Source organism: Geobacillus sp. DSP4a (genome assembly GCF_013096875.1).
GTDB lineage: Bacteria > Bacillota > Bacilli > Bacillales > Anoxybacillaceae > Geobacillus > Geobacillus thermophilus.
In genome coordinates this window covers 1-97,367 of sequence record NZ_SDLD01000003.1, presented here as the reverse complement: position 1 = coordinate 97,367, position 97,367 = coordinate 1, and the positions used below count along the sequence as shown (strand labels likewise).

General features: G+C 54.6%; 105 protein-coding genes, 1 other RNA gene and 5 pseudogenes. 23 read left to right on the top strand and 88 right to left on the bottom strand.

From position 1 onward, the window contains the following. Positions 1-196: 196 nt before the first annotated feature. Positions 197-1,564, top strand: a complete 1,368-nt coding sequence (locus ETC02_RS02435) for an MATE family efflux transporter (RefSeq protein ID WP_050368653.1) — start codon at positions 197-199, stop codon at positions 1,562-1,564. Between the two features lie 173 nt (positions 1,565-1,737). On the opposite strand, the gene ETC02_RS02430 is transcribed toward ETC02_RS02435, so the two are convergent. The 7 genes and pseudogenes from ETC02_RS02430 to ETC02_RS02405 all read right to left on the bottom strand — a co-directional run bounded on the left by ETC02_RS02430 (position 1,738) and on the right by ETC02_RS02405 (position 5,679). Further along, positions 1,738-2,631: a DUF1028 domain-containing protein gene (locus ETC02_RS02430; protein WP_063211816.1), complete on the bottom strand. Its 894-nt coding sequence runs from the start codon at positions 2,629-2,631 to the stop codon at positions 1,738-1,740. 142 nt (positions 2,632-2,773) lie between these two features. Beyond that, positions 2,774-2,905 carry a YjcZ family sporulation protein gene (locus ETC02_RS02425; RefSeq protein ID WP_095859317.1) on the bottom strand — a complete coding sequence of 44 codons (132 nt, stop codon included), beginning with the start codon at positions 2,903-2,905 and terminating at the stop codon, positions 2,774-2,776. Positions 2,906-2,938: 33 nt separating this feature from the next. Then, positions 2,939-3,037: a YjcZ family sporulation protein gene (locus tag ETC02_RS02420; RefSeq protein ID WP_013145429.1), complete on the bottom strand. Its 99-nt coding sequence runs from the start codon at positions 3,035-3,037 to the stop codon at positions 2,939-2,941. A 125-nt stretch (positions 3,038-3,162) separates the two neighbouring features. Then, positions 3,163-3,333: pseudogene (locus ETC02_RS17610) on the bottom strand (EamA family transporter RarD); the annotation flags it as partial. Between the two features lie 48 nt (positions 3,334-3,381). After that, positions 3,382-3,471, bottom strand: coding sequence for a YjcZ family sporulation protein (locus ETC02_RS02415; protein ID WP_080706518.1), 90 nt, complete (start codon positions 3,469-3,471; stop codon positions 3,382-3,384). A gap of 92 nt (positions 3,472-3,563) precedes the next feature. Further along, a complete protein-coding gene (locus tag ETC02_RS02410) occupies positions 3,564-4,520 on the bottom strand; it encodes a magnesium transporter CorA family protein (RefSeq protein ID WP_044743983.1) in 957 nt (318 codons plus the stop codon). 280 nt (positions 4,521-4,800) lie between these two features. Next, the gene (locus tag ETC02_RS02405; RefSeq protein WP_050368652.1) at positions 4,801-5,679 is read right to left on the bottom strand and encodes a cation diffusion facilitator family transporter; all 879 of its coding nucleotides are present in this window, start codon (positions 5,677-5,679) and stop codon (positions 4,801-4,803) included. Positions 5,680-5,853: 174 nt separating this feature from the next. Between ETC02_RS02405 and ETC02_RS02400 the strand changes: the two genes are divergently transcribed. Then, positions 5,854-6,552, top strand: a complete 699-nt coding sequence (locus tag ETC02_RS02400) for a class I SAM-dependent methyltransferase (protein ID WP_050368651.1) — start codon at positions 5,854-5,856, stop codon at positions 6,550-6,552. Positions 6,553-6,734: 182 nt separating this feature from the next. On the opposite strand, the gene ETC02_RS02395 is transcribed toward ETC02_RS02400, so the two are convergent. The 3 genes from ETC02_RS02395 to ETC02_RS02385 all read right to left on the bottom strand — a co-directional run bounded on the left by ETC02_RS02395 (position 6,735) and on the right by ETC02_RS02385 (position 8,999). Then, complete coding sequence (locus ETC02_RS02395; RefSeq protein WP_050368650.1) at positions 6,735-7,550, bottom strand: M15 family metallopeptidase; 816 nt, start codon at positions 7,548-7,550, stop codon at positions 6,735-6,737. 51 nt (positions 7,551-7,601) lie between these two features. Beyond that, positions 7,602-8,309: a purine-nucleoside phosphorylase gene (deoD, locus tag ETC02_RS02390; protein WP_033009203.1), complete on the bottom strand. Its 708-nt coding sequence runs from the start codon at positions 8,307-8,309 to the stop codon at positions 7,602-7,604. Positions 8,310-8,594: 285 nt separating this feature from the next. Further along, complete coding sequence (locus ETC02_RS02385) at positions 8,595-8,999, bottom strand: hypothetical protein (RefSeq protein ID WP_050368649.1); 405 nt, start codon at positions 8,997-8,999, stop codon at positions 8,595-8,597. A gap of 131 nt (positions 9,000-9,130) precedes the next feature. Between ETC02_RS02385 and ETC02_RS02380 the strand changes: the two genes are divergently transcribed. Then, positions 9,131-9,289: a hypothetical protein gene (locus tag ETC02_RS02380; RefSeq protein WP_017437412.1), complete on the top strand. Its 159-nt coding sequence runs from the start codon at positions 9,131-9,133 to the stop codon at positions 9,287-9,289. Positions 9,290-9,334: 45 nt separating this feature from the next. On the opposite strand, the gene ETC02_RS02375 is transcribed toward ETC02_RS02380, so the two are convergent. Then, positions 9,335-9,496 (bottom strand): hypothetical protein, encoded by a 162-nt coding sequence (locus tag ETC02_RS02375; protein ID WP_162839633.1) that lies wholly within the window; start codon positions 9,494-9,496, stop codon positions 9,335-9,337. Between the two features lie 116 nt (positions 9,497-9,612). Then, positions 9,613-9,747 (bottom strand): hypothetical protein, encoded by a 135-nt coding sequence (locus ETC02_RS17605; protein WP_371810023.1) that lies wholly within the window; start codon positions 9,745-9,747, stop codon positions 9,613-9,615. Between ETC02_RS17605 and ETC02_RS02370 the strand changes: the two genes are divergently transcribed. Further along, positions 9,728-10,012, top strand: a complete 285-nt coding sequence (locus ETC02_RS02370) for a DUF2515 family protein (RefSeq protein ID WP_050368647.1) — start codon at positions 9,728-9,730, stop codon at positions 10,010-10,012. The two genes, ETC02_RS17605 and ETC02_RS02370, sit on opposite strands and share 20 nt — an antisense overlap. 50 nt (positions 10,013-10,062) lie before the next feature. Here ETC02_RS02370 and ETC02_RS02365 read toward each other — a convergent pair whose 3' ends face one another. From ETC02_RS02365 to ETC02_RS02345, 5 genes are all read right to left on the bottom strand, one after another. Beyond that, a complete protein-coding gene (locus tag ETC02_RS02365) occupies positions 10,063-10,242 on the bottom strand; it encodes a YozD family protein (RefSeq protein ID WP_033015276.1) in 180 nt (59 codons plus the stop codon). A 238-nt stretch (positions 10,243-10,480) separates the two neighbouring features. Beyond that, positions 10,481-11,125 carry a hypothetical protein gene (locus ETC02_RS02360; protein WP_044743989.1) on the bottom strand — a complete coding sequence of 215 codons (645 nt, stop codon included), beginning with the start codon at positions 11,123-11,125 and terminating at the stop codon, positions 10,481-10,483. Between the two features lie 130 nt (positions 11,126-11,255). After that, on the bottom strand, positions 11,256-11,474 hold the full coding sequence (locus tag ETC02_RS02355) for a YozE family protein (RefSeq protein WP_033015279.1): 219 nt from the start codon (positions 11,472-11,474) through the stop codon (positions 11,256-11,258). 362 nt (positions 11,475-11,836) lie between these two features. Then, positions 11,837-12,835 carry a biotin synthase BioB gene (gene bioB / locus ETC02_RS02350; protein WP_063211741.1) on the bottom strand — a complete coding sequence of 333 codons (999 nt, stop codon included), beginning with the start codon at positions 12,833-12,835 and terminating at the stop codon, positions 11,837-11,839. Between the two features lie 170 nt (positions 12,836-13,005). Beyond that, a complete protein-coding gene (locus tag ETC02_RS02345; RefSeq protein WP_047818304.1) occupies positions 13,006-14,445 on the bottom strand; it encodes an NAD(P)/FAD-dependent oxidoreductase in 1,440 nt (479 codons plus the stop codon). 237 nt (positions 14,446-14,682) lie between these two features. Here ETC02_RS02345 and ETC02_RS02340 point away from each other — a divergent pair, with 237 nt between their 5' ends. Further along, a complete protein-coding gene (locus ETC02_RS02340) occupies positions 14,683-15,279 on the top strand; it encodes a DUF502 domain-containing protein (RefSeq protein WP_171698019.1) in 597 nt (198 codons plus the stop codon). A 23-nt stretch (positions 15,280-15,302) separates the two neighbouring features. Here ETC02_RS02340 and ETC02_RS02335 read toward each other — a convergent pair whose 3' ends face one another. Next, positions 15,303-16,241 (bottom strand): magnesium transporter CorA family protein, encoded by a 939-nt coding sequence (locus tag ETC02_RS02335; protein WP_033009211.1) that lies wholly within the window; start codon positions 16,239-16,241, stop codon positions 15,303-15,305. A 313-nt stretch (positions 16,242-16,554) separates the two neighbouring features. After that, positions 16,555-16,701: a hypothetical protein gene (locus tag ETC02_RS02330; RefSeq protein WP_013145445.1), complete on the bottom strand. Its 147-nt coding sequence runs from the start codon at positions 16,699-16,701 to the stop codon at positions 16,555-16,557. Positions 16,702-16,883: 182 nt separating this feature from the next. On the opposite strand from ETC02_RS02330, the gene ETC02_RS02325 reads away from it, so the two are divergent. Then, the gene (locus ETC02_RS02325; RefSeq protein ID WP_033009213.1) at positions 16,884-17,174 is read left to right on the top strand and encodes a HesB/YadR/YfhF family protein; all 291 of its coding nucleotides are present in this window, start codon (positions 16,884-16,886) and stop codon (positions 17,172-17,174) included. Positions 17,175-17,199: 25 nt separating this feature from the next. Here ETC02_RS02325 and ETC02_RS02320 read toward each other — a convergent pair whose 3' ends face one another. The 13 genes from ETC02_RS02320 to ETC02_RS02260 all read right to left on the bottom strand — a co-directional run bounded on the left by ETC02_RS02320 (position 17,200) and on the right by ETC02_RS02260 (position 25,690). Beyond that, positions 17,200-17,607 (bottom strand): hotdog fold thioesterase, encoded by a 408-nt coding sequence (locus tag ETC02_RS02320; RefSeq protein WP_047818302.1) that lies wholly within the window; start codon positions 17,605-17,607, stop codon positions 17,200-17,202. Continuing rightward, the gene (locus tag ETC02_RS02315) at positions 17,604-17,921 is read right to left on the bottom strand and encodes a hypothetical protein (RefSeq protein WP_033009216.1); all 318 of its coding nucleotides are present in this window, start codon (positions 17,919-17,921) and stop codon (positions 17,604-17,606) included. The genes ETC02_RS02320 and ETC02_RS02315 overlap by 4 nt, the downstream gene beginning before the upstream one ends. A gap of 14 nt (positions 17,922-17,935) precedes the next feature. After that, positions 17,936-18,352 (bottom strand): acyl-CoA thioesterase, encoded by a 417-nt coding sequence (locus tag ETC02_RS02310; protein WP_033009217.1) that lies wholly within the window; start codon positions 18,350-18,352, stop codon positions 17,936-17,938. A gap of 112 nt (positions 18,353-18,464) precedes the next feature. Beyond that, positions 18,465-18,695, bottom strand: a complete 231-nt coding sequence (tlp, locus tag ETC02_RS02305; protein WP_033015308.1) for a small acid-soluble spore protein Tlp — start codon at positions 18,693-18,695, stop codon at positions 18,465-18,467. A 30-nt stretch (positions 18,696-18,725) separates the two neighbouring features. Then, complete coding sequence (locus tag ETC02_RS02300) at positions 18,726-18,869, bottom strand: acid-soluble spore protein N (RefSeq protein WP_011231056.1); 144 nt, start codon at positions 18,867-18,869, stop codon at positions 18,726-18,728. Between the two features lie 55 nt (positions 18,870-18,924). Next, the gene (locus ETC02_RS02295) at positions 18,925-19,056 is read right to left on the bottom strand and encodes an FbpB family small basic protein (RefSeq protein ID WP_011231055.1); all 132 of its coding nucleotides are present in this window, start codon (positions 19,054-19,056) and stop codon (positions 18,925-18,927) included. 123 nt (positions 19,057-19,179) lie between these two features. Continuing rightward, positions 19,180-19,707 (bottom strand): TlpA family protein disulfide reductase, encoded by a 528-nt coding sequence (locus ETC02_RS02290; protein WP_020753890.1) that lies wholly within the window; start codon positions 19,705-19,707, stop codon positions 19,180-19,182. Between the two features lie 138 nt (positions 19,708-19,845). Continuing rightward, positions 19,846-19,995, bottom strand: a complete 150-nt coding sequence (locus ETC02_RS02285) for a hypothetical protein (protein WP_015374731.1) — start codon at positions 19,993-19,995, stop codon at positions 19,846-19,848. An 81-nt stretch (positions 19,996-20,076) separates the two neighbouring features. Continuing rightward, on the bottom strand, positions 20,077-20,925 hold the full coding sequence (locus ETC02_RS02280) for a sulfurtransferase (RefSeq protein ID WP_171698022.1): 849 nt from the start codon (positions 20,923-20,925) through the stop codon (positions 20,077-20,079). Positions 20,926-21,014: 89 nt separating this feature from the next. Beyond that, complete coding sequence (locus tag ETC02_RS02275) at positions 21,015-21,281, bottom strand: YpbS family protein (RefSeq protein ID WP_049625395.1); 267 nt, start codon at positions 21,279-21,281, stop codon at positions 21,015-21,017. After that, on the bottom strand, positions 21,278-21,466 hold the full coding sequence (locus tag ETC02_RS02270; protein ID WP_121625546.1) for a hypothetical protein: 189 nt from the start codon (positions 21,464-21,466) through the stop codon (positions 21,278-21,280). Before ETC02_RS02270 ends, ETC02_RS02275 begins: the two co-directional genes overlap by 4 nt. After that, on the bottom strand, positions 21,466-25,212 hold the full coding sequence (locus ETC02_RS02265; RefSeq protein WP_253264074.1) for a dynamin family protein: 3,747 nt from the start codon (positions 25,210-25,212) through the stop codon (positions 21,466-21,468). The genes ETC02_RS02270 and ETC02_RS02265 overlap by 1 nt, the downstream gene beginning before the upstream one ends. Before the next feature lie 295 nt (positions 25,213-25,507). Further along, a complete protein-coding gene (locus ETC02_RS02260) occupies positions 25,508-25,690 on the bottom strand; it encodes a hypothetical protein (protein WP_236658967.1) in 183 nt (60 codons plus the stop codon). Between the two features lie 190 nt (positions 25,691-25,880). Between ETC02_RS02260 and ETC02_RS02255 the strand changes: the two genes are divergently transcribed. From ETC02_RS02255 to ETC02_RS02245, 3 genes are read left to right on the top strand one after another with little or no spacing between them, the layout of a single operon-like run. After that, a complete protein-coding gene (locus ETC02_RS02255; RefSeq protein ID WP_369813962.1) occupies positions 25,881-26,009 on the top strand; it encodes a cytochrome c oxidase subunit 2A in 129 nt (42 codons plus the stop codon). Positions 26,010-26,030: 21 nt separating this feature from the next. Further along, entirely contained in the window at positions 26,031-26,501 is a 471-nt protein-coding gene (locus ETC02_RS02250; RefSeq protein WP_033015318.1) for a cytochrome c oxidase subunit II, read from the top strand. A gap of 1 nt (position 26,502) precedes the next feature. Continuing rightward, positions 26,503-28,152 carry a b(o/a)3-type cytochrome-c oxidase subunit 1 gene (locus ETC02_RS02245; protein WP_055358862.1) on the top strand — a complete coding sequence of 550 codons (1,650 nt, stop codon included), beginning with the start codon at positions 26,503-26,505 and terminating at the stop codon, positions 28,150-28,152. A 40-nt stretch (positions 28,153-28,192) separates the two neighbouring features. Here ETC02_RS02245 and ETC02_RS02240 read toward each other — a convergent pair whose 3' ends face one another. From ETC02_RS02240 to cysK, 20 genes are all read right to left on the bottom strand, one after another. After that, positions 28,193-29,695 carry a carboxypeptidase M32 gene (locus ETC02_RS02240; protein ID WP_050368639.1) on the bottom strand — a complete coding sequence of 501 codons (1,503 nt, stop codon included), beginning with the start codon at positions 29,693-29,695 and terminating at the stop codon, positions 28,193-28,195. A gap of 120 nt (positions 29,696-29,815) precedes the next feature. Beyond that, positions 29,816-31,753, bottom strand: a complete 1,938-nt coding sequence (locus ETC02_RS02235; RefSeq protein WP_063211757.1) for an ATP-dependent DNA helicase — start codon at positions 31,751-31,753, stop codon at positions 29,816-29,818. A 130-nt stretch (positions 31,754-31,883) separates the two neighbouring features. Next, entirely contained in the window at positions 31,884-33,020 is a 1,137-nt protein-coding gene (locus tag ETC02_RS02230; protein ID WP_033009237.1) for a THUMP domain-containing class I SAM-dependent RNA methyltransferase, read from the bottom strand. Between the two features lie 133 nt (positions 33,021-33,153). Continuing rightward, positions 33,154-33,552: RNase P RNA component class B (gene rnpB / locus ETC02_RS02225), an RNA gene on the bottom strand. Positions 33,553-33,634: 82 nt separating this feature from the next. Then, on the bottom strand, positions 33,635-33,931 hold the full coding sequence (gene gpsB, locus ETC02_RS02220) for a cell division regulator GpsB (RefSeq protein WP_033009238.1): 297 nt from the start codon (positions 33,929-33,931) through the stop codon (positions 33,635-33,637). Between the two features lie 215 nt (positions 33,932-34,146). Then, the gene (locus ETC02_RS02215; RefSeq protein WP_050368638.1) at positions 34,147-34,383 is read right to left on the bottom strand and encodes a CotD family spore coat protein; all 237 of its coding nucleotides are present in this window, start codon (positions 34,381-34,383) and stop codon (positions 34,147-34,149) included. A 399-nt stretch (positions 34,384-34,782) separates the two neighbouring features. Beyond that, positions 34,783-36,054, bottom strand: coding sequence for a ribonuclease H-like domain-containing protein (locus tag ETC02_RS02210; RefSeq protein ID WP_171698017.1), 1,272 nt, complete (start codon positions 36,052-36,054; stop codon positions 34,783-34,785). Between the two features lie 67 nt (positions 36,055-36,121). Next, positions 36,122-38,398: a DEAD/DEAH box helicase gene (locus tag ETC02_RS02205; RefSeq protein WP_171698016.1), complete on the bottom strand. Its 2,277-nt coding sequence runs from the start codon at positions 38,396-38,398 to the stop codon at positions 36,122-36,124. Positions 38,399-38,570: 172 nt separating this feature from the next. Next, complete coding sequence (locus ETC02_RS02200) at positions 38,571-39,356, bottom strand: IclR family transcriptional regulator (protein WP_050368635.1); 786 nt, start codon at positions 39,354-39,356, stop codon at positions 38,571-38,573. A gap of 147 nt (positions 39,357-39,503) precedes the next feature. After that, complete coding sequence (locus ETC02_RS02195) at positions 39,504-40,286, bottom strand: fumarylacetoacetate hydrolase family protein (RefSeq protein WP_050368634.1); 783 nt, start codon at positions 40,284-40,286, stop codon at positions 39,504-39,506. Between the two features lie 7 nt (positions 40,287-40,293). After that, positions 40,294-41,511, bottom strand: a complete 1,218-nt coding sequence (locus tag ETC02_RS02190) for an NAD(P)-dependent malic enzyme (RefSeq protein WP_050368633.1) — start codon at positions 41,509-41,511, stop codon at positions 40,294-40,296. A 191-nt stretch (positions 41,512-41,702) separates the two neighbouring features. Beyond that, positions 41,703-43,886, bottom strand: coding sequence for a malate synthase G (locus ETC02_RS02185; RefSeq protein WP_050368632.1), 2,184 nt, complete (start codon positions 43,884-43,886; stop codon positions 41,703-41,705). Positions 43,887-43,995: 109 nt separating this feature from the next. After that, complete coding sequence (locus tag ETC02_RS02180) at positions 43,996-45,444, bottom strand: FAD-linked oxidase C-terminal domain-containing protein (RefSeq protein WP_050368631.1); 1,449 nt, start codon at positions 45,442-45,444, stop codon at positions 43,996-43,998. Then, positions 45,441-46,799, bottom strand: a complete 1,359-nt coding sequence (locus ETC02_RS02175) for a (Fe-S)-binding protein (protein WP_063211759.1) — start codon at positions 46,797-46,799, stop codon at positions 45,441-45,443. The genes ETC02_RS02180 and ETC02_RS02175 overlap by 4 nt, the downstream gene beginning before the upstream one ends. A gap of 2 nt (positions 46,800-46,801) precedes the next feature. Continuing rightward, positions 46,802-48,124: an FAD-binding oxidoreductase gene (locus ETC02_RS02170; protein ID WP_063211761.1), complete on the bottom strand. Its 1,323-nt coding sequence runs from the start codon at positions 48,122-48,124 to the stop codon at positions 46,802-46,804. A gap of 184 nt (positions 48,125-48,308) precedes the next feature. Continuing rightward, positions 48,309-49,205: an NAD(P)-dependent oxidoreductase gene (locus ETC02_RS02165; RefSeq protein ID WP_063211763.1), complete on the bottom strand. Its 897-nt coding sequence runs from the start codon at positions 49,203-49,205 to the stop codon at positions 48,309-48,311. Beyond that, positions 49,202-49,999 carry a hydroxypyruvate isomerase gene (hyi, locus tag ETC02_RS02160; protein WP_171698015.1) on the bottom strand — a complete coding sequence of 266 codons (798 nt, stop codon included), beginning with the start codon at positions 49,997-49,999 and terminating at the stop codon, positions 49,202-49,204. Before hyi ends, ETC02_RS02165 begins: the two co-directional genes overlap by 4 nt. 181 nt (positions 50,000-50,180) lie before the next feature. Next, a complete protein-coding gene (locus ETC02_RS02155; protein WP_050368627.1) occupies positions 50,181-50,819 on the bottom strand; it encodes a Bax inhibitor-1/YccA family protein in 639 nt (212 codons plus the stop codon). A 48-nt stretch (positions 50,820-50,867) separates the two neighbouring features. Further along, positions 50,868-51,236, bottom strand: coding sequence for an AbrB family transcriptional regulator (locus ETC02_RS18040; RefSeq protein ID WP_256370874.1), 369 nt, complete (start codon positions 51,234-51,236; stop codon positions 50,868-50,870). Between the two features lie 231 nt (positions 51,237-51,467). Further along, positions 51,468-52,391, bottom strand: a complete 924-nt coding sequence (cysK, locus tag ETC02_RS02145) for a cysteine synthase A (RefSeq protein ID WP_050368790.1) — start codon at positions 52,389-52,391, stop codon at positions 51,468-51,470. Positions 52,392-52,584: 193 nt separating this feature from the next. Here cysK and ETC02_RS02140 point away from each other — a divergent pair, with 193 nt between their 5' ends. Then, the gene (locus ETC02_RS02140; protein WP_050368624.1) at positions 52,585-53,688 is read left to right on the top strand and encodes a histidine kinase N-terminal domain-containing protein; all 1,104 of its coding nucleotides are present in this window, start codon (positions 52,585-52,587) and stop codon (positions 53,686-53,688) included. Positions 53,689-53,734: 46 nt separating this feature from the next. After that, complete coding sequence (locus tag ETC02_RS02135) at positions 53,735-54,088, top strand: hypothetical protein (RefSeq protein WP_050368789.1); 354 nt, start codon at positions 53,735-53,737, stop codon at positions 54,086-54,088. A 19-nt stretch (positions 54,089-54,107) separates the two neighbouring features. Here the strand turns inward: ETC02_RS02135 and ETC02_RS02130 are convergent, their stop codons facing one another. Then, positions 54,108-54,248 carry a hypothetical protein gene (locus ETC02_RS02130; protein WP_015374705.1) on the bottom strand — a complete coding sequence of 47 codons (141 nt, stop codon included), beginning with the start codon at positions 54,246-54,248 and terminating at the stop codon, positions 54,108-54,110. 219 nt (positions 54,249-54,467) lie between these two features. On the opposite strand from ETC02_RS02130, the gene ETC02_RS02125 reads away from it, so the two are divergent. From ETC02_RS02125 to ETC02_RS02115, 3 genes and pseudogenes are all read left to right on the top strand, one after another. Next, the gene (locus tag ETC02_RS02125) at positions 54,468-54,692 is read left to right on the top strand and encodes a spore coat protein (RefSeq protein WP_015374703.1); all 225 of its coding nucleotides are present in this window, start codon (positions 54,468-54,470) and stop codon (positions 54,690-54,692) included. Between the two features lie 170 nt (positions 54,693-54,862). After that, a pseudogene (locus tag ETC02_RS17600) lies at positions 54,863-54,997 on the top strand (spore coat protein); the annotation flags it as partial. Between the two features lie 93 nt (positions 54,998-55,090). Continuing rightward, entirely contained in the window at positions 55,091-56,455 is a 1,365-nt protein-coding gene (locus ETC02_RS02115; RefSeq protein ID WP_171698014.1) for a S8 family peptidase, read from the top strand. A gap of 177 nt (positions 56,456-56,632) precedes the next feature. Here the strand turns inward: ETC02_RS02115 and ETC02_RS02110 are convergent, their stop codons facing one another. The 4 genes from ETC02_RS02110 to ETC02_RS02095 all read right to left on the bottom strand — a co-directional run bounded on the left by ETC02_RS02110 (position 56,633) and on the right by ETC02_RS02095 (position 58,047). After that, positions 56,633-57,208: a YitT family protein gene (locus ETC02_RS02110; protein ID WP_095859294.1), complete on the bottom strand. Its 576-nt coding sequence runs from the start codon at positions 57,206-57,208 to the stop codon at positions 56,633-56,635. Positions 57,209-57,363: 155 nt separating this feature from the next. Further along, positions 57,364-57,534, bottom strand: a complete 171-nt coding sequence (locus ETC02_RS02105; RefSeq protein WP_020959661.1) for a twin-arginine translocase TatA/TatE family subunit — start codon at positions 57,532-57,534, stop codon at positions 57,364-57,366. A gap of 108 nt (positions 57,535-57,642) precedes the next feature. Beyond that, positions 57,643-57,822: an H-type small acid-soluble spore protein gene (locus ETC02_RS02100; RefSeq protein ID WP_044743955.1), complete on the bottom strand. Its 180-nt coding sequence runs from the start codon at positions 57,820-57,822 to the stop codon at positions 57,643-57,645. A 3-nt stretch (positions 57,823-57,825) separates the two neighbouring features. Next, positions 57,826-58,047 carry a hypothetical protein gene (locus ETC02_RS02095; protein ID WP_033015364.1) on the bottom strand — a complete coding sequence of 74 codons (222 nt, stop codon included), beginning with the start codon at positions 58,045-58,047 and terminating at the stop codon, positions 57,826-57,828. Positions 58,048-58,119: 72 nt separating this feature from the next. Between ETC02_RS02095 and ETC02_RS02090 the strand changes: the two genes are divergently transcribed. Next, positions 58,120-59,115: an acyltransferase family protein gene (locus tag ETC02_RS02090; protein WP_171698013.1), complete on the top strand. Its 996-nt coding sequence runs from the start codon at positions 58,120-58,122 to the stop codon at positions 59,113-59,115. A gap of 56 nt (positions 59,116-59,171) precedes the next feature. Here ETC02_RS02090 and thiE read toward each other — a convergent pair whose 3' ends face one another. The 14 genes and pseudogenes from thiE to ETC02_RS02020 all read right to left on the bottom strand — a co-directional run. Continuing rightward, positions 59,172-59,840, bottom strand: a complete 669-nt coding sequence (gene thiE, locus ETC02_RS02085; protein WP_033009275.1) for a thiamine phosphate synthase — start codon at positions 59,838-59,840, stop codon at positions 59,172-59,174. Between the two features lie 5 nt (positions 59,841-59,845). After that, positions 59,846-60,646, bottom strand: coding sequence for a bifunctional hydroxymethylpyrimidine kinase/phosphomethylpyrimidine kinase (gene thiD / locus ETC02_RS02080; protein ID WP_033009277.1), 801 nt, complete (start codon positions 60,644-60,646; stop codon positions 59,846-59,848). Positions 60,647-60,663: 17 nt separating this feature from the next. Further along, a complete protein-coding gene (gene thiM / locus ETC02_RS02075) occupies positions 60,664-61,473 on the bottom strand; it encodes a hydroxyethylthiazole kinase (RefSeq protein WP_047818275.1) in 810 nt (269 codons plus the stop codon). Between the two features lie 169 nt (positions 61,474-61,642). Beyond that, positions 61,643-62,665: a glycosyltransferase family 2 protein gene (locus ETC02_RS02070; protein WP_171698012.1), complete on the bottom strand. Its 1,023-nt coding sequence runs from the start codon at positions 62,663-62,665 to the stop codon at positions 61,643-61,645. 1 nt (position 62,666) lies between these two features. Then, positions 62,667-64,340 (bottom strand): DUF6044 family protein, encoded by a 1,674-nt coding sequence (locus tag ETC02_RS02065; protein WP_371810014.1) that lies wholly within the window; start codon positions 64,338-64,340, stop codon positions 62,667-62,669. A 167-nt stretch (positions 64,341-64,507) separates the two neighbouring features. Then, entirely contained in the window at positions 64,508-65,488 is a 981-nt protein-coding gene (locus tag ETC02_RS02060; protein WP_033009286.1) for a phosphotriesterase family protein, read from the bottom strand. Further along, a complete protein-coding gene (locus ETC02_RS02055; RefSeq protein WP_050368622.1) occupies positions 65,488-67,170 on the bottom strand; it encodes a long-chain fatty acid--CoA ligase in 1,683 nt (560 codons plus the stop codon). The genes ETC02_RS02060 and ETC02_RS02055 overlap by 1 nt, the downstream gene beginning before the upstream one ends. Positions 67,171-67,374: 204 nt before the next feature. Continuing rightward, on the bottom strand, positions 67,375-68,211 hold the full coding sequence (locus tag ETC02_RS02050; RefSeq protein WP_063211775.1) for an HAD family hydrolase: 837 nt from the start codon (positions 68,209-68,211) through the stop codon (positions 67,375-67,377). Between the two features lie 228 nt (positions 68,212-68,439). Next, positions 68,440-68,749 (bottom strand): annotated as a pseudogene (locus ETC02_RS02045) (hypothetical protein); the annotation flags it as partial. 11 nt (positions 68,750-68,760) lie between these two features. Continuing rightward, complete coding sequence (locus tag ETC02_RS02040) at positions 68,761-69,516, bottom strand: 5-oxoprolinase subunit PxpA (protein WP_047818270.1); 756 nt, start codon at positions 69,514-69,516, stop codon at positions 68,761-68,763. Next, a complete protein-coding gene (locus tag ETC02_RS02035; RefSeq protein ID WP_171698011.1) occupies positions 69,513-70,484 on the bottom strand; it encodes a 5-oxoprolinase subunit C family protein in 972 nt (323 codons plus the stop codon). Before ETC02_RS02035 ends, ETC02_RS02040 begins: the two co-directional genes overlap by 4 nt. Further along, on the bottom strand, positions 70,477-71,169 hold the full coding sequence (gene pxpB, locus ETC02_RS02030) for a 5-oxoprolinase subunit PxpB (protein WP_171698010.1): 693 nt from the start codon (positions 71,167-71,169) through the stop codon (positions 70,477-70,479). The genes ETC02_RS02035 and pxpB overlap by 8 nt, the downstream gene beginning before the upstream one ends. Beyond that, positions 71,160-71,915, bottom strand: a complete 756-nt coding sequence (locus tag ETC02_RS02025) for an IclR family transcriptional regulator (protein ID WP_063211777.1) — start codon at positions 71,913-71,915, stop codon at positions 71,160-71,162. Before ETC02_RS02025 ends, pxpB begins: the two co-directional genes overlap by 10 nt. Positions 71,916-72,046: 131 nt before the next feature. Beyond that, positions 72,047-72,523 (bottom strand): annotated as a pseudogene (locus ETC02_RS02020) (GNAT family N-acetyltransferase); the annotation flags it as partial. 273 nt (positions 72,524-72,796) lie between these two features. Between ETC02_RS02020 and tnpA the strand changes: the two are divergent. Together tnpA and ETC02_RS02010 are read left to right on the top strand one after the other, a co-directional pair. Then, positions 72,797-73,198, top strand: a complete 402-nt coding sequence (gene tnpA, locus ETC02_RS02015) for an IS200/IS605 family transposase (RefSeq protein ID WP_044743973.1) — start codon at positions 72,797-72,799, stop codon at positions 73,196-73,198. A gap of 18 nt (positions 73,199-73,216) precedes the next feature. Then, a complete protein-coding gene (locus ETC02_RS02010; RefSeq protein ID WP_227412724.1) occupies positions 73,217-74,680 on the top strand; it encodes a transposase in 1,464 nt (487 codons plus the stop codon). Positions 74,681-75,405: 725 nt separating this feature from the next. Here ETC02_RS02010 and ETC02_RS02005 read toward each other — a convergent pair. Further along, positions 75,406-76,926 (bottom strand): NAD(P)H-hydrate dehydratase, encoded by a 1,521-nt coding sequence (locus ETC02_RS02005; RefSeq protein WP_063211782.1) that lies wholly within the window; start codon positions 76,924-76,926, stop codon positions 75,406-75,408. Between the two features lie 73 nt (positions 76,927-76,999). Between ETC02_RS02005 and ETC02_RS02000 the strand changes: the two are divergent. Beyond that, positions 77,000-77,297 (top strand): annotated as a pseudogene (locus tag ETC02_RS02000) (MFS transporter); the annotation flags it as partial. A gap of 12 nt (positions 77,298-77,309) precedes the next feature. On the opposite strand, the gene ETC02_RS01995 reads toward ETC02_RS02000, so the two are convergent. The 7 genes from ETC02_RS01995 to ETC02_RS01960 all read right to left on the bottom strand — a co-directional run bounded on the left by ETC02_RS01995 (position 77,310) and on the right by ETC02_RS01960 (position 83,167). Next, on the bottom strand, positions 77,310-77,705 hold the full coding sequence (locus ETC02_RS01995) for a hypothetical protein (protein WP_050368616.1): 396 nt from the start codon (positions 77,703-77,705) through the stop codon (positions 77,310-77,312). A gap of 62 nt (positions 77,706-77,767) precedes the next feature. After that, positions 77,768-78,172 (bottom strand): thiol-disulfide oxidoreductase DCC family protein, encoded by a 405-nt coding sequence (locus ETC02_RS01990; RefSeq protein ID WP_033008745.1) that lies wholly within the window; start codon positions 78,170-78,172, stop codon positions 77,768-77,770. 203 nt (positions 78,173-78,375) lie between these two features. Continuing rightward, positions 78,376-79,311 carry an alpha/beta hydrolase gene (locus tag ETC02_RS01980; RefSeq protein ID WP_063211784.1) on the bottom strand — a complete coding sequence of 312 codons (936 nt, stop codon included), beginning with the start codon at positions 79,309-79,311 and terminating at the stop codon, positions 78,376-78,378. A 57-nt stretch (positions 79,312-79,368) separates the two neighbouring features. Next, entirely contained in the window at positions 79,369-80,304 is a 936-nt protein-coding gene (locus ETC02_RS01975) for a potassium channel family protein (protein WP_371810012.1), read from the bottom strand. 330 nt (positions 80,305-80,634) lie between these two features. Then, positions 80,635-81,423 (bottom strand): ABC transporter permease, encoded by a 789-nt coding sequence (locus ETC02_RS01970; protein ID WP_050368615.1) that lies wholly within the window; start codon positions 81,421-81,423, stop codon positions 80,635-80,637. A gap of 2 nt (positions 81,424-81,425) precedes the next feature. Then, positions 81,426-82,199, bottom strand: a complete 774-nt coding sequence (locus ETC02_RS01965) for an ABC transporter permease (RefSeq protein ID WP_063211786.1) — start codon at positions 82,197-82,199, stop codon at positions 81,426-81,428. Next, the gene (locus ETC02_RS01960) at positions 82,196-83,167 is read right to left on the bottom strand and encodes an ABC transporter ATP-binding protein (RefSeq protein WP_050368613.1); all 972 of its coding nucleotides are present in this window, start codon (positions 83,165-83,167) and stop codon (positions 82,196-82,198) included. The genes ETC02_RS01965 and ETC02_RS01960 overlap by 4 nt, the downstream gene beginning before the upstream one ends. 158 nt (positions 83,168-83,325) lie before the next feature. Between ETC02_RS01960 and ETC02_RS01955 the strand changes: the two genes are divergently transcribed. Next, positions 83,326-83,754 (top strand): hypothetical protein, encoded by a 429-nt coding sequence (locus tag ETC02_RS01955; protein WP_050368612.1) that lies wholly within the window; start codon positions 83,326-83,328, stop codon positions 83,752-83,754. A gap of 376 nt (positions 83,755-84,130) precedes the next feature. Here the strand turns inward: ETC02_RS01955 and ETC02_RS01950 are convergent, their stop codons facing one another. Further along, on the bottom strand, positions 84,131-86,119 hold the full coding sequence (locus tag ETC02_RS01950; protein ID WP_171698020.1) for an acetoacetate--CoA ligase: 1,989 nt from the start codon (positions 86,117-86,119) through the stop codon (positions 84,131-84,133). A gap of 237 nt (positions 86,120-86,356) precedes the next feature. On the opposite strand from ETC02_RS01950, the gene ETC02_RS01945 reads away from it, so the two are divergent. The 3 genes from ETC02_RS01945 to ETC02_RS01935 are packed head-to-tail and all read left to right on the top strand — an operon-like array spanning position 86,357 to position 88,701. Beyond that, on the top strand, positions 86,357-86,611 hold the full coding sequence (locus ETC02_RS01945) for a FeoA family protein (RefSeq protein ID WP_033016596.1): 255 nt from the start codon (positions 86,357-86,359) through the stop codon (positions 86,609-86,611). Further along, positions 86,604-87,338 carry a FeoB small GTPase domain-containing protein gene (locus ETC02_RS01940; RefSeq protein WP_171698009.1) on the top strand — a complete coding sequence of 245 codons (735 nt, stop codon included), beginning with the start codon at positions 86,604-86,606 and terminating at the stop codon, positions 87,336-87,338. The genes ETC02_RS01945 and ETC02_RS01940 overlap by 8 nt, the downstream gene beginning before the upstream one ends. Beyond that, positions 87,307-88,701 carry a nucleoside recognition domain-containing protein gene (locus ETC02_RS01935; RefSeq protein ID WP_063211788.1) on the top strand — a complete coding sequence of 465 codons (1,395 nt, stop codon included), beginning with the start codon at positions 87,307-87,309 and terminating at the stop codon, positions 88,699-88,701. Before ETC02_RS01940 ends, ETC02_RS01935 begins: the two co-directional genes overlap by 32 nt. A gap of 249 nt (positions 88,702-88,950) precedes the next feature. On the opposite strand, the gene ETC02_RS01930 is transcribed toward ETC02_RS01935, so the two are convergent. From ETC02_RS01930 to ETC02_RS01895, 8 genes are all read right to left on the bottom strand, one after another. After that, positions 88,951-89,577, bottom strand: coding sequence for a histidine phosphatase family protein (locus ETC02_RS01930; RefSeq protein ID WP_050368610.1), 627 nt, complete (start codon positions 89,575-89,577; stop codon positions 88,951-88,953). Positions 89,578-89,638: 61 nt separating this feature from the next. After that, the gene (locus ETC02_RS01925) at positions 89,639-89,806 is read right to left on the bottom strand and encodes a hypothetical protein (RefSeq protein ID WP_253264073.1); all 168 of its coding nucleotides are present in this window, start codon (positions 89,804-89,806) and stop codon (positions 89,639-89,641) included. Between the two features lie 54 nt (positions 89,807-89,860). After that, positions 89,861-90,160, bottom strand: coding sequence for a DUF5634 family protein (locus tag ETC02_RS01920; protein WP_033016592.1), 300 nt, complete (start codon positions 90,158-90,160; stop codon positions 89,861-89,863). A gap of 77 nt (positions 90,161-90,237) precedes the next feature. Next, positions 90,238-92,217, bottom strand: a complete 1,980-nt coding sequence (locus tag ETC02_RS01915) for a putative bifunctional diguanylate cyclase/phosphodiesterase (protein ID WP_094239942.1) — start codon at positions 92,215-92,217, stop codon at positions 90,238-90,240. A 134-nt stretch (positions 92,218-92,351) separates the two neighbouring features. After that, entirely contained in the window at positions 92,352-93,089 is a 738-nt protein-coding gene (locus ETC02_RS01910; RefSeq protein ID WP_033008732.1) for an IucA/IucC family C-terminal-domain containing protein, read from the bottom strand. Further along, the gene (locus tag ETC02_RS01905) at positions 93,089-93,901 is read right to left on the bottom strand and encodes an ABC transporter ATP-binding protein (protein ID WP_033008731.1); all 813 of its coding nucleotides are present in this window, start codon (positions 93,899-93,901) and stop codon (positions 93,089-93,091) included. Before ETC02_RS01905 ends, ETC02_RS01910 begins: the two co-directional genes overlap by 1 nt. Before the next feature lie 18 nt (positions 93,902-93,919). Then, positions 93,920-94,972: a FecCD family ABC transporter permease gene (locus tag ETC02_RS01900; RefSeq protein WP_033008729.1), complete on the bottom strand. Its 1,053-nt coding sequence runs from the start codon at positions 94,970-94,972 to the stop codon at positions 93,920-93,922. Beyond that, positions 94,969-95,970, bottom strand: coding sequence for a FecCD family ABC transporter permease (locus ETC02_RS01895; protein ID WP_033008726.1), 1,002 nt, complete (start codon positions 95,968-95,970; stop codon positions 94,969-94,971). The genes ETC02_RS01900 and ETC02_RS01895 overlap by 4 nt, the downstream gene beginning before the upstream one ends. A 213-nt stretch (positions 95,971-96,183) precedes the next feature. Here ETC02_RS01895 and ETC02_RS01890 point away from each other — a divergent pair, with 213 nt between their 5' ends. Further along, a complete protein-coding gene (locus ETC02_RS01890; RefSeq protein WP_033008723.1) occupies positions 96,184-97,155 on the top strand; it encodes an ABC transporter substrate-binding protein in 972 nt (323 codons plus the stop codon). Positions 97,156-97,367: the final 212 nt, after the last annotated feature.

Sequence of the window (97,367 nt, the reverse complement as noted above, 5' to 3'; positions counted from 1 at the left end):
CGCAAAGAGCCGTTCCGCCAACCACAACTTATTTAGTCTAGCCAAAAGGCAGACAGGTTATACGAGATGCCTAAAATCGGGCACCTCTGCTTTCCTATTGCCTTTTTTGGCCATTTTCAGTATACCCGCACGGATCAGGAGCGTATACCGCACTCACCAAGTGGTGGGGATTTTCACGGAAAAAGGGGGAACGATTATGACCACGCCCGCTCCGCCCAACGGCAAATGGCGGCGCCTGTTCGCCTTGTTTCTTCCCATTTTCGTTTCGCAAACGGGCCAATATGCCATGAACTTTGTCGATGTCGCCATGTCCGGCCACGCGAGCGCCGAAGATCTTGCCGGCGTCGCGATCGGCTCCAGCCTATGGGTGCCGGTGTGGACCGGCGTCGGCGGCATTTTGCTCGCCTTGTCCCCGATCGTCTCGCATCATCTCGGCGCCGGACGCCATGACTCAATCGCCCGCGCCGTCACCCAGGCGCTCTACTTGGCTGTCGCGCTTGCTGCCGCCATTGTCATGGCCGGCGCCGCTTCTGTGCCGTTGATCTTGAAACAGATGTCTTTGGATGAAAACGTTCGGCATATCGCCCTTCATTATTTGCGCGCCTTGTCGTTTGGGATCGTCCCGCTGTTTCTTTATTCTGTGCTCCGCTATTTCATCGATGCACTTGGGCAAACGAACGTGACGATGTGGATTACGCTCACCGCCTTGCCGATCAATATGCTGTTCAACTGGCTGTTGATTTACGGGCATGGCGGGTTTCCGCGCCTTGGCGGCATCGGCACCGGCTATGCGACAGCGATCACGTACGCATACTGCTTCGCGGCCGCTGCCTTTGCCGCGGTGAAATTTCGCCGTTTGTCTCCCTATCGCGTGCTCGTCCGTTTTTACCGTCCGTCATGGGCCGCATGGAAAGAGTTGCTGAAAACCGGGGTGCCGATCGGATCAGCCATCTTTTTTGAAACGAGCATTTTCGCTGCGGTGACGCTGCTTGTCGGCCGGTTTGGCACCGAAACAGTCGCTGCCCATCAAAGCGCCCTCAACTTCGCTTCCTTGTTGTATATGATTCCGCTCAGCTTATCGATGGCGCTGACGATCGCCGTAGGCGTTGAAGCTGGGGCCAACCGTTATGAAGCGGCCAAACAATATTGCCTGATCGGCATCACCCTCGCCTTGGCGGTCGCTGCCGCCGCTGCATTGTTTCTTTCCATCTTCCGCAGCGATGTTGCTCGACTGTATACAAACGATCCGACAGTGGCGGCGTTGACGGGGAAATTTTTGCTCTATGCGATCTTCTTTCAAGTTTCCGATGCCATCGCCGCTCCCATCCAAGGAGCGCTGCGGGGCTATAAAGAGGTGAACGCCGTTTTTTGGTCCGCTCTTCTCGCCTATTGGGGCGTTGGCCTTCCGCTTGGCTGCGCGCTCGCTCTCTTGACTGCCGCCGGAGCGTTCGGCTATTGGATCGGCCTGATCGCCGGATTGGCAGCAGGTGCTCTGTTTCTCAGCTTTCGCCTGCGGGCCGTTTGGCGCAGACATGACAGCGGGCGTGCGCCGCTCGCCTCCTAAACGGCCGCTGCCCCAACACGGGCTGTTTTTCCTGAACCGAAACACCGCATAAATCGTTGTTTGCGCATATGCAGTCATAGGAAAAGGTGTCCCGCTCCTTTTGGGACACCTTCGCTTTTCATACAACGCCATTCATCCGCCCGACCAACCATGCAGTGATCGTTTTTATTTTTTTATTTTTCCCCCTGCGGCGACGGCTGCTGTTTCATATACGCGAGCACGTCAAGATCGATTTTCCCTTTTTCTAGTTCGCGTTCCTCAAAGTTTTCTGTATGTATATACGCTCTCAGCGCTTCGTGAAGCGCCTCGCTGTCGGCGGCGCGCTCTTTCGGCAAGTAGCCGAGCCGGATCAAGTGGAAAGCCGCCTCTTCCTTGACCGCGCCTTCCATTACAGCCACTTTTTCGGGGCGCGGTTTCTCAAAATAAAGCTGGCGCAGCTCATACAGGCGAATGAGCTCCTCAATCGGCCGCGGGTGGTCGTCAACGCGCAAATCGATATAGCGGTCATTGTACCCGCCATAGCCGCCCCTTTCTTTCACAACGAGCAAGGCAGCCGACTGTTGCCCGCGGCGGTCGCCCCCCGCCGCCTGACCAGCTTGAAGCGCCTTTAGCAATCGCTCGGCGAGCGGCCCTTTGGCCTGCTCGAATGTTCTTCCCATCGCCAGCACCGTTTCCTCCCCGGCTAAAATATTGCCTTGCGCTGCATAGTTCGGTCCGGTAATGCCGCCCGCCCACGGGTAACATTTTTTTCCGGTGAACGTTGCTGCCCGTCCTTTCGCATCCACGATGCCGACCTGGCGCAAATCGCGCTCGCTGTCATCGGCAACGAGCAACTCAAGCGTTTCTTGCGCCGTTTTCCCTTGTTCCATCCATTCGAGGCCGCGTGGGCCGTATGACGTGTTGGCATATGACTGCGTCGCCACGGCGCCGACGCCCGCTTTCGCCCACGGCACGACCGCGCCGACGCCTAAAAATTTCGATTGAACAGCGATGCCAAGCTCCCCGGTCGCCGGATCGAACGCGACAATCGAAAACGTCGCGACGATGTCTTTTGCAATATGTGTCATTTCCCCGTCCTCCATATGCTTTCCATTTTCTCATCGTTTATGATTTCTCCACTTCCTTTCGTTGTTCCTGCTTGTTCACAAAAAAAGCGGGGGAAACAGCCGTTGCCCGGCCGTCTCCCTCCGCATGCCCATCATCCGCCTATCACCATGTTGCCCCGACGATAATGAGCAAAATAAACAAAACGACGATCAGCACGAAGCCGTAGCCGTAGCCGCCGTAACCCGGATAACCGAAGCCATAGCCGCCCCAGCCGCCATAAAAGCCGTATGTCATATTCGTCACCTCCTTGCTAGCAAGTAGGGTTCGTTAGTACACCCAACCACCGACACATGCACATCCGACAATAATCAACAAGATGAACAGAACGACGATCAACGCGAATCCGCCGCCGTAAGCTGCACCCATTTACCAACACCTCCTTTGTTTTTGTACTAGTAGACTATTCACAAACCAGGAAAATGGTTAGGGGTTTCGGCAAAAATAGGTATTTGCTGTAAAAACAAAAAAAACGGCCCGTTCTCGGACCGCTGCTACGCCTCGAGCGAGCTTCGCTTCCATTTTTTCCGCCCTGACGCCTGCTTGATTTGAACAGCAGAAAACAAAATAAGCGCCGCCCAGATGCAGCTAAACGCATAAAAATGCGCTTTCGTAAACGGCTCGCCGAACAAAAAGACGCCAAGGAGAAGGCTGATCGTCGGCGACTAGCCGCACTGTTTGACCCGTCTTCCCCTTCTTTTCCGTCCGGCTTCCTACCAGGCGACACATACACAACCGACAATAATCAACAAAATGAACAAAACAATGACGAGCGCATAACCGCTGCTGACCAAACTGCTCATGGCGGACACCTCCTTGATCCCGTTGACGGGACCATCATATGCGTCCGCCCGCCCAAACGACCGGGCCAACGCCCATTTTTGCAAGCTGGCGCCTATTTTTCTTTCGTCCCAGTCTCCCCCCACCAACCTTTGCGCTTAAAATACAGGGCAATGAGGACGGCGACGGTCGCCATCAGCAGCAGGGCGAACGGATACCCGTACCGCCATTTCAGCTCGGGCATAAACGAAAAATTCATGCCGTAGACACCGGCAATAAACGTCATCGGCAAAAATATGACGCTCACCAATGTCAATGTTTTCATAATGACGTTCATATGATCGGATTTGAGCGACAGTTGCAAATCGAAAATGGCGGACAATGATTCCTTAAACGCGTCGAGCGCCGCCGGCACGCGGGCGAAACGGGAGGCCACCTCATCGATGTATGGATTCGTTTCCGCGTTGATGTACGGCAGCTCGGCATGGCGGATCGTTTTGATCGCCTCTTCCTGCGCTTCGGCCACTTGCCGCAGCTCATGAAGATGGGTTTTCATCCGGTAAATTTCACGCCCGATTTCATTGGCGAACGGCGTCGCAAACACTTGCCGCTCAAGCGCCTGAATGCGGTCGGCGATTTGGTCGATCACCTGCAAAAAGCGAGCGACGGCTAAGTCCAGGAAATGGTAAAGAACATATCCAGGGTACAGCGCCTGATCGCGATGATCCAACAGCCGTTCTTTCACATGGCCGATAAACGGGTCATCTTCATCCATATAACTGATGATATGCCGCTCGGCGGCAAGCAGGCGAATGTTCGCCGTTCGGCCGGACGGACGGATGATAAACAACGATACAAAAAGGAATCCTTCGTACTCATCGACCAGTGGAATGTCTGTTCCACCTATAAGCCGTTTTCGGGCGAGCGGATGAATCGACAGCGAGGAGAGGAGCCGTTCCAAATCCGGCTTGGCGGCGGCGGTGAAATGAAACCAGCACGACTGGCCGCCCGCCGGCGCATGCCGTTCGTATATTCCGCCAAGCGGCAAGCGGGGGTTCGGATGGATGGACATACACGAGTCTCCTTTCTAACTGATGCGTTTATTCGTATTGTTTGCCGTTTGCCGAAAAACTACTCCTCGCCGGCCGCCGAAAAAACGGCCGGAACATCGGCGCAGCAACGCCGCCCCGTGCCCGCCGAAAGCCGCTTTTGTCCGCCGAATGGAACGATGCCTTAACAAAGCAGGAGCGTCCATCGGACGGCAGCATTCGAAAAAAAGAGGACCATCCCTCCCTCTTGATCGGCAGGCGGTTGGGGCGCGACGGCCGCGCCCCCGTTTGCTTGGCCTCCGCTCAGCGCACCGCTTCCGGCTCCACATGAACGTGCGTCGCCCGGATGTTATGCCGTTTTTTCATTAAACGCTCGACCTCGTCGGCAATTTCATGGCTTTTCACTACCGTCAACTGCGAATCGACGCGGATGGTTACTTCGAGCACAACGTCATTGCCGAGCATGCGCGCCTTAATGTCCGCGACATCGCGCACCCCGCTGACCGCAGCGATTTCTTGCCGGTAAATGGCGAGCTTTCTTTCATCAAACCCGTCGGTCAACGCATGGGCCGTTTCCATAAACACCTCCCACGCCGTCTTGCAAATGAGCGCACCAATGACGAGCGCCGCCAACGGGTCAAGCCATGCCCACTCAAGATGCGCGCCGACAATCCCAAGCGCGGCGCCAATGCTGACGAGTGCATCCGATAAGTTGTCTTTCGCTACGGCCGCCAGCGCCATGCTGTTCGTCCGCCGCGCCAGCCGCACATTGATGACATAGATGATGAACATCACTGCTGCTGAAGCAAGGGCGACCGCTGCCGCCAGCCAATCGGGGGCGGCCTCCCTCCCGCCGCCAAGAAGCGTGCGGGCGCCGTCTGTAATCACATCAATACCGATGGACATCATGAAAAAGGCGGCCAACAGCGACGAAATGTTCTCCGCCCGCGAATGTCCGTACGGATGATTGCGGTCGCGCGGTTTTTTGGCAATTTTCATGCCGATATAGACAGCGACGGAAGCCATCACATCGCTCAAATTGTTCCATCCGTCCGCTTTCACTCCGTCCGATCCGGCTGCCGCCCCGGCCAAAAGCTTGCCGGCTGCCAGCAGAAGATAGATAAAGAGGCTTAACAACACCCCAGCCTCCGCCCGTTGTTTCCGTTCCACTCCATTCACCAACCTAGCGTTCTCGTTCTTGCACGTATCAGTGTACCAGCTTGATAGCGGTTGGGTCTATAGCAACAAAATTGCTTTTTTTCATGAGTATAGGGACAAGCCAATTTTTTTGCTCAAAGACAAAAAACGGCTCTCTGGCATATGATAAACCAACTGAGTGAAAAAGGAGAGAATGCCATGATGACGTATTTGGACTGGTTGGCGGACATGGGGATTGACGGCGCCCACCCCGGCGGTTTTGAGTTGACAAAACAAATCTTACGTAAACTTAATATTGACCGCTCAACCGCCGTGCTTGACGTCGGCTGCGGCACAGGGCAGACAGCGGCGTATATCGCTAGACAGTACGGCGCGGACGTGACGGCCATCGATCTCCATCCCAAAATGATCGCCAAGGCGAAGCAGCGTTTCGGTGCCATGGAGGTTCCGGTTCGCCTGCACCAGGCTTCGGTCGAATCGCTGCCGTTTCCCGCCGGCACGTTTGATCTTGTCCTTTCCGAATCGGTGCTCGCCTTTGTTTCACTGCCTGCTGCCCTTGCTGAAATCTGCCGCGTGCTGAAGAAAGGGGGCACGTTCATCGGCATCGAAGCATACCATAAGCGGCTCACCGCCGCCGAGCAGCAGCGGATCGCCGCGTTCTACGGCTTCAAGCGGCTGATGACGCCCGGCGAATGGAAAAAAACGCTTGAACAAAACGGATTCCGCTGCCGCCATTTCTTTTACAAAACGGCGGCGGAGGCGGCGGGCGAAGGGGCGCCGGCCGTCATCGTCTTCCCGACGACGCCGGAGATGGCAAGCATGTGGCAGAAGCATCAGCAGCTGACAGCGCAATTTGCCGACCGGCTCGGGTACTGCGTGTTTTGGTGTGAGACATAGGGGCTGCAACAAACGAACACGGGTGCTGACTCAAAAGCCCCTTTTTGATGAAATGGAACCGAAAGTATGTAAAAAAGAGACCACCTCTGAAACCCTTGGTTTTACCGGGTTTTTCGTGGTGGTCTGTTTTTCCATGCTGCCCTAGATAGAAGCATTGCCGCTCTTTTGGGCCAGCCCCGTCTTTACACTTTTTTTACCGCTTGAAAATATTCTTCCATTGTCATGCCGCGCTCTTTCATCACGGCGGCGGCCTTCCGCCCGACATAGCGAAGATGCCACGGCTCATACTTGTAGCCGGTCACCGCTTCCTTCCCTTTCGGATAGCGGATGATAAACCCGTATTCGTGCGCGTGGGCAGCGACCCACTGTCCTTCTTTTGTCGCCTCGAACGCCTCGGTCAGCTGGCAGCCGATCGACCGGCTGCTAATGTCGACTGCAAGCCCTGTCTGGTGTTCGCTTTGTCCCGGGTGGGCGACGGCCTGGACGGCGTTTTTCTCCCCTTTTTGCCGCACCTCCTCCGCAAAAATCGCCTTCTGCCGCTCATACGACCGGTAAGCGGACACCGCGACAAGCTCGATGCCATCGCGGCGGGCGGCGGCAAACATTTCTTCGAGCGCGGCGGCCGCCTCGGCCCGCATACGCCGCTTTTCTGCATTCGGGTCGGCAAACGAAAACGGCACGCGCGGCACAACCAAATCGGCCGGCTTGTAACCGGACGGAAGCGACTGCTCTTTATTGACGAGCACCAAAATGTTGTCCGGATTCATAATGACCTTTTGGCCGTTTCGCACCTCGATGACGTTCCAATATTTCGCTTCAAGCTGCAAATCCGGGTCAACCGGCCGGTTGAGTTCCTCTCGTTCATGAACGCTGGGCGGCGCCGTATGTTCCGCCGGCTGCCCGGGCGAGCCGGCCGCGCCGCCGTCACCGCTTCCTCCCGTTTGGCAGCCAACGAGCAACAGGCACATAAGCGCCGCTGTTTGCCAACGCTGATTCATTCATCTTCCCCTTTTCTGTTTCCCGGGGCGCACCGAACAGCCGCCGCATCATCAGCTGCTGCGAACCGCCGCTTCGAGCGCCACCTCGATCATTTCGTTAAACGTCGTTTGCCGTTCTTCGGCTGTCGTCTCCTCGCCGGTTAAAATATGGTCGCTGACCGTCAGCACCGACAGCGCCCGGCAGCCGAATTTGGCCGCCAACGTATAGAGCGCCGCCGTTTCCATCTCGACGGCCAATACGCCGTAGCGCGCCCACGTTTCCCAGTTTGGTTCGTCGTTGTAAAACATGTCGGCGGTAAAGACGTTGCCGACTTTGAGCGCCAATCCTTTTTCCATTCCAACGTCGTATGCCGTCCGCAGCAAGTGGAAATCCGCCGTCGGCGCATAATCGCGGCCGCGGAAAATGAGACGGTTCATGTTGGAATCGGTGGATGCGCCGATCGCCAAAATGACGTCACGCACGCGCACATCCGGTTGAATGGCGCCGCATGTTCCGACGCGGATGAGCGTCTTTACTCCATAGCTTTGGATCAATTCGTTGACATAAATCGAAATGGACGGCACTCCCATCCCCGTCCCTTGGACGGAGACGCGATGCCCTTTGTATGTCCCCGTAAATCCGAACATGCCGCGCACTTCATTGTAGCACACCGCCCCTTCCAAAAACGTCTCGGCAATGTATTTGGCGCGCAGCGGGTCGCCCGGCAGCAAAATGCGTTCGGCGATGTCCCCTTGTTTGGCTCCGATATGTACGCTCAAACTCGATTCCTCCTTATGACTTCGAACGGTTATGGTTCGGCCATGCCCTTGTTTATCATATCATATGTTTGCGGAAAATGGCAGTCTTGCCTCGAGTAGCTTGAGCGAAAGGCGGGCATACTATTCGTGCCCACACGGCGGGAAAGGAGGAAAGACGGTGAAAAAGAAACTTGAGCAGGCGGTGGAGTACGCCAACAAAACGAATCCATCCTCAAAAGCGAACAACCAGCCGTCAACGTCCAAAAAAGAAAAAACAAAATTTTAAGGGAGAGCTGCTCTCCCTTTTTAAGACGTTTTCGAACGATAATCGTCGCGATAGCGGCGCGCAAGATACCTTTCGTTGATATACAGCACCTTTTTGTCTTTGCTGCGCGTATATTTTTTCTCGCGCCCGCGCCGCCTGGCGAGCAGCCAGCAGGCGAACAAATAAAGCGGCAGCACAAGCTGCGTTGTTCCGGCAAATACATACCAAAATCCATCGATGTCGGCCAAATCACGCAAGTAGAGGCCGATGCCGCTCAGCCGATAATAGGCAACCGCAACGATGGCCGCAATGATGACGATATTGGCCGCATGGAGAACAGGAACGTTTCTCCAGCGAAACAAAACGCGCTCCACCTGCTCTTTGAGCCAAAGCGACGCGGCGATCGAGACGACGCACAGCAACAGCGCCAGCGCCAATGCGGCCATATTCCGTCCCCCTCCCAGTTCCCTTCAGTCTCCGCTCCGCCCGCCCGGCGCCGCCTGCAAACATTTTCCGTCGATGAACCGCCCTTTTGCCGCATACACTAACGACAACGACAGTTCAAGGAGGGAAAACGATGGGCAAAAAGCATCGCAACCGCATCAACGGGCAGAAAAAGAACAACCATATTCCAAAAGAGGCGTTGATCGCCGAAGACGCAGCGCACGCCAAGGAATACTCGGCCGCCGGCGGCCGGAAAAACGGCCCGGGCCATCACGACAATCCCGAATCGTAACAAACCCGGAGAAACCCTTGTGCCGCACAAGGGTTTCTATTTCGATCAGGGCTCCGACGGCTCGACTTCGTCCCACGCCAGTGTGACGACTTTCGTATAGTCTCCGCGCTCAATTTCCTCTTCCGTCGCCTTTTCGTTCAACACTTCATCATCGTCAATTCCCGGCGCTACCGTCGGCGTGTCGCGCCGTTGTCTTTGCTCTTCCATCTGATCCGCCCCCTTTCCTTTCTTATCCGTTCCCTAAACGGCCGGGCTTTATTCGATGTTATTGCTATTATACCATCCTCAATCGGTTGAAGGCGACTGTCTTTTTGAATATTCCGTCAACAGACAAGCTGGCGTTCCACCCGTTTCCAGCCATCCGGGCAGAGGCGGTAGTACGTCTGTCCTTTCCGCCCTTCGTCGATCAAGACAATATCGCCGGTCCCCATAAACCGGATGCCGATTCGCCCGCTCACCGTGCTGCGCCGCCCGCTCGAATACGTTTACCGCTCATTTTTATACCGTCATCCCGTTCGCATTGCCGATGCTCGTTTGTTCTGCCGCCTTTCCGACCGCCTTTCCGTTTCAAGGTACGAACGCCCGAGCGACGACGAGGCGGCGGCCGTTGCTATGATTCAGCAGAAAACGGCGGAGCATAACCTCAACAACATCACGCGCACAGCCGCCTATTTCACGTTTTTTGAACGCCACCCAGAAGTGACGAGCGGCATTTGGCCATGATGAAAGCGGCCGCCATCGCGGCGGCCGAGTAATTGTAAAAACGACGACGGTTACTCGTCGTCGACATCAATCTCTTCGTCGATAATGCATTTTTCCAGCAAATAGTCAAACGTAATATCCGCGAGCTCTTCCAGTTCCTCCTGCGTCGGCACAAAGCCGCGGCGGATGAGCTGTTGGTAAAAAAATTCGGCGATCTCCTCCGTATCAATAATCACTTCAATCTCCTTCACTCCATCTCGCCCCCCTTTGTAATGTTGTATGTCGCCGCCTTCCGTTTTATGTCAAAAATCATGTTGTACTACTTTTTCCGCTTCCTTCATACCATATGTACCAATAAAACAAAAAAATACGGAGGCGGAACAAAATGGACAAGCTGACGATTGCAGATAAAATAATGGAAACAATTGTTAACAGAATGGCTGCGTTCGTCCTCTTCGCCGGCATTCCCTACTTTCTCTTTGTTCTTTGTCAGTTCCTATTATGGTAGTTTACAATCGTTTGCAACCGTTGAACAACCGTTTCCATCATTCGTTTGTATTGGTCATCGCCGAACCATTCATACAGCGCTTTGTAGTCATTGTACATATCAAGCAGGTCGTCAACCGACGGCCCACTCTTTTCGCCGCCGGCGGGCGGCAGCGCGATCGAGGCCTTCATCGGCGCGGCGATCACGATATCTTGCACGAGCGTGACGGACGTTTCGTCCCCATCGGCCAGCGGAATCATATCTTCAAGATGGACTTCAATTTCCCAGCCGTCCGTCAGCCGTTTCAATTCATAAATCGTCTCTTCCCATCCTTCCCCATAATAGCGGTAAATTTCTGTCCGCACTCCAACGACTTTGAACAATTGGCCGCCATAATCGCGGACGCGGACAATTTCGCCAAGGAAAAACGGCAGCTCAATTTCAATTTCTTCGGCAATCCACAAATCGCCGGTAAATTCAGACAACAACACGAGCGTCTGCTCAGCAAACAGGCTATGGCCATGGTTGATTTCGTACAAAAACGTGCCGTCTACTTGCTGAATATCGGTGACGGTTCCGACTGTTCCGTACAATGTATTGACGACGATATCGCCGACAGAAAATTTCGGGCGTTTCGGCGCGCTCATTGGCATCTCCCACCCTTGTTGAACAAATGGTTAGTATAGTATATGCATGCATACAAGGGTGGACACCTTTGCCAGCGCGGAAAAACGATTGAAAGCGCTGTCAATATTCGGAGCAAAACCCTCTTCCATGTTATGCTTCGTGTAAAAACTGCTCCCATAGTTCATCAAAGAGAACCATGCTTTCCAAATAATCGCCATGCACCTCCAAATACCCGCTGAGCTCCTCGTAGTCGGCCGATCCTTTTGGAAAGCTGTGGTCATCGTACGCCCCGTTCGCAAACCGGACGATTGGATCTTCTTCACACCCGTGGCGGAAGCGCAATAAGTAACGATAAAACGATCTTGCCATGTTTCCCCATCCTCTTCCTTTCTCTTTGTTGCTATTATAATGAGCTTTTTTCTGTTTGTGAAGCTTTTTTTGCCGCTTGTATTGCCATCGTACGCGCCACGTTCGCGTTTCATGCCAACCATCGGGCCGCTGTTTCCATAAAATCCCCGTCCTTCTAGAGGCCGTTTCCAATGACCGATCCCGGACTAGCCATATGAAAAAGGGCTGACCCAAAAGAGCGGTAATGCTCCTATCTGGGGCGACATAGAAAAATAGACCACCACGAAAAACCCGGTAAAACCGAGGATTTCAGAGGTGGTCTCTTTCACATACTTCGGTTACATTTCATCAAAAAGGGACTTTTGAGTCAGCCCCGTCAACCGTTACACCACCCCGGCGGGCGGTGCTGGGGCAAATTCAATTTCAAATCCGAGATCTTCAAGCATTTGATAATCGGCCGCCTTTTCCTGCCCGGCCGTCGTCAAATAGTCGCCGACAAAAATCGAGTTGGCGGCATACAGCCCGAGCGGCTGAAGGGAGCGCAAGTTCACTTCGCGTCCGCCGGCGATGCGGATTTCTTTCGTTGGATTCATATACCGGAACAGCGCCAACACTTTCAAGCAATAGCGCGGGTTTAGCTCGTTCGTGCCGGCCAGCGGCGTTCCGTCGATCGCATGCAAAAAGTTGACCGGAATGGAATCCGCGTCGAGCGTCCGCAGGCTGCGCGCCATCTCAACGACATCCCGCTTTGTTTCCTTCATGCCGACAATGACGCCGGAACACGGCGAAAGACCCGCTTCTTTCACCGTTTCCACCGTCCGCACCCGGTCGTCGTATGTATGGGACGTCGTAATGTTCGGGTGGTGCTGTTTTGACGTGTTAATATTATGGTTATAGCGGTCCACGCCCGCCTCCTTCAGCCGCGCCGCCTGCTCCGGCTTTAAAATCCCCAGGCAGGCGCACACTTTCAGCCCGAACCGCTCTTTAATTTCCTTGACCGCGGACACAACGGTGTCGATCTCCTTATCGCTCGGCCCGCGGCCGCTCGCCACAATGCAATACGTTCCGATGCGCAGCCGGTGCGCTTCTTCCGCTCCGCGGAGCAGCGTCTCCTTATCAACCATTTTGTACGTTTTCACGGGCGCCGTCGCTACGGCCGACTGGGAACAGTAGCCGCAATTTTCCGGACAGAGACCGGACTTAGCGTTAATGATCATATTCAGTTTTACCTTGTTGCCGTAGTACGCCGAGCGGATGCGGTATGCCCCTTGCAAAAGAAGGAGCAGCTCCTCGTCCGGACAATCCAATATCGCCAGCGCTTCCTCGTCGGTCAGTTCATGGCCGTCGAGCACTTGTTCAGCCAAATGAAGCCAATTTGCCATCGTTCCTCTCCCCTTTCCACATCATTACATTTATCGTAACGAATCGGGCGATTGATTGTCAACCTAAATTGATTTTAAGTTTACTTTTCGGGCGAACGCCCGCCGATGAACCATCCGATGCAAAACAAGGCAAGCTTCCGTTTCGGACAGCCTGCCTTGCCGCCTTCAGCTTAGCGCGTCAATTTTTCGACGATGTCGCGGGCGATCCAGACGCCGCAAGCGCTCGCTTGGGCGAGGCCGCGCGTAATGCCGGCGCCGTCGCCGCCAACGTACAGCCCAGCAATTTCTGTTTCAAACCGGTCGTTTAGCTTCGGGCGCGCCGAATAAAACTTCGCCTCGACGCCATAAAAGAGCGTATGTTCCGACGCCAGCCCCGGGGTGACGTGATTGAGCGCTTCCGTCATCTCAATCAAGCTTTTCATCGTGTTGTACGGCAACACAAGGCCTAAATCGCCCGGCACCGCCTCTTTTAGCGTTGGTTCAATAAATCCTTCTTTAATCCGCTTTTCCGTCGACCGCCGTCCTTTTAAAATGTCGCCGTATTTTTGCACGATGATGCCGCCGTTTGACAACGCGTTCGCCAGCCGGGAAATTTCATGGGCATACTCGTTCGGCTTGTCAAACGGATCGGAAAATTTATGCGAGACAAGAAGGGCGAAGTTCGTGTTGTTGCTGCCAAGTTTCGGGTCTTTGTAGGCGTGTCCGTTGGCGAGCATAATGCCGGAATGGTTTTCGACGACGACATGCCCGGACGGATTGCTGCAAAACGTCCGCACTTGCGTTCCGACCGACGTATTGAAAATAAACTTCCCCTCATACAAATGCTCGTTGATTTCCTGCATGACGATGTTCGATGTCTCGACGCGCACCCCAATGTCCACTTGGTTGTTGATCATCCGCAAGCGGCGTTTGCGCAGCACTTTGCTCAGCCAAACCGAGCCGTCGCGCCCCGGGGCGATGACGACTTTTTCCGCCGTCAGCGTTTCGCCGTTTTTCAGCACTACTCCTTTGACAACATGGCCGCTTTCCGTCCGCTCCGTCAAAATATCGTCCACTTCCGTCTGAAAGCGCATCGCAATCCGCTCGCGCAAATACTCAAAAATGCTTTTTAAAATTTCTAAGTTTTGCTCCGTGCCCAAATGGCGGACATAGGCGCGCAGCAGCTTCAGCCCGGCGGCATACGCGCGCCGCTCAATCTCTTTCACTTTGTCGGTCATCGGGTCGGTGATCGATGTCGTCGCCCCATGTTTTAAGTTGATCTCATCCACATAACGGATGAGGTCAAGCACGGTTGAGGCAGGCAAATAATCGGTCATCCAACCGCCGAATTCGCTCGTGATGTTGAATTTGCCGTCCGAGTACGCTCCGGCCCCGCCGAACCCGTTCGTAATCGAACAGGCCGGCACGCAGCCGGCATAGTCTTTTTTGCCGGCCGGCGGCGGGCATTTCTCAATTTTTTTCTGCAAAATCGGACAGTTGCGCCGGTATATATCATGCCCTTTATCAATCAAAAGCACGTTCGCTCCAGGCAGTTTCAGCGTCAGTTCGTAACAGGTGAAAATGCCAGCCGGCCCGGCGCCGACCACGATGACATCGTAATGGTTGTTCATTGCGCCATCCCCCACTTTTCGTATTCCACTTGGAAAGTATACGGAATACGAGGCGGTTCGTCAAGGTAAAATACGAACTTTTTTACCGTTTACACTTATAAATGTTCGATATTTTAAAAGCGTTGTCGGCAAAAAGAAAAACTGGTATGGTAGGAAAGGAGCAGCTTCCCGCTTGTTTCCGTCGATCGAAGTGGGGAGCTCCGCGCCAAAGAGAATGAAGGAAAGGGGAGCAAACGGATGCGCTTTTTGGCCAAAAATTTCCTAAACGGCATGTTGACGATCGTGCCGATTTTCGTAGCGGTCTATGTGTGCTACAAAGTATTCACCGTTTTGGACGGATTGCTCGGTCAATACGTCCGCCCACACCTGGACGGCCGCTACGTCCCCGGCCTTGGTTTGCTCGCAACGGTTGCGCTCATCACGGTCTGCGGCTGGCTGTCGACGCAATACGTGAGCGGCCGCCTCATTCGATTGATCGACCGGTTGCTTGAAAGCATTCCCTTCCTGAAAACCGTTTATTCGGTCGCCAAAGATACGATCGCCTCTTTGATCGGGGAAAAACGGTCGTTTTCCAAAGTCGTGCTCGTCACGCTGCCGGAAAGCGGCTGGAAATGCCTCGGCTTCATTACAATGGATGACGTCGGCGCCTGGCACGATCCGCTGGCCGATTATGTGGCCGTCTATGTTCCGCAGACGTTTCAAGTTGCGGGGCTGACGCTCCTCGTTCCAAAAGAACAAGTTGAAGTCATCGACATGGCGCCGGAAGAGGCGATGAAGTTTATCCTCTCCGGCGGAGTGGCGGCAAGAACGCAAAAACGGCTGCCCGAACAATAGGGCAGCCGTTGTTCCGCCGGCCGTCAAAAGTATCGCTTTTTCCAAAAGATGTACGCCGTCGCCGCTGACAGTGAACCGGCGAGCGCCATCGCGATCAAAAAGGCGTACGGAGAGTGTTGGTACGGAATCGGTACGTTCATGCCGTAGAAACTCGCCACCATCGTCGGGAGCGAAATGACGATCGTAATGGCGGTCAAAAACTTCATCACAATGTTTAAGTTGTTCGAGATGACCGAAGCGAACGCATCCATCATGCCGCTTAAAATGCTGCTGTATACTTCGGCCATTTCAATCGCCTGCTTGTTTTCAATAATGACGTCTTGCAGCAAATCCTGGTCATCTTCGTACATGCGCAAATAGTTGAGGCGCATAAGCCGCTCCATGACGATGTTGTTCGCCTTGAGCGACGTCATAAAGTAGACTAAGCTTTTTTCCATGCTAAGGAGCGAAAACAGCTCTTTGTTTTTCATCGACTGGTGCAGCTCTTTTTCAATTTCGCTCGTCCGCCGGTTGATTTGCTTCAAGTAGCGCAAATAATACGTGGAAATCATGTACAGCATTTGCAACGCAAACCGCGTCTTCATAAACGTGTAAAAGTTTTTGATTTTGTTTTTTGAAAATTCCTCAAAAATCGGATTTTCTTGCAAACAGACGGTGATAAAGCATGTGTTCGTAATGATCATGCCGATCGGAATCGTTTCATAAATCGGGCCGTCCACTTCATCATGGGCGACGATCGGAATGTCGACGATAATGAGCACATGGTTGTCTTCCTTTTCGACGCGCGACCGCTCCTCGTCGTCCAACGCATCTTTGATCGAATCGATCGGAATGTCCAAATGGTGGGCGATGTAGCGAATTTCGTCCTCGGTCGGAGCGACGAGATTGATCCAGCAGCCGTTTTCGATCCGGTCAATTTCGCGCATTTTGCCGCTCGCATCAGACAAATACATTTTCATCATCTGGCATCCTTCCTCCTTTTCATGCGAGGAAGGCGGCGCCTCTTCCTTTCCGTCCGGAGCTCGTTTTCGTATGATGAGCAGCGGGCGGAAAAAGAACAGGCCGCGTTCCCCGCTATATTCCGGTTCCGGTTCGTTCGGGCTCGAACTACTCATATACGAAAACGCCACTCCTTTCGAAAAAGATGTCCCTCAAGTAATGATAACGCGGACCGGCCCGTTTGTATAGTAGTTGCCATGAAAAAAAGCAGCCTACTGGCTACTTTATTCACAAAACAGCGCGATGTTCAACCATCGCCCGTTCGATTCGGCTTTTTTATTCGCTCGATGGCGTCGTGTTGAAAAAATCAGGCGCTTGTTTGCCCGTTTGCCGGCTGTCCGAGCGGCGCGGATGCTTTTCATTGCTTTTCCCCATCAGTCCGTCGGATTCGTAGCTGAGCGGAAACGTCCGCTTTTTGCCCACCGCCCTCACCCCCTTCGCTTTTACTGTTTGCCGCCAGCCGCCATTTTACTCAAGCTGCTCCGGAGGAGGACGACGCCACTTTGTGGAAACGCTTTGTCCTGAAATTGTCAGCCAATGTTCACACAATCATTTTACCGGCTGTTTTCCATTCGCTTATAATATACAAGTGAGGAGGGGAAGCCATGAACATCATCATTACCAAAAAAGCGTTTGATTGGTACAAGCGGGAGCTCGGGCTGAAGCCGGGCGATGCGATCCGCTTTTTTGCCCGCTACGGCGGGTGCAGCACCGTGCAAAAAGGGTTTTCGCTTGGCATGGCGAAAGATGAGCCGGCAGGAGAGCCAGCGGCGCAGACAACGGTTGACGGCGTGACGTTTTTTGTCGAAGACAGCGACCAATGGTATTTTGACGGCCGCGATTTGACGGTTGATTTGGACGAAAAAAGCGGCGAACCGGTGTTTTTGCTCCATTAACCAGCGAAAAAAGCTAGCCGTGACGCTAGCTTTTTCGAATAATGGCGATCGTGCAGCGGGAGATGCAGACGAGCTCCCCTTGTTCGTCCGTAATGCGCACATCCCAAACCATCGTCGTCCGGCCGCGGTGCAACACCGTCCCTGTCGCCGTCACCGTCCCGCGGCGAACGGCGCGGACGTGATTGGCGTTGATTTCCAATCCAACGACGTTTTCCGTGTTGGGGTCCACAAGCGCGTACGCGCCGATGCTGGCGACCGTCTCAGCCAAGGCAACCGACGCTCCGCCGTGCAACAGCCCGGCCGGCTGATGCGTGCGATGGTCGACCGGCATCGTCGCCACGACGCGCCCTTCGCCAAGCTCGATGATATCGATGCCGAGCGTCTCGATTAACGTATGTTTCGCCATTTCTTTTACAGCAGCCAAATCGATCATGACTCCTTCTTCCCCCGTTTCGTGAATCGTTCCAGCTCATGAAGCCGGCCTTCTTGCCGCAAAATGCGCACCTGCGTCTCCCCAAGCAAATCGAAATGCGGAAACTCGTTGCGCCGGTCCATCCACTCTTCCTTCAGCCCGTATTGCCTCCCCCAGGCGGCAAGTTTTTCGACATCGGCGCAGCCGACTTTCGTCACCGTCGTGCAGTGCGGAAACCGTTCATCATGCCAATAATGGGTCAAAAAGGCGATTTCGCCGCGCTTCACTTTTTCTTTCCATGCCGCAAGCTCCTGCCGGCGAATGCCAAACGCCATCGCACCGCTCCCCTTTATCGTTTCGCCCGCTCATACGCTTCATGCCACTCGGGAAAATATTTGCGGATGACGATCGGCCGAAACGTATCGCGCTTGACGCAAACGTGCTGCGATTTGCCGGTCACGGCCACCTCGCCGTCCGGGGCAACAATTTCGTAGCCGTACGTGACGCGGATGCCGTCGTAAGCGTCAATCCATGTGCGGACGGTCGCCGTTTCCCCATAACGAAGCGGCTTTTTGTACGACACTTGCAAATCGACAACAGGCGAAATGATGCCTTCTTTCTCCATGTCGGCATAATGAAAGCCAAGCTGTTTGATCAATTCCGTACGCCCGACTTCCATCCAAACTAAATAGTTCGCGTGGTAGACGACGCCCATTTGGTCTGTTTCCGCATAACGCACTTCAATTTGTTTTTCTGCCACTTTCATGTTCGTTCTCCCTCCATTTTTTGCCGGGCTTCTCCTTTATGTTACCATTTGTCCGTCCGGCCGCTCAAGCGGCAACCCAAAAAACAAAGCCGCCCGCATCGGGGCAGCTTTGTCATAATTGGTAGCCGTGCTCCCGTGCAGCGGCTTCGTCTTTAATTTCCGCGCGCATGGCCGCGATCGCTTCTTCGCGGCGGCGGTTTTTCTCGCGAATTTTCTCCCGCTCTTCCGAGGAAGCAAACTGCATCGTTTCTTCGGCTTTTTCAATATTTTCAATGGTGTTTTGCACCATCTCTTGCAGCTTCTCAACATTGTCGCTGCGGTCATCCGGTTTCGGACGCGGCATATAGGATTCCTCCTTTACAAGATTTTCCAGCTACTCACCCTTCGTTTGGATGACTTGAGCATGCTGGCCGGATTGATCTTGCATTTGTTTGCCTTTGTTTCCTCCAGCGGCGCGAGGCTGTGTTCCGATATGGTTGGGAACAAAATGTTTGCGGCTTCCTTTCGGATTGCTCATTGTCTTCGCCTCCTCGCCATCTAGTCTGTCCGCCCGGAGGACCGCTATGCATGGGTTATTCTGCTTTCTTGAGCATCCGCTCTTCCAGCTTTTTCTCGATTTTCTCGAGCGCTTCCCGGTCGTTCAACAATTGCCGTTTGTTCTCGCTGATCAATTCTTGGAGAGTCATTTTGCGGGATCGTCTCATCGCTATCAACCTCCCCTCATTTATATTGTAATCTTATTCATGCCCAAAAAAGATAAAAATTATGACAACTTTTCGAAAAATAATGAACCATGAAAAAAAGCGCCTTCCGTCAAAACTGTTCGGTCAACGAAAGAGCGCTGTCTTCTTTTCGAGTTGCGCGGCGGTCACCGGGCCGATGATTTTTTGCCGGATGACGCCGTTTGGGTCGATGATATACGTCGTCGGAATCGTCTGGATTCGGTATCGGTGAAGCGCCTCGCCGCGCACATCCAAGGCGACGGGCAACGTCAGTTTTTTGTCTTTCGCAAATCGCTCCGCATTATCGAGCGTATCTTGCGTCGTCAAATGGACGGCAAGCAACATGACTTCGCGGCCGTGCTGCTTGTAAAACGCCTCAAGCTCCGGCATTTCCTTTTTGCACGGCGGACACCACGACGTCCAAAAGTTGAGGACAACCGCTTTGCCGCGCAAATCAGACAGCCGGACGGCTTTGCCGCCAAGCGTCGGCAGCGTCAAATCAGGGGCCGTCTGGCCGATGCCCGGGCCGCTTTCTATTTCGTCTGTTTCCTGTTCGTTCCCGGCAGCCATCGCATTCCAAAGACCATAGCCGGCAACGGCCAAAAACAATAGGACGACGAACCATTTCCGCACGCATTTCCCTCCCTGCCGGCCGGCGCCCTTTCTTCCATCCAGCGCCCTCCGCCGCTCTGCCCATCATTATAGCACATACGTTTGTGTTTGCCAACGTTGACGTCTAAGGACGAAAAAACGAGGGGCGAGCCCTCGTCATTAACGGATGTTTTTATGGTCGTTTTTCAGTTTCTCGGCTTCCACCTCGGCGTACGAAGCAAACTCGCTCGTCCATTCATTGAAGCCGTTTTTCTTTTTGGCGTTGTTGTTCCGTTGGGCGTTGGCGTTGCCAAGTTTGGTCCGTCCCATGCACTCGCCTCCTTTTTGTTTCAACGGTTCACACATAGTATGCGCTGCCGGAGAAAAACGATGCGCGAAACCATTTCGAAACTAGGCGTCCGAGGACGGGTGGTCCGTTTCAACCGGATGATCGGGATAGGAAATCCAGTCGCTGAAGCTGCCGACATACAGTCGGACGTTGCGGTAGCCGGCTTCTTTTAGGGCGAGCACGTTTGGACAAGCGGTGACGCCGGAGCCGCAATAGACGATAATGGAGGCTTCGCGGTCAAGGCCGGCGAACCGGTCCGCTTGTTCAGCCGCGCTTTTCCAGTAGCCGCCTTCCGTCACCCCGTCTTTCCAAAATCGGTGCACCGCCCCGGGAATGCGGCCGGCCCGGCGGTCGATCGGCTCCTCCAACCCGGCATACCGCTTCCACTCGCGGGAATCAATGAGCACCGCTGCACGGTCGCGAACGGCGGCTCGCACATCCTCGACCGTCGCGAGCCATGATCGGTCCGGACGCGGCTGAAACCGCCGCGGCGGCACAGCTGAAATGGCGCGCATCACCGGATTTCCTTTTCGTTTCCATTCGCTGTAGTTGCCATCCAACACGTATGCGCGCGCATGGCCGAAATACCGGAGCAGCCACCAACAGCGCGCGGCCATGGCCCCGTCTTGGTCATCGTAGGCGATGACCGTCGTCGTGTCGTCAATGCCGGCCCGGCTAAACACGTCCGCCGCTTGGGCGGCTGATGGAAGCGGATGGCGGCCTCCGTGCTCTCCGACCGGGCCCGACAAGTCGCGCTCTAAGTCCATATACACCGCTCCGGGAATATGGTCTTCCCGGTAAAGAGACGCCCCTTTAGCCGGATCGCCAAGCCAAAACCGGCAATCAACAATGCGGATGGTTTCATCGGACAAATGCGCCAACAGCCATTCGTGGGAAACGAGAGACGCCATTGTTTCTCCCCCCTCTTTCGTTTTCATCAGCCCGGTCTGCTTACAGGCCGGCAGCCGGGCAGCCAATGCCAACGCTTTGGCTGTGTGCGTTACTTCTCTTCAAGCCGGCGCACGTAGTCGCGCACCATCTCTGGCGTTACATAGCGGCGCGCCGGCACGAGGCCGCCGGCGGCCAGCTCGTTCATTTGTTTCGTCACTTCATTGATCGCCTCGACCGTAAACGGCTCGCCGCGGCGGCACCGTTCAACCGCCTCATCGATGCGCCGCTCGCGCTCGAGCTCAAGGGCGGCAAACCGCTTTAAGATGGCGTGCTGTTTGTTGATATGGGCGGTGATGGCGTGATGTACTTCGCTCAATGGTCCTCGTCCTTTCCTGCTTCTTTTTCCATCAAACGCCGGACGTTCGGTTTTGGCGTCCAGCAGTTGAACCGATAGTTTGGCTTCGTCTCATAGCCGAGCCGGCGGCAATACGTGTACAGCCCGTCGGCTCGCTTTTCTATACGGTAGTGGATGCATGTAGCGCAAGCGTGAAACCGGTTCATCAACGCGCCTCCCCGACGCGGCCCGAAAGAAGGCCGCGAAGCGCCGCTTCGATGCGGGCGAGCGCCTCATGATCCGCCGCTTCGGCGAGCGCGGCAAGCAAGCCCTCCATATAGCTGTCGACTTGTTCCGCGAGAGCGGCCGAAAGTGCGGCGACGGCATCCTTGTATTGTTCTGCGTACGTCGCCACAAGCCGCTCTTTTTGCTCAGCCAAATAGGCGTCGATCGGCTCGACAAGCGCCGCCTCAATTTCCTCTTTCATCCGCCGCTTTTCGTCGCGCTCAAAAAACGATTTGGCGTTTTTATACAGCGAAAGCGCCTTGGTAAACCGCACCCGGTCTACATCCCCAAGGGCGTTGGCAAACTCCGGCGCCGAGAAGGCGAACGCCTCCGGCGGCGTGAGCGCGAGCGCTTCGTCAAACCGGCGGAGCTCGCCGCAAAGGCGATGAAACTGTTCGGCGAGCCGCTTGTGCAAAAACGATTCGATGCGCAGGCTCGTCGCCCGCAACTCTTGGGCCAAATCAAAGCCAACCGATGCGAGCAACTCGTCGAGGCAACGCTCGAGCGCCCGACGCGCCGGGCCTTGGTCGTCGCGGAGCACCGCCGGATTGAACGCCTCTTTGAACGTATCGTTCAAGCGGAAGAAGACGCGCTGTTTCACGTAATACAAAAGCTCGTCGGCTTCTTGGCTGAGCGCCTGGCGGCCGTAGGCGTCGCCGGCGGCGGCGAGCACGGCGTGCATCTGTGCACGCGCCGCTTCAAGCGATTGGCGTTTCGCCGCTTTTTCTGCCTCGCTCTGCCCGGCGGCGCGCGCGAATTCCTCTGCCGCCCGCCGCGCCCGCTCAAGCTCGGCATATGCGCTCTCGACGGCGACTTCCGCCAGTTCTTCCGTTAAGAAGCGGAAGAAGTCGGTTTCAAAGACAGACAAGCCGGAGTCCGCCAAGACGCCGCGCGGACCGGGCTCGGCCCCCGTTTTTTCCGCCAGCGCTAAGCGGCTTGAGAGCGCATAAAGGCGCGGGAAGCGGATGCCGAAGCGGGCGAGCTCTCCGTTCATATAGGAAATGACGGCCTCAAGCTCCTCTTTCGACTGGGCCAAATCAGCCGCATTGATGATGAAAAACATTTTATCAAGCGAAAACGCATCTTTGACGCGCCCGAGCTGCAGCAAAAACTCCCGGTCTGCCTTCGAGAACGCGTGGTTGTAATACGTGACAAACAGCAGCGCATCGGCGTGCTTCATATAATGGAACGCCACCCCGGTATGGCGGGCGTTTAATGAATCGACGCCCGGCGTATCGACAAGCGTCACCCCTTGGCGGGTGAGCGGGCAATCGGCATACAACACGACTTCATCAAGGAAACACGACACCGCCTCATCGGCGACATATGCCTCAAGCTCCGCAAATCCGATCGACAGCCTCGTCCCGAACCGGTTTTTCATCCGCTCATATCCGGCGGCGGCAGCCGCCAAAAAGGCGAGATGCGGCTTTTGCGCCGGACGCTCAGCCCCGGATTCGGCAAGGCGGGCGCAATGGCGGAGCGCTTCATCCCACGACTTCGCCTCGCAGCCGAACTGGCGAAGCGAGGCTTGCACATCAGCCCATATTTGCGCCTCGTCCTTCACTTTGACAACCGCCGTTCCGTGCGGATGCTCCCGGTCGGGCGGAGCGATTTTGCTGATGGCGGCCGTCGTCGGGTTCGGCGAAGACGGCAAAAGCGGCTCCCCAAGCAAGGCGTTGGCCAGCGACGATTTGCCGGCGCTGAAGGCGCCGAACAACGCGACCGTAAAGGCCCGCTCGCGAAGCCGGCGCGCCTTGTCGCGCAACGGGCCGACGAACCGGCGCAACAAATCGGTCCGCTCGAGCCAGGCGGCCGCCTCCTCGAGCCGATCAGCCGCCTCATCGCTCCGTTGCTTTCCACTCGCCGCCAAAGCGCGCCGCCCGTCCGCGCTCTCTTCTGCCGCTCCTTCCACCGCTTCCCGACTGAGCGCTTGCTCTTGGGCGGCGGGATGATTCACAGCCGGTTCCGTTGTTGCTGGCCGCTCTGCCGCTTGCGCATGGCGCACTTTCTGGAAATGAGGCGGCGCCGTCAGCGTAGCGAGGCGCTCTTCATCGAGCACAACCTCATCGCCCGAAGCGGCAATCAACCGCTCGAGCGCGCGTTGGCGCTCCTCCTCTTCCGCTTTCAAGCCGGCAAGGCGGGCGATGAGCTCCGCTTTTTCGCGTGCTGCCGAAAGCCGGCCTTCTAGCGCTTTCGCTTGAGCAGCCGCCCGCTCGGCAATTTGCACCGCGAGCCCGGCAAACAAGGCGAGCGCCGCGTCGCGGTATCGTTTTTTCAGCGCCATCGCCACCTCATCCGTATAGTTTAATAGCGCCGCACCGCTTGCTTCCGCCCCCTGCTTGACAAGGCTTGAAAGCAGCGTCTGATCCCAATCCGCCGTCCATTGCTGGCACTGGCCGAGCCAGGCGCCGTCGGCGTGCCACTCGTTCCCGAACCGGAGAAGAAGCTGGCGGACATGCCACTCGATTTGCGCCGCCGCCTGCGCTTTGACGCTTTCGTAAAACGCCTCAAGCCGCCGCTCGCGTTCTTGCTCCGTTTTGGTCTTTGCAAACAGCAGGCCCACTTTGAAATTCGGCTGCATCGCCTGCAAGTACGCTTCCGCCCGCTCCCTCGTCTCAAACGGCATTAAATAGGCATTTTGCAGCACGCGGTCAAGCTCAGCGCGAAACGCTTCCTCCGCCCGCGCCCGCGCCGTTTGCCAATCAGCAAGCTCAGCTTCCAAGCGCCCGAGCTCCTGCATGGCCTCGGCTTCACTGCCAGCCCCGCCAAGCGCCTCGAGGCGCGCTTTAAACTCCTGCTCAAGCAGCTCATGCCGCGCGCGAAGCTGTTCAAGATGGCGGGCGGCAATCCGCCTCAATCCCGCTTCTGCGCCGCGAAGAAGCCATTCGTCTTTGTCGGCGACCAAGCGGCGCAAACAAGCCGTCAACTCCTGCCACTCATTCTCTGGATGGGCTGGGTCTTTTAATGATAGGAAAAACAAGCGGGCCGCTTCGACCCCCCAGCGCCGGAACGCCTCGGCCGCCGAAGCGCGAAACGCCGCAAACGGCAGTTCGTCCTCGCGATGTTTGTCGATTTGGTTCACCACTAAATACACGATTTTTCCTTCATCTGTTAATTGTTTCGTAAATTGAAAGTTTAGCTCCGCCTGTACATGGTTGTAATCCATGACATAAAAGACGACGTCCGCCAAATGAAGCGCCGACTCGGTGGCCAGCCGGTGGGCGTCATCGGTCGAATCGATGCCCGGCGTGTCCAAGATGGCCACTCCCGGGGGGATGGCGCCCGTTTCGCGGCTGATTTCGATCCACTCAATCGTCTCCCCGTCCCGGCATTGGGCGCGGATCAGCTCCGGATCGTACGGCGGCTCATATTCAACCGGCGGATCATCATGATAAAAGACGCGCACGCAATCCGGACCGGCTTTCACTTTCACAAGATTGGCACTCGTCGGAATCGGACTCGACGGCAGCAGCGGCTCGCCGAGCAACGCGTTGATCAAACTTGATTTTCCGGCGGAAAAATGGCCGCAAAAGGCGATGACCAGCTCGCCGGCTGCCGTTTTTTCGATCAGCTGCTTCACTTTATCGGCATTTTCGTTGTCGCCGGCTTGCTGAAGCCGGTCGTGCATATTTGTCATTTTCGCCAGCCACGGCCGCAATGGCGGCCGCTCGATCACAATATTCCCCATGACCAAAACCCCTTTGTTTCCGTCAATGTCATTTACATTCATTTTACTGTATTTCGCCCCGTTTCCCAATAGGAAAACAAAAAAATCCCGCCGGTTCGTTCAGCGGGATGAATGTTTTTCCCCGGCCCGCAGCCGGCGAGCCATTGGCGTCAATGGGACCGTTTCACAGCCGGCTGTCTTTGTTTTGCTTGCGCACTGCCGGAAACGCACGCCCGTTCTCCCCGCAGCGGCGGCACGAAGCGCGGCCGCAGCCTCAGGAACAGCTGATGGATTTCTATGAAAGCGATCAATACGATTATGAAATTTTTTGTTCCTGCAACGGCAGTGCAGCCGATTTTCTCGCCTTCCCGAAATGGAAGACGGCATTTAAAAGGATGGCGGTGAGGCCGCCGGCGACGATGCCGCTGTCCCTCATCAGACGGATCCGCCGCCTTTTTCCTTCCCGCCCTTTTCCTACATTGTTCACAATCGTCACCATTTGTTCAAACTTCTTGTGTTGTTTTTGTGAGAAAAGTCACTGTTGCGGCCGTTTTGTACGGTTATGATAGTGTCAAAGCAGGGAAACTCGCGCTTGGCGCACCTGCCTGTCAACGTTATGGGGGATGAATCCAAAACGCACGAGGAGGGATGAAAGGATGGCCAAACCAGAGCGGACAAAACCGACGGCAATGGCCCGGCAAACAAAAAAGGAAAAAGAGCCGGCGCTCAGCGGCACGCTGTCGTCCGTGTTTTTGCTCGGCTTTTTCATCATTTTCGCCTGGGTCAGCGTCTACTTTTTATTTTTACACCGCCTGTAAGCGGCAAGGGAGGGACTTGAGATGCACATTCATAAGTATGAAAAAATTTGGCTGACGTTCGGCATCGGTTGTTTGATCGTCTTTTTGACGGTCGTCGGCGTGAGCGCTTTCGCCGCCGGACAGCAGCCGCCAAGCTGCCTGACGACGATCGATCCGGAAAAAGTGGACACCACCCCGCCGTTTGATCATCCGGGGCTTGTGAAAAAAGGGGATGACGAATACGAACTGAACATCGTCGTGGCCGCGTTTTCCTTTACGCCAAATGCCATTGAAATTCCAAAAGGAGCGAAAGTGACGATCAACGTCACCTCAAAAGATGTCATTCACGGGTTTGAAATTCCCGGAACGAACATCAATATGATGGTCGAACCCGGCTATGTCAACAGCTTGACAACGACGTTTGACAAACCGGGCGAGTATACGATTCTTTGCAATGAATATTGCGGCGCCGGCCACCATATGATGACGGCGCGCATTAAGGTGGTGGAGTGAGATGGTGAACTCGTTGGAAAAAGTCGATCGCCGCGACGCCAAACTGGCGCTGGCACATTTGTTTGTCGCCTTTACCGCCCTGGCGCTCGGGGGATTCGCCGGTTTGTTGCAAACACTCGTCCGTTCCGGCAAGTTTGAGCTGCCGGCTGGGATCAGCTATTACACGATTTTGACGACGCACGGCGTCTTGCTTGGGCTTGTGCTGACGACGTTTTTCATTATCGGCTTTCAGTTCGCTGCGGTCAGCCGCACGACCGGAGCGCTCTCGGACGGTTCGCGCCGGCTCGGCTGGATCGGTTTTTGGATGATGACGGCAGGGACGGCCTGCACAGCCTTTTTCATCCTAACCGGCCAAGCATCTGTCTTATATACGTTTTACGCGCCGCTTCAGGCGCACGCTGGCTTTTACATCGGCTTGGCGCTCGTCGTCGTCGGCAGCTGGGTGAGCGGGTTTGGAATGTTTGCCCATTACGCGCGCTGGCGGAAGGCGCACCGCGGCCAGGCGAGCCCGCTGTTGGCGTTTATGTCTGTCACGAATATGGTATTATGGCTCATCTGCACGCTTGGCGTAGCCGCCACCGTCGTCTTTCAGCTCATTCCGTGGTCGCTTGGGCTCACGGATCGGGTGAACGTGCTCTTGAGCCGGACGCTGTTTTGGTATTTCGGGCATCCGCTCGTCTACTTCTGGCTATTGCCGGCGTATATGGTTTGGTACGCTGTCATCCCGAAAGTGATCGGCGGCAAAATGTTCTCCGATTCGCTCGCGCGGCTGGCGTTTATCTTGTTTTTGCTGTTTTCGATTCCAGTCGGCTTTCACCATCAATTGCTAGAGCCAGGGATTTCGCCGTTTTGGAAGTACGTGCAAGTCGTCTTGACGTTTATGGTCATCATTCCGTCGCTCATGACCGCGTTTGCCATGTTTGCGACGTTTGAATCGTACGGCCGCTCGCAGGGGGCAACCGGCCTGTTCGGCTGGTGGCGGAAATTGCCGTGGGGCGACGCCCGCTTTTTCGCGCCGTTTGTCGGGATGCTGTTTTTCATTCCGGCCGGCACGGGTGGAATCATCAATGCTTCGCACCAGCTCAACCAAGTCGTTCATAACACGATTTGGGTGACCGGCCACTTCCATTTGACCGTTGCCACGACGGTTGTGTTAACGTTTTTTGGCGCATCGTATTGGCTCATCCCGCATTTGACCGGCCGGGTGATGACGAAAGCGATGAACCGGCTTGCCATCATCCAAACGATCGTTTGGGCCGTTGGGATGACATTTATGTCCGGCTCGATGCACTTTGCCGGCTTGCTCGGGGCGCCGCGGCGCTCAGCGTTCTCCACATACGGCAACTCGCCGCAGGCGCTTGAATGGATTCCGTACCAAATCGCCCAGGCGGTCGGCGGCACTATTTTGTTCATCGGCATCATTTTGATTCTTGTCATCGTCATTAACCTAGCGTTTTTCGCTCCGAAAGGCGAAACCGAATTCCCGGTCGCCGAAGCGGCCGCCCCGCAGGAACGGGCGGCATTGGCGCTCGAAAACTGGAAGCTGTGGATCGGCCTCGTTGTGGCGCTCATTGTCATCGCCTATACGGTGCCGCTCATTGACATCATTCAAAATGCTCCGCCGGGGTCGAAAGGATACAAATTATGGTAAACAAATCCCCCCTCTTCCAAACCGGAGAGGGGGATTTGCTTTATAGACAATAAATCGCTTTATATTTTTCTTCTAAATAACGGATCAAGTGTTCGGCGTTGAGCGGCTCACCGGTGGCATCGCGCACAAGGTCGAGCGGCTTTTTCGTTTTTCCGAATCGATGAATGCGCTCGGTCAGCCATTCACGAATCGGCGCGATGTTCCCTTCTTCAAGCAACGCCGCCATGTCGAGTTCTTTTTCGAGCGCCTGTTTGAATTGCGCCGCGTACATATAGCCGAGCGCATACGACGGAAAATAGCCGAAGCTGCCGCCCGACCAATGGACGTCCTGCAACACGCCGACCGCATCGTTGTACGGGCGGATGCCAAGATATTGCTCATATTTCTCATTCCATACGTCCGGCAAGTCCGCCGCTTCGATATCGCCAGCAAACAGCTGCTTTTCGATTTCGTAGCGGATGATAATGTGAAGCGGATACGTCAGTTCATCGGCTTCAATCCGGATCAGCGACGGCTTCGCCTCATTGATCGCCCGGTAAAACGCATCCAGCGAAACGCCGGCAAACTGCGATGGCGCGTATTGCGAAAGACGTGAATAATGCCGCTTCCAAAATGAATAGTGGCGGCCGACCATATTTTCGAAAAACAGTGACTGCGACTCGTGAATGCCCATCGATGCCCCACCGCAAAGCGGCGTGCCGACAAGCGTTTCGGAAATATGTTGTTCATACAGGGCATGGCCGCACTCATGAATCGTCCCGAAGATGGCGGTGCGAAAATCGCGTTCGTCGTAGCGCGTCGTAATGCGCACATCGTTTGGGTTCAACCCGATCGCAAACGGATGAACCGTCTCATCAAGCCGCCCTTTGCCAAAGTCATAGCCGAGTTCCGGAAGCAGCTCCAAAAGAAACGCCCGTTGCCGTTCTTTCGGAAACGCAGCAAACAAAAACGACGTATCCGGCTTATTAGGGGCGGCGTCAACGGCTTGTACAAGCGGAACGATGCGTTCACGCAGCCGGCCGAACAGCTGATCGAGCAGCTCGACCGTCATGCCCGGCTCATATTGATCAAGCAGCGTGTTGTACGGATGCCCTTCATATCCCCAGTACTCGATAAAACGGCGCTGAAACTCGATGATTCGCTCCAAGTACGGGCGAAAACGGGAAAAATCAGCGGTTGCTTTCGCCTCTTCCCAGACGCTTTCCGCTTTGGAGCGAAGCACTACATACTCCTTGTATTCGGAAACGGGAATTTTTTTATTGCGCTCATATTCTTTTTTGCACTCATCGAGCGTGCGCTGCGTCACTTCACCAAGCTGTTCATACACCCCTTTGGCTGACAGTTTGGCGATAAACGCCGCCATCTCTTCGGATATCGACATTTGGAACGCTTCCGCCGACAGCATGCCGATCACTTCCGAGCGCTGTCCGACTCCTTTCTTCGGAGCCCCGGTCCGCAAATCCCAATACATGAGGCCGATCGCCTCATGGTATCCCATCATTTTTTTGACGTATTCCAAAAATTGTTCTTCCATTCGCTTCATCGAGACCCATCCTCCCACTATTTTTGCTGGCCGTATCATCATTTCCATAACAAGGGGTCATTTTCCTGCTGACACATCGGGAAATATCCGCTTCGGCTGCAAAAAGAAAAAGGGAAGAACTTATTCTTCCCTCACCGCTGTCGGCAGCACCTCTTTGACCGCTTGGATGACTTGCGCATCGTCGCGGTCAGTGACAAAAATGGAGACGATGCCGCGATCGTCGCGGGTGCGGATGAGCCGTCCGACCCCTTGACGGAGGCGGAGCAGCATGTACGGCACATCAACGCTCCAAAACGGATCGCGGTATGCCTTCCGTTTCGCCTGAAACACCGGATCGTTCGGCGGATACGGAAGCGACCAAATGATGACGTTTGACAATGACGGCCCCGGGATGTCAAGCCCTTCCCATAAATGTTCCGAACAAAGCACGGTCTCCTCATTGCGCTGAAACTCGGCGACCAAATCGCTGATTTCACGGTCTCCCTCAAACAAGAACGAAAACGGTTCATCGGCCGCTTCTTCTTTAAATTGGAGCAGCTCTTCGCGCGTCGGGAACAAGATGAGCGCCCGGCCGCCGGTTTCGCGCAATTTTTCGAGCGCATAGCGATATTTTTCCGCAAACAGCGTCTCGCCGGCGCGGAACGTCGGCATATAAATTGTCATTTGCTCATCGTAATCAAACGGCGATGGCACGCTGAACGACAAATAGTCATCAATGCCCAAGCTTTGGGCAATATAGGCAAACGATTTTCCACTCGACAGCGTCGCCGATGAAAAGATAAACGGCATTCGTTTGCTGAACACTTTTTCGCGCAGCACTTCCTGCACGGTGCGCGGCATGACGACCAAAGTCGCCTCTTGGCGCGATGACTCAAGCCATGTGATCGCATCGGCGTTCGTCAAAAACAAGTCGAGCGAATATTGAATTTGATCCAAATATTCGTCCACGATGTTCAGCTGATAATGGTCGATCGTATACGTCTCGCTTTCAAACACAAGCTCATTGCCGATTTCAACGATTTGCCTGTGCAGCTGCTTCGCCCATTGCTGCAGGGCGGGCGACGGCGAAATTTCTTTCCGGTTCGATCCGGGAACATCTTTCGCGCACGCTTTCAATTCCGCAAAAAAGCGCGCGCTCGTCTCCAACGTCTCCTCAATTAAATAAGCGAGCTGTTCACGGATGTCGTTTTCGAGCAGCCTTGTCAGCAGCATCTCAAGCGTCGTCTCTTTCATCCGGTACGTCAGCGCCTTTTGCCCGGCAAACTCAAGCAAATGCCCCTCATCGAACACGACGCAGCTCGCCTCCGGCAACAGCGGCAGCTGGCCTTCCCGCTTGCGCGCCTCATACGTCCAGACGTGTTCCATATAAAAATCGTGCGAACAGACGATCAAATCCGTCGCTTTTCGATAATAATCGCGCCAAAGCGTCTGGCCGCAGCGGTGCCGCTTTTCACATGTAAAACAATCCTGAAACGGGTCCCAGGCGATTTTTTTCCACTGCTCATCACTCAAATGGGCGTATTCCTTCCGGTCGCCATAGCGGTAAAACGACTGCATCGGTTTATTATCGTGGACGAATGCCGGAAGCTCATCAAAAATTCGCTCGTATAATTCGATATCCTCGTCATCATATGTCGTGACTTCTTCGAGCTTATTTAAACATAAATATTGATCCGGCGATTTGGCCAGCCGGACGTCGATATGCAGTCCAAGCACATCGGACAATTTGGCGATATCCCCTTCTTTTTTGACGAGCTGCTCGATCAATGTCTCATCCGCGCAGGCGATGATGGCCGGCTTGCCAGTGTAGCGGGCGTAACAAATCGCATACAGCAAATAGACGATCGTTTTTCCCGTGCCGACCCCGGCTTCGGCAAACATCACCTTTTTCTCGCGAAACGCGCGCTCGAGCTGGAACGCCATATAAATTTGCTCATCGCGCAGCTCAAACCCGGCCTCTGGCAAAATATCGTAAAAAACATCGCCGATCCATTGGCTGAGCTTGTCAAAGAAGTTTTCGTTTTTTTCTACTGTAAATGGATAACGATCATGGCTCATCGCCGCCACCCCTCCAAATTGGCATAAACTCCCCCGGCATCATCATGCATAAGCGCGCAACAAGTTTGTTGCGCGCTTATTCCCAATAACAAGACAATATTATGATGGATCGCCGCCGAGAAGTCAACTTCTAGCCTTCACGCGGCGGCCGCGGCCCCCAATATTGGTAGTAATGCGTTTCGATAAAGCCGTTAAACAGCTTGCGCCGTTTGGTTGCCGGTCGGCCGTAATGCGTTTCAAAGCCGCGGTGGGCGGTTAAGATATAGACCGACCACGTATCCAAAGAGGCGTAGGCGCGGCCGATGGCGCGATAGAGCGCTTCCACTTCCCGGCGTTCGCCAAGCCGCTCCCCATACGGCGGATTGCCGACAATCACTCCGTACCGCTTGTCCGTCCGAAACTGCTCCGCCCGCCCGACTCGAAACGACAATAAATCGGCAAGCCCTGCTTCCGCCGCGTTCGCCTTGGCGGTTTCCACCATGTGCGGATCGATGTCCATCCCGATAATATCCAAAGGCTGGTCATAGCGGGCCAGCGCTTCTGCTTCTTCGCGCGCGCGCTCCCACACTTGTTTCCCGATCCACGGCCATTGTTCGGAAACAAAGTCGCGGTTGAATCCAGGGGCAATGTTTTGGCCGATGAGCGCTGCCTCAATGGCGATCGTGCCCGAGCCGCAAAACGGGTCAACAAACGGGCGGTCCGGCGTCCAGTTGGTCAGCAGCACCAAGGCGGCGGCGAGCGTCTCTCTGAGCGGCGCTTCCCCTTGGCGGAGACGATAGCCGCGCTTGTGCAGCCCGGCGCCGCTCGCATCGATCGTCAAGGTGGCGATGTCCTTATGGAGCGCCACTTCGATGCGGTAGAGCGCCCCTGTTTCAGGAAACCACGACAGCCGATAGCGCTCCTTTAGGCTTTCAACAACCGCTTTTTTGACGATGGCTTGGCAATCGGAGACGCTGAACAACGTTGATTTCACTGATTTTCCAATAACAGGGAACGAGGCGTCTTTCGGCAAATAATCCGCCCATGGCAGCGCCTTCGTCTGCTCAAACAACTCTTCAAACGTCGTCGCCCGAAACTCGCCGATTTTGAGCTTCACACGGTCGGCAGTGCGCAGCCAAAGATTGGCGCGGCAAATCGCAGCCGCATCACCTTCAAACATCACCTTGCCGTTTTCCACTTGGCATTCGTAGCCAAGCCGGCGCACTTCATCCGCCACAACCGCTTCGAGCCCCATCGCGGCCGTGGCAATGATTGAAAATCGCTCCATCCGCTTCCCCCTATTCTGGCAGGCAATATGTATTTCATCTCCAAGTATAACCATCCTGCAAAACAACCGATACAAGAAAAGCCCTCCTTCATGCAGGAGGGCTTTTCATGATGCCATCACCACGTTAATCATGCTCTATAAGCCATGTTCTGTACCTTCGTACTGCAAGCGGCTTTGCGCCTCGTACTCCGGCGGTAATCATCTATCTACAGGCTGCATGCGCCGCCTGTCCTTCCCTCCGTTCATTTCCTTCGGGAAGGTGCCCCTACCATCATTTGGGTTTCTCGCTCGTGGGGTTTACCGCGTTCCACCTCTAAGGTTTCCCTTAGAGCTCCGTCACTGTGGCACTTTCAGGGTAATCGAACCATATCCCGAGCCGGGACGTAGGTTCTTTCCCCGCCGTCAGCCCAGCCGAAGCCAGGCTGCCCTAGCTTATGGATTCGCTAGGCACGAACACTACGGGCATCTCAGCACCGTGCGAGCATGGACTTTCCTCTACGGCCGAAACCGGCCGCAGCGATTACCCGAGCATGATTAACGCTGCGAGCATCTTACAGTATAATCGATTTTTCACATAAGAGCAAGAGAAAAAAATTGGAATTTGTCTACATCGCCTACTCGTACAGCTTCCGACCAAACACATGTTTCTCTAAATTGGACAGGCGCTGCAAAATATCGTAGTTTGTCGTCCCGGCCGATACCGACGGCCGCTTTTGCAGCTCCTCGACTTGCCGCTTCAGGCGGGCGTTTTCTTGTTGCAGCTCTTCAATTTCCTGCTGAAACGCTTCGTAATCTTTGATGATCATATCTAAAAACTGGTCCACTTCGTCTTGATTGTACCCCCGCATGCTCACCTTAAATTCCTTTTCTAAAATGTCTTTCGGCGTTAGTTTTACGCGATTGGCTGACATGGCTTTCACCTCAATCCGCTTTCAACTCTTTTCTTTATTTTTTCAGAAATCGGTCCGGTTGTCAATTGACGTTTTCCTTATTCCGGTTGCAAAACCTAATAAAAGGAAATGATTCCATCCATCCCCTCACACTTGAAAACGGATGTTCCAGCGCATGGTCCGGACACCGTTTGACAAAAAACAGAGGCCGGCGAGCGGCCCCTTTGTCCGTTTGTTTAACATCCAACCGGGAACGGCGGCATCGGCCCTGGGCAATACAGGTGCCGGTTGGCAGCCTGAGCGACGGCCGATTCCGTATGCGGGAAATAATGGCGATGTTCATACAGTTGGTGATACACATGCATCGTATGCGACGGATGGATATGCGGCACAATCGTTGCTTGAAAATGATGTTGGACACAGCATTGAGGCGGATGAACAATCGGCGCCGTCACATAAGGCGGGCAATGCATAGGCATCCTTCTCCTTTCATCTAGACTGTTAGTTGACAATACTAGCCTATGATGAACGAACCGAACTCGTACTAGTGTAGATACCCATTTTGCACGGCGGCGCTGCCAAACCGAATCCGCTTCTTCAGCCCCGCCCACGCGGCGCCGGTCATCTCGGGCATCGTGTTGAAACCGTTAATAAACATAATGGAACACGACAAACGTCAAGCCGACGACAATAAAAAAGAGGTACAAAATTTTTTTGTACATGCTCCTCATCACATTCTTCTCCCTGCCCTCGTTTTCGTTCATTCCGATGCCATTGTACACGTTTTTTTATTTTTCTACAAGATTCGCAATAAAAGAGCAGGAATTTTTCTGTTTCTGTCACATTTTGCGCTTGCCAGGGAAATGGGCGTCTCATTTTCCCGACCTGTTTTTCTTGCGCATAAGCCGCTCAAGCCGTTTGCGCCACTCCTGCTCCTCCCCGTCCGCCGCCTGCCGGCTCGCCCTGGCAAGCGACCGCCATGCCTCATACGCCGCCGCCGCATAACGGTGCGCTTCGTCAAGGTCACGGAAGTAATGTTCGTACGCTTTCGCCAGCTCAAGGCCTGCTTTCATCTTCCAATAGACGCCACACTCCAATAAGTCGCGCCAAAGCGCCGCCGCCTCGTCATACCGTTTTTCCTTCCGATATAAAAGCGACAGTTGCCACTTCGCCATATGCGCTTCTTTCGCCTGCCCGGCGCCCGCCTGTTCATAGACGCCCCGCGCGGCCGCCGTCTCCCCGACCGTTTCCAACCAGCGGGCGGCGGCCAGCTGTTCGCCTGGATCGGTGAGTTGGTTTGCGTCAAGCAGCTGAATCGACAAATGAATATATAACACGATGAGCGACAACACGTCTTGCTCATTATGGCGCAAAACGGGCATGATCCGGTCGGGATGGGGCGTTTGCAAAAACGCTTGGTACATCATCGGCGCCAAAAAACCAGGCACATCATCGTTCCGTTTGACGCCAAGAATATGCCGCTCCACTTCAGCCAACCGCAGCGAATCGAGCCGACCTTTCCATAATCGGCGGGCGGCATGGTACAAATCGAAATGACCGAACGCGGGCAGCTTCGGCACCATGTCACGGACAAGGGCATGGCGCGTTTTCAGCCGCGGCCAGTCGAACGCTTTTCCATTGTACGTAACAAGCGTCGTATAGTTGACATCGGATAAGAAACTTTGATACAGCGCCACTTCCGCTCCGGGATGCGGCAAAAAATGCTGGCGGACGATGACGCAATCGCCGGCAAAGCGGGCATGGCCGAGCAAAAACATGACATTTCCCGCTCCGCTTGAAAGCCCCATCGTCTCCGTGTCAAAAAAGAACAAGTCGCCAACGGCAAACCCGCGGCACGAGAGCGGGTGGGAAAACGGCGCCTCCTGCCAGCGCCGGTGCACCTCATAAAACGCGCCGAGCCGATAGCGGCCATGTTCGTGATCAAGCGGGTACACCGTCTCGCGGACAAGACAATAATCGCCGGCAAACGAATGCGGAACAACGCCGCATTGTCGCCACTGCTCAGCAAACGGCACGTCCGCCGCCCGGCATTCACCCGCTTCCGCTTCAAGTTCTCCGGCCGCAGCCTTCGGTTGATGCCGGGCGGCCAGCAACTCTTTCCATTGCGACAGCTTTGGCTTCATCCGTCTCGCCCTTCCTTTCCGTCCAGTCTCGATGACCGGGAAGCTGCGCCGCAGGGCGCGGTTGGCGCTAAGCCGAGGAACCGCTCCGCACAGCGAGCTGTTCAGCTAAAAACTGCACCAATTCATGCTTGACCGGCATCCCTGCCGCATCAAGAGCACCGATGCACGATGGACAGCCATCCGCACACGGACAGCGCTCCACCCACTCTTTCACTTTCGCCAGCATTTGTTCATACCGCTCAAACAGCGCTTCCGATAAACCGATGCCGCCCGGATAGCGGTCATAAAGGAAAATGGTCGGCCGTCCGGAGTGCGGCGCCTTCAGCTGCGGCACAACATGAATATCCGAGCGGTCGCACATGACAAACATCGGCACTAGATGGCCAAGCACGTTGGCGATGCCCACCAGAATGTGCTCAAACAACGCCGGGGAAAACCGCGGCGGCACTTCCATCCATTCGAGCCATGCCGCCGACGTATGAAGCGTTTCTTCCGGCAGGCGGATCGGCCCCCATCCAATGTTTTCAAACGTCGACAGTTTCAACTTTTTAAACATCGTCGCCATCGCCCGGACCGATACATCGCCGTACTTGACGGCCATCGCCCCTCGTTCGGCGGTCCGGTCTTCAGACAGCACTTCAAGCTGCACGGCCAGATTGGCATCGGTGAAATATTCGACATCCACTTGACGGACGTACGCTTTTTTCTCCTCCCAATCAAGCTGCTCAACTTGGTATTGCGTCCCTTCGTGCAAATAGATCGCTTCTTCATGGAGCAGCGTCATCGCGCTGAAGCGATCCATCTCACCGATGACACGATGGCGGGCGGTGTCAGAAACATCGATAATGACGACATTTTCCTGCGCCGCAGAGCGCAAACTAATGTTTTGCGCCGGAAACGCTTCGCTCATCCAATGCCAGCGGCCGCCGCGCTCATAAAGCACCCCCTGCTCAGCCAAAAAATCGAGCACTTCTTCGACCTCGACTCCGCCAAACGTCTCGCCGCGCCGAAACGGAAGCTCGTACGCGGCGCATTTAAGATGGTCGACTAAAATGAGCATATTATCCGGATTGATGCGGGCTGTTTCCGGCGAGCGGGCGAAGAAGTATTCCGGATGGGCGGCGATGTACTGGTCAAGCGGACTTGAACCGGCCACCATAATCACGAGCGAATCGCCATGGCGGCGGCCGGCGCGGCCGGCTTGCTGCCACGTGCTGGCAATCGTTCCTGGGTAGCCGGCGAGAATGCACGCCTGCAGCTGGCCGATATCAACGCCAAGCTCGAGCGCGTTTGTGCTGACCACCCCGATAATGTCCCCGCTGCGCAGCCCCTTTTCAATCGCGCGCCGTTCGTTCGGCAAGTAGCCGCCGCGGTAGCCGCGGACCGTCGTTTCCCCAATCCGCCCCTTCACCGCTGCCTGCAAATGGCTTAAGATAAGTTCGGCGCGGACGCGGCTGCGGGCGAACACAATCGTCGGAATGCGGTTGCGTAAAAGCTGCCGCGCCAGTTCGACCGCCGTTTTCGTCGCACTTTGACGGACGTTCATCGTCCGCTCGACGACCGGCGGATTGTAAAACACGATATGTTTCCGTCCGCTCGGCGCCCCGTTGTTGTCAATCAGCGCCACCGGTTCGCCAATCAGCCGCTCAGCCAACTCCTGCGGATTGGCGATCGTCGCCGAGGTGCAAATAAAGGCCGGCCGGCTGCCGTAAAAGGCGCAAATCCGCTTTAGGCGGCGGATGACGTTCGCGACATGGCTGCCGAACACGCCGCGGTATGTATGCAGTTCGTCGATGACGACGTAGCGCAACTGTTCAAACAGCGACATCCATTTCGTATGGTGCGGCAAAATGGCGGTATGGAGCATGTCCGGGTTGGTGATGACAATATGGCCGGCCTGGCGGATTTTTTGCCGCAGCGCCGGCGCCGTATCGCCGTCGTATGTATAGCTGTAAATCGGCGTTCCCATCTCGGCGATGATTTCATGTAATTCGTTTTTTTGATCTTGGGCGAGCGCCTTGGTCGGAAATAAGTAAAGAGCGCGGCTTTCCGGCGCCTCCGCGATCGCTTGCAGCACAGGCAAATTGTAGCAGAGCGTTTTGCCGGATGCCGTCGGCGTCACGGCGACGATGTTCCGCCCGCTTCGCACCGCCTCATACGCTGACGCCTGGTGCGTGTAAAGCGAGGCGATGCCGCGCGCTTCAAGCGCCGCGCGCAGCCGTGGATTCAATTCGGTCGGAAACGGAACCGTGTCGGCTTCTTTCGGCTCAATTTCATGCCAATGAACGACGTTCGGGTCCTGACGAAGCTGTTCGATCCACTCGGAAAGCGTCTGTTTGTTCACGTTGCAAATCACCTCGTTTCTATTTTACATGCATCATTGCCGTTTGCACTAGCAAAACGCGGCGAAAAGCGGGCGGCTTTCGGGAAGCGAAGCGCAACACGGCTCGGCTGCATGCCCTTCCGTCCGCCATGCCCCGCCGGCCGTTCGCGCCGCAAAACAAAACGCCCAGCCGTTACGGCTGGACGGAATGAATCGGCCGATGGCCGAGCCGGGCGGAGAGTTCTTTGCCGATTTGGCGCATGCGCGCAGCAAGCCTCATGATGCGGTCATCCGTCATGCGGAGCGTCGGGCCGGAAACGCTGACGGCGGCGACAACGCTTCCTGTATAGTCGAAAATCGGCACCGCGACGCAGCGGATGCCATATTCATTTTCTTCCAGGTCAAGCGCATATCCGTTTTGCCGAATGGTGTCAAGCTCGCGGAAAAACGCCTCGCGGTCGGTGATCGTCCAATCGGTATGTCTGGGCAACCCTTTCCGGTCGATGATCTCGGCGGCGACAGCCGGCGGCAAGCTGGCTAAAATCGCCTTGCCAACGGCCGTGCAATGCATTGGCGCCCGCTTGCCGACTTTCGAATGCATGCGCAGCGTTTCCGTTCCTTCCAATTTTTCAATATAAATGACTTCCCCTTGGTCATAGACGACGAGATGGACCACTTCGTTCGTCTCTTTCTCGAGCTGGCGCAAATACGGACGCGCCTCTTGGCGCAAATCAATCGAGTCAAGCAGTTTCGAGCTGATTTCCAAAAACTTGTAGCCAAGCTTGTACCGCTCTGTTTCCGGATGCTGCTCGATGTAGCCGTATTGGGCGAGCGTCGTTAAAATGCGGTAGACGGAACTTTTGTTAATGTCCATTTGTTTCGCGATTTCCGTCACGCCTAGCCCGTCTTTTTTCGCACTGACGATGTCAATAATTTGCAACGCCCGACTTACAGATTTCACTATATTTTCTTTTTCCATTGCCTTCACCTCAATTTGTTCTCTCCGCCCGCTATTATACACGAACGACCGAGCGTTTGCAGGCAGGCAAAACCGAATCCCGCAAACGCACCGTCCGGCAGCAATGGGGCATGCGTGTCCCCCTTCGCTGGCAGCAAACCCTCATCTTTACGAAGCGGAAACAGCCGGCGCTTTGGCGGCGACAAACGTATTGCGGAGCGTGCCGATGCCGTCCACTTCACATTCAATGACTGTTCCCGGGCCAACCAGCTCAGCGCCGACCGGGCTTCCGGTTAAAATGACATCGCCCGGCTGCAGCGTCATGACATGGGACAAATAGGAGATCATTTTGCTGATCGAAATGATCATGAGCTCTGTCGGGCTGTTTTGTTTTTCGACGCCGTTCACGCGCGCTTTCACCGACACCGACAGCGGGTCAAGCTCCGTTTCAATAACCGGGCCGAGCGGCGTGAACGTATCAAACGATTTTCCAACCGTCCAATGTCCATCAGGATGGAAAAATTGCGGCGCGGTGACGTCATTGGCGACCGTATAGCCGAAAATATGCGCCCAGACATCTTCTTTGCTCACGCATTTCGCCTGTTTGCCGATGACAACGGCCAGTTCCGATTCGAATTTGACCTCGCGCACGCCGGCGGGAATGACGATATCCGCTTCCGGGCCGATGACCGATGAGGACGGTTTAAAGAAAAAGACGGGGATGTCCGGAAGCTCCGCCGGCCGTTGCTCGCTTGACGCCACATAGTTGGCGCCGATGCCGATCACATGGCGCGGCACAAGCGGCGCTGCGAATGCAACGTCATCACAACGAAACACGCTTCCTGTATAGTCCCACTCACCAAACACATCACCTTCGATTTCACGGACGACTTCGCCGCTTACAACACCGGTGTGAACCGTCCCATCAACGAAAAAACGAGCAAATTTCATCGACAAGTCACCCCTCTCTGACGCGATTTTTCTCCTCATGCTTCGTAATGTTCCGCGCCACCCCGGTCTCCATCGCTGCACGCGCGACGGCGGAAGCGACTGCTGCGACGACGCGCTGGTCAAACGGGTTCGGAATGACGTACTCCTCGCTTAACTCTTCCGGCTGGATGAGCCCGGCGATGGCGTCGGCCGCCGCTATTTTCATCGCCTCATTGATTTCTCGCGCCCGCACATCGAGCGCGCCGCGGAAGACGCCGGGGAAGGCAAGCACATTGTTCACTTGGTTCGGCAAATCCGACCGGCCGGTTGCCACGATGGCGGCGCCGGCGGTCTTTGCCTCATCCGGCATAATTTCCGGCACCGGATTGGCAAGCGCAAACACGATCGCGCCGCGGTTCATTGTTCGGACCATCGCCGGCGTCAACGCGCCGGCAGCCGAAACACCGATAAATACATCAGCGCCCTTGATCACATCAGCGAGCGTTCCCGCCAGGCGCTCCCTGTTTGTTTGTTTCGCCAAGTCTTCTTTTAGCGCATTCATGCCGTGCAGACGACCTTCGTAAATGGCCCCTTTCGTGTCGCACATAATGAGGTCGCCGACTCCCATCGACAGCAGCAGCTTGGCAATCGCCACCCCGGCCGCTCCGGCGCCGTTGATGACGACCCGGCAATCGGTGAGCCGCTTGCCGACCACTTTCAACGCGTTCGTCAGCCCGGCAGCCACGACGATCGCTGTGCCATGCTGATCATCATGGAACACCGGAATTTCCATTTCCTGGCGCAGCCGCTCCTCAATCATAAAGCAGGCCGGCGCCGCGATATCTTCCAAATTGATGCCCCCAAACGTCGGTTCGAGCAGTTTGACGGCTTGGACAAACTCATCCGGATCTTCCGTGTCGAGACAAAGCGGCACGGCGTCAATGCCGGCGAACGCTTTAAACAAGGCGGCTTTCCCCTCCATCACCGGAAGCGCCGCCCGCGCGCCGATATTGCCAAGCCCAAGCACAGCGGTGCCGTTTGAGACAACGGCAACGAAATTGCCTTTTACCGTGTAATGATAAATCTCCTCTTGATTGGCGGAAATTTCTTTGCACGGCTCTGCCACACCTGGCGAATAAATGACGCTTAAGTCATTCATATCAACGACCGGCACTTTCAGCTCGACGGACAATTTTCCTTTTGCCTGCCGATGGACAAGCAATGCTTTTTCCCTTAACTGTTCCATATCCAATTCCTGGCTACTAACCTGAGCTCGTCTTCTCGTGCCGCCTTTTTGGCTGCGTTCGGTTCCACAACCGGCCAGTAGCAACTAGGAGCGGCCTCCCTTCTCATTATTTATTGAATTTTCTGATTTATAATTCATATAAGGAAGGAACAAGAGCGATGCCGCCCTTGCCCCTCGATTCCGGCGTCGGCTTATGGCTGCACAGCCGCAAATTTTGCTTTCGCTTCTTGGCGGCGGCGGTGCAAAATCGGCTCGGTATAGCCGTTTGGCTGTTCATAGCCGAGGAACACGAGGTCGCACGCCGCTTGGAACGCCACCGAATCATCGTAGTTCGGCGCCATCGGCCGATAGTTCGGATCGCCGGCATTTTGCTCGTCGACGACTTTCGCCATTCGCTTAAGCGCTTCAAGCACTTGCTCTTTCGTGCAAATGCCATGGTGGAGCCAGTTGGCGAGAATTTGGCTCGAAATGCGGAGCGTCGCCCGGTCTTCCATCAGCCCAATGTTATGGATGTCCGGCACTTTCGAGCAGCCGATTCCTTGATCGACCCAGCGAACGACATAACCTAAAATGCTCTGGCAGTTGTTGTCGATTTCTTCTTGAATTTCCTCTGCCGTCCATTGCGGGTTGTCGACAACCGGAATTTGCAAAATGTCGTCGCGATAGTCGGCTCGCTCGTTCGCCAGCTCGCTTTGCACAGCCGCGACGTTCACTTGATGGTAATGAAGCGCATGGAGCGTAGCCGCCGTCGGTGACGGCACCCATGCCGTGTTGGCGCCCGCTTTCAGCTGCGCCCCTTTTTGCTTCAGCATTTCGGCCATCAAATCCGGCATCGCCCACATCCCTTTGCCGATTTGCGCCCGGCCGCGGAAGCCGGCGGCAAGCCCAACGGCAACGTTCGATTTTTCATACGCCTGCAGCCAAGTCGATGATTTCATCTCGTTTTTGCGCAGCATCGGCCCTGCTTCCATCGATGTATGAATCTCGTCGCCCGTCCGGTCGAGGAAGCCGGTGTTGATGAAGACGATGCGGTCGCGCACTTGGTAGATGCAGTTTTTCAAGTTGAGCGACGTCCGCCGCTCTTCATCCATGACGCCGATTTTGATCGTGTTCCGCTCGAGGCCGAGCATGTCTTCGACGCGGTCAAACAGCTCATTGGCAAACGCCACTTCCGCCGATCCGTGCATTTTCGGCTTGACGATGTAAATCGAGCCTTTGCGCGAGTTCAAATAGCGCGTATTGCCGATGAGCGAGTGTTTCATGATCAAGCTCGTAATGACGGCATCGATGATCCCTTCATGCACTTCTTCGCCATTCGCATGCAAAATCGCGTTGTTCGTCATTAAGTGCCCGACGTTGCGCACGAACATAAGCGAACGGCCCGGCAGCACAAGCTTTCCGCCATCCGGCGTTTCATAGACGCGATCCGGGTTTAACGCCCGCGTCATCAGCTTGCCGTTTTTCTCAAACGTCGCCGTCAAATCGCCTTTGATGAGGCCGAACAAGTTGCGGTAGACAAGCACTTTGTCTTCGGCATCAACGGCCGCCACCGAATCTTCGCCGTCCATGATCGTTGTGACCGCCGCTTCGAGCACAATGTCTTTAATGCCGGCTTTGTCCGTTTTGCCGACCGGATGCTCGCGGTCGATTTGAATTTCAATGTGAAGACCATTGTTCTTCAGCAACACCGCTGTCGGATGTTGCGGGTCGCCTTGGAAGCCGACGAATTTTTCCGGCTCTTTCAGCCCTGTCGTCGCCCCTCCTTCAACCGTCACGACGAGCCGCCCGTCCACGACCGCGTATTGGACTGCGTCTTGATGGGAATATTCGGCAAGCGGCACCGCCTCATCCAAAAACTGCCGTCCGTAGGCGATGACTTTCGCCCCGCGCACCGGGTTGTACGATGAACCGCGTGAGGCGCCGTCTTCTTCGCTGATGGCGTCGGTGCCGTACAGCGCGTCATATAAGCTGCCCCAGCGGGCATTGGCGGCGTTCAGCGCATAGCGGGCGTTTGTGAGCGGCACGACGAGCTGCGGCCCGGCCTGCATGACAATTTCATCATCCACATTTTCTGTCGTAATTTCGAAGTCCTCAACTTCCGGCTCCAAATAGCCGATTTCGGTTAAAAACGCTTTATACTCGTCAAAATTGAAGCGGCCGCGGTGCGCTTTATGCCACTCATTCAATTGTTGCTGGATCTCATCGCGGCGCGCCAGCAGCTCTTTGTTGCGCGGCGTCAAATCGGCGATGAGCGCGGCAAAATCGCGCCAAAACTTGTCTTGGTCGAGCCCGCTGTTCGGCAGGAGCTCCCCGTTGACAAACTCATAAAACACTTTCGCCACTTGAATCGTCCCGACTTGTACGTAATCAGCCATCGTTCGGTTCTCCCCCTTTTTGTTTCTTATTACGAAACACTGTTTCTTAATTCATCTAAAAAGATGATACCATGAAACGAAATGACTGGCAATCATTTTTGCAAAATTTTCATTTTACTGCGGACGGTATCCGTTTTGTCTCTACGCACCGCCCCGGCGTCGGAAACAGCTTGCCGGCGTTGAGCAAGTTTTTCGGGTTAAACACGTCGCGGATGGCCGTTTGCGCCAAAATTTCCTCGTCAGTGAAGATGAAGCGCATCTCTTCTTTTTTCTCAATGCCAACGCCATGTTCGCCGGTGATCGATCCGCCGACCGCTGCACACGCCTTGAGGCATTCGCTTCCGGCGGCAAGCGCCCGCTCTGTCTCCCCAGGCTTGCTCGCATCAAACAACACAAGCGGGTGCAAATTGCCGTCTCCAGCATGGAAAATATTCGCAATCCGAAGCCCGTATTTGCGGCTGATGTTGGCGATTTCGTTCAACACTTCCGGCAGCCGGCTGCGCGGAATGACGCCGTCTTGCACTAAATAATCCGGCGAAATCGCCCCCATGGCGCCAAAGCCGGTTTTCCGGTTCGCCCACCAGCGCGCCCGCTCTTCCTCTGACTGGGCGACTTTCACTTCGCGCACATGGTGGCGGCGGCAAATCGTTAAAATATCGTCGATTTGCTCGTCAATCCCGGCGGAAATGCCGTCCACTTCAATGAGCAACAGCGCGGCGATGTCTTTCGGATGGCCGACTGGAAACGCGGCCGCTTCAACCGCCTCGATGGCCGTCTGGTCCATCATCTCCAGCGCCGCCGGCACAATCCCGGCGGAAATGATGTCGGAGACGGTTTGGCTTGCATCTTCCACTTCGTCAAAATAGGCGAGCACCGTCTGTTTCGCTTCCGGATTTTTCAACAAGCGGACCGTAATTTTCGTCACGATGCCAAGCGTTCCTTCCGATCCGGTCAACAGCCCAAGCAAATCGTAGCCGGGCGGGTCGGGGACGCCGTTTGCGCCGATTTCAATCACTTCGCCGTTCGGCAGGACAACTTCAAGCCCCAAAATATGGTTCGTCGTCACCCCATATTTCAAGCAATGGGCGCCGCCGGCGTTTTCCGCGACGTTGCCGCCGATCGTGCAGCAGTATTGGCTTGACGGATCGGGCGCATAGTAGTAGCCGCGGTGGGCAACCGAGTTTGTCAATTTTAAATTGACGAACCCCGGCTCGACGACGGCGCGCCGGTTTTCCAAATCGACGTGCAAAAGCCGCTTCATCCGCGTCAGGCTGATCACGACTTCGCCGTTTAGCGGAATCGCCCCGCCGCTTAGCCCCGTGCCGGCGCCGCGGGCGAGAAACGGAAGGTCATGCTCATGGCAGTACTTGACGACCGCCGCCACTTGCTCCGTGCTGTTCGGGAATACGACCGCCCTTGGCAGATGGCGGTGGACGGTAAATCCGTCGCAGTCGTACGCCATTAAATCTTCCTTCCGGTACAAAATTGCCGTTTCGCCGACAATGCGGGCGAGCGCCTGAATGTGCGGATCGTTCGTTGCAATCAGCCGTTTTCTCATATACGCACGTCCTTCCCTTCCTCTTTTTGATATGCCCAATCGAGCAGCTGCACCGTATGGACGATTTTTTGGCTTCGCCCGTATTTTTTCACGCCAAGCGCCATTTGCAGCATGCAGCCCGGATTGCCCATGGAAATGAGTTCCACCTCTTGCGGCACGTTTTGCATTTTGCTCTCAAGCACCGCCTGCGCCATCTCCGGATGGGTGAGGTTGTAAATCCCCGCGCTGCCGCAGCAGCGATCGGCGTTTGGCATGGCGACCATTTCCACCCCTGGAATGCTTTCAATCAAAGCGCGCGGCTCTTGGCGGATGCCCTGGCCATGGGCAAGGTGACACGCATCATGGTAGGTGAGGCGCACGTTCAGTTCGGCTTTCGGCGCTTTGAAGCCCGTGTCATGCAAAAATTTGGACACATCCTCAACTTTGGCGGCAAATTGCTCCGCCTTTTCATGCCATTCCGGGTCATCGCGGAACAATTCCGGGTACTCTTTCAACATGCAGCCGCAGCCGGCGGCGTTGACAATGACATGGTCGACATCTTGAAACGCCTCGATGTTTTGCTTGGCGAGCTTCCGGCCCGTTTCCCGGTCGCCGGCGTGCACATGGAGCGCCCCGCAGCACGTCTGGTCCGGGACGATGACGACATCATTGCCGTTATGGGTCAACACACGGATCGTCGCTTCGTTAATATCACTAAACATAACATCCATGACGCATCCGGTCAAAACGGCAACCGTCCGCTTCGTTTCCCCTTTCGCCTTAATGAGCGGCTGGTGTTGATACTTTTTCCGCACCGGCGTACCGACGGCCGGCAAAATCGCCTCCATTTCGGCCAAATGGTCCGGCATCACCTTGAGCAGCCCCGTTTTGCGCGCCGCCGTCTGCAAGCCGCTTTTTTGGTACCATTTCAGCAGGCGGCCGAGCCAATCGAGGCGCGACGGATGCGGAAAAATGCCTTTTAAGAAAACGTCGCTGACAAGCGCCTGCCAACCGGTGAGCGGCACCGCCTGGCGGAGCTGGCCGCGCACTTGTTCAATAAGCCCACCGACATCGACATCGGCCGGACAGGCCGTCGTGCAGGCACGGCAATCGAGGCACGTAAAAATCGGATCGAGCAAATCAGGCGTCAACTCAAGCTTTCCTTCGCCGACCGATTTCATCAAATGGACGCGGCCGCGCGGAGAGTGCTGCTCTTGGCCGGTTTGTTCATACGTCGGACACGACTCCAAGCACATGCCGCAGTGGACGCAATCAGCCCACTTGCTCGGGTCCGGCAAGTCGGGAAATCGGTAGTTGCCGAGGCTCGCGGTCGCACACGCCGAGCTGTCCGTCCGTTCATTGATTATCGTGCTCATGATTAAATCCCCCCAATAAAGCGCTGATCGTTGACCGTTTTGTTTGGATCCACTTTTCGCTTAATGCCTTCGAGCAAGAAAAAGTACGATGGCTTTCCGCCCCAAACGTCAACGCGCTGGCGCAGCGAAAATGGCAAATGTTTCACGATCGCATAGCCGCCAAGACGAACCGCTGCCTGACGCAGCTCCTCAATGGCCGCCAACACCCCTTCTTCGCTTCCGTGTACATACACCTGGCAAAGCCCATGGCCCAATCCACCGTGCGCCTCAAGACGGACGTGGCAGCGATCAGCGATGAGAACGCTTTCCCGCAAGACGGCGAGCACATCCAAGTTGACGACGCCGATTTTCACCGCCGCTTCCACGCCGTTTTTCGCCAGCGCCAGGCGCCCGTTCGGCGCCGCTGTATAAAACGCCTGCCAAAAGGCGGAAGCCTCCTCAGCAACTAAAACGGACATTTCCGCCATTTTCGGCCGCAGCCGTTCCACCCATTGTTCTTGGTAATGGACGGCGTTTTCCACATCTTCAAACCCGATCACAAGCGTATAAACCGGCCGTCCCGTCAGCCGCTCGGAAAGCGCCGGGTTAAGCAGTTCAAAGCAAACCGGCTCCATCATCGTATCAAGGAAGGAAACCGCAAACGAGCGAATATCATGAACATCGCCGGTTGGAAACGACAATAAAACAACACTTTCATATTTTGGCAACGGCCGGAGCTTGAGCGTGATCTCGCTCAACACGCCGAGCGTCCCCATCGCTCCAATGAACAGCTTGTTCATATCGTAGCCGGCGACGTTTTTCACGACTTTGCCGCCTGAACGGATGATCGTCCCATCTGGGTACACGATGCGCATCCCGATGACGGAATCGCGCGCCGACCCGTAGCCGAGACGCTTCGGTCCGCTGTCGTTGGCCGCAATCACTCCGCCGATCGTCGCTTCCTCCGGCCAAAACGGATCTAAGGCGACCTTTTGCCGATACGGGGCGAGCGCGCGCTGCAAATCGCCAAATTTCGTTCCTGCCTTCACGGTGACCGTCATATCAGCGGCCGCATGTTCGACAATGCCGGTATAGTGTTCCAACGACAACAAGATGTCTGCCTGTTCCCGTTGCCCGCCGAACCCCCGTTTCGTGCCGCGGCCGGCGATGACGACCTTTTTGCCTTGGCGGTCGGCATAGCGGAGCACGGCGGCGATCTCGTCTTCCGTTTGCGGATAAACGGTCGCCGCCCCGCTGTTGCCGAGGGGGTGCGGGGATTCGTTCACTTCGATTTGTCCGGGGCGCAAAAGCGCGCTTAACTCATCCAGCCATGTCAACGAGAGCATCGTTGCCCCTCCTTTGTTTCGCGATAGGAAACAATGTTTCTTTTTCATAGTTTAAAAAAATGAAACGCATCTGGCGTTTCGGCAAGGCGAACGGCTCCCTGCGCAGCGAGGGTGCCGCTACCTCTATTAAATCATTGATCATGCATTTTTTCAACGAATTTTTTGAATTCATCAACCATTTTGTTCATTCTGTCTCTTCCACTGTCACCTTGACCCGCTGTTCGAGCGGCTGGATGACCGCTGACATATCCAAATCGGCAAGGCCTGCGGCGACCGCTTCGGCAAACGCTTCTTCCGCCTGCATGCCGAGGCGGCGGCCAAGGCCGATCTCGTCCATCAACTCGTTCGCCAGGCGCACGTCCTTGTGCACATACTTCACCGCCCCGCCAGGAGTGAATTGACGCGGCAGCACGAACTGCTCCATATGGCGGCGCAGCATCCGGCTGTCTCCGTAGCTTTCTTTTAACAGCCGATACAGCTTCCCGGCATCAAGCCCATAAGCGACGCCAGCGACCATCGCTTCCGCCGCGGCGACGGAATGGACAGCAACCAAGTACTGATTGATCACTTTCGCCGCGCTGCCGGCGCCGCTTTCCCCTAAATATTCGACCGTTTTTCCCAACGCCTGAAGCAGTGGGCGCACCTGCTCCCATGCTTCTTTCGCTCCGCCGACCATGATTGTCAGCGCCCCTTGCTCCGCCCCTTCCGGACCGCCGCTTACTGGCGCATCCAAATAGGCGACGCCGCGCTCACCGGCGCGCCGGGCGACAAATCGGCTTGTTTTCGGGCCGACGGTCGTAAAATCAAGACAAATCGTCCCAGGCCGGGCCACGCTGAGGACGCCGCCTTCACCTGTATACACCTCGATGACATCATCCGGCATCGATAAACACGTGCAAATGATATCCGCCTCACCAGCCAGCTCTGCCACTGTCGCCGCCTGTCGGGCTCCAAGGTTGACAAGCGGAACCGCTTTTTCTGTCGTACGGTTGTACACCGTAACATTGAATCCCGCTTCAAGCAGCCGTCTAGCCATGCGCGAGCCCATCACGCCCAATCCGATAAAGCCGACGCGCATCATCGTCCGCCTCCCCCTTTCATTCCGCGGTATTCCTCATACCAGGCAAAACTTTCGCTGCTTTTCCCTGATGGAATGTACTCAAGCCCAATCGCTCCATTGTAGCCTTGCTCTTGCAAAAATGCGAAAATCTCGCGATACGGAAGCGCTCCCGTCCCCGGCTCATGCCGCCCGGGGGCATCGGCAAATTGCACATGGTCAATCAATGGTTCATAGGCCGCAAACGTCGCTGTCACATCGCGCCCAAGCCGCGCCATATGGTAGATGTCGTATTGCACTTTCACATTTGCCCTGCCAAGAGCGCGAATGATGGCCACGGCTTCATCAATATCCGTTAAAAAGTAGCCCGGCATATCGAACGGATTGATCGGTTCAATCGTCAGCGTCAAACCGTGGACGCCGAGCGCAGCGGCCGTCTCATCCAAGCGGCGCATGTATATTTCTTTCGCCCGTTCCCGCGGCAAATCGGCCGGAACCACTCCAGCCATGCAATGAAGACGCGGCGCGCCAAGCGCGAGCGCATAGCGCACCCCTTCCTCAAGCGCACGGCGGAAATCGTCATGACGGCCGGGAAGAATCGCCAGTCCGCGCTCCCCCTTTTCCCAATCGCCGGCCGGCAAGTTGATCGTAACGAGCGACAGCCCGTATTCCTCCAGTTCAGCGGCAACCGCCTCAGGCGCCGCAGCGTACGGAAACTGGCACTCAACGTGCGAAAACCCGTGCTGCTTCGCCTTGGCAAACCGGGCAAGAAACGGCGCTTCCGTGAAAATCGTCGAAACATTGACGGCAAACTTCATCATGAGGCCCCTTTCTTCTCCATTTCTTTCTTTTATTCGCCCCACCATTTGCCGATTCCTGCCTCACCGCGTTTCACCTTTCATGCCGTAAAAAAATAGCCGCACCATTTCGACTTGCCGCTTTGATCTGTGCCATCGTCATAGAAAAAGGGCTGCTCCTTTTGGCAGCCCTTTTTGGCACTCAATCCTCATCGCTGGCGAAAAAACGCAAAATGTAGACAAACAAATTGATGAAATCAAGGTAAATATTGACGACAATCATCGGGATATCCGCTTCCGTAAAGCCGTAGCGGGCCAAACGGTTGATGTCGTAAATCGTAAAGCCAAGGAAAATCAAAATCCCCAAAGCAGCGATGCCCATTTGCCCGACGCTGGAAAATGGAATGAACCATTGGATGATCAGCAAGCCAAGAAGCGCAAACGCGCCAAGCATCAAAAACCCGCCGAGGAACGAAAAATCTTCTTTCGTTCTCGCCGCGTAAATGGCAACGCCGGAAAACGAGACAACGGCCAGCGCAAACGCTTTGAACACCGCCGCTGCGCCGATGACGGACAAGTAATAGCCGATGAGCGGATAGAGCGTCGCCCCCGAGACAAACATAAACGCAAACATGAGCGGATAGCCGACCGCTTTTTTGCGGCGGGCGAAGATCATCACCAAAAGCAAAATGAGTTCCAAGCCATAGAGCGGCAAGTACATCCCGGCCGGCACCCATTGCCCGGCATACAGCCCTGCGGTCGCAACAGCCAGCGCCGCTAAAAAGGAAACCGCCAACTTCGCCACCGGGCTGTGCGGACGATAAACGGTCGAATGGTTCATGGCAACCCCCTCCTTTTTCTTTCTAGTTTAGCATATATTTGTTTCTTGTCACAGCCCTTTCTTTTGGATTGACGCAGACGGCATGACCCATCGTTCAATCGATCGAAACCAGCGGGCGGCAAACCATTTTTTCAGCACCGGCGGAATGACAAGCAAAATGAAAAAAATGCGGAACATTTGATAACTTGTCACAACAGCAAGATCGGCATGCGCTTCCCGCGCCAAAATCCCCATTTGATCCATACCCCCCGGCGCCAAAGCGATGAACGCTGTCAGCAACATCACCGGCAATTGCCGGCCCATCTCCCCAAGCGTTCCTGCCGTCATCGATGGAGGAATTCGAAATGGTTCATGAAATCCGTCACTGTTTTTATCATTCCGACCATGACGCAGCGCTGCGCTCGTTCGATCTGCCAAAAGAACAGCAACGATTCACTGCACTCCCCGCTGAGGCGCTCAACGCATGCGCCAAGGAACCAGAAAGAAAGCCGATTGTCATCCTTCATCAAGAACGACCGGTCGGTTTTTTTGTTCTCCACACCGGCAAACGATCAAACAAAAGCATTCCTCTTTGTTTTGCAGAGAGGAATGCTTCACTTCCCAATGAAAGGCAAGAAATCCTCGCTTTTTTCGTCGATCGACGTCCGCTTAATCGGCGAATAAATCGGATGACAAATACCGCTCGCCGGAATCGGGCGCCATGCAAAGGACGCGTGCGCCTTTCGGGAGCTGTTTTGCCACTTTGATGGCGTAATAAGCGCTCGCCGCCGCTGAGGCGCCGACCAAAATGCCTTCCTTGGCCGCCAGTTGGCGCGCCATTTGCTGGGCATCCTCATCTTTGATCAAAAAAATGTCATCGTAAATCGAGCGGTTTAAAATTTTCGGGATAAACCCCGGACCCGTGCCGGGAATTTTGTGCGGCCCCGGCTTCCCGCCCGACAACACCGGCGAACCGTACGGTTCAACGACGTAAATGCGCAAATTTGGGATGCGCTTTTTCAGTTCCTCCCCTGTTCCCGTCACCGTCCCGCCGGTGCCGGCGGTGAGCACGAACGCATCGAGCCGCCCATCAAACGCCTCGTAAATTTCCACCGCCGTTGTATGGCGATGCGCATCCGGATTGGCCGAATTTTCAAACTGCATCGGAATGAAGCTGTCAGGGATTTCGCCAGCCAGCCGGTTCGCTTCATCAATTGCCCCTTGCATCCGCTTCTCCGCCGGCGTCAAATAAACTTCGGCTCCGTACGCCTTTAAAATTTTCACCCGCTCCACCGTCGCATTGTCGGGCATCGTGATGATGCAGCGATACCCGCGGGCGGCGCACACCATGGCCAACCCGATGCCGGTGTTGCCGGACGTCGGTTCGATGATCGTGCTTTTTCCAGGCGTAATTTTCCCTTCCGCCTCTGCCCGGCGGATCATTTCCCAAGCCGGCCGATCTTTGACGCTGCCGCCTGGGTTGAACGATTCGAGCTTTATGTATACCTCTGCCCCGTTTGGATCAGGAAGGCGGCGCAACTTGACAATCGGCGTGCCACCGATCAAATCTAAAATCGAGTCATACAATTTCACGATCGTCCCCAACCTTTTGCAAAATATTTGTTCGTCCCATTCATTATAAATGATTTTTCCGTTTTTGTTCAAACCACCCGCCTTTTTCGCGGAAGGAAACTAGTTTTCTCGGATATGCAGCCATTTTCCCTCTGTTCTAGTTCGATGTTCCCAATTATAATAAAAATAAACGACAGAAAGCGAGGTGGCTTTTTTGGCATCTGCGGCACAGCAGCTCGTCACCCATTTGGAAACCCATTTGCCGAACTTTCTCGCCTATTGGCGGCAGCAAATGAAAATTGCCGACGATGACAAATATATCGACTGTGTCGAACAAAACGGCTTGGCGGTGTTCACCTTGGTCAAAGAGGCGCTGCTGCAGTCGTGGCCCGGCGAGATGGTTGAACGGCTGGCGAACAAAATCGCCAAAGAACGGGCGGAGATGAACACCGGCATCGGCGCCCTTGTTTACAACGTAAACTTGGGACGGCGCCTGATCATCAACCATGCGTTGGCCGCACCGCTGTCCGTCGATGAGCTCGCCCCACTCATTGACCATATGAACGAGTTGTTTGACCAGTTTTTGTTTCATGCGGTCACCAAATACAATGAGTTAAAAGAAAAGGAGCTGCATGAGAAAAATGCGCTCATTGCCAGATCGCATCAAGACCGGCTGACGCTGCTCGGACAAATGTCATCGAGTTTTGTCCATGAGTTTCGCAATCCGCTTACGGCTATTATTGGTTTTATTCAATTATTGAAGTTTGAGTATCCGCATCTTCCTTATTTAGACATTATCGACCATGAGTTGCAGCAGCTGAAATTTCGCATTTCGCAATTTTTGCATGCCTCACGCAAAGAAATTGTTGAAAGCGAAAAGGAAACGTTTTCGCTTTGCCAGCTGTTGGAGGAAATTATCGAGTTTTTATACGCCTCGATCGTCGACAGCGATGTCGACCTTTCGGTGGCGATCGATGAATCCATACATATATTTGCCTATAAAGATCAGCTGCGCCATGTGCTGGTAAATATTTTGCTCAACTCGATCGAAGCGTTGAAAGAGAGGGAAAAACCGCGGCGGATCAACATCGCCGCCCGTTGCCAAGACGGAAGCACCATCATCGAAATCGCCAACAACGGTCCGTCCATTCCGGCCGACATTGTGGAAACGATTTTCGAGCCGTTTTTTACGACAAAAAAACTCGGAACCGGCATCGGGTTGTACATTTGCAAAAAAGTGATTGAAGACCATGGCGGAGATATCCGCTGTTCATCCGATGAAGACATGACGACGTTTTCCATCCGCCTGCCCGCATAACAAAGGGCGAAAATGGGCATGCTGGATGTAAAAAAGGATGATGTCGATGACACCGTCATGGAAACATTTGCCAGAACAGACGGCAGCCGTCATTCGCGAATGGCTTCAGCGGGAAAACCATTCGTTTGCCGAGCTGGCGGAGCTGATCCGCCATCATCCGGACACCGTCCGGTCCGAGCGCACTTGGCTCGGTTTGACGTACCGCTTTTACTCGCTGACACTGGCGGATGCGGCGCTGAGGATGGAAACAAAAGTCGCCCACAACGGGAACGAGCGCATTTTATCGTTGTCGCTTCACGCTTCGCGGACCAAAGCAGCCGTGTATCGTTCTTATGACGAAGAGAGCGACTTGTCCGATGTCGTCACCACCCCTCCGCTCGCGGAAAAAACCGCACCGTAACCGAACCGGCGCGGTTTTTTTAGCCTTTCATGCCCTGCAGCCATTCTTGGTAACATTCCGGACAAAGCGCTTCCTCGCGTTCTTCATCGTTCGCATGGAACGAGACGTAATGCACGTTGTCGTCGCACTCGCATTGGCAATAGAAACACGTTTCGTTCATCAATTGTCCCTCCTTGTCCGTTAGTGTGGACAATCCGAGGAACGTCATTGCAAGGAAAACATCCCCAAAAGCGATCAGCACGACGTGTGCGACAACAAATAGTCTAATGGCGAGCGGCCCGCAGCTGAAATCGCTCATTCAACAAGACATGCAAAAAACAGAGCAGCACATCCGCGACTTGCAAAACTTATTATCGTAACGAACGGAGGAGGGACAACGATGCAGGCAACGATGACGCCGACCGGCGTATTCAATGATCAAATGATCGCCGCCGACTATCTCATTGGGGCGAAAAGTGCGATCAAAGCGTGCGCAATGGCCATTGCCGAAGCAACAACCCCGGAAGTGCGCAATACGCTGAAGCAACATGTGAACTACCCACCACCTACGCTTCGCTTGGAGGTGGGGGCTTCAAGCGACTTGTGCGTGTTCGCCGAACGGTAAGCCACACACAAGAACCCTTTACGCTTCCCTTCGTTCCGAAGGTGTCCGTTCTAGCCATATTCTATCCTATTCGTTGGCTAACGCCAACCGACATTCATCTCCCACTTTCACTGGTGCTGGCGCACCTTCACGTTTAGAAGTAGGAGACTTCTTTCGGAGGGAAGTTAAATGACGCGATTGCGTTTCACGAGCAAATTAGCCAATACATGATCAACAAAGGATACTATCATCCGACCAACGTCCAAGAGCAGCTGCGCGTCGATATGCAAACGGCGCAGCAAGTGTTGCAATCAGCCGGCCGCTGAACGCACAAATGGGATTCGCCCGCTGCAAGGGGAATCCCATTTTTCATGATTTGCCCTCCATTTGCCCATCCTAACAACAAGGAGGTGAACCACATGAATCGCCGATACACGATATGGGCCGCCCTCGGCGCCGCCGTCGCCCTCGTCGTTGCCGCCGTGGTCAGTTTCACCCGGCCGGCGCCGCAAGAAAACGTCCCGGTTCCGCCGCGCCTTGAGCCGTTTGACACAAACGACGCGCGCACCCATCCGACGATCGTCGCCTTAGACAGCCTCAACGCCGGAGAACAGCTTAAAGAGCAGCTGAACGCGCATCCGCGCATTCGGGAAATTCGCCATAACGAACGCGGCGACCGAAGCCACTATTTTTACAATGAAATTGCAGTCCGTTTTCAAACTCCGCCGGATCACCGCCACCTTACACAGATGGAAGCCGCCATCCGCGGCCAGCTTGTCAAGCGGCTCGATCACGTATTTGTTTTCCGTTCGCACGAACAGACGTACGAGGATATGCGCCGCTATTTCCGCACCCTCCCAACAGTCGAGTATTGCGAGCCGAACTACATTTATATGCAAAACGACCTTTCCCGGCCGGTCGAGACGCCGAACGATTCGTTTTACGCCCGCTACCAGTGGAACTTGCCGGCCATTCATACCGAAGACGGCTGGACGTTGTCGCGCGGCAAACAAACCGTGCCTGTCGCCATCATTGACAGCGGGGTCGATTTGACCCATCCCGATTTAATCCGCCGCCTTGGTCCCGGATACAACGTATTGGCCGACGACCGCTCTCCGAATGACGAAAATGGCCATGGCACCCATGTCGCTGGCATTATCGCCTCACAGCCGAACAACGACGAAGGAGTCGCCGGCATAACATGGTTCAACCCGATCATGGCCGTCAAAGCATTAAATGCGGACGGCTATGGAACGAGCATCGACGTGGCGAAAGGCATCCGCTGGGCGGTCGACCACGGGGCAAAGGTCATCAATTTAAGCCTTGGCAACTACCAACCATCCTCGGTGCTTGAAGAGGCGATCCGCTACGCCGACGCCCATGATGTCGTGCTTGTCGCCGCCTCCGGCAATGACAGCACATCACAGCCGAGCTTTCCGGCCGCGTATCCGGAAGTGATCAGCGTCGGGGCCGTCGACCCGGATCTATCCTACGCTTTGTATTCCAATTATGGCGAGTACATCGATGTGGTGGCGCCCGGGACGAACATTGCCAGCACATTTGCCGGCCATCAGTACGCCGCTCTTTCCGGCACATCCATGGCCGCTCCCCACGTCGCGGCGCTCGCCGCCTTGATTCGTTCCGTCAACCCGCGGCTTTCGAATGATGAAGTGCGCAGCATTATTTTGGAAAGCGCTGATGACTTAGGCGAGAGAGGAAAAGATCCGTATTATGGCTACGGACTTATCAACGTCTATCGTGCCCTCGAGCTGGCGAAACCGTGAACAAGCGCCCGCCTTCCATCTGGAACAGCCTGCATGCCGCCCGTTGCAACGGAATGACGCCATCTCAACGAAGCGTTGCAGGCTCGAACGCTCAAGTTCCATAACCGCCTCCCTTTCCGTCTTGATCATGACAGCGGACAGGCGGGGAATGGCCATGAAAAAACGGTGGGGACTGGATTACACCCCCATCGTTTTTTCGTGCGTCAACATCGTTGTCACCGCCCCGACAACCGTGACGACGACAAGCGAATGAACAAAGGGCACGGAGTCGATGATCAAGCTTCCAGCTGAAATGATGCACGCATCAATCACAAAAATAACGATCCCAACGTTCCAGTTCGTCAGCCGCGCGATAAACTGGGCGAGCAAGTCGGTGCCGCCCGTGCTTGTCTCCTCACGCAGCATCAACCCGATGCCTGCACCAACCAAGATTCCGCCGATCATGGCACTCCACAATGGATCGAGCGCCACCACGCCGCGCAACACCGACAATACGTCAATCATCCAAGAGGAAAACAAAAGACCGTGCAAACTGTTGTAAAAAAACGGGCGGTAGTAAAACCAAGCCGCCACGTAAAGCGGAACGCTTAAGACGATCATCATCAATCCGGCTTGCACGTTCCAGACATATTTGGCGATCAATCCGATCCCGATCATTCCCCCATCAAGCAAATGGTGAGGAACTAAAAAGACGTTGATGCCAACGCCAATCAACAGGCTGCCGACGATCACCGCCGCCATTTTTTTGATCATCATGACTCCCCTCCGCCACCGGCTGATTGCAACGAACGAACGCACCTCCGTATATGTATATGGCGCTTGTCAGCAGAGCTTGTCTTTTTTTTTTGCGGCGAGAGAACAATGGCCGACAAAGCAAAAAATAAGAGGCTAGGCTCTCGCCCAACCTCTTATTTTTGCGCTTTTGTCGCCTCGTCGTCGTCAATGATGCCCTTTGTCGCGTTTTTGAATTCACGCAGCGTTTTTCCAGCCGCTTGCCCTAACTCCGGCAGCTTTTTCGGCCCGAAAATGAGCAATGCGAAAAAGACGATGAGCGCAATTTCTCCAAACCCGATGTTCATATTGCTCACTCCAATGTTCAAGCGTCATTTCTTTCGTTATTATATCAGATTCGAACAAGGAGTGTCATCGGCTTTCCCTTGACAAAACAACGACAACTTGCCCGGCGCCTACAGCTCTTCAAGCAGGCGCACCGGTACGTCTTGCTCGCGTTCCGGCTCATCAGCAAAATAAATGCGCGCCATTTCCCGCCCTTCATCGACGTGCTGAATGATCACCCGTTTTCCTTCATACGTCACCGGGACGATCTCTCCGGCCTCGGCGATCCGTTTCGCCCGCAGCAACTCCATTTCTTATTCGCCTCCTTTTGCACTGTCTTCCGCCTGCGCCCGCAAGCTTTTCCAAAACAATTCATCGTTGCAGACGATGGCGTTCAATTCCCCTTCGTCCCCTTTGGCGTTGATGATTTGCAATAACTGCGTCATATCGTCCGTTTCGCGGCGGTCGTTTTTCACCCAATCATCACCTTTCTTTGTCAAACTGTTGCATGGACAGCCGCTTTCCGGCAGCGGCATGTTTCTGCGGTTGACTCCCCCAAAAAAAAGAAGTATGATTCGAATTGATGTGTTAGAAAAGGAGGAAACACTGTGAAGGAGCGGGACTATTATTTTGACAACGCGAAGTGTGCGTTGATGCTCCTTGTCGTGTTTGGCCACTTTCTGCGCCCGTACATTGACGGCGTCTTATGGGTGCACAGCTTGTATACGTGGATTTTCTTTTTCCATATGCCGGCGTTCATTTTCATTTCCGGCTATTTCGCCAAAAAGTTCTATGAACACGGCTACTTGCAAAAAATTACGAAAAAGCTGCTCATTCCGTACGTTCTGTTCCAGCTGCTGTACTCGGTCTACTACTTCTTCCTGTACGACAAACAGTCGTTGGAACTTGACTTGTTGACCCCGCATTGGAGCCTATGGTTTTTGCTCAGCCTGTTCAGCTGGAACGTGCTGCTGTTATGGTTCGGCCGGCTGCCGAAGCGGATCGCGCTGCCGATGGCGCTTCTTCTCGGCTTGGCCGGCGGGATGATGGAAGCGGAAAAATGGCTGAGCTTGTCAAGAACGCTCACGTTTTTCCCGTTCTTTTTGCTCGGGTTTTTCACGCCAAAGCCGGCGATCGAGCGCCTGTTTGCCGCACCGGTGCGCGTCGCTTCGCTGTTTGTGCTGACTGGCATGTTTGTGCTCATTCATTTCGGGTTTCCAGACTTGCCGCAAGACTGGTTGTACGGCTCAAAGTCATACGATACGCTCGGCGTGTCGGAGCCGGCCGGCGCGGCGGGCCGCCTTGCCATTTATGGGACGAGCCTGCTCATGATGTTTGGCTTTCTGTCGCTCATCCCGAGCCGGCGCTTCTCGTTTTCCGTGCTTGGGGCGCGCACGTTTTACATCTATATCTTGCACGGGTTTATTTTAAAATATTTGCACGAAACGCCGTTTACGGATTTTATTATGGATGTGCACGGCTATCCGCTTCTGCTCGCGCTGTCGGTCGCCGTTATGCTCGTTCTCGGCAGCCGGCCGGTCGTCCGGCTCGTGCGGCCGCTGCTTGAATGGCGGTGGCTGAGGTGGCGGCAGACGGCTTCATAAGACGCAAAAAGGGTGTCCTGCGAACAGGACACCCTTTTGTCTTGTCTGTTTGATGGTCACCGTTTCACACGGGCAGCCCGCACCGCCTCCAATAAACGAGAAGCGGCGGCTTTAGGCGACGGAGATGACGCGATGGCGCTGATGACCGACACCCCGTCCGCTCCGGCCTCCATCACCTCTCTTGCATTGTCAGCCGTAATGCCGCCGATGGCGACAATCGGAATCGTAATCCCCGCTTCGCGGAGGCGGCGAAGAATATCAGGGCCTTGCGCTTCGTTCGCATCATCCTTTGAGCGGGTTGGATAAATTGGGCCGACGCCGATGTAATCAGCCCCTGCCGCCATCGCCGCCATCGCTTCTTCGACGTTGTGGGCGGAAACGCCTAAAATTTTATCACCAATTTTCTCCCGCACGCGCCGCGCGTCTTCATCATCTTGGCCGACGTGGACACCGTCGGCATCGATGGCCATAGCCAGCTCGACGTCATCGTTGACGATAAACGGCACGCCATAAGTGCGGCAAAGACGCTGCAATCTTTGGGCGAGCGCCGCTTTGTCTTCCCCTTTGAAAGCGCCCGGTCCTTTTTCGCGAAATTGAAACAGCGTCACGCCGCCGTCAAGCGCTTCCTCGAGCACCTGCTCCGCCGGCTTCTCACTGTTTGGGGTTCCCATAATAAAGTACACCGCCAACCGCTCTTTCATTTCTTCGCTTGTGATGCGCGCCACCCGTCTCACTCCCCATATTGCCGATACGCCCAATGGTTCGTCGGCCCGTGGCCTTGGCCGATGCCGAGCGGATGGGCAATCGCCGATTGTACAAACGCCTTCGCCGTTGCCACAGCATCAGCGGGGTGGCGCCCTTTCGCCAGTTCAGCCGCAATCGCCGCCGCGAACGTACAACCGGTCCCGTGCGTATGGCGCGTGTCGATCCGCTTGCTTTTAAAATACGAAAATCCGTCTCCATTATACAGCAAATCGACCGTTTCCTCGCCGTCGTCATCATGGCCGCCTTTAATCACGACGTAGCGGGCGCCCATCCGGTGCAGACGGCGCGCCGCTTCGCGGCGGTCATCCATCGTGCGGATGGCCGTGCCGGTCAGCGCTTCCGCTTCCGGAATGTTCGGCGTAATGACAAGCGCCAGCGGCAACAGTTCTTCTTTCAGCGCCGCCACCGCCTCTTCTTGCAGCAACGGGGCGCCGCCTTTCGCGATCATCACCGGATCGACGACAAGCCGCTCCCAGCCGTGTTTTTTCACCTGTTCAGCCACCGTGCGGATGATATCGGCGCTAAAAAGCATGCCGGTTTTCACCGCATCGGCACCTAAATCAGCGGCCACCGATTCGATCTGGGCGGCGACCGCCTCCGCCGACAGCGGAAAGACGCCTTGCACGCCAAGCGTATTTTGCGCCGTCACCGCTGTGATCGCTGACATGCCAAACACACCAAGCTCTTGAAACGTTTTGAGATCCGCTTGAATGCCGGCGCCGCCGCCGCTGTCCGAACCAGCAATCGTCAACGCTTTGAATACCATGTGGCTCCCCTCTCCTTTTACCGTTGTTCGACCTGTCCGTCACGCTTCACATCATCGGCGCTTGTGTGCGCCAACGCGTCTAGAAACAACGACTGAAAACGGCCCGGACTGCGCTCCCCAGCTTCTGCAGCCGCCCGCTCCGCCGCGACGCCATAATAGGCGAGCGCCGCCACCGCTGCCTTCACCATATCACGCTCAACAGCGGCAAACGCCCCAATCACCGACGTCAACAAACAGCCCGTCCCGGTCACTTTCGTCAACAGCGGGTGGCCGTTGTGAACCAAATACGTCGTGTTTCCGTCCGTGACGACATCGTCCTTTCCGGTGATGATCACAACGGTGCCAAGCTTGGCCGCCGCCCGCTTCGCCAAAGCCGCGGCATCGCCGCTTCCTTCCCCGGCGTCGACGCCTTTAATCGCCCACATCTCGCCGATCATATTGGCGATTTCCGCCGCATTGCCGCGGACCGCTGCAAGCTTCACCTGTTCGGCGATGCGGCGCGCCGTCTCCGTTCGATAGCGCGTGGCCCCGGCTCCGACCGGGTCGAACACCACCGGCACACCGGCTTCGTTCGCCGCCCGTCCGGCGATCAACATCGCCTCTACTTCCTCAGCGTTCAGCGTCCCGATGTTCAATACGAGCGCGCCGGCAAGCTTCGCCATCTCTGCCACTTCCTCTTTCGCATACGCCATCACCGGCGAAGCGCCAAGCGCCAGCAATCCGTTCGCCGTAAAATTCGTCACGACGACATTCGTCATATTGTGGACGAGCGGATTGGCCTCTCTCACCCGCTCGCGCAGTTCCGCCCATTCACGCCAATCGGCCATCGCTTATCCTCCCCTTTCTCGACAAACAGCCTTTGCCAGCCGGCGAAAGACCGCCTTCTCTGCATCCCCCGAAAATCCGCCATATCATTCCCATCCATCAGTCTACTCTTTCTTTTTTAGAATTGCAAGACAAAGAAAAACGGCGCGCTTGTGCACGCCTGCCGTTTCCTTATGGCCGCAGCCGCTTCGCCGCTTCCGCCTCCTCGGACGAAGCCGATGACGACAGCCGCTGCGGCAGTGGCCAGTTCCATAAATCCAAATCGACGATGTAGCGCGGCCGCCGTTTCGTTTCCTTATAAATTTTTCCAACGTATTCCCCGATCAGCCCAAGGGCGATGAGCTGCAGCCCCCCTAGCAGCCAAATCGAGGTAATGAGCGACGTCCATCCCGTCTCGGTATGCCCAGCCCACTTTAAAAAGAGAAAATAGGCGCCGAAGATGAGGCTGACGACAAACGAGAGAAAGCCGATGAGCGAAATAAAGCGAATCGGGGTGACGCTAAACGATGTGACCCCGTCGAGCGCAAAAGCGATCATTTTTTTTAACGGGTATTTTGTTTTTCCGGCCAGCCGTTCTTTCCGGTCGTAATAGACGGCCGCCGAGCGAAAACCTAGAAGCGGAACGATGCCGCGCAAAAACAAGTTCACTTCCCCGAACTGTTCGAGCGCCTCGACCGCGCGCCGGCTCATCAGACGGTAGTCGGCATGGTTATACACGAGATCAACGCCAAACATCTTCATTAACCGATAAAATCCTTGGGCGGTATGGCGTTTAAACCACGTATCCGTATCGCGACGCCGGCGCACGCCGTAAACGATGTCATACCCTTCGCGAAACTTTTGCACAAATTCGCGAATGGCCGACAAATCATCTTGCAAATCGGCATCGATCGAAATCAAGCAGTCGGCGTGTGTTTTTGCCGCAAACAGACCGGCCAGCAACGCGTTTTGATGCCCAGCGTTGCGCGCCAGTTTCAGCCCTTTCACTTCCGGATGGCGCAAGCTCGCCTTGTAAATGATTTTCCATGTATCGTCATGGCTTCCGTCATCCACGAACAAGAGCGCACTTTTGGGCGAAATCATTTTTTCCTCAACAAGTTCGCCGCGCAGCGCCTGCAAGCGGCGGATCGTCTCTGGGAGCACCTCTTCTTCGTTGTAACACGGCACGACGATGGCTACTACCGGTTCGGACATCTCACGTTCCCCCTTTCCATGCGACCTTGTATAAGTAAATCGTCCAAGCAGATTCGTCCGAGCGAAACACACGCTCAAGATGCAACGCGTTGTCGCTTGCGTTTTCAATCGGCAACGCCGAGAAAATATAACGCCCGCCCATGGCGTAAAACGCTTTTGTGTTCAATTCAAGATGGCGGATCGTCCGCTTCGACGTTTTCTTGAACATATAATGTTTGCCGAGTTCGTCGACAAAAAGGTAGCAGCGCCCGCCCCATTCGTCAAAATACTCGCGCAGCTTTTTGTTTTTTTCCAGCTCCTTGGCGATAATGCGGCGGAACCGGTGTTTGTATTCCAACGGGTAAAAGTTGTTGTACGTATCAAGCGTGTAAAAACCGTTGTACTGGGCGATCGCCGGGTGGATGCCGATGCTGGCGACGCGGTATGTATGGACGGGACGGCCGATATACTCGCGGATGGCGGCAAATTGCTTCTCAGCGTAAAATTCGCGAAATGACGGCTTGTTGCGGTAGACGATTTCCTCATTGTGCAAGACAAGCACCAACAGCTGCAAAGCGATCGCCGCCGCGCTGACCGCCCGCCACCGCCGTCCTTCCTGCCAAATAATTTTCAGCGCCATCGCAAACAAAACGTAAATGACCATCGGCCGCAAAAAATGATAGCGGGCGAAATTGAACTTATCGAGCAAATCAAACCGTTCCGTGAGCGGCAGCCATCCTTTGTAAAACCAAAATGCATACCATGTCGATAACGCGAAGTTCAATACGTGCAGCACAAGAAACGGCATTTCCTGCCGCCAGCGCTTCCGCTTCCACACGAAGTACAAGGCGATGAGCGTCACCGGCAAAATGACGAACCCGTGCACCGTCATCACATGAGTATGGCCGAGCACATAGTTTTTGAACGTCAGACGGATCACCCGCCAAAGCGGCAGGCGGGCGTGGAAATATTCGTCTCGGCTTGTCGGTTCATCGGAAAACAAGAGCGAATGGACAAGCCGGTAGTCGACCGCCAAATAGAGCACCGTCATATAGACGATGGCCGCCAAAAACCGCCAATTCCAACCCTTGCCGCGGATGACATCAATGAGCCACCAAATCCCAAGCGCGCTTAGGAAAAAGAAAAAGCCAAGCACAAAGCTCGAGTAAAGCGGCAAGAGCGTCAACACCGCCCAATTCACCCATGAACGCTCCCCGCCCCGAATGTTTAAAAACGCCCAAAGCGCAAGCGGCATGCCGAGCGTGCTCAACATCCCCGACGGCCAAAACGGCGTCAGCGCGAACGTTAACGAAGCGCCGATGCGGATCCATCCCCAGCGTCCGGCCGGCAGCACATGTTTTCGCAGCAGCAAATACATGCCGATGAACGCCAATACGCGGGTTGCGGCTTGACTGAGCCCATAGGCGTAAATGGATGGAAACAGGGCGTGAAGCCAAACGATGCCGCTGAATTCTGTGCCGAACGCATTGCGCGGCAATCCGTTAATGATTTGCGGGATGATTCCGTCAACCGGTCCAAACAGTTCGCCGCTTCGGGTGAGCACTTTATACCAGGCAATGTTGGAATCCAAATTGTCATGGACGCGCATATGCGCATCTTCACCGAGCACAAAGTACGGCGACACATATAAGGCGATGGCCAGCAGTGAGAAGAACAGAAGTCGTTTTTCTGTCACCAGCGCCTCTCTCCCTCCTTTCGCCCGGCTGATGTCTTTCCTTATTGTTCAACAAATGAGGAAAATTATTCATAATGATGACAAAAAACGGACGGCAAACGAAAAACCGCTGTCGGCCGGGCAAAGCCGGCTGGCAGCGGTTTTGAATTCGGCGCTTCACGGCCCTGTCAGGCGGAAAATAAGGCGGCTGGATTGCGCACAAACAGCTGCGCAAACACCTCGTCGCCGATCCCTTCCTTTCTCAGCGCCGGAATCACATTGACAAACAAGTGCTCGACATGCCAATTTTTCATCATTTCCGCAAACGGCTCAGGCAGTTCAAACGGGCGGCCGAGCCAAAGGTTGACCGTATCATGCGAAAGCATAATCCGGTCTGCGTATCCGTCGCGAAGCAGGGCAAGAAGCGTGCGAATCCGTTCCTCATCCGTTGGAGCGCCGACCATCCCTTGAATGCCGAAGCGGTCAAAGGCGATGTAAACACCGTACTCAAGCGTCCGGCGATGGTAGTCCGGGTCGGTGTTGCCGCACATATGGCCGATGACGATTTTGTCCGGGTCGGCGCCGTGCTCAAGCAAATAGGCGGCTTGTTCCGGCCCCATCGTCCCTTCTTGCGTATGGGTGATGATGACCGCGCCCGTCTCTTTTTGCGCGCGGGCGGCGGCGCGGAAGAACATCTTTTCGTACTCGGTGATGCGGCCTTTGCTTGAGGCGAGCTTGATAACGCCGGCTTTGATTCCGGTGTCGGCAATGCCTTCGGTCAGCTCGGTCATAAACATGTCGTAAATATCATCTTCCGCCGTCCCGAGCAACCGGCGGAATTGGAAGTACGGCGGCGCTCCTTCTCCTTCATAATAGTAGCCGGTCGCACAAATGATGTTCAGCCCTGTTTCTTCGGCAACGCGCCGCAAAAACGCCGGGTTGCGCCCGCAGTCGTTCGGCGTCGGATCGACAACCGTTTGAATGCCGTGCCGCTTCATCTTTTCCGCCGCCTCGACTGCGACGCGAAGCGCCTCGTCTTCACGGAACGTGCCGCGCGTCACATCGCCTTGAAACCCTGGATAACCGAAGAGGAAATGCTCGTGGATGAGCGTTTTGCCAAGCTGTTCCACCGGCACCGGCCCGCATACCGTTTCTACCATCTCCGCCATCAGTTGTTCACCCCTTTCCCCGCTTTTTCATACTCCTCTTCCTGCAGTTTCCGCCAAAGCAGCTTGCCGCTTGACGTCATCGGCAGCGATGAGCGGAATTCAACGAGGCGCGGATATTTGTACGCCGCCATTTGCGTCTTGGACCATTCAATGATCTCTTCTTCCGTTACTTTGCCGACATACTCGTCATGAAGAACGATAAACGCTTTCACCGTTTCGCCGCGGCGCGGATCCGGCACGCCGACGACGCACGCCTGCTGAACAGCCGGATGTTTGTACAAAAGCGACTCGACTTCAGTCGGCCATACTTTATAGCCGGAAGCGTTGATCATCCGTTTGACGCGGTCGACGATGAAAAAGTATCCTTCCTCATCCATCCGCCCGATGTCGCCGGTGCGGAAAAACCGTTTGCCGTCGAGCTCGATGAACGCTTCTTCCGTTTCTTTTTCACGCCGGTAATAGCCGCGGAACACTTGCGGGCCACAAACGACGATTTCCCCGACTTCGCCTGGGCCGAGCTCCTTCCCGGTCGCCGGGTCAATGATGCGCGCGTCGACGTCAAACGACGGAACGCCGAGACATTGCAATTTCGGCCGGTCCGGCGGGTTGAAGTGCGTTTGCGAAATCGTCTCGGACAACCCGTAGCCTTCAAAGTAGCGGACGCCGGTAAGCTGAAACAATTTTTCCCCGACCGCCTCCGGCAGCGCCGCCCCGCCGCCGGAAATGCTCGCAAGCGATGAAATATCGTATCGACCGAGCGCCGGGTTGGCCAAAAAGTCAATCAGCATCGTGCTGATGTTCACCCAATGGGTGCAGCGGTGCAATTCGATCAGCCGGGCGGCCGCGTCCCGATCCCAGCGCGTCATCAACACCATGGCGGCGCCGGCGAAAATCGGCGTATGCATGCTATGGACCATCCCCGTGACATGGAAAAACGGCAGCGTCGCCAACGCGACCGAATCGCTCGTCACATCGCCCCAGTGGTAGGCGCCGACGATGTTGGCGTTCACCGTCCGGTGCGGGTGGATGCAGCCTTTTGGCACCCCGGTCGTCCCGGATGTGTATGGCAAGACGGCGATGTCATCAACATGGCCGTTGTATGGAAGCGGCGGCAATTGGGCGCCGAGGCAGTCCGCCCATAAAAGAATGCGCTCATCCCCAATGGCCCGCCGCGGCGCCGCCACTTCAGCCGGCAACGACACCGGGGAATCATCGGACGCATAATCGGAATACGCGGCGACGATAAGATGTTCAAGCGGTGTCCGGCCGAGAAGCGGCGTCGCTTTGTCCAGCAGCTCTTGGCCAACGAGGCCGACTTTCGTCTCACAATCGTTCACATAAAAGGAAAGCTCATCTGAGGTGTTCATCGGGTTGATCGGCACGACAATGGCTTCAGCGCGCAAAATGGCATAGTAGGAGATGACAAACTGCGGAGAGTTTTGCATGTACAACAACACACGGTCGCCCGGTTGGACGGACAGCTTTCGCTGGAGATAGCCGGCGAGCGCGTTGACGTCATCAAGCAGCTGCTTGTACGAATATGCTGCGCCGTAATAGTAAATCGCTGTTTTGTTCGGATAGCGCTTCGCTGTCGTTTCCAAATGGTCGACAAGCGTCGTCTCCGGCACGGTCAACGTTTTCGAAAGCCGTTTCGGCCAATACGGGTAATGTCTCGTATTCATCCAACCGTTCCCCCCTCTTTTTGTCTGCTTTGCAAATCGGCAGCCACCGCCCAAAAGAAAGCGGTTGCAATAACATCCATATGCCCAAGCCTTTCAATTCATACCGTTGATTGTCTGGCTAGCATGTACACTTTTCATTGTACATGCTTCCACCTTTTATGTCAATAATATTCTGAATAGTTTAGACAAAATGGTATGCGCCGCCTACAGCAGGCGGCGCAGCACCGGCACACACGCTGACGTGGAGGCGACGATGACGTCGGCATCACCCGGCTTCGCCAAACCGTACGCGTCAATCAACATCGTTCGGCAGCCGAGCCGGCGGGCCGGCGCGATGTCATTGCCGATGTTGTCGCCGACGCAGAGCATTTGCTTGTACTCAACCCCAAAGCGCGCCCGAATCGCTTCCAAATGGGCAACCGTTTTAACCGGCTTAGCGGCTTGGAAAATTTTATAATGGAATACATCCGCCAGCCCCAGCTTTCGCAAAATCGCTTCACTGTCCGGTTCCGGGCTGTTTGTCATCAACACAAGCGCCGTTTTCTCGCGCAGCTCGGCGAGCGTCTCGGCAAACCCCGGAGCCCCCTTCATAGTAAACTCCGGACCCATCATCCATTCGCGCGTTTCTAAAAATGCGGCATATGTATCCTCGTTCGTCAATCCGTAATGGCGGCCAATCGAACTTGGCACCCACCAAAGATCGCCGATGCTGAAAAACCGATCCAAGTCGATCGTGACCGCCCCGGGATAGAGCGCTTCGGCAGCGCGGGCCTCCAGCTGTTCGCCGCTCCAGCGGCGCGCCTCGCGAACTGCTCCTTTCTCAAGCTGTAAAATCAAATCTTCTTTCGTATCATACACACTGCCAATGCGAAGCGGGTGGCGCCCGGCCAGCACCGCCCGGTAGTCGTCCCAAAACCGCGGCCGGTCCGCTGTCTTCAGCCGCTTAGCCACCTGTTCGGCGTAATAGTCAAAATGCTCTGTTTCCTCGTACAGCGTTCCATCTAAATCAAAGACGATCGCTTTGATGTCTGCTCCGTTCATGTTCGCTCTCCTTTCCTGCCCGGCGCCCTGTTTTGCGCCTTCTTTATCTTACAAGATGAGAGAAGAAAAGTGCAAATGATGGAAACCGTTCCAATGGCTTCAGGACGCAAGCGCGGGGATGATCCGCTTGCTTGGAAAATGGCTGTCCACTTTGCCGAGAACGCAGCAAACCGCCTCAAATGAAAACAGCGCCCTAAACAGCTTTTGCTGCTTCGGACGCTTTACGTCAGCGGTGTTGCCGATGTTAAACGGCAGCCCGCCAAGAAGCAGGATAATCGCGAAGATATAGCCAAGGCCGGGAAGCACCGCGTTGGCAATGTCTTGCGCCCTCCGCTCAGACACCGCAATAATGCGCCAAATGTTCGCCTGGGCGACGATGTCAAACAAAATGAAAAGCAATATAACGAACCCGGAAGCTCGCCGCCAGTTGGGCTGTAAACACCGTCGTCTGCGTCAAAAACCCGAGAGCGATGGCCGATGTCGCCATCAAAAAAACGGCCCCGATCAACACGCTTAATCGGCTTTCGTTCTTGTGCATGATCTCTCCTCCTATCGCAGCGCCTGAATGGCAATGCCTTCTTGCTGCAACGCTTCATACAACCGCTTGGCAAATCGCACCGCCTGCTCATTGTCGCCATGCAGGCAGACGGTGTCGGCTTCAATCGTCACGTCCGTCCCTTGCAATGAGCGGACGCGCTGTTCGCCAACCATGCGAAGCACTTGGCGGATCGCCTCATTTTCATCCACAATGATGGCACGTGCATCACTTCTTGGAGTGAGCGAACCATCCGCCTGATACGTCCGGTCGGCGAACACTTCGCTCGCGGTTCGCAAGCCATAAGCGCGGCCCGCGCGGATGAGCTCGCTCCCCGACAAACCATACAAGACAAGCGACGGGTCGACATCGCGCACCGCTTTGGCGATCGCTTCGGCCAACGCCGCGTCTTTCGCCGCCATATTGTACAAGGCGCCGTGCGGCTTCACATGCGTCATCACGCCGCCTTCCGCCTTGACAAAGGCTGCAAGTGCGCCGATCTGGTAAACAACGTACGCATACACTTCTTCGGGCGAAACCGCCATCGCCCGCCGCCCAAATCCGAGCAAATCAGGAAGACCGGGGTGGGCGCCGATGGCAACGCCATGCTGGATGGCGAGCTGCACCGTCCGCCGCATGACGAGCGGATCGCCAGCGTGAAACCCGCAGGCGATGTTGACAGACGTAACGTATAACAATATTTCTTTCTGCCCAAGCTCGTATGCACCAAAACTTTCGCCAAAATCGCAATTGAGATCAATGACCGTCATGATTCTTCCCCCCATTGGCGGCGAATGGCGGCAATCCACCGATCCAGCCGTCGCTGTTGTTCGATATAAAGCTGCACCGCTTCCTCAGGCGCGATCGGTCGAAACTGGATACGGTCGCCGGGACGCGCCTGCGCCAACAAAGGCAAATCGACCGCTGCCACTTGGGCGATGCGCGGGTAGCCGCCCGTTGTCTGGCTGTCGGCCATCAACACGATCGGTTGGCCGGACGATGGCACTTGCACAGTGCCGAAGACGACGGTATCCGACACCATCTCCTTCTCGCGGGCGCGGACTAGCGCCGGGCCCGCGAGCTGGCAGCCGATCCGGTCGGATTGGGGCGTCACCTCATAGAAGGCGGCAAACAACTGAGTGCGGCTGTCCGGCGTAAACTCGTCATATTCCGGACCAGGGACAGCGCGCACCGTTTTCGTTTTTCCGCCGATATAGCGGCTGGCCAACCGGGAGAGCCCCCAATGCAGCGGCTTTGAAGGGAAAATGAGAGCGGCCGTCCCAATCTTCAACACATCCCCGCGCCGCAACGGCCGGCCCGATACACCGCCAAGCTGCGCCGGGACGTACGTTGAACGGCTGCCCATCACAGGCGAAACATCAATGCCGCCTGCTACGGCCATATACGCTCTCCATCCCACTCGGCATGCCCCGATTTCCAACACATCGCCCGGCTTGACGGCCGCCGGCTTCCAAAGCGCCAACGGCTGCCCGTTCAGCGCGCATGAGAACTCGCCGCCGCATATGGCGATCACCGTTTCGGCGTGAAACCGAATCGTCGGCCCGGCCATCGTCGCCTCGAGCACCGCCTCATCGCCATGGTTGCCGACAAGCGCATTGGCAAGGCGATACGCCCACGCGTCCATCGCCCCGCCCACCGGCACCCCGGCATGCCGGTAGCCGAAACGCCCGCTGTCTTGAACGGTCGTAAAAAATCCGCCCTCCATGACTTCAATCATGTTCATCTCTCCAACGTGCAAATTCATCGGCGCCAATCGGCCGAAATTCAACAATGTCACCGGCGGAAAGCAAGCTCGGCTCCTTCCGGTGCGGGTCAAATACGCGGAGCGGCGTCCGGCCGATCAGCTGCCAGCCGCCCGGCGTCGCCAGCGGATAGACGCCCGTCTGCCCGCCGGCGATGCCGACCGAACCGGCGGGCACTTTTGTGCGCGGCACCGCCCGCCTCGGTGTGGACAAACGCGGCGACAAGCCCCCCAAATACGCAAACCCGGGCGAAAACCCGATCATATAGACACGGTAGCGGCCGGCCGAATGAAGCGTAACCACCTCATCTTCCGATATCCCGTGAAAGCGGGCGACCTCTGGTAAGTCCGGCCCAAATTCACCGCCATAGCAGACAGGAATAACAACCGTTCGCGCCAAAGGCCGGTCCGTCTGTCCAGACGACTCGACCTTTTCGCGCAGCCACCGGCATACGTCCGCATAACCAATCGCCAGCGGGTCGTAATACACGGTAAGCGATGAAAACGCCGGCACAATTTCGTTGACCCCTTCTTTTCGTTCTCTCTTTAGGCGAACCGCTGTCTCATGAACGATATCATTTACGGTCTCATCGATATAATCGGCAAACCGGACGGTCACTGCATATTCACATAACGGAAACAGCGTATAGTTCATTTCCATCCCTTTCCTTGAAAACCAAGTTCACGTGAAATCTCCATCGCCGCCTGCCGAAGCAACGGAACGATGCGCGCCACATCATCCGGCAAAAAACGCTGTTCCAGGCCGGCGACACTCAGCCCGGCGATGGCCGCGCCTTCATGGTTAAAAATCGGCACAGCCACAGCCGCCGAATAGTTTTCTAGCTCAGAATAGCTGACCGTATAGCCCCGTTTCCGATCTTCTTCCAACTGCCGACGCAACGCCTGCTTGTCCGTTACGGTATTTTTGGCGATTTTGACAAGTTTTGTTCGTTCCAAATAGCGTGCTTGCTCTTTTTCGTCCATAAAGGCCAGCAAAGCGCGCGGGCACGCGCCGGCGTACAGCGGCGCGCGCCGGCCGACTTTCGTATAGACGCGCACCGGCTCGGACGTCTCGACTTTTTCAATATAGAGCGCCTCATCACCGTCGCGGATGACAAGATTCACCGCTTCGTTCGTCGCTTCTTTCAGCCGCTCCATCACCGGCAGCGCCACCCGGCGAATATCGAGCCGCTCGGCAACGAGCGACCCAAACGTCAACAATGCCAAACCGAGTTCATAGTGATCGCCCCGCTTTTGCAAAAAGCCAAGCGCGACAAGCGACTGCGCCATCCGGTATACCGATGTTTTCGGCATCTGAAGCCGTTCGACCATTTCCGGCAGCGTCAACCGTTCGCAGTCGAGAAACAAATCAAGCAGTTCTTTTGTTTTTAAGACCGTTTTATTCATCATTGCCCCTCAATTCCGAATATCAGAATATTAATTCCAAAATACGAGTTATATATTTTTTATTATAATGAAAAGTGGAACAACTTTCTACCACAAAATGAAAAGCGCCCGCTGAACGGACGCCGTCGGATTCAAATCGATAAGCGTTTTGAAAACACATAACTGACTTTTGCATATTCCATTTTTTCCTCATAGAAGCGATGGGCGTCAACCCGCTGCAGGCCGGATGACAGCGAGACAATCCCGTAGCCGTGCTCCCTCGCCCATTCGTGCACATGCGACAGCAACGCTTTTCCATACCCTTTCGAACGTTCGGCTGATGTCGTGACCAAATCGCAAACCCAAATAAAACGGCCGTTATAGAGCGTGATCATCGGCATGAATCCGACAACGGCAACCATTTTGTCCTGATCATATAACGCCACAAGCTGATACCCTTCTTGTTCTTGCGCTTCTCGCACGAGCGCCGTGTAGGTTTCCTCATCCAAATGGGTGCGCAGCTCACGCATCACCGGAAAGGCGCTTCTCACTTCTTCCTCCGTTTCAAGCCAAACGAATCGCGGCACGATTCCCATCTCCCTTCTTTTATTTCTACATTCACGATATCCCTATTTGTACAAAAATGGAGCTTCCGCCTTTCCGCAACGTTGATCATCGTTTCGAAAGAAGACTCTCGCTTCAAACGCGTAAAGGTCGCAGCCCAGCGATCAGCGGAAGCTGAATGTCGGCTGATAAACCAATAATTACAGGATGCGTTTCGTGAAAGCCCACGACTTTAGTCGTTGGGATGAAACGAAACAAAAAATATTAGATAATTGACTCCTATCTAATATTTTGTATAATTTTTGTATAATAAATATTAGATAGGAGGTGTTTATCTAATGTCTAATGATAAGTATACTCATAAAAATGGAATTGTTTATTTAAATCAATATCATGTTATATTTTGTCCAAAATATAGACGTAAAGTATTAGTTGGAGATATTGAAAAAGATTTAAAAGAGATTTTGTATGAAGTAGCGAAAGAAAATGATGTTGAAATTAAAGCGTTAGAAATTATGCCAGATCATGTTCATATGTTTATTTCTTTTGATCCACGACAGCATATCCATAAATTAATACAAGCATTTAAAGGAAAAAGTAGTCGAATACTAAGAGAAAAATATCCTTCGTTAAAAAGCAGACTACCGTCGCTATGGACACGAAGTTATTTTTGTTGCACAATTGGTCATATTTCAGAAGAAGCGGTTAAACAGTACATCGAAAACCAAAAGAACGTATAAAGGAATATAAAGGAAGTGGTGTCATTGGCGAAAACAAAAACCAAAAGCTACGTGCTGACGTTGAAACTCAAAACAGAATTATGGCAAGCGCACATATTAGAGAAACGTTTTGAAATTGGCAGAAAAATATACAACGCTTGTTTGGGCGAATTGCTGAAACGGTATAAAAAACTACAACACGATAAGCAGTATCGTCATCTAATCCAACAACCAAAATCAAAAGAAAGAAACAACTTGCTAAATGAGTTATATCGGCAGTACGGAATCAATGAATACGCTATGCACGATTTTGTTAAGCCAATGCAACACCATTTCAAGAAACACATCGACTCACACACCGCACAAAAAATCGCTACGAGAGCATGTATGGCAATGGAAAAACTAATCTTTGGCAATGCCAAAAAAGTGTCTTTTAAAAAATACAACGATATGGATTCATTAGAAGGAAAAACAAATAGCACAGGCATCCGTTTCAAAAACAAACATTTGCTTTGGAATGGTTTATCTATTCCTGTTATAATTCGCTCAAACGATATATATGCACATACGGCTCTACAAGACCGTATAAAATATTGTCGCATCGTTCGTAGACGGATTAGGGGGAAAATCAAGTATTTTCTCCAACTCACCCTTGAAGGTGTGCCGCCAAAGAAAATAAACCGTCAAACAGGAGAAGTAAAACATCCAATAGGGCAAGGCGATGTTGGCATCGACATAGGAACACAAACCATCGCTATTTGTTCAATGAATAATGTCAAGTTGTTCGTTCTTGCGCCGAGCATCGAAAACATAGAAAAGCAAAAGCGAGTTCTTCAACGAAAATTGGATCGTCAAAGACGGGCGAATAATCCACACAAATACAATGAAGATGGAACAATAAAAAAAGACAACAAGGAAAAATGGGTTTGGAGTAAAAATTATCTAAAAACTCGTCAACAACTAGCCGAGTTGCAAAGAAAGATGGCTGAAAAACGTAAACAAGATCATCAACGGCTTGCTAATTGGATCATCACATTAGGCCATCATATCCAAGTAGAAAAAATGAATTTCAGAGCACTTCAAGCAAAGGCAAAAGAAACAAAAGTCGATGCCAACGGAAAATACAAAAAGAAAAAACGATTTGGGAAAAGCATTGCGAATCGTGCGCCAAGTTTGTTTTTGAACATACTAAATCAAAAACTGCAATATGAAGGCTATTCCCTTCAATACATCGACACATTTAGCGTCAAGGCAAGTCAATACGACCATCAAAACGATGAGTACAACAAGAAAACACTTTCTCAACGATGGCATGAAGTAGACGGACACAAAGTACAACGAGATTTATACAGCGCATTTTTAATCATGAACGTGAAAAACAATCGAAAAGAAATAGATAGGAACAAATGTTTAGAGAGATGGGATCAATTTATTCGACTGCATGATGAAGAAATCAAACGACTTCGTCTTCAGCCATATGTCGTAAGTAGCATGGGAATTTAAATGATAAAAAGCGTCTTGAATCGGGCGCACAGGGCGATAAGCACCAGTAAGGTGTTTGCCCATGAAAGTCTTGTGGAAGTAGAGTCAGTATCCATGCGAAGGTATGGAAGAAGCTCTATAGTACACAAGAACCCCGTGGCTTTAGCCATCGGGAGGTTCAGAGCCGCAGGCGCAAATACGGCTTCAGCGTTGAAAATGGGATCGAGAATTCGCGAATGCCGGCGGTGTAAGGGGCTATTTCATCCTATTTCGCGCAGGAGACTCCCACTTCAACGACCAAAGGGAGTAAGTGGGAGAGGAATGCGCGTTCCCCTTTTCTTTTGTGTATGATAGAATAAAGGCGTGGAGAAAACCGTTTAATAAAGGCACTCCAATCACGGCTACTCGATGTATGGAGTTGGTTACAGGAAACGTTGTAACCGTAAAACATCGAGCGTAGATCCGTCTGTTGTGTGTGGAAGCCAAGTACTGCCAACAGACACACCGAGAGAATCGGTAACGATGCAGGCATGACCTGCGTCGTTGGGTAGTTGTCAACCTGCCCTGATGCAACCCCAAGTCAAGGAAGGAGGACGAAGTCCGCTTGTACTTCTGGAGAGTTGCAAGCCCCCACTTCAAGCGTTAGCTAAGTGGGGGTAGTTGACACAGCCCATACGCCAGCCGGTCATCGCAAACCGGCAGGAATCGTGTTCATCCCCCATTGTCCCTTTCAATGGACCGGTTGATCACGCCAGCGAAGCGAGCACAGCCGGCAAGGCCTCCACAACGTCCGACGCCAATACATCCCAAGGCGAATGACCGTGTTGAACAAGCCAATCAGCAGCCTTTCCATGCACGAACGCCGCATTGCTCACCGCCGGCTGCACCGCCTCGTGCTGCAGCAAAAACGCCGCCACGATGCCCGTCAACACGTCGCCGCTCCCGCCTTTCGCCAAGGCCGGATTGCCGGTCGCGTTTACATATTGCGCCCCGTCCGGCGCCGTCACAATCGTATACGGCCCTTTCAACACGACATAGACGCCATATTCCATCGCCAGCCGCTTCGACACGCCAAAGCGGTCGCGTTCCACCTCGCTGACCGGGCGGCGAAGGAGGCGCGCCATTTCCCCCGGATGCGGCGTGATCACCGTCGGCGCGCTCCGTTCGCGCACCAGCTCGGCGTAGTCGCCCCAAAAAAACAAGGCATCGGCGTCGATGACAAGCGGCACCGGCTGGCGCACAAGCTCATTGACCAAGCGGCGAACCCCTTCCGTCCGGCCCATCCCTGGGCCGACCGCGATCGCATCGATCTCAAGCCCGTCCCAATCGGCCGCGCCGGCAAACGCGCCGCCCTCGGCCGGCCATAATCGACACATCGCCTCCGGCACGCGGTTGGCGACCGCCTCATACATCGCTTCCGGAACGGCGATCGTCACCAGCCCCGCCCCGCTGCGAAGCGCCGCCTTCGCGGCAAGTGTCACCGCGCCGGCCATCGCCTTGGACCCGCCGACAATGAGCAGCTTGCCGTACGTTCCTTTATGCGATGACCGTGTTCGCTTCGGCATCGTCCGCACCACATCGCTCTTTTCCCACAAAAACCGAGCAGCCGCCTTCGCCTGCACCGCCGCCGGCGGAATGCCGATATCCACGACGGTGAGCTCTCCGTAATAATCGGCCGCCGGGAACGTGTACGCCCCAAGTTTCGGGCATTGCACCGTCAGTGTCGCATCAGCGCGGACCGCCATGCCGGCTTCCCCACCGTCCGCCGGCACCCCGCTCGGCACGTCAATCGCATAAACGACCGCCGGCGAACGGTTCACTTGCTCGATGATTTCCTTATATGGCGGACGTACGTCCCCTTTGACGCCGATGCCAAGCAAGGCGTCAATGATGATGTCATAATGCGGCAAGAGCGCCGCCAACTCCCGCTCTTTTCCTTCATAAGCGATCCATGCATAACCGGACCGCTCGTACACCTCAAGCGCCGTGCGCGCCGCCCCTTTCACCTTTTCCTTTGGCGGAACGAGCCAGACATCGGTTTCATAGCCATAACTTTTCAACATGCGCGCGATGACGAACCCATCGCCGCCGTTGTTGCCCGTGCCCGCGAGCACCGCCACCTTGGCAGCGGGCGGAATCCGCTTCTTCAGCGCCCAAAACAGCGCCTGTCCGGCGTTTTCCATCAACGAGTCAGCGCTGATGCCGATCCGTTCTGCCACTTCCCGGTCAATGGCGTACATTTCCTCAGCCGTTACGATCGGAATCATATACGTTGCCCCTTTCGATTGTTCTTCCCATACATATAAATTGTACAATTTTACCAGGAAACTTCGCAAAAGAATACCACCCGTGCTCGTGAAAATAGCCGGTTTGGCGCTGTTTACGTTTGGCTTTTTCGGCGGCCACTCCATCGCCAGCGCCTGGATCGGCGAACAGGCGCACGTCTATAAGGCGCAGGCGTCTTCCTTGTATCTTCTTTATCTATTATTTAGGGTCAAGCCTTGCCGGAACAGCCGGCGGCTATGTCTGGACGCATTTCCATTGGAGCGGTGTCATCGCTTTTGTCATCACACTCCTCGCTCTGTCCGGCCCGCTTATCTTCTATGCGGAAAAACGGCGGCCATCGCCTTCGCGATGACCGCCGCCTCCGTCATGATTGCATGGTGATCACTTGCAGCCCAAACTGCAGGCAATCGTCGCAAATGGCCGCCAGCGGACCTTTGGCCAGCCTTGGCTTTTCTTTAAGACAAAACGAACAGCGCTCGTTGGAATCGGTTTGCGTTTCACCCGTCAACTCTTCCTCCAGCTTTTCAAGAGAAAAGACGGCAATCGCTTCATACACATTGTCGACCAAATCGTCGTCGATGTACGCGCATTTTCCCTCCCACCGCAATGCCACGAGCTTGGCTGCTACTGCCATGCCTTCGTAAAATCGACGGCGGGCTTCTTCCTCGCTTTGTTCTGCTTCGACTGCCAAATCATCGGCGAACTGCTCAAGCGCCGCAGCCGTGCATTGTTCGAGCCACCGTTTTGTTTCGTTCGCCATGCCATTTCCCCTCCCTTATTTCTTTCTCTTTTCAATACGACAAACAAACATATTTTCCTTCTTTACCGCGGCAATTCATCAAGAAAACGAGCCCGCAGTTCAGGCGGCGGCAACTGGCAATGATCGTGCTTCGGTGCGAGACGATGCCGACGTTTCGCAATCTGATCATACATATGATCGCGCAACAGCCGCGGAACGAGAAACCCGACGGCTGCCAGCCAATTCCACGGCCAAGCCAGATGTCGTCCGATGCGCAACACGGCATCCGACTTGACATAATAGCAGCCGTCTTCGATGAGGACGACCGTGTCCCCTCCCGGCGCGCTCATCGTTTCCAACAATGTCCGCCCGACAGCGCTCTGTTGTGCGGCAAAGCGAAACACCGCCTTTCGGTCGCGGGCGGCGATCCAATATACACTCGCATGGCAAAACAAACAGTCGCCGTCAAACAAAATGATCGGGTGCATTCGATTCCCCCATTCATCGGCTGTGAACCGGCTCGATGCAAGCGCTCACATCATGTTTCGGCGAGTTGACAAGCGGCGACACTTCGTACATTCGCATTAGTTCGCTCGGATACGGCAACAACAACGATTTCAAATACTCGCTGTCATCAAAACTTGCATCAAGTATAATACAAAAAGCGGCCGAACACGAATCGCAGCCGTCTCTAGGAAGCAGTCTTTTCCAATGAGCGCAAAAACACCAACACCCGTTCTACATACTCATCGCTGTAGAGAGAAAAACTTTTCACATGATCCGCTTTGTCCGTCAGCCATAGCTGAAACACATCCGGATGGGTTTTGTACAGTTTTACGCTTTCTTCATACGGAATCGAACGGTCGTCTTTGCTGTGAATGAACAAAATCGGCCTCGGCGCGACACGATCGACCGCATGGATGGGCGAAGACACGCCCAAATCCAAATCGGCCAGCGCCGGAACGATCGCCAAAATCAAATACGTAAACGGCACGTTCGGCAGATGCGTCCATACCGGCATATTGGCTCGCAAATACGATTCGAGGTCGCTGAACGGGCTGTCGGCAATCACCCCGCGCACATCCTGGTCCTCTGCCGCCGCCAAAATCGATGTCGCCGCCCCCATTGAAACACCATACAGGGCAATGGGCTCATCGAAGTGCTTTTTCGCGTAATCAATGACGCCAAGCAGATCGTCTTTCTCTTTGACGCCGATCGTAATCATATCGCCTTCCGACTCGCCGCTCGCGCGAAAGTCGAACAAGATGACGCGGTATCCGTCGTCAACAAGCCGCTTGGCGAGCGGCAAAAACGGCACATTTTCTTGGACGCGGTTGTTGCCGTATCCATGGGCAAAAATGACCGTCATTTTCGCCGTTCCTTTTGGCGGAATAATCCAACCTTTAAGCGCCGTTTTTCCATCTTTGCTTGTAAACGTCGCCCGTTCATACGCCATGCCGTAGTCGTTCGGCGTGACGACAATCGGCGCGCGCGGCTTATGCGTTAGTTGCCAACCGACGTAAACAGACAGCCCAATGCAAACCAATGTCCCGAGCAACACAATGGCCATGGACAATGGAAGCCATATGCGGCGGACGGATGCAATCGGTTTTCGGTCTAATTCCATCGCCCTCCCCTTTCTCTAAGTATACTCATAGTCTCGACCAACCTCTTATTGCCTCATTTATTCAAGCCAGTGGCGCAACTGTTCCACATATTCATTCGAACCAGTAACAATAAGACGGTCACCCATTTGCAGCGCAGTATCTCCATGGGGAACAATTGACTCATTTTCGCGAAAAATGCGGACGATAATGCAGTCACCCATGAACGGAAACTGGCGAAGCATCACACCATGATAAGCAGGGGTGTTCATCATCACTTCATGCAACGCCGTATCTTTATTCACCATCATTTTAGCCACCCTTGGCGATTCGATCGAAGCCCGCAGCATCGAAATCGATGAGCGAAGCACGGACAGTACTTCAACACCGGCTTCATCCAGCCGATGAATTTCCCGCGAACTTTCAGCCAACGCCAAAACGCGCTGAACCCCCTTCTCTTTCGCTGCCAAAGCAACTTCCGCGTTGACTTGTTCATTTCCAGTCCACGCAACAACAATATCGACGGCAAAAGCATCGTGTTTTTCCAATGTTTCTTTCATATAATCAGGAACTTCCACAACGGGAAAAACAACATCCGTCCCAGCCCGCTCTATATTTTCCCGTTGAATATGAAACAATCGCACATTGTACTGATCCACATCAAGCTCCCGAGCCGCTCCCAATGTAAACTGGTTGACACCGATGAACGACACCGTCTTCTTCCGTTCGTCCTTTACTCGAACAAACAGCTTTTTAAACAAAATCGGCGCAACAATACTTGAAAGCACCGCAACTAAAATAAGCGCCCCTTCCATCGTCTCATCGATCATCCCAATCCGTTTGGCGATGGCCGCCGCTGCAATCACAAGCGACAGCGTCGACACAAGCAAAAACGAAGCAGCCAATGTCGTTTTCATATCATACCAAACGCGAAGGACGGATACAGGGATCACTTTCGATACAACTAGCACCAAAAAGAGAAGCGGAATCATCACCCAAACAACCGGTTCCGCCACAATATTCTGAATTTTATTTTAATTGACGTTGACGTAAAAGTCAACGAGCAGGAATACAAAGAAGCGGGAGTACGGCCTTCCATTATAGGATGAACATTTTGCCCAAACAACGCTTCCCCTTCAGCCAAAAGCAACGAGTCCGGCAAAAACGGCCGCTTTTTTACGAGCCTTCTAAGTTCATGCGCAACCTAACACGTCTCAAACCATCTGCACAAGCCGGCCACGAACGATGCGCCGCTCGTCACCCCCGCTGACCGACCACTGTCGAGATGCAGGCGAAACAGTGATTGACCAAAGAAAAAAAGCCCTCGTCTAAGAAGGCTTTTCCTCTCACCCGCCCGCTCCCGTATAAAAGCGCAAGGCAAACCGCCAAAAGCGGCGGGAAGCCCATAAAAAGAGCATAGCCACAGCCAAAGCCGCCAGCACCGCCGCCATGCTCCATTTCCCAAGCAGCGCCAAAGCCGGCGTATTGGTGATCAACACCGCCGGCAGAACGTACGTAATCACGAAGCGCACCGCGCCGCGGTACATGCTGCCCGGGAAGCGGGCCGTATCAAAAAACGAATCGAAAATAAACGACAAATCATCAATGCGCACCACCCAAAACGACGTCGTCATGAGCATCATCCATAACGAATAAATAAGCAAGAGTGACGCGGTCATCACGACGAAAAACATCAAGACGTCCGCCGCCGACGGTACGTAGCGTTCGACATACAAGCCGTAGCCGATGACGCCGAGGCCAAGCGCTACATCGATCAACCGCCAAAAGACAAGGTGGCGGAAGCTGACGTAAAACATGCTGTCGACCGGTTTCGTCAAAATATAATCGAGCGTGCCGCGCCGGACATGCTCAAGCAAACGCGGCATGTTCGGGCGGAGCGCAAAGTCAATGAATCCGCGCAGCGTATTAAAAACGCCGAGCAGCACAAGCACTTCCCCATACGTCCAGCCGCCTAACCGGTCCGTCTGATAAAAAAAGATATGGATCGTAAGCAGGGCGATGCCGAGGCCAAAAAAGCTGGCGATGAAATTGCCGAAAAATTCGCTTCGATATTCCAATTCCTCAACCAAACAAGCACGGAAAAACTCGCGGAACACCCGCCCATACCGCCGCATATTCACCCACCTACCGCCTGGTTTTTTCGCATTCCTGCTTTCCAAAGCCACTGCACCCCCGCGACAAACACGGCCATCCACCCGGCCGCCACCGCAAAGCCGCGCGCCAACTCTCCTCCATCCGCCGCCCCGGTGGCGATTTCAATCGGAAAACTGATCATATAGCGGAACGGCAGCCATTCGCTCCATTCGCGAAGCGCCGGCGGCAGCATTTCAAGCGGCGCAATTCTGCCCGATAAAAACAACGAAATGACATCGATCACGCCGTACACCGCCGCCACCTTTGTGACCCAAAACGCGAGCAGCCCGCACGAGTAGCTCAACAAAAACCGAAGCGCCGCACCCAATACGACCGCCGCCAAAAACAGCACCGCTTGCCCTGCCGTCATGTGCGGGCGAAGCGCAGGCCAAAACACCGCCCCCGCCAGCCAAACCGGCACTAAAATGACGGCAAACAGCCATTTGTACACGATGTTTTCCGCAATCGCCCAATGGATCGGATGAAGCGGCCTAAGCAACAAGTTCGAAAACGTCCCTTCGCGAATTTCACGGTCCAACTCCCACACGTCCCACGCGCTCGTCATCCGCTCGACAAAAATGACCGCCATAAAATAGAACAGAAACGACTCGCTCTCTTCCGGATGAATGTTCATCCAGACAAACATCGTAATGAGCGGCTGGGTGATGGCGCCCGTCATCCAGACGAACGTCGCCAAGCGATACGCGAGCATTTCGATGTATTTCATCCGCAGCAGGGCGATATATTTGCGAATCATACGTGCTCCTCCCAAAACGCGCGCGCAATCACTTCTTCAAGCGGCGGATCTTCGATGTTGATATCGCGGACGTCAAACCGCTCCAACAACCGCGCCGCCGTCTCCGCCGCCGTCCCGCGCGCCACCCGGAGCACAACCGTCCCTTCTTCAATTTCGGCCACTTCGCCATACTCATTCCAATCGATATCCGGCAGCCGCGAAAACCGAACCTCAAGCCGTTTGTACGGCGCCAGCTTCTCCGTCAGCACCGTAAGCTCTCCGTCGTAAATCAACCGCCCGTAGTTGATGATCATCACCCGGTCGCAAAGCGCGGCGACATCGCCCATATAGTGCGACGTCAACAAAATCGTCGTCTCATGCTCGCGATTGTAGTCCACGATAAAACGGCGCACGTTTTCTTGTGTATGAACGTCCAGCCCGATCGTCGGTTCGTCCAAAAACAACACGTGCGGCCGATGCAACAGCGCGGCCGCTAGCTCGCAGCGCATCCGCTGCCCGAGCGACAGACTGCGCGTCGGCTTGTCCAACAGCGGCGCCAAGTCGAGCAGTTCCGTCAATTCCTCGAGCGTTTGGCGGAACGACCGATCGTCGATGTCATAAATCGCTTTATTGACCAAAAACGTCTCCATTGGCGGAATGTCCCAAATGAGCTGGCTTTTTTGCCCCATCACCAAGCTCATCATTTTTTTAAACTCCGGCTTTTGCTCAAACGGCACAAACCCGCCGACCGTGATCTCCCCTGACGTCGGATGCAAGAGGCCGGCCAACATTTTCATCGTCGTCGTTTTCCCCGCCCCGTTTGGCCCTAAAAAGCCGACGATTTCCCCTTTCTCAATCGTAAACGAAACGTCCTTCACCGCCTCAATGACGCGATAGTCGCGCCGCCATAAATGACGCACCGCCTCAAGCCATCCCGCATCGCGGCGATGGACGCGGAACGATTTATGCAAATGGCTGACACGGATCACAGTGCCCATCCTCCAATAGTGTACTGTTGACATTCTTTTGTTATATCACATCGAGGGGGCGCGCCGCAAAGAAAAACATTTCGCCATCTTTTCTCTATCGTTCCCATCTTTCGTCATGTATAATAGAGAGAGAATCGAACGAGAAAGGAGATTGTCGAATGGGGGATATTACAAATGAAATGATTTGGCAAGCCATTAAAGAACTTGCCGAGCAGCTGCAACAAACGAACGGACAAGTGCAACAACTGGGCCAACAGGTGCAACAAACAAACGAGCAAGTGCAACAGCTCGGTCAACAGGTGCAACAAACAAACGAGCAAGTGCAGCAACTGGGCCAACAGGTGCAACACCTTAACAGCCAAGTGCAGCAGCTGAACCACCAAGTACAGCAAACTCATGAGCACGTCGACCAGCTCGCCAAACAAGTGCAACAAACGAATGAACAACTCAACCAATTAAGCCAGCAAGTGGCAGATATGGACAAACGGCTCACTGATGTCGCCAACGGCCAAAAAATTCTAGTTGAGGAACTGTTCGAAAACAAAAAGGAGATCAAGCGGGTTAAGACGGCGCTCAATATGTACTAGACGTCAGTCCGCTCCATTTCGTTGATCTCTTCGACGTTTAACGCTTGTTCCATATCCTGTGTGAACATAGCCATCATCAAACAACATCCCCCTGCTTACGTCATACTAAAACTCCGAATCATCGTCGCCGCAAATGAAGCCCGGAAGGTTCTCCTAAACAGATCTTCCGGACTTTCTCATCATGAAAACGGACACCGTCTCGTCTCATCGCCCCAACATCTCTTTCACCGTCGTCCGCTCCTCAATCACCGATGGATTTCCAAACTGGCCTAGTCCGCTTGCTTTCTTCCATGCCCCCGACTCCTCTATTTATAATTCACTAATACATAGAAAGGTTGTTATTAAGCATCGTCACTTAATAACAACCTTTCGCATTTCAGCTTGTCTGCGTCTTTGCCGCCAGCGTCTTCGCCAGCTCGCGGAAAAAGTCGAGCGCCTCCGGATTGGCCATCGAGCCTGGGTTGACCGCCTTTTCGAGCGGGAAGCCAAGGAGCAGCTTGCGGATCGGAATCTCCATTTTCTTGCCGTTTAGCGTTTTCGGAATTTGCTTCACCTCGTAAATTTCATCTGGAACAAAGCGCGGCGAGACGTGCTGCCGAATCGATTGGCGGATGCGCTCTTTCAGCTCGTCATCGAGCACCGCGCCCGGCTTGAGGACGACAAACAGCGGCATAAACGACTGCTTGCCCATCATTTCCAAGTCAACCACAAGACTCTCGAGCACCCCGTCGACCGCTTCGACCGCACGGTAAATTTCGCTCGTGCCCATGCGGATGCCGGCACGGTTGATCGTCGAGTCGGAGCGTCCGTAAATGACACATCCCCCTTGTTCGTCAATTTTAATCCAGTCGCCGTGCTTCCAGACGCCCGGGTACGTGTCAAAATAGCTGTTCCGATACCGTTCGCCGTCTGGATCGTTCCAGAAAAAGAGCGGCATCGACGGCATCGGCTTCGTGATGACAAGTTCACCGACTTCATTGACAAGCGGCCGGCCGTTTTCGTCAAACGCCTGCACATCCGCGCCCAACGCGCGGCACGAGAGGACGCCGGCGCGCACCGGCAAAATGGGGGAGCCGACGACAAACGCGGTGCACACGTCCGTTCCCCCGCTGCATGACGCGAGGCAAATATCGTCCTTGACATTTTCATACACCCAAGCGAACCCTTCGACCGTCAGCGGCGAGCCGGTCGAGAGCACGGCTTTGAGCTTCGATAAATCATATTGCTCTTTCGGCTTCAAGCCGAGCTTCATGCAGATGTTGATAAACGCCGCGCTCGTGCCGAAATGGGTGATGCCTGCTTTCTCGGCAAGATCCCATAAGACGTTGCCATCTGGATACGTCGGGCTGCCGTCATAAAGCACGATGGTCGACCCGGCCAGCAACCCGCCGATCAAAAAGTTCCACATCATCCATCCAGTCGTCGTAAACCAGAAAAACGTGCTGTCTTTCGTCAAGTTTTCGGAAATCGTGAGCGCTTTTAAATGCTCAAGCAAAATGCCGCCATGCCCCTGGACAATCGGCTTCGGCAAGCCGGTCGTTCCCGAGGAATACAAAATCCAAAGCGGATGACGAAACGGAACGCCTTCATAGACGAGCTCCGCCTTGTCCGCCACGACATCATCCCACAGCACGACGCCCTCATCCGGTGCTTCCATCTGCCCTCGCCAATACGGAAGCAGCACCGTCTTTTTCAATGACGGCAATTTGGCGCGCAATTCGGATACGACCGGCATTTTGTCAAATTCTTTGCCGTTGTATTGGCAGCCGTCGACCGCAAACAACACGGTCGGCTCGATTTGCGCGAACCGGTCAATGACGCTGCCGGCGCCAAAATCCGGCGAGCAACTGGACCAAATGGCGCCGATCGAGGCGCACGCCAAAAACGCCATCACTGTCTCGGGGATATTCGGCATATACGCGACGACGCGATCGCCGCGCTTCACTCCCATCGCTCGCAATGCTTTGGCGATCGCCGCCGTTTTTTCACCGAGCTCCTGCCAGGACACTTCCCGGTACGGCACGCGCTCTGAACGGAAAATGATGGCCGGGCGGTCGGCGCGCGCATGCCGGAAAATATGTTTCGCATAGTTGAGCGCAGCGCCTGGAAACCATTCCGCCCCCGGCATCTTCCGCTCCCGCAGCACGCACTCATATGGCGTTGCCGCCTGAACACCACAATATTCCCAAACCGTTTCCCAAAATGACTCAAGCTCCTCGACTGACCATGTCCATAGCTCGCGGTACGAAGAGAAGGAGAGCCCTTTCTGTTCTCTCAACCACTCCATATATCGATAAAGGTTGGAGCTCTTGATTTGTTCCTCCGTCGGCTGCCAAAGAATCGTCCCTTCCGTAATCGCTTTCATTTCATCGTGCGTCAATGGACGCCGTCACCGCCTTTCTGCCGATAATTTGTTCAGACTATTCATATGATAACATGATTTCATACTGTTTTGAATAGTTGTTGGTTCGACAACTCTGTCAGAAAAAGATGAAACGAATTTGTTGACAACAGCGAGGCAACTGGAATATGATAAATTCAAAAGTTGGTCTAATCCAAAAAAATGTCCTTAACAAAAAATATTAACCGGAGGGAAACTTTTATGACAAAAGCAAAACACTGCTGCCTCTCCGATATGAAACCGGGCGATCGATTTCGCATCGAAAAGGTTGATGTTCCTGATCCTATGTTAAAAAGGCGGTTGCTTGATTTGGGATTTGTACCCGGCGGGGAAGTGAAGGTGGGACAAAGAAGCCCGCTTGGCGACCCGACCGCCTATCGCGTTTGTGGCACGACGATCGCATTAAGGAAAGAAGAAAGCGACTATATTTACGGGGAGAAGATCCACCATGACTGATATGACGTATACGATTGCCTTAATGGGAAATCCGAACACCGGCAAAAGCACGTTGTTCAATGTCTTAACGGGCCTGCGCCAACATACCGGCAACTGGCCCGGGAAAACGGTCACTCATGCTGAAGGAGAATGCCGCCACCGCGGCGCATTGTACCGGATCGTCGACTTGCCGGGAACGTATTCGCTCTATTCCAATTCAGCCGATGAAGAGGTGGCGCGCGATTTTCTTCTGTTTCAACGTCCTGACGTCACGGTCGTTGTCGTCGATGCGACGGCATTAGAACGCAACTTGAATCTAGCGCTTCAAGTATTGGAAATGACCGACCGCGTCATTATCGCTATCAATTTGATGGATGAAGCGAAAAAGAAAGGCATTCATATCCATACAAAAAAATTAGCCGTCAAACTCGGCGTGCCGGTCGTGCCGATCTCGGCCCGCAACCGGGAAGGAATCGATGCACTGCTTGATGCGGTGGATGCCATGGCGCATGGCCGCATTCACACCACCCCGCTTTCCATCCGGTACAGTCCGGAAATCGAACGAGGCATTGCCAAGCTCTTGCCCCTTGTCAAGGAACTGATGGGTGACACGCATCCTGCTCGCTGGATCGCTCTTCGTCTCCTTGACGGTGATGCATCGCTGCTTCAAGCGCTGAAACAACCGCCGCAACGATTGATCAAGGAGGGGAACGCGTATGCCTGCTGCGGATCTGTCAAATCAGTTTGACCAGCTAATGAACGAAGCCAAGTCATTAGCACCGGCTGACACGCGTGAACAGATCGTTTCTGCCATTTTCCAAACGTCCGCTGCGCTTTCTCAAGAATGTGTCACGCATACAGCGGCCGCAAAACGCGATCGAACGGAACAAATTGACCGGATCGTCACGTCGAAGCGGTGGGGATTTCCCATTATGCTGGCGCTTCTCGCCGCTGTCCTTTACATGACGATCGCCGGCGCCAACGTCTTTTCCGATTCGCTCGCCCGCTTGTTCGGAACGATCGAAACGTATCTCACCATGGCCTTTCAAGCGATTCACGCCCCCGACTGGTTGCACGGCCTCATTGTACTTGGCCTATACCGCGGCACGGCTTGGGTCGTCAGCGTGATGCTGCCGCCGATGGCGATTTTCTTTCCCGTATTCGCGTTGCTCGAAAATTATGGCTACTTGCCGCGTGTCGCCTTTAACATGGATCGCTTGTTTAAAAAAGCGGGGGCGCATGGCAAACAATCACTGACGATGGCCATGGGCTTCGGCTGCAACGCGGCGGCCATCATGTCGACGCGCATTATCGAATCACCGCGCGAACGAATGCTGGCCATTTTGACCAACAACTTCGTCCCCTGCAATGGACGTTGGCCAACGCTGATCCTGCTTTCCTCCTTATTTATGGCAACCGGCTATACAGGCGGATGGAACACGTTCGTGACAGCGGGTGTGGTCGTCGCCATGGTGTTGTTTGGCATCGTCGTCACGTTGACCGTTTCATGGGTCTTATCCAAGACGGCCTTGCGCGGCATTCCGACCCATTACACGCTGGAGCTGCCGCCGTACCGACGCCCGAAAATCATGGAGACGATCATCCGGGCCACCCTCGACAAATCACTCTATGTGCTGAAACGGGCGGTAACGGTTGCGGCGCCAGCCGGCGTAATCACATGGATTCTCGCCAATCTTCATATCGGCGACACAACCGCGCTGGCCGCTTTCGCCCACTGGCTTGACCCATTTGCCAAAGCATTGGGATTGGATGGCTACATTTTGATGGCGTTCATTTTAGGCTTGCCAGCCAATGAAATTGTCGTGCCGATTTTGCTGATGGGCTATTTATCCGCGGGGGCGCTCATCGAAGCCGATGGTCTGCATTCTCTTAAACAACTTTTGCTCGACCACGGCTGGACGTGGCTCACCGCCCTTAATATGATGCTGTTTTCCCTGCTTCACTACCCATGCGGCACGACGCTCGTCAACATTTACAAAGAAACGAAAAGCGCAAAATGGACGTTCGTCGCCTTTGCCTTGCCGACAGCGATTGCCATTGCGGTCACCTTTACGACCGCACAGCTGGCGAGATGGCTCGGGCTCGTATAAACGGCGCAGCCCCGCTTCCCGATCGAGGGAAACGGGGCTGTTTTTTTGGACAACTAGACTTGATAAGAAAAAGCAGTTCTTCACCAAACGTTGTACTGGAAGGCACCCACTCATAGCTTTCATCCATTTCTTGAATCATGAATGAGGTTGCATGATGGCGCAAGAAACCGATCCGATTGGCCAAGCGCATATTATGGCGATGAACCGAAGAAACAGCGCCGCCTCCAATTCTCCATCCTTCTTCCCTATCTATACTTCCTTGACTTCTTCTAGATGGGAAACATCGCCTTCCACAACCAGGCGAAACACGTCCGCATTCACCTCCACAATCGTCACGCTCGTGCCGTACATATACGGCGGCGCCCAAAGTTGCTCAAGCGGCGCGCCCTTGAACGCCGCCATAAGCGTTTTCAGCACGACGCCGTGGGTGACGATTAACACCGTTTCTCCCTCGTGCCGCTCGATGATGCGCCGCACCGCTTCAAGCGCCCGCTGTTGCACGTCGCAAAACCGCTCGCCTCGCCTTGGAGCGTACAGATGGGGGGCGTTCCAAAAATGGTCGAACGCGATCGGATCCATTTCCCGGATCTCGTCATGCGTCTTGCCTTCCCAATCGCCAAGACGAATCTCGCGCAGCCGCTCGTCTTGATAGATCGGAATGAGCCGCCCGCCGCGGACGAGCTCGGCCGTTTCCAGCGCCCGGCCGCTTGTGCTTGTGTAAATCGCGGCCAATTCCACCGCTTCAAGCCGCTTTCCAAGCCGCATGGCGTCTTGCCGCCCTTTTTCCGTGAGCGGCGAGTCTTGCCATCCTTGCATCCGCTTTTCGACGTTCCACTTCGTTTCCCCATGTCTGGTCAAATACAAGGTTGTCCCCATGTGTTCCTTTGCTTCTCCTCTCTATTCATCTATCGATCATTCAACCGCCTGCTCAGGCAAGCTAGCCAAAAAAGCGCTCGCCGCATCGTTGCAGAGAAGCGATCGCATCGTGAAGCGGCGGAAGCGCTGTGCTGCCGATGAGCTGCGCCTCGATCGCATACGCGCGCCGCTGCAGGCGCAGCACCATAGCGGCCGTTTTTTCATCTGCTATGCGGAGTTCCGCAATCATGCTCCTCTCCCCTTCCGTCAGCCAAAAAAGCGGCCGAGCTGGGCCGCCTGCTTGTTAATGGATGATTTCTTTCATCGCCTCTTGCAGCGAATGAAATCCTTTTTTCTCCCGACCATCTTTTCGAACGGTCCATTCCTGCTTCTCAAGCGCCAGTTCACCGCGTTCGTTTTTTACAAACGGCATGTGAATGGTGATCATCTCATCGTCTTTGTTGATCGTATAACCGATATAATAGCGATTGCCTTCACCATGCTCTTCAAAAATGCCGACTTGGTCGAGGCCATACGCTTCCATCATCGGCTCAAGCGTGTCGATAAACTCGTCGATCACGACGCTTCTTGGCACAAATTCCATCTTCGTTTCCTCCTCTTTGCCCATGCTCAATGTTAGTGTGCGGCAAAACGAGGAAAAGAATGAACGGAAATGATCGGCTACGCCGGCGGTTCGCCGCAAGCGTTGCGGTTGTGTTCTTCTAGCCATTGTTGCAGCTTTTCCGCTTCAAGCGAACGGCTGAAATAAAATCCTTGCGCGTAGTCGCAATGCATTTGCGAAAGAAGCGCCACTTGCGACTCCGTCTCGACTCCCTCCGCCAACACTTCAATATCCAAACTTTTGGCTAAATGAATGATCGTATCGACAATCGTCGCATCTTTCGAATTTTCCGCAATGCCTTGAATAAAACTGCGGTCGATTTTCAACAGCGACACCGGCAAATTGCGGATGTAAGCCAACGATGAAAAACCGGTTCCAAAGTCATCGATCGCCGCCTGCACACCGAGACGTTGCAATTCGGTTAAAATGTGCTGCCCTGTTTCGATGTTTTCCATCAGTCCGCTTTCGGTCACTTCCAAAATGAGACGATCGGGCGAAAGCCCCGTCTCCCGCAAAATGCGCTTCACATGCTCGATGAGCTCCGGACGATTGAGCAAAAACGGCGACAAGTTGACTGCGAGCTTGAGGCCCGGAGATTTTCTTTCCCACTCTTTCACTTGACGGGACGCCTGTTCCAACACCCATAATGTAATTTCAAAAATAAACCCGCTTTCCTCCGCCAACGGAATGAAATCGAGCGGCGGAATTTCACCGAGCGACGGATGACGCCAGCGCAAAAGCGCCTCAACCCCCATCGCCTTTCCTTTAGCAAGTTGCACTTTCGGCTGATAGCATAAATACAACTGCCCGCGCATAATAGCAAACGGCAAATCTTGCTCAATCACCGCCTGCCGATGCTCGGTCGGCCGGTAAAAGGCATAGCCGTTCCGCCCCCGCTCTTTCACTTCGTACAACGCTTGATCGGCGTATTTCATCACTTGCTCGATCCGATCGCTGTCTTTCGGGAAAAAAGCGATGCCGATCGACAATGTTGATTGAATCAGCTGTTTTTCGTAATAAAACGGCTCGTGAAACGAACTGACAAGCTGTTCCGCCAAGGCGGTCATCTCTGTTTTCGTTATGTTCGGCAGCAAGAGAACAAACTCATCACCGCCGATGCGGGCAAAAAAGTCGCCGGGACGCAACGCCCGCTCGACGCGCTTGACCGCCGCGCGCAAAAAGTAATCGCCGGCTTGATGGGAAAAATGATCGTTGATCCATTTGAATTTGTCAAAATCCAAATAACAAAGAGCAAACGGCGTCTGACTCGCGATCAGCTCATGAATATGCCGCTCGAAATAGCTGCGGTTGGCGATGCCGGTAAGCGAATCGAAGTAGGCAAGCTGACGGAGCTTCTCTTCATACCGTTTCCGCTCGCTGATGTTTTTCACGGTTACAATGACGCAATCGAGCGTCCCCGCTTCATCGATGATCGCCTTCCCTTGCGCCTCCATCCAAACCCATTCGCCTTTCTCGCCTTGCTTGCGAAATTCGGCGGATTGCGTCTCGTATGTATCGTACAGCTCAGCCAATTTTTGTGCCACGACCGGGGCGTCATCAGGGTGGACAAATGTCAGCACCTCTTCGTATGACACTGGAAGACGCTTGTTTGTTTTTCGCTTCCATGACGGCGGAATGTATGACAACTCACGATTGGGAGAAAAAATCAACACGTAATCGTTCGAATGCTCAACAATCAGCTGCAGACGCCGTTCCGCTTCGGCAAGCCGCGCTTGCAGGCCGCTCTCCTCCGCTTGGCGGCGAAGAACGCATAAGACGGCGGCCGTCTGTCCGTTTTCACCGATGATCGGCGACACGCCCGCAACCAATAAGCCGTCAAGCAACTCCCAGCGAAAGGCAGCCGGGCGCTGTTTCACCCGTTCAACCAACGCCCGTCCTTCGACGGACAGCGTCCTCTGTTCTTCTTCACTCAGCGCCAAGCCGGCAAAAGCCGGATTGTTGTAAATGATCACGCCTTGCAAATTCAAGATGACCACTGCTTCTGTGAAGTGATGGAAAAAGGCCGTATATTTGTCCATGCAATTGCTACCTCGCCGTTTCACCAAAATAAGCGATGTCCACACTTCCATTTTCACGAAAATCACGGCAAAAATCAACAAATTTCGCAAACATTTTGTCAAAAATATGGAACTGCCCACCGGCGGCCTTCCGGTCACCCGGTTTGCCGCTGGCGGGCTTTGAGTGGGCACGTTTGGCAGCATGTCCCCCCGTTGGTTTGCACGTATAGGCAGCACGTTGTCCGCTGCATGCCGCTCGCGCCTTTCCAAAAGCGACGGAGCGGATTGTCTTTTTGGCCAAACAGGCGGCCGTCTGCGTCATAAACAAGGAAATAAAAATCATCGCGCAGCCGGTCGGCGACCGGGGCAAGCGACTCATCCTCAAGCCAACGTTCATATACCCAGTACACATAAATCGCGACATTTTCCCATAAGATGAGCGGCGATACACGCGTCAGGCGCCGCAACCGGACGATGAGCGGAGCGAACAAGCCGACGAACACGTCGCGAACGGCCTGCTCGCGCCAACCGCTGCGCTCAATGCCGCACATCTCCGCTTCCGGCGGCGCAAGGCGAAAGCGCGGCATCCACATTTCCCCTTCGCCGTCCGTATCAAGCCAAATTCGCTCAGGATCGAGCACAAGCCGCTTGTTCCACACCGACATGGCGTATAAGGCCATCGGCGCCAAAAAGCTTAGGCGCTTGACGAGCATCGAAGCGGCAACCGCGTCGTTTGCCGCCCCCATCTCGGCGCGGACGTGCGCCACATACTTCGCGAGCTGCCCGTCATCATTCAGCAGCCGGGCCAACAACATCGATGACGAGACATCAGCAGCTTCGCTCGAAAAACGGTACGTTTCCAACGCTTTCACTTCTTCTTCACTTAACCTCATCACGATACGCCTTCTTTCTGTAGGATGCGCCGCCCTTTGCCGTACGGAATGCAAAGCGGAGTGCCAAAGAGCGGATCGTACGTAATTTGACAGTCCATTTGGAACACATCTTTCACGAGCTGGCGGGAAATGACATCCTCCGGCTTCCCTTCGGCGTACACCGTTTTGTTGCGAATGGCGACGAGATGATGCGCATAGCGGCACGCCAAATTTAAATCGTGAAGCACCATGACGATCGTCCGCTGTTCTGTTGCATTGAGTTCGAACAATAAATCCAAAATATCAATTTGATGCGCCAAATCTAAGTAAGTGGTCGGCTCGTCAAGCAAGATGATGTCCGTTTCTTGCGCCAGCGTCATGGCAATCCATGCGCGCTGGCGCTGGCCGCCGGACAGCGAATCAACCGGCCGCTCGGCAAGCTCTGTCAGTCCTGTTGCTGACAAAGCGCGCGCAACGGCGCGCTCATCTTCGTCGCTCCATTGCTTGAGCCACGTTTGATATGGGTAACGCCCTTGCTTGACGAGCTGAAGGACCGTCAATCCTTCCGGAGCCACAGGCGACTGCGGCAAAATGGCCAAACGGCGGGCGATTTCCTTGGTCGGCTGCTTGGCAATCTCTTTTCCATCAAGCAAGACAGCGCCGCCTGCCGGCTTCAACAGACGAGCCAAGGCGCGCAGCAACGTCGACTTGCCGCAGCCGTTCGCGCCGATGAACACCGTGATTTTCCCTTTTGGAATCGTCAAGTTCAACCGATCGATAATGAGCGCATCCCCGTACGACAATGTCAATTCTTTCGCCTGCAGCGCGTGCATGTTTGCCCCCTCCTTCATTTATGGTTTCCGGGTTCGGTACAACAAATAAATAAAATATGGCGCACCAAGTGCGGCCGTAAATACGCCGGCCGGGATTTCCGTCGGCGCCAAAAGCATCCGCCCGGCGAGATCCGCCCCCATGACGAGCACGCCGCCTAACAGCGCCGCCGTCGGAAGCAGCGCACCAAACGCCGAACCAACAAGCCGGCGCGCCATATGCGGCGCCATCAGCCCGACAAACCCGATGCCGCCGGCAAACGCCACCGCCCCCCCGGTGAGCGCGGTGCTCAGCAGCACAAGCCCGAGCCGCTGCCGTTCGACTGCACTGCCAAGCCCAACCGCCAGCTCGCCTCCTAACTCCTGCACATTGACGTGTCGGGCTGCGAGCATGGCCATAAGGAGCAGCCCAATGACCAATGGCGCCATGAGCGAAACGTGCTGCCAAGATGCGCCATATACGCTGCCGGTGATCCAAACGTTCGCCTGGCTCGCCCGGTAAATCGGCCCGACGATCATGAGCAGCGTCGTCACTGCCTGCATGAGCGCGGAAATGCCAATGCCGATCAGCACAAGCCGAAGCGGGGCGAGACCGTTTTTCCACGCGAGCATATACACGAACCAAGCAGCGGCCGCAGCGCCGAGAAAGGCGGCAAGCGGCAGCCAGTGGATGCTGACGGTGAGGGAGTTGTTTTCATCGCTAAACAGCGCCAAAAAAGCGACGACCGCGGCCGCCGCCCCGCCGGTGATGCCGAGCACATCCGGCGAAGCAAGCGGATTGCGCACCATCCCTTGCAAAATCGCGCCCGCGGCCGCAAGCGCCATTCCGGCCAGCCAGGCAACCAACACGCGCGGCAGGCGGAACGTCAAAATGACCGTCTGATGCATTTCCTCCCCGTATCCGAGCAGCGCAGCGGCCGCTTCAAACGGCGAAATGCGCATCTCCCCGCTGCCGATGCTGACGAGAAAAAGCAGAATCGCCGCCGCCCCGAACGCAGTGATCACGACGGCAGCTTTTTTGTCATACAAAAACGATACATAGTTTCCCATCCGAACCGTGACGTATTTTTTCATTTTGCGGTGATCCCCCTGCGGGCAATGTAGACGAAAAACGGAACGCCGATCAACGCCGTGACGATGCCGACCGGCACTTCGCGCGGCATGAGCACGTAACGCGCCCCAATATCAGCAGCCAAAAGCAAAATTCCGCCGAGCAAGGCGCAGTATGGAAGCAGCCAGCGGTGGTCAACGCCGGCCAACGCCCGCGCCATATGCGGCACCATGATGCCGACAAAGCCGATCGGGCCGGCCACAGCGACCGAACCGCCAGCAAGCAGCACGACTAACAGGGCGGCAGCAGCCTTGATCACATTCGTCCGCTGCCCGAGTCCTTTCGCTACATCGTCTCCCATCATTAAGATGTTGACATGGCGCGCCAGCAACATGGCCCCAAGCCAAGCGGCAGCCAAATACGGAAAAACGGCGGCCAACAGCTCCAGCTTTCGTCCAGCGACTGACCCAGCCAACCAAAAGAGCACTTCTTCGAGCGCCTTTTCGTTCATCGCCAACATTCCTTGCGTCAGCGAGGCAAATAAAGCCGCGACCGCCGTGCCGGCAAGCGTCATCTTCAGCGGTGTCAGCCCGTCTTTCCCTGCGGCGCTGATCACAAACACGATCGCCGCCGCGGCCGCCGCCCCAATAAACGCGATCCATGACAACATTTGCAATGAAGAAATGGAAAAAAAGGTGACCATCACAACAATGAAAAAACCGGCCCCGGCGTTAATGCCAAAAATGCCTGGCGAAGCGAGCGGGTTTCGCGTCAGCGCTTGCATGAGCGCCCCGGCCATCGCTAGGCTTGCGCCAACGGCTGCCGCAATCAACGCTCGCGGCAGCCGAACCGTCGCCACGACTAAATGGGCGTTCGATCCGTTATTGTCGATAAGAGCCGCCACCGCCTGCCGCCAACTCGTGTCGGTATATCCACAAACGATGCTCATCCACATGGCGGCAAGCAGCACTATTAGCAAACCGATGAGGCCAATCATTTTTTGACGGTTTGTTGCGAACATTCCCCCGCGATCTCCCTTGCTTCATTCATTCTATAATCTATACGTTAAGTCTATTTGATAATGACTCTCATCGTCAATGTTTTTCGCCATCTTTTTTTATGATATTCTCATGATTTTTTCATTTTTTCATTTTTTATTGACAATGATTATCGCTGTTATTTATGATATTAGCGTAAATGAAACTCATTATCAACAATAAGGGGGGATTTCACTGTGAAACGGAAACATCTCACTCTTCTGTCCGCCTTCATCCTTTCTCTCCTTCTTCTTGCCGGCTGCGGCGGAAAACAGGAAGAAACGGCCGAGCCGGCAGAAAACAAGGAACCGAAATCTGAAGGAAGCTATACGGTCGAACACGCCATGGAAACAACAGAAATCAAAGGGACGCCAAAACGGGTCGTCATTTTAACGAACGAAGGAACGGAAGCGCTGCTCGCGCTAGGCGTGAAACCGGTCGGCGCGGTCAAATCGTGGACGGGCGATCCGTGGTACGACCACATTAAAGACCAAATGGATGGCGTCAAAGAGCTCGGTCTCGAATCGGAGCCAAACGTGGAAGCGATCGCCGCCTTGAAACCGGATTTGATCATCGGCAACAAAATGCGCCATGAAAAAATTTACGAGCAACTGAAACAAATCGCTCCGACCGTGTTCTCAGAAACGCTGCGCGGCAACTGGAAAGACAACTTCATGCTCTATGCAAAAGCCGTGAACAAAGAAGAGAAAGGAAAGCAAGTCATCGCTGAATACGACAAGCGCATCGAAGACTTAAAAGCGAAACTTGGCGATAAGCTGAAGATGAAAGTATCGATCGTCCGCTTTATGGCCGGCGACGTGCGCATTTACCATAAAGACTCGTTCTCCGGCGTCATTTTAGACCAACTCGGCTTCGCCCGCCCGGAATCGCAAAACGTAAACGACTTTGCGGAAACCGGCGTGACGAAAGAACGCATCCCAGCCATGGATGGCGATATCTTGTTCTACTTTACATATGAAACCGGCGACGGCAAAGCAAGCGAAATCGAAAAAGAATGGATCAACGACCCGCTCTTTCAAAACTTAAACGTCGCGAAACAAGGCAAAGTGTACAAAGTGAGCGACACGATTTGGAACACGGCTGGCGGAGTACTTGCGGCCCACTTGATGTTGGATGATATTGAAAAATATTTTCTGCAAGGCCAGTAATGCAGTGAAAGACGATGCAAAGCCTCTTCTTCCTTTGCATCGTCTTCTTTTTTCTTATTGAAAACGCACTGCCTTGATCAGCCATTTTTATCTTAATTAGGCGAGAAGACTCCCACTTCAACGAAGCGAAGCGGAGTAAGTGGGAGATGAATCGCCTTAACTATATTTTGCTGAAAATAGGATAGATTCAGTAAAATATAGTATAATATAGT

Coding starts and splice junctions, on each gene's coding strand:
- ETC02_RS02435 (WP_050368653.1), top strand. CDS start 197: ATGACCACGCCCGCTCCGCCCAACGGCAAATGGCGGCGCCTGTTCGCC.
- ETC02_RS02430 (WP_063211816.1), bottom strand. CDS start 2,631: ATGACACATATTGCAAAAGACATCGTCGCGACGTTTTCGATTGTCGCG.
- ETC02_RS02425 (WP_095859317.1), bottom strand. CDS start 2,905: ATGACATACGGCTTTTATGGCGGCTGGGGCGGCTATGGCTTCGGTTAT.
- ETC02_RS02420 (WP_013145429.1), bottom strand. CDS start 3,037: ATGGGTGCAGCTTACGGCGGCGGATTCGCGTTGATCGTCGTTCTGTTC.
- ETC02_RS02415 (WP_080706518.1), bottom strand. CDS start 3,471: ATGAGCAGTTTGGTCAGCAGCGGTTATGCGCTCGTCATTGTTTTGTTC.
- ETC02_RS02410 (WP_044743983.1), bottom strand. CDS start 4,520: ATGTCCATCCATCCGAACCCCCGCTTGCCGCTTGGCGGAATATACGAA.
- ETC02_RS02400 (WP_050368651.1), top strand. CDS start 5,854: ATGATGACGTATTTGGACTGGTTGGCGGACATGGGGATTGACGGCGCC.
- ETC02_RS02395 (WP_050368650.1), bottom strand. CDS start 7,550: ATGAATCAGCGTTGGCAAACAGCGGCGCTTATGTGCCTGTTGCTCGTT.
- ETC02_RS02385 (WP_050368649.1), bottom strand. CDS start 8,999: ATGGCCGCATTGGCGCTGGCGCTGTTGCTGTGCGTCGTCTCGATCGCC.
- ETC02_RS02380 (WP_017437412.1), top strand. CDS start 9,131: ATGGGCAAAAAGCATCGCAACCGCATCAACGGGCAGAAAAAGAACAAC.
- ETC02_RS02375 (WP_162839633.1), bottom strand. CDS start 9,496: ATGGAAGAGCAAAGACAACGGCGCGACACGCCGACGGTAGCGCCGGGA.
- ETC02_RS02370 (WP_050368647.1), top strand. CDS start 9,728: ATGCCGATTCGCCCGCTCACCGTGCTGCGCCGCCCGCTCGAATACGTT.
- ETC02_RS02360 (WP_044743989.1), bottom strand. CDS start 11,125: ATGAGCGCGCCGAAACGCCCGAAATTTTCTGTCGGCGATATCGTCGTC.
- ETC02_RS02355 (WP_033015279.1), bottom strand. CDS start 11,474: ATGGCAAGATCGTTTTATCGTTACTTATTGCGCTTCCGCCACGGGTGT.
- bioB (WP_063211741.1), bottom strand. CDS start 12,835: ATGGCAAATTGGCTTCATTTGGCTGAACAAGTGCTCGACGGCCATGAA.
- ETC02_RS02345 (WP_047818304.1), bottom strand. CDS start 14,445: ATGAACAACCATTACGATGTCATCGTGGTCGGCGCCGGGCCGGCTGGC.
- ETC02_RS02340 (WP_171698019.1), top strand. CDS start 14,683: ATGCGCTTTTTGGCCAAAAATTTCCTAAACGGCATGTTGACGATCGTG.
- ETC02_RS02335 (WP_033009211.1), bottom strand. CDS start 16,241: ATGATGAAAATGTATTTGTCTGATGCGAGCGGCAAAATGCGCGAAATT.
- ETC02_RS02325 (WP_033009213.1), top strand. CDS start 16,884: ATGAACATCATCATTACCAAAAAAGCGTTTGATTGGTACAAGCGGGAG.
- ETC02_RS02320 (WP_047818302.1), bottom strand. CDS start 17,607: ATGATCGATTTGGCTGCTGTAAAAGAAATGGCGAAACATACGTTAATC.
- ETC02_RS02315 (WP_033009216.1), bottom strand. CDS start 17,921: ATGGCGTTTGGCATTCGCCGGCAGGAGCTTGCGGCATGGAAAGAAAAA.
- ETC02_RS02310 (WP_033009217.1), bottom strand. CDS start 18,352: ATGAAAGTGGCAGAAAAACAAATTGAAGTGCGTTATGCGGAAACAGAC.
- tlp (WP_033015308.1), bottom strand. CDS start 18,695: ATGCCGCGTCCGAAACCGGATGACCGCAGCGACAATGTTGAGAAGCTG.
- ETC02_RS02300 (WP_011231056.1), bottom strand. CDS start 18,869: ATGAGCAATCCGAAAGGAAGCCGCAAACATTTTGTTCCCAACCATATC.
- ETC02_RS02295 (WP_011231055.1), bottom strand. CDS start 19,056: ATGAGACGATCCCGCAAAATGACTCTCCAAGAATTGATCAGCGAGAAC.
- ETC02_RS02285 (WP_015374731.1), bottom strand. CDS start 19,995: ATGGGACGGACCAAACTTGGCAACGCCAACGCCCAACGGAACAACAAC.
- ETC02_RS02280 (WP_171698022.1), bottom strand. CDS start 20,925: ATGGCGTCTCTCGTTTCCCACGAATGGCTGTTGGCGCATTTGTCCGAT.
- ETC02_RS02270 (WP_121625546.1), bottom strand. CDS start 21,466: ATGAACCGGTTTCACGCTTGCGCTACATGCATCCACTACCGTATAGAA.
- ETC02_RS02265 (WP_253264074.1), bottom strand. CDS start 25,212: ATGGGGAATATTGTGATCGAGCGGCCGCCATTGCGGCCGTGGCTGGCG.
- ETC02_RS02260 (WP_236658967.1), bottom strand. CDS start 25,690: ATGGTGACGATTGTGAACAATGTAGGAAAAGGGCGGGAAGGAAAAAGG.
- ETC02_RS02255 (WP_369813962.1), top strand. CDS start 25,881: ATGGCCCGGCAAACAAAAAAGGAAAAAGAGCCGGCGCTCAGCGGCACG.
- ETC02_RS02250 (WP_033015318.1), top strand. CDS start 26,031: ATGCACATTCATAAGTATGAAAAAATTTGGCTGACGTTCGGCATCGGT.
- ETC02_RS02245 (WP_055358862.1), top strand. CDS start 26,503: ATGGTGAACTCGTTGGAAAAAGTCGATCGCCGCGACGCCAAACTGGCG.
- ETC02_RS02240 (WP_050368639.1), bottom strand. CDS start 29,695: ATGAAGCGAATGGAAGAACAATTTTTGGAATACGTCAAAAAAATGATG.
- ETC02_RS02235 (WP_063211757.1), bottom strand. CDS start 31,753: ATGAGCCATGATCGTTATCCATTTACAGTAGAAAAAAACGAAAACTTC.
- ETC02_RS02230 (WP_033009237.1), bottom strand. CDS start 33,020: ATGGAGCGATTTTCAATCATTGCCACGGCCGCGATGGGGCTCGAAGCG.
- gpsB (WP_033009238.1), bottom strand. CDS start 33,931: ATGTCAGCCAATCGCGTAAAACTAACGCCGAAAGACATTTTAGAAAAG.
- ETC02_RS02215 (WP_050368638.1), bottom strand. CDS start 34,383: ATGCATTGCCCGCCTTATGTGACGGCGCCGATTGTTCATCCGCCTCAA.
- ETC02_RS02210 (WP_171698017.1), bottom strand. CDS start 36,054: ATGAAGCCAAAGCTGTCGCAATGGAAAGAGTTGCTGGCCGCCCGGCAT.
- ETC02_RS02200 (WP_050368635.1), bottom strand. CDS start 39,356: ATGGAAAAAGAAAATATAGTGAAATCTGTAAGTCGGGCGTTGCAAATT.
- ETC02_RS02195 (WP_050368634.1), bottom strand. CDS start 40,286: ATGAAATTTGCTCGTTTTTTCGTTGATGGGACGGTTCACACCGGTGTT.
- ETC02_RS02190 (WP_050368633.1), bottom strand. CDS start 41,511: ATGGAACAGTTAAGGGAAAAAGCATTGCTTGTCCATCGGCAGGCAAAA.
- ETC02_RS02185 (WP_050368632.1), bottom strand. CDS start 43,886: ATGGCTGATTACGTACAAGTCGGGACGATTCAAGTGGCGAAAGTGTTT.
- ETC02_RS02180 (WP_050368631.1), bottom strand. CDS start 45,444: ATGAGAAAACGGCTGATTGCAACGAACGATCCGCACATTCAGGCGCTC.
- ETC02_RS02175 (WP_063211759.1), bottom strand. CDS start 46,799: ATGAGCACGATAATCAATGAACGGACGGACAGCTCGGCGTGTGCGACC.
- ETC02_RS02170 (WP_063211761.1), bottom strand. CDS start 48,124: ATGCTCTCGTTGACATGGCTGGATGAGTTAAGCGCGCTTTTGCGCCCC.
- ETC02_RS02165 (WP_063211763.1), bottom strand. CDS start 49,205: ATGATGCGCGTCGGCTTTATCGGATTGGGCGTGATGGGCTCGCGCATG.
- hyi (WP_171698015.1), bottom strand. CDS start 49,999: ATGAAGTTTGCCGTCAATGTTTCGACGATTTTCACGGAAGCGCCGTTT.
- ETC02_RS02155 (WP_050368627.1), bottom strand. CDS start 50,819: ATGAACCATTCGACCGTTTATCGTCCGCACAGCCCGGTGGCGAAGTTG.
- ETC02_RS02135 (WP_050368789.1), top strand. CDS start 53,735: ATGACACCGTCATGGAAACATTTGCCAGAACAGACGGCAGCCGTCATT.
- ETC02_RS02130 (WP_015374705.1), bottom strand. CDS start 54,248: ATGAACGAAACGTGTTTCTATTGCCAATGCGAGTGCGACGACAACGTG.
- ETC02_RS02125 (WP_015374703.1), top strand. CDS start 54,468: ATGCAGGCAACGATGACGCCGACCGGCGTATTCAATGATCAAATGATC.
- ETC02_RS02115 (WP_171698014.1), top strand. CDS start 55,091: ATGAATCGCCGATACACGATATGGGCCGCCCTCGGCGCCGCCGTCGCC.
- ETC02_RS02110 (WP_095859294.1), bottom strand. CDS start 57,208: ATGATCAAAAAAATGGCGGCGGTGATCGTCGGCAGCCTGTTGATTGGC.
- ETC02_RS02105 (WP_020959661.1), bottom strand. CDS start 57,534: ATGAACATCGGGTTTGGAGAAATTGCGCTCATCGTCTTTTTCGCATTG.
- ETC02_RS02100 (WP_044743955.1), bottom strand. CDS start 57,822: ATGGAGTTGCTGCGGGCGAAACGGATCGCCGAGGCCGGAGAGATCGTC.
- ETC02_RS02095 (WP_033015364.1), bottom strand. CDS start 58,047: ATGCCGCTGCCGGAAAGCGGCTGTCCATGCAACAGTTTGACAAAGAAA.
- thiD (WP_033009277.1), bottom strand. CDS start 60,646: ATGGTATTCAAAGCGTTGACGATTGCTGGTTCGGACAGCGGCGGCGGC.
- thiM (WP_047818275.1), bottom strand. CDS start 61,473: ATGGCCGATTGGCGTGAATGGGCGGAACTGCGCGAGCGGGTGAGAGAG.
- ETC02_RS02070 (WP_171698012.1), bottom strand. CDS start 62,665: ATGTCCGAACCGGTAGTAGCCATCGTCGTGCCGTGTTACAACGAAGAA.
- ETC02_RS02060 (WP_033009286.1), bottom strand. CDS start 65,488: ATGGCGGAGATGGTAGAAACGGTATGCGGGCCGGTGCCGGTGGAACAG.
- ETC02_RS02055 (WP_050368622.1), bottom strand. CDS start 67,170: ATGAATACGAGACATTACCCGTATTGGCCGAAACGGCTTTCGAAAACG.
- ETC02_RS02050 (WP_063211775.1), bottom strand. CDS start 68,211: ATGAACGGAGCAGACATCAAAGCGATCGTCTTTGATTTAGATGGAACG.
- ETC02_RS02040 (WP_047818270.1), bottom strand. CDS start 69,516: ATGACGGTCATTGATCTCAATTGCGATTTTGGCGAAAGTTTTGGTGCA.
- ETC02_RS02035 (WP_171698011.1), bottom strand. CDS start 70,484: ATGATTGAAGTCATGGAGGGCGGATTTTTTACGACCGTTCAAGACAGC.
- pxpB (WP_171698010.1), bottom strand. CDS start 71,169: ATGGAAATGAACTATACGCTGTTTCCGTTATGTGAATATGCAGTGACC.
- ETC02_RS02025 (WP_063211777.1), bottom strand. CDS start 71,915: ATGAATAAAACGGTCTTAAAAACAAAAGAACTGCTTGATTTGTTTCTC.
- tnpA (WP_044743973.1), top strand. CDS start 72,797: ATGTCTAATGATAAGTATACTCATAAAAATGGAATTGTTTATTTAAAT.
- ETC02_RS02005 (WP_063211782.1), bottom strand. CDS start 76,926: ATGATTCCGATCGTAACGGCTGAGGAAATGTACGCCATTGACCGGGAA.
- ETC02_RS01995 (WP_050368616.1), bottom strand. CDS start 77,705: ATGGCGAACGAAACAAAACGGTGGCTCGAACAATGCACGGCTGCGGCG.
- ETC02_RS01990 (WP_033008745.1), bottom strand. CDS start 78,172: ATGCACCCGATCATTTTGTTTGACGGCGACTGTTTGTTTTGCCATGCG.
- ETC02_RS01980 (WP_063211784.1), bottom strand. CDS start 79,311: ATGGAATTAGACCGAAAACCGATTGCATCCGTCCGCCGCATATGGCTT.
- ETC02_RS01970 (WP_050368615.1), bottom strand. CDS start 81,423: ATGCGGCGGTATGGGCGGGTGTTCCGCGAGTTTTTCCGTGCTTGTTTG.
- ETC02_RS01965 (WP_063211786.1), bottom strand. CDS start 82,199: ATGATTCGCAAATATATCGCCCTGCTGCGGATGAAATACATCGAAATG.
- ETC02_RS01955 (WP_050368612.1), top strand. CDS start 83,326: ATGGGGGATATTACAAATGAAATGATTTGGCAAGCCATTAAAGAACTT.
- ETC02_RS01950 (WP_171698020.1), bottom strand. CDS start 86,119: ATGAAAGCGATTACGGAAGGGACGATTCTTTGGCAGCCGACGGAGGAA.
- ETC02_RS01945 (WP_033016596.1), top strand. CDS start 86,357: ATGACAAAAGCAAAACACTGCTGCCTCTCCGATATGAAACCGGGCGAT.
- ETC02_RS01940 (WP_171698009.1), top strand. CDS start 86,604: ATGACTGATATGACGTATACGATTGCCTTAATGGGAAATCCGAACACC.
- ETC02_RS01935 (WP_063211788.1), top strand. CDS start 87,307: ATGCCTGCTGCGGATCTGTCAAATCAGTTTGACCAGCTAATGAACGAA.
- ETC02_RS01930 (WP_050368610.1), bottom strand. CDS start 89,577: ATGGGGACAACCTTGTATTTGACCAGACATGGGGAAACGAAGTGGAAC.
- ETC02_RS01925 (WP_253264073.1), bottom strand. CDS start 89,806: ATGATTGCGGAACTCCGCATAGCAGATGAAAAAACGGCCGCTATGGTG.
- ETC02_RS01920 (WP_033016592.1), bottom strand. CDS start 90,160: ATGGAATTTGTGCCAAGAAGCGTCGTGATCGACGAGTTTATCGACACG.
- ETC02_RS01915 (WP_094239942.1), bottom strand. CDS start 92,217: ATGGACAAATATACGGCCTTTTTCCATCACTTCACAGAAGCAGTGGTC.
- ETC02_RS01910 (WP_033008732.1), bottom strand. CDS start 93,089: ATGAGGTTAAGTGAAGAAGAAGTGAAAGCGTTGGAAACGTACCGTTTT.
- ETC02_RS01905 (WP_033008731.1), bottom strand. CDS start 93,901: ATGCACGCGCTGCAGGCGAAAGAATTGACATTGTCGTACGGGGATGCG.
- ETC02_RS01900 (WP_033008729.1), bottom strand. CDS start 94,972: ATGAAAAAATACGTCACGGTTCGGATGGGAAACTATGTATCGTTTTTG.
- ETC02_RS01895 (WP_033008726.1), bottom strand. CDS start 95,970: ATGTTCGCAACAAACCGTCAAAAAATGATTGGCCTCATCGGTTTGCTA.